Source organism: Pedobacter sp. BMA, from assembly GCF_001027745.1.
Taxonomy (GTDB): domain Bacteria; phylum Bacteroidota; class Bacteroidia; order Sphingobacteriales; family Sphingobacteriaceae; genus Pedobacter.
The window spans coordinates 1-115343 of sequence record NZ_LECU01000003.1 but is presented as its reverse complement, the minus strand read 5'-3'; the positions used below and the strand labels follow the sequence as shown (position 1 = coordinate 115343).

Genomic DNA, 115343 nt, shown 5'->3' with positions numbered 1-115343 from the left:
AGAGGTAAATCTGGTAAAACGGTATTTTCCGTTTCGGCCTATACCGGTATTCAGGAAGTAACCCGTTTTATAGATGTTTTAAAGAAAGATCAATATGTGCAGCAGGTAAAGGCGCTTAGCCGGATTAAAAACCTGCCTTATCCAACTATTTTAGATGGCGATATCTCCAACCTGCCGGATGTAGACTGGCAGAAAGAGATCTTCAGAACAGCACCCATCAGAAGTTTTGAATTTAATGCAGCAGGCGGTAGTGAGAAAGTTCGTTTCAGTGCATCTGCAGGATTATTCAAGCAAAAGGGTGTATTGATTGGGACGGAATATACCCGTTATAATACGCGCCTGAACCTGGATGCTGATATCGTAAAGAATGTAAAATTCGGTTTTTCCATTTCGCCATCGTATGCAGAGCAATACAGGCAGCCCTCTTCAGGTCAGGCTAGTGGTGCAGGTGCAAACCCTTCCGATTTTATCATCGGTGTTCCAGGGCTGGTTGCCAATCTGAACTTGCCAAGTCCTTTAAATCAGGCTTTGACTTTTCAGCCCATTGTACCGGTTTATCGTGCCAATGGAGATATAGCGCAGCCTTACGACCGTGAACTAAATTACAACCTGTCGCCTACATCAGTTTTCTCGGCCTCAAACTTTTACAATCCGGTTGGTATTTTAAGCCAGTCTATCAATCGCTCGAGGGCTTTCCGTACCTTGAGTAATGCATTTCTGGAATACACACCAATCCGCGATCTGAAAGTAAAAACCTATATCGGTGCTACGCTTGAAAATGAGCAGGTGCACGGTTATATCCCCGGCACAATGGCGTATAGTTCTGCGCCAACTGCGTCTGCTTCCAATCCTCAGCTGGCAGGTATTTTTGCTTCTGATAACGTTCGCAACAGCTTCGACTGGGTGTGGGAAAATACCGCAACTTACGATAAACAAATCGGCAAGCATCATTTAAACCTGTTGGGCTTATTCTCTGCACAGAAATACGAATCGCAGATCAATTATACTGCCGGCCTTCCCGGAACATTCACCACCACTTCTGTTCAAAGTCCTTTGGCTTCACCAAACACAGTGGGTACTGAACTTTTTGATGCCAATACTTTTGTATCGTATGCAGGCAGATTAACTTATGATTATAATAAAAAATACCTTTTCACTGCAGCAGTCCGTCAGGATGGTTCATCGCGCTTTGGTTCAAATAACAAGTTTGCTCTGTTTCCCTCCTTCTCAATGGGATGGCGCTTAGCACAAGAACCATTTTTAAAAGAGCGTTTAGCGAAGATCGGTATCAACGAATTTAAATTGAGAGGGGGGTATGGCCGTACGGGTAATGCCAATATCGGAAGTTTTACTTATGTAAACTCCATTTCCCTCAACCGTAACTATGCTTCGGGCAGTAACCGGGTTTTTGGTACGCAGCAAACAGGCTTTGCTAATCCTGATCTTACCTGGGAGAAGAACGATCAAACCAGTATTGGTACCGATATAGGTTTATTGCAAAACAAAATCGTGCTTACTTTCGATTACTTTGTGCGTAATTCAAACGGGATGTTGCTGAATAAAGCATTGCCATTGGCGGTAGGCTATACCTCATCTTTCCAGTCTAATCTGGGTAAACTGCAAAATAAGGGTTTTGATGTTTCTGCAAATACCAATTTTAAACTTGGAGAGGTAACGTGGCAGGCAAACGCCAATTTCTCTACCTACAAGACAAAAGTTTTAGATCTTGGTGGTCCGAGTGCATTGCCTGCAGTACAGGCTATCAACGGCTGGAATAATGTATACCAGGTGCAGGTTGGTCAGCCATTGGGTATCATGTATGGTTACGAGATCATCGGTATATTTAAAAATGCTGCAGATCTGGCAAAATATCCAAAAGCTACTTCCGGAAACAGTGTAGGGGATGTGATTATCAAAGATCAGAATGGTGATGGCAAAATCGATGCAAATGATGTAACGGCGCTTGGCCACGGACTGCCTGATTTTTCATATGGGTTAACCAACAGTTTCCAGTATAAAAACTTCGACCTGAGTATTTTGGTTCAGGGGGTTCAGGGTGTGAACATCATTAACGGGAATAACCGTCAGACATTAACCGGTAACCACAATCAAAATTCGTTAAGCAAATATTTTAATAATTATTTCGATCCCGCTTTTCCAGACAGGGATGTGCTTTATCCAAGTCCTGTTTCAACAGCCTCACTTCCAGGGCCGGCATTATCCAGTCTGAGTGTTGAAAACGGTTCGTATTTAAGGGTAAGAAACATTACTTTAGGTTACCGTTTATCAGAAAATGCTTTGCGTAAACTTTCGATAAAGTCTGCCAGATTTTATGTGACTGCACAAAATCCTTTCCTGATTACCAAATACTCCGGCTACAATCCTGAAGCCAACGTAATGGGAAGCGATCCTACCACACCGGGAGTAGATCAGGGTACCTACCCAACTGCACGTACCATTATTGTGGGTATCAATTTTGGATTTTAATGGCTTTAATACAAGAAAAATATGAAACTCAATAAACTAACCATATGCAGTATCTCCATGCTCCTTTTAAGTGTGGTAATCACATCCTGCAAAAAATCATTCGTAGAGCTTACCCCAAAGGGCATTATTCCGGTAAGCACATTTTACAATACCGAAGTTGATATCAAATCGGCTTTAACCGGCGCCTATAGCAGCCTTCGTCCAATTTATAATGAGCAGTATGGTTTCGGTGAAATTCCATCCGATAATACCCAAACCTATGGAGAGAGTGAAGTGCTTTACGGGGAGCAGGATAAGCTCACCTGGACATCGAGATCTACCAATCTGCAAAATGCGTGGACGAGGTTTTATGCTACTATTGCCTATGCGAATATCGTGCTGGATCATGTAAACACTCCAACCATGACTGCTGCTAACCGCAATAGTTATATCGGTCAGGCAAAGTTTCTGCGTGCTTTAATGTATTTTAATTTAGTGAGGATGTTTGGCGGGGTTCCTTTGGTATTAAACGAAATCACATCCGAATCGCAGGCCTATTCCTATAACAGGGTTACTGCAGAAGCGGTTTACGCGCAAATTGAAAAAGATTTAACTGAAGCTGCAGCAGTATTGCCGGCAAGTTATACCGGTACTGATATTGGCCGGGCAACCAGTATTGCTGCAAATGCATTGCTGGGCAAGGTATATATGTTTGAGAAAAAATTCACACAGGCCGAACCAATATTGGCCGGTGTAGTAGCTACTGCCGGTACATTATTGCCATACGATCAGGTTTTCGGACTTGGAAAAGACAATAACAGAGACATTATTTTCTCGGTGCAGTACCTTGGCGGGGGATTTGGTGAAGGCAATACCTTCGCCAGGAACTTTGTGCCTCAGCCATCCGGAACCACCATTACCGCTGTTACCGGAAACAGTAATAATATCGGTACCCCTGATCTTTATAATTCTTTTGAATCGGGAGATAATCGTCTAAATACCGCCATCGGCGTGTTTTCTTCAGGTACGCTGGTATATTATTACGCTAAAAAGTTTATTTATCAAAGCGTTGGTGCAAATAGCGAAGGGGATAATGATTGGCCTGTTTTACGTTATGCAGATATTGTGTTGTTGTATGCTGAGGTTTTAAATGAGAATAACAAGACAACAGAGGCGCTTACACAATTGAATCTGGTACGAACAAGATCAAATCTTGCACCGAAATCAGGTTTATCGCAGGCAGATGCCAGAACAACTATCTACCATGAGCGCAGGATAGAACTTTGTTTTGAAGGGGAACGCTGGTTTGATCTGATCAGATGGGGAATAATGGTGCCTACCATGACGGCTCATAAAACTAATTACCCGCCAATAAATGGTCAGATTGGGAATATTGTAAGCACACTTGCATTGTATCCTATTCCTAACCGGGAAATTCAGTTGAACAACAAACTTACCCAGAACCCGGGATATTAATAAAATACGGATCATCTGTAAGATAAAGCCAATGCCTGCATTCATAGATTATGCGGGCATTGGCTTTTATTTGTATTCAACACTTTGATTTAAAGAAATATATTGTTACTTTTGCAACCCCGTAATATACCTCGGGATTAAAAAATTAAAAACATAATTTATAACAATGAATCAGTACGAAACTGTTATCGTTCTAACCCCATTGTTATCAGAAGAGGCAGCGAAAGAGGCATTAGCTAAATTCAAAGCAGTTCTTACTGATAACGGTGCCGAAATTATCCAGGAAGATAATTGGGGTTTGAGAAAATTAGCGTATCCGATTGAGAAAAAATCAAACGGATTCTTCAACTTAACTGAATATAAATCTTCAGGACATTTGATCGCAAAATTAGAGCTTGAATTAAAACGCGATGAGCGTGTGTTACGTTTCTTAACTATCCGTTTAGACAAACACGCTGTTGCTTACAATGAGAAAAAGCGTAGTGGTGCTTTTAACAAAAAAACTAAGGAGGTTGCAGCGTAATGGCAAGAGAACAAATTCAATACGTAACTGCCCCTAAAGTAGAGGATAACCGTAAAAAATATTGCCGTTTCAAGAAAAACGGTATTAAATACATCGATTACAAGGATGCAAACTTCTTGTTGAAATTCATCAACGATCAAGGTAAATTATTACCACGCCGTTTAACTGGTACCTCGTTGAAATTCCAACGTAAAGTGGCTCAGGCTGTTAAACGTGCTCGTCACATCGGTTTGTTACCATTCGTTGCAGATCAATTAAAATAGGAGGCTCAGAGATATGGAAATTATTTTAAAACAAGATATTAAAGGCCTTGGCGAGAAAGATGATTTAGTTACAGTAAAGCCAGGTTATGGCCGTAACTATTTAATCCCTCAAGGATTTGCTGCTTTGGCTACTTCTTCTGCTAAAAAAGTTTTAGCTGAAAACTTAAAGCAAGCTGCATTTAAACAAGATAAAATTAAGAAAGATGCTGAAGGTATCGCAGAGCGTTTAACTAGCGTTAAACTTTCTATCGGTGCTAAAGCTGGCGAAAGCGGAAAAATCTTTGGAGCAGTTAACACTATCCAGATCGCTGAAGCATTAAAAGCGCAAGGTTTTGATGTAGATCGTCGTCGTATTACTTTCGAAACTGAACCAAAATTTGTTGGCGAGTATGTTGCTAACTTAAACTTACACAAAGAAGTGAAAGTTCAGGTTCCTTTCGAAGTAATCGCTGAATAAGCAATCTCATTAAGGAATAAAAAAAGTCTTCTGATGTTTATCAGGAGACTTTTTTTTTTGAATAGCCGATTCTCACATCTCCATTCTCCACTATCCCTTAGGCGTAGTGGGTCTGATTTCTACCTTACTTGGCAAAGTACGCGCCGGCATTGCCAGGAGGTCTACAATAAGTTTACCCATATCTTCCGGTTGTATTTTCCAGGCATCGTTTTCAGCATCCGGGTTGTGTGCATTGAAATGGCTGGTTACAGAACCCGGCATAATGGTACTCACCTTTACGCCATATTTTCTTAAGTCGAGCATCACCGCCTGGGTAAAACCCGTTAAGCCGAATTTACTTGCATTATAAGCTGATCCCCCAGCAAAGAAATTAGCGCCAGCTAAACTTGAAATGGTGAAGATGCTGCCTTTGGTCTTTTTGATTTCTTCTACCGAAGCCTTGATGCTATAAAACACCCCCGTTAAATTGGTGTCGATGATGTCGTGCCATAATTCGATGTCCATTTCATCAATCGCGGCAAAGGCACCTACACCTGCATTTGCGATGAGTACATCCAATTGTCCCCATTTTTCGATAATCAGGTTTACTGCGCTCTGTTGCGACTGAAAATCTTTAACATCTGCTTCAATAGCTAAAATATCGCCATTATTGACCAATATTTTCGCTGCTTCATTTGCGCTGTCAATGTTTCTTGAGGTGATGGCTACTTTATAACCTGCTTTTAAAAGGGCTTCCGCGACACCATATCCTATTCCTTTACTTCCTCCTGTTACCAGGGCTACTTTAATACTCATGATATTTCTTTTTTTGAATTAACGATTATAAAGCAAATATGTTTAACTCAATTCATAATAATCGTAATTGTTTTCAACTGCTACTTACACTATACAGAGGTTTTAAGATTTTGTTACCTTTGCTTCATGGCTAAATCCCGTTCAACACGCTCAAGAGCAAAAAATCCATTATTCAAGAAGATTACCAATATCGTAACTAAAGTATTTCTTTATTTTTTAATGGTTTCTGTAATCTGGGTAATTGCTTACCGCTTTATAAATCCACCCATTACCCTTTTAATGGTGTTGCGGAATATAGAGCGTAAGGCCGACGGAAAGCCTTTTAAAACGGAGAAAAAGTGGGTAGAATTCGAAAACATGTCTGATAATATTAAAAGGGCTGCGGTTTCAGCCGAAGATCAGCTCTTTTTAAAGCATATTGGTTTTGACATGAAAGCCATTGAAAAAGCTTTTGCCAGTAATTCGAAGGGTAAAAAAGTTAAAGGGGGGAGTACCATTTCACAACAAACCGCTAAAAATGTGTTTCTATGGCCGGGCCGATCGTGGATTAGAAAAGGTTTTGAGGCTTATTTTACCTTGCTTATCGAAATTTTCTGGAGTAAGGAGCGCATACTTGAAGTTTACCTGAATGTAATTGAAATGGGCGACGGCATATATGGCGCCGAAGCGGCTGCTCAGGAATATTATGGTAAATCATGCACCAAATTAACGAAAAGGCAAGCGGCCTTAATTGCTTCATGCTTTCCAAATCCCCGGAGATGGACGCCTAAAAAGGCAACGCCTTATATCAGGCACCGCCAGTATCTGATTTTGAGAAATATGAACAGACTTGGCCCGCTGGATTTTTAAAATCTCTTAATCATGGTCCTTATTCCACCTAATTTTGATTCCCCCTTTATCATCATCAACAGCTTTTAGGTGAAGCACAATCCCTTTCATCCGTGCAGCTCTACGCTCTTGATTTGTCAGGTTTTCATCTCCTTTAGGATTTCTTAAGGGAATATCCATCGCCACATCCGTGCCATTACCTAGTGCATAGGTGCCTTTAACATTGAAATTCAGTACGCTTGAATTCACCTGCATCGGACTGATCTCTACTTTATCACCTTTAATGGTTAACGTACCATCCAGATTTTTAATTTCAACATTCGACATATTTCTATTGGCGAACGCAAATTTTCCAACTTTAACCATAGGCTCGAAGTTTACCAGTGCAGCATTATTAAGGTTAAAAATCACTTTGCCACCAATTGAACGGGGGAGGATTTTGCCTGAATGTGATATGCGTCCTGAAATATTCACCAGCGAAGAAAGATAGCCTTTCAGGTTTTTATTGGTAATGCTATTCTGTCCGAAGTTGTCGAAAGCATAAAAGAAGTCTTTAACACTTACATGGCTGATTTTGGAGTTGATCTTAAAGGCATTTGAAGCCGGCTCCTGTAAAATACTGCCTGTCAATGCCAGCGTTCCATTGGCATGTGCTACACTAATTTTATCAAAATAAATGCCCTTGCCTCGCAGCGAAATGTCTGCAACCAGATTTTTTGCCAGGAATTTATCATAGATGGCCTTGCCCACCGTGAGGTTGATATTCATTTTTGATACCTCCAATACATTGCTCAGTTCTTTTGATGCCGCTTTCATCGAATTCCCGGATGAGGAAGTTTTTTTGACCGTACTTCTCGGACCAAGAAAAGGTAAAAACTCATTCAGGTAAAGTTGCGGACTATGCATCTTCAGATTCACCTGAATTTTATCAGGGGCGGTATAATAAAGGTTCGCAAAATTGGCAATAAAGCAACTTACATTCAGCTCACTTTTTCCAAGCTGAAAATGTCCGTTCTGAATAGAAAGGTCATTCTGATTGAAATTCATATTCAATGCACTTTTCACCAGGTGTAATTTCCTTGGTACATATAAAATATCAGCATCTGCAATTTTAATACTGCCTGAAACCACGGGTTTGGTAAAACGGAAGTTGTCAATATCAGCCTTACAATATAATCTTAAATCTGCTGTGCCCTGTTTAAATTCAAAGTCTTGGGTACCTAAAGAATTGTTTAGATTAGTGAGCGGAAACTGGGAAGTCACCAGGCCGGTTGCTATCGGTTGCGCGAGATTGGTAACCGTAAAACTGTCAATTTTCAGCGGGGCGTTAAAGTATTTTGCTGTAAGTCTGTGAAATTTAATGGCCGAATTTTCATCTCCAATAATGCCGCCACTAGTATCCTGATTGGTAAAAGCCCCATCAAAGTTTGCGGCGGTGAGTTTACCTGCAGGAATAGAAATGATATTGTCTCTAACTTTTATACCTACTTTGATCAATGGATCTCCGTATTTGCCTGAGCCATCATCTACGATATTCCCACGAATGTTGATGGGTTTTTCAATTCCGAATTTTAGTAACTTAGAAGAAATGTTAGGTGAAAGCAGCATCGCTACATCTTTAAATAAAATGTCATCAACAGCAATACTGATTGCGAAGGCAGATTTGCCCAAATCTATTTTAGCGCCGATTTTAAAAGGATGGTCACCAATATTCAGTATTTCAGGATTCAGGATTACGGCATCCTGCTCCCGGCTATAGTGTGCCGATAACGTTCCTTCCAGGGATTTATCTTTAAGAAAGCTGCCCTTTCTGGTATTAAACGCAAAGCTGTTTACCTGTGTTTTAAGTTTAATTTTACCTGTCCACCCGCTATCCGGATATTGCATCCTACCCTGAATCTGATCGATATTGAAGTTAAATAGTTTAAACCTTTTTTGATTGTCAAGAATCAGGCTTACTTTATTGAAATCGATCTTTTTGATGGCAAGAGCAGAGTTTTTGGATGGAGATTTATCTGTTGCTGGTTCCTTTTTGTTGCTTTTAAAAATACTCGTGTTGCTGTAGCCTGTAGAATCGGTATAGATGTATATATTGGCATTATTAATAGCGATCTGGTTAATATTTATATTTCCGACAATTAGTGACAGGACATTAAGGGATACATCAATATCCTGAGCTTTTAATAAATCATGTTTGTGGGTAGACCAGAGACTGTCGCGAAGCAGCACGCCATTCAAAGAGACAGAGACGCCTGGAAAACTTTTTAATAATGTAGGCTCCATACTTGTCGCCGTGATTTCCCCATTAAGGTTTTTGTTCAGCTGGGCAAGAATGGTACTTAATATTTCTTTCTTATTCCGGCTGACGTAAAAGGCGCCAGCAAGCCAGGTCAAAATCACCAGGATAACTAAAGCAGAAAGAATTTTCAGTGAAATTTTGAGCCAGCGTTTCATACACATTATTTTGGTTGAAACAATATAATGCTTTTTGAGACACATTTGTTTTACGCATACTCAAAATTAACATACGTAAGGGTTGTATGATTCTATGCAGCTGTTAAAGCAAGTGCGCAAAAACAGTAGAATGCCAGCTATTTTTGAATGGAACTTCCCATTTCTGATTAAGATCTTCAAGGGTTAGTACCATGTTATTGAATACAATGGTATCGGGGGTAATCTGTTTGATATTGACAAGGGTTTCAAAATCTTCCTTATTGGTAACCTTTACATCGTCATTCACCTTATAGGCCATGTTGAAGCGATTGAAAAGATCCACGTGATATTCCTGTTCAATTTCTTTAATGAGTCGCACTGAGCTGTCGATAGAACAGCCAGTGACATTTGCCTGAGTTTCATCTACCACGAGAATGATGAAATAACCATAACGGATTTCTGCAGTTGCCAGTAATTCATTGCCGTGGGCTTTCCACTGATTGGTAAAAACAGCTAATTTATCAATAATCTGATTTTCTTCTGTAGAAGTAAATTTGCGATCGCTTTGGTATACCCAAACTCTGGATTGTGGAGAAAAACTCATATACAAATTTAGTATTTTAATTAATTTGCTGTCATTAAAACGTTGTCGCTATGAAAAAGTTTACACTTGGCTTGAAAATATCGCTTTGTTCGGTATTCTGCGTAGGTTTATTTGCTTTTTCTGATCCTGAAACCATGGAGCAATATGCTGGGTTTCTTCAAAAAACACTGCTTGATCATTACGATGCTTCACAGGAAAACAGCCAGATTAAATCTTATGAACTCAATGTTACTAACAATGGTTTCTGCCGGTACAAGCGTTATTTCAAAAGCGGCAAAACAGAATATTTCGCGTTTAAATTATCTAAATTCAAAGACATGAACTATCTGGGGGACGCGAGTGCAGGTAAGTTATTCCTCCAAACCAAAGGTGATGATATCATCGTGCAGACCTATAAAGATAAAGGCGGGGATGTGGATTCGATGACAACTCAACTGATGATCCCCCTAAGAAATGTGGAGGCAGAAGATCTGAACCTCATCCGCGATAATCTGGAGCGGATTACCAAGTTACCATTGAACCCCTAGAGACCCATTCGCTCAATCACTCATTCTCTAATTAGGCTATTCTCTCACCCGATCATTACCGCTAAAGTCCGTTTGCCCTTGCAGTGATTTCTGCAATATCAAGTACTTTTACTTCCTGCTCCTTATCTTTTAGTTTAACCCCGTCGCTCAGCATGGTCATGCAGAATGGACAACCTGCTGCAATAAATTCAGGTGCAGTTTCCAATGCTTCTTCTACGCGTTCCACATTGATGTCTTTTTTCCCTTTCTCAGGTTCTTTAAACATCTGTGCACCCCCCGCACCACAGCACAGACCATTGCTTTTGCAGCGTTTCATTTCTACCAGCTGGGCATCCAGTACTTCTAAAGCTTTACGCGGGGCTTCGTAAATTCCGTTTCCGCGTCCCAGATAACAAGGGTCATGATAGGTGATTTTTTTACCCTTAAAGCTTTCGCCACCTTCAGCTTTTAATTTGCCTTCATTAATCAAATCCTGGATGAGCTGCGTGTGGTGGATTACCTCGTAGGTGCCGCCTAGTCCGGGGTATTCATTTTTAATAGTATTGAAGCAATGCGGACAACCGGTAACAATTTTTTTGATGTTATAAGCATTGAGTACCTCGATGTTGGTCATTGCCTGCATTTGAAAAAGGAATTCGTTTCCGGCGCGCTTTGCAGGATCGCCGGTACAGCTTTCTTCCGTACCAAGTACTGCATATTTGATGCCTACATGATGCAAAATCTTACAGATATCACGGGTGATTTTTTGTGCCCGCTCATCGTAACTTCCGGCACAGCCCACCCAAAATAGTATTTCTGGTTCTTCTCCTGCGGCCATTAGTTCGGCCATTGTAGGTACTTTAAATTCCATCTTTTTATTTAGTATCTAGTATTAAGTATTGCCCGACTACTTCTCCTCTGCCCAGTTAAAACGATCGGCAGGTGAGTACTTCCAGGGTGCCTGATTATTCTCAATGTTTCCCATCATCGCATTAATGCTTGACGGGGCTTGCGATTCTTCCATAACTGCAAAGCGGCGTAACTCCGTAATGATTTGCAATGGGTCGATATTTACCGGGCACGCTTCTACGCAGGCATTGCAACTGGTACAAGCCCATATTTCTTCTCTGGTAATATAATCATCAAGCAATGATTTTCCATCCTGATGCTCCGCGCCATTTTTATCAATATTTTTGCCGATCTCCGTAATCCTGTCACGGGTATCCATCATAATCTTTCGTGGTGAAAGCAGCTTGCCTGTAATGTTCGCCGGACAAACGGAGGTACAGCGACCACATTCCGTACAGGTATAGGCATTCATCAGATTTACCCAGGAAAGGTCAGTGGCATCTTTAGCCCCGAACTTACCAGGAGTGGTTTCAGCAGGAATAAAGGAAGGATCGAGCATTGCCTTTACTTCATTCGTTACCGATTCCATATTGGTGAAAGCACCTTTAGGCTCCAGGTTTGAAAAATAGGTATTTGGAAAGGCAAAGAGAATATGGAAATGCTTTGAGTAGGGGAGATAGTTTAAAAACGCTAGAATGCCAATGATGTGAAACCACCAGCAACCTCGTTCAATAATCACTAATGCATTTTCTGTTGAAGGCAACATGTTCATCAGGTACTGACTCACCGGGAAACTACCTGCAACAATGTAATGCCCTGAACCCAATACCTGTAATTTGGCGTCAGCCGCATTCATCAGTAAGAAGGCACTCATCAAAAGGATTTCAGTGAAAAGGATGTAGTTGGCGTCAGACTTCGGCCATCTGGTCATCTCTACTCCCCTGAACCGTTTGAGCTTTAATACATTCCTGCGGATCAGGAAAATCGCACAGGATACCCAAACGGTAAGTGCCAGGATTTCAAAAGATCCGATCAGGAAGTTATATAAACCACCTAAGCCATGGAAAATGCGATGGGTTCCAAATATACCGTCGATCATGATTTCCAGTACTTCGATGTTGATGATGACAAAACCGATGTATACAAAAAAGTGAAGAAATGCCGGGATTGGACGAACGACCATTTTCGACTGACCAAAAGCCACACGAATCATGGTCATTAAACGTTTCTGAGGCTGGTCCTTACGGTCGGCCGGTTTTCCTAAACGGATGTTGCGGATAATTTTACGCAGATTCACTGCAAACAGCACTGATGCTGCCAGTGTAATTACTAGAAAAAGGATCTGAGCCACCATGCAAAATTAGATTGTTAACGCTAAATTATGATATTAATCCTAATAAAATACTATGCATGCATAAAAAAATAGTTAAAATTTATTGTTTGTATTCATTCTAAGGAGTGTTTAGGGGGTGAAGTGAAAATTAATTTGTTGATTATCAATGGGTGAATGAAATATTCGAAAAAAAGTTTTGCTTTTGGAAAAAGAACACTACATTTGCAATCCCAAACGGGAGGTGCCATAGCTCAGTCGGTAGAGCAAAGGACTGAAAATCCTTGTGTCCCTGGTTCGAATCCAGGTGGCACCACTTCCAAAAGCCTTTCAGTAATGTTAGGCTTTGTTTTTGGAATGCCCTCCAATGGAATTGGAGAGATAAATTTTTAAAGTTATTGCATTTGCAGAAAAGAATCTTAGATTTGCAGACCTTAACAAACGGTGCCATAGCTCAGTCGGTAGAGCAAAGGACTGAAAATCCTTGTGTCCCTGGTTCGAATCCAGGTGGCACCACATTAAAAGCCTTTCAGAAATGAGAGGCTTTTTTATTTTTATCTCGCTCGTTATTTACTCATAATCATTGCATATCAACATCAAAAAGCAATTTAATCGGCAGATTTAGTTAATTCACCGATACATTGGTGGTTACATATCATAAATACTTGTATATTGAGTTGTTGTTTTGAGTTTTTTACTTTTGCAAACAACCAAAGTCGATATCAATACGTATTTAAAAAAATACACCACCTACATGAAGAATAATAAACTAGTGAGCACACTGATTCTGGCGACTATCGGAATTGGTTTTATAATGTCGTGCAAGAAAACTTCAGTGACACCTGAAGTGACTACCACAACTACTACCACTACTACAACTGCTGTTTCGGGCACCCGCGCGGAATTGACAAAAGATTCTATCTTTTTGTATGCGAAGGAGCTTTACTACTGGAATAGCTCTTTGCCTACCTACGAGGTGTTCAAGCCACGTGCTTTTGCCTCTAACGATGCTGAGCTATATGCCATGACCCAGTATTCGCTTGACCCAACAACCGGAAAGCCTTACGAATATGTTAGCACTTCCAGTGAGCCTAAATATTCGTTTTTTGATTACACCTCTACTACAGGAAGCACCGGAGTATTAAAGGCCGATTTAAATGGTACCTCTACAGACTACGGTTTTTCAGTGATGTATAATACCAAGACGGATTTGCGTGTGAAATATGTTTATCCGAATTCTCCTGCTGCACTCCAGGGGTTGACCAGGGGATGTCAGATCACCAGCATCAACGGTAGAACCGACCTGACTTATGACACGGCACTTATTCCGTTTCTGAATAGCGCAATTTTTGGTACCAATGCAAGTGTAAGGTTGACTTTTACCGATTTAAACAAAGTGTCAAAAAGCGTTGTTGTTACCAGCGCGAACTATACCGTTAATCCGATTTTGTATACGCATGTTTATACGGTAGGTACCAAAAAAGTGGGATATATTGTATTTAATAGTTTTACCAATAACGTTACTTCGGCGTTGAGTACCACTTTCTCTGATTTTGCAAGTCAGGGTGTAACCGAGCTGGTGGTTGATTTAAGATATAATGGCGGGGGTTATGTTTCAACCGCTACGCAAATCTCTAACCTTGCTGTACCCGCAGGAAAAACCGGTACAACCATGTTCACTTATTATTATAACAGTTACCTGCAGGGTTTAACTACTACGGCCGCCAGGAAGGCGTCTATTCTGGTACATCAGCCACTGCTTGATGCTGCCGGAAAACTGCAGACTTTTACCACCGGGGTAAACGGTAAGTACGCTACCTACGCAGATCTTAATTATTTGCCTACAGCCTCTGATAACATTGAGAAGTTTGCCAAATCGGGATCACTTGATTTAAGCAGGATCTACTTTCTGGTTACCGGATCTACAGCCTCGGCAAGTGAGCTTACTATTAATAACCTTCGTCCGGTGCTCGACGTAAAAATTATTGGTACCACCACCTATGGCAAACCTGTTGGCTTTTTTCCGGTAAGGATTGAGAATTTTGATATGTACATCCCGGAGTTTGAAACAAAAAATCAGGCCGGTACAGGTGGGTATTATTCGGGACTTACGCCAGATAAGGAAGCTTATGAAGACCTTACAAAGGCCTGGGGTGATGAGAGCGAAACGCTGCTATATTATGCCTTACTATACGCGAAGAGCGGCAGCTTTGTCACCACTGCAGCGAAAACAGCAAGTTTAAAGGTTTCATCGACCACCATGCCGGCACAATTATCAAGTGCTGAGATTAAAGCCGTAGCAGAAAGCCTGGATCAAAATGGTTTTAAAGGAATGCTCGCCAGGCCTGAAAGGAAATTTTAAATAAAACAAAGAATCCCGCTACTGGCGGGATTCTTTGTTTTACAACAATATTTTACTGCTGATATCTTTATTAATGGTGATGTAACCCGGATACTTCACTGGTGTATTGCCCAGCATAAAGGTTGGTTTAATTTTAATGGTTAGCAGTCCGAGTTTTTCATCTTTAGATGAAGCGCCTTTTTGTGCTGCCTTGATGATGTCGTTAAACACATTGCCATTTGAAACTAAGCCGTAAATATTACTGGTCAGCTGAACCGGAACGGTAACGGTTTGTCCTTGTGCAATACTCACATTCTGGTTCACTATCCCTTCTGCCAGATCGGTATTATTCACAAGTATTTTATATTCAAACTGGTTAATAGCTGCCAGGTTGCCTGAAGGATTCGATATTTCAAGATTAAGATTTGCACGCAGCGGAATGTCTTTTCTCAATAAACCCAATGCAACTCCCGGTAGGCTCGTCAGATTAAAGCTTTGCTCGTTAAGCAGTTTTTTTACATCTGTACCGGCAATACTAACCTGTTGCACACCAGTGATGCGGTATTTACAATCTTCGAGCGCTTTGATTTGTTGCGCCTGCCTGTTGATGCCACAGCTCCAAAGGGTTAAGGCAATAAAGCCAATTAATAATGTGTTTTTCATGTTAATCATAACGCCAAATTAGTAAAACTATTTCAGCTGTAATGTGCGTTAACAAAATTTAAGGTTTAAGCGCTTGGCGTGATGGTTTCAATCTGATCCCGTTCATCATCAGCATCTTCATTTCCTCCCTCATCAGAATGGTCATCGGGAGTTGCTTCTGCACTTTCAGCCGGTTTTGCACTATCAGCTGGCTCTGTATCTTCAGTCGCTTGCGTATCTTCAGCTGGTGTTTCCTGCTCTTCAGCTGACTCCGCTTCCTTTGGTTGGTCTTGAGTGGTTCCGGAACTATCCGGCGCCTGATCCGCAGCCTCACTCACTTTTTTCTCATGTGTGGATGGCACAACTGTCTCTATTTCCAATTGCGCGTCGTCAGTAGGTTTTGGCTGATTATCTTTCTGATCGATATTTTTTTCCTCGTTTTCCATAATTTACTTTTCTATATAAATACGATCAACTAGGTTTTTGTTTGATTTCGTTTTCCTGAATGTGCATTATAAATAACGAACATACTGTTTTTCAGGCTGATGAAATTGAGATTCTGTCCCTAACTATTAGAGATTAGTCTTGGATGTGCTGAGGTGTCTGAGGTGATAAAAAACCAGTGGCCTAATATATGTCGGGTGCTACAATTATTTCGGAGCGCCTAAATGAAATTGCGCGTAATCTTTCCTTTAATAATATACAAGGCCATGATACTTTCCTTAGCGATAATAGTGTCTCCTTTAAAATTAGGGTTCGATGAACGAAGGATCAGCTTATTTTCATCGCTGTGTTGGTGTATCAGTTTGATGCTCCTCAGGTGATTTGCTTTTTCATCAGTCATGATGACATAAGCTTCGCCCCATTGTAATATTTCGAAGTTGGTAATTTCCCTTACGGCAATAATTTCGCCTGAGGCATATTTGGGATACATGCTGTCGCCATACACCGGCAGGTAGCAGGTACAATCGTTAAAAGGTTTATAGTTGACAAAGTATTCAGCTTGTTCATCACCAAAAGAGCGAATGTCATTATCAGAGAGGCTTACGTTGAAGTAAGGCACGCCTTCTTTGGATTCGGATACGACGGGGCCTTTTTTTAGAAAAGGCTCACCTTCTCCGGTTTCGAGCCAGTTAATGTTCACATTGAACTTAAAATCAAGCCGTTCTTTAAATGGGTTCGTAATAGGCCTTTTTCCGCTAATCATGGGAGAGATTGTTCCAGGTTCCAGATTTAAACCGGAAGCAAAATCCTTTTGAGTTTTAAAGCCAAGCTTATCCATAAGGATTTTAAGACGCTGATTTTCAGAAAGCATAAGTATATTAATAACTTTTTCTAATTATTATTAGATAATCTAATTATTCTTTGTATGTTTAAACTATCATCCCGCAAGATAATTAAAATGTGAAATAAACAAATGATTATGAAACGCAATGATGAAATCAAAATGGATGATTATCCATTCTTGTGGACTTTTTCAAACTTCAGCAGTTGGGATGGGGTAGCCTGCGAAATCGACTTCCTGGATGATTGGTTACAAATGCTCATCGACCCTGAGTATCTGCCTGAAGGGGAGCAACTATCGCGAACAATGTTATTTTATGATAACCTTATTGATCTGTTTGATTCTGCTTATAGGTTTAATAAAGCAGTAGCAAAGGGCGGACAGCATCTGGTGAAATTATCAACCCTAAGCCAATACGAGCTCTTTTTGGAAAATGATTGTATCCCATATCAAACCAGGTACCTCAATGAAAAAGAAAGACTGAATCCCTCGCTTTGCCTGGCTTTTATTGAAGACAAAGGGAAATTGAAACTGCTTAAAGAGAAACTGGCCCGCTGGTTTAAATATAGCTTACTGGCTACTGAATGTAATGAGCTTAGTGACCTTCTTTTTCCATTACTCACCAATATCCGCAAACTAATTGAGGCTACTTTTTTACTGAAAGAACGTTTGAAAGAAACTGCTTATCAGACTCCCCACCGGCTGACTTTTAAAGATACCTGCCCCTATCTGCTAAGTGATGATATGCTTCACAATCCATACTTACAGGTCATTCAATTTTTCGAGGGGGCAAGCCTGCATGGCGCCCGGAGAGACTTACGTGACTGGCTGAAGGCTTGTATGACGGATGGAGTTCACCTAAAGCCTGGTGACATGAATTATAGTTTCGAGCGGCTAACGCTTTTGATACAGGCGGCACATCTGATTGTCGAACATAAGCTTCCCTATCGTCAGCAAAAGGAGTATTGCACAAACAAATTTACTTTTGGCGACTGGATTCAAGGGGTGAGGGAACGCCAATTGGAAGAAGATTATACGGGGATTAAGGAATATGAGCTAACCGTACTCACTGCCGCGGAAATCCAGCATCCGCTTGAAGCGCTTGCCCCTTTGGTAGATTTGGAAAGTATTAAGGAGATGCGGTATGGATTAAAGGAATGGCTTTATTATGCAGGAACCGACGGCGATCCGCTGGCACTGGCCGATGATACCTTTGGTTTCCCGCTCTTTGAAAAGCTGGAAAAACTGGTGGAGTTGTGCTTTGTGCTCGTCGTACTTCAAACTAAAGGAATGAAGAGAGAGGAGGTGGAAAATGGAAAATAAAAGTAAAAGCCGGTTTGAAGATACCTGCCCCTTACTGCTGGAGCCACATATGGAGATGAATCCCTACCGTCAGATCATGGAATTTTATCACGGCGCAAGCTTGCATGTATACAGAACTGAGCTGCGTAAGTGGCATAATGCCTGTATGGCGAACGGACTTAAAATCAAAAAGGCAGGTCCGCTGGTTTACTTTCATCAGCAGCTCACTCAGTTGCTACAGGCCTGTTACTTAATCACTACGCAGCAGCTCCATTATGTTCCCGAAGCGAGTTACAGCGATAGCGAACCGACTTTTGGCGATTGGATTATGAGGGTGTGGGCGCGGGCCATTAAGGAAAAAGATAAGGGATATAAAGAATACCAACTCCTGAGGCTTAAAAAGAAAGAGATGAAGAATCCATTAAAAGCACTCACACCAATCGTTACCCTTGAGAATATTACCAAACTGAGGTATGGATTATCGGAATGGCTATATTTTGGCTTGGTTAAAGACGATAATCTGGCCATGATTGACGCTAAATATGGGTTTCCCCTGCTCAAAGAGCTCGAGAAAACACTTGAACTTAGTTTTATCCTGGTCGTGCCGCAAGCGATTCAATATTTGAAAAAAGAAACGGAGGCTGGAAATGACTAAAGATGTTGAAGAGGGTCTTTCGAAAACCAAAGCAGTCCCTGCCAAGGCGCTTACCGCCAGGCAGAAAGAAGCAGCTGTTAAAAAGTTTGTAAAGCTTTTGGTAACGGTTATCCCGGTTTCCTGTATATTCAGATGCAGGCCAGCGGGACAGACCATACGCTTAATTGTGGTGTTGGATAAGTTCAAGTATCAGGTGATAGATGAAACCAAACGGATTTTATCTTTTATCACTCTTGACCAACCTGAGGTAGAAATCCTTTATCAGACCTATGGATTGCTCAATGATCATTTAACCCGGGGACATGCATTTTACTCCAGAGAATGCGACAGTAGTCAATGCATTTACCTGAAAGCCGAAGCGCATCAACTACCGGAAACTCCGGAAGAGTTGATTGAAGAAGCAATGCTTAATACCGAGGCCTATCTGAATATGGTTTTTGCCAGAATCAATGACTTCATGGAAACAGCGACGGAGCTCATTAAATCCAATAAGCTGACGCTGGCTGCCTTTATGCTCCATCAAAGTTGTGAGCAACTGTACCGCTTAGTTGGTTTGGTATTCTGGGGCAAAGAAATCCGGAGCCACCAGTTGCCGGACCTGCGTAAAACGGTAAGTTTTTATTTTCCTGAGGTTCGACAAATTTTTCATGAGAAAGAAAGAAAGGAGCTCCAATACCTGGCGCTGCTGCAAAGTTCCTATCTGGGTTTTCGGTATGAAGATGATTTTAGTGTGGAGCTGGATGATGTGGTGTATATGAGGGATAAATTAGTGGAATGGGTTGAGAATTACGATTTGCTATTAAACCATTTAGATTTACGCGAAATTAAGTCTAAACATGGGCCAACAGGAAGTCAGCATCAACGTTAAGTTCTTTATGCACAGCTTTCAAAAAGTCTATGTCTACCCTTTGTTTGCCATTAAGTATTAGCGAGAGTTTAGCAGGACTCACATGAAGTTTTTTAGCCATATCCGCCTGTTTGATTTTCATTTCAAACATTCGCATCTCAATCATGCCGGATAAGCTGTCTGGTTGCTCGATTACGTACACTTGTTGCTCATAAGCTTGTGCAGAAAGTGCCAGTGCACGGATCTCAGCTAATTCTGCAGTAGTAGCTTTATCGCTCCCTTTTGCCATTAAAGCATCAATCTTAGACATTACAGATTCGTAATCTCCTTTATTTTTTATTTTTTTAATCATCCCCATAATCTTAAATCTTATTCTATCAGGAAAAAATCTCAATCAAATTATTGAACAGTCTTTTAGTTTATCATATTCGGCATGGGTACCAACGAAACGAATGTATACCGTCCTGATGTCGAAGAAAATCATGGCTATAAGTCTGTAGTGATTTCCTTTGATATTAAAAACAAATCTATCATTACCAATTGCGTCAACACTACCAAAAATTTGCTTCATTTCATGAAAATCTGACCAATCAGAATGAGTAAGTAATCTATACCAATTATTCAAAGGGTCTTTTGCCGTAGAATGAACAGTATAAAACTCCTTTAACTTTCCATAACTGATAACGACCATACTAATTTATTGTTTAGCAAATTTAATAAAAATTTAGAAAATCTAAATAATATTATTACTCGCCAGATCATCTACCTTAGGCGACACGCCTGGCATATCTTTAAAAAACTAAAAAGAGCTTAATATCACCATCAGACTTTTTTGCTTTTCAAACGTTTTTGAATCATTTCGTTTAAATCTCTGCGAGTTAATCCTATTTTTGAGGAAAATAAAATCATGGCCATCATATACCGGGAAATACAAGAAAAGGATAATTTTAAGCTCGCAGAGCTGATCAGGACTATTCTCAGGGAATTTAAGATCGATAAGCCCGGAACAGTTTACACCGACCCGACGACCGATCATTTATCAACCGTATTTGAAACCAGTGCCTCTGCGTATTGGATTGCTGAAGAGGATGGGGAGATTATTGGAGGTTGTGGTATATATCCCACTGAAGGTTTGCCGGAAGGTTGTGTGGAGCTGGTAAAGCTGTATACTGCTGCAGAGGCCAGAGGCAAAGGTGTGGGCAAAACCCTGATGCAAAAAAGCATTGAATCTGCCCAGCACTTTGGCTATAATGAAGTTTACCTGGAATCTTTTCCAGAACTTACTACGGCGATTTCCATGTATGAAAAAGCGAATTTTAAAAGACTTTCGGCAGCTCTTGGCAATTCAGGGCATTTTGCCTGCAACGTGTGGATGCTGCTGGTGCTTTAGGAAGAGGGGAGTATTTAACCCTTATCCCCCAACTCTGTTTTCTTCTTCACCAGTTCCTGTTTTCCTGCTGCGGGCGGTTTTAATTTTCATATTGCCGAATTTATAGCTCAGGTTTACAGAGATTTTCCGGTTTTCCCATTCGTTTTGCCAATAAGTGTTAATGTTGTTGTAAGCCAGGTTAGCCCTGAATTTTCCAGTAGCAAACACGTCATTTAGTCGTACCGAAAGGGTTGCATTTTTTTTCCAGAAGCTTTTTTTTGCGCCCACACTTACAGCGTAATTTTCTAAGTTACGATACAGGCCAGAAACCGAAGGTGCTTCATAATAACCATACAGCGTTAAAGAATAGTTTTTAGGTAAGGTAAAAGTATTGTCGCTGCTTACGCCCCAGCTCCATTTAGACACGTTATAGCCTGAGCCCTGAACAGGGGAGGTAATTTTATTGTAAGAGGCAGACAATTCTGTATTGTTGTTCCACCATTTAACCACATCAAAAGGACTGCCGGTGGCAAAGTATAAATTCGTTTCCTTATTTAGGTTTTCCGGCCGACTGATACTTTCTTTGCTGGCATCGTTCTGATAAATGACATTAGATTGTGAGCCGTTTACCGTTGAATAGCTTACCGTTAGTACCCTGAAATTTTTGAGGTTGTAATTTACTTCGAAATTATCTGCGTAAGATGGCTGTAGAAGCGGGTTACCCTGAAGCGCAGTATATGGATCGGAATAAAAGGCAAATGGATTTAAACTGCTGTACGATGGGCGATTGATACTTTTACGGTAGGATGCGGCAAGCTGATGGTCTTTGTTGATTTTATACAGTGCTGAAACATTTGGGAAAAGCTTCCAGTAGTTTCGCTTAATGCTGGTGTTTGAACCCGAAGAGAAGCCATTTCCCCTGGTTTGCTCTATACGTGCCCCGATTTTAAAATCAAATGTCTTAAAACTTTGATTAAGCGAAACGTAGCCTGCATTAATGTTTTCATTATAGCTGAATAGATTGGTTCTCCTCGGGTCATTAATCCACCCCACAGTTTTCAGTGAATCAAACTGAACGTCGCTTAAGGATTTTACCCAGCTGCTTTTTAAACCAGCTTCCAGCTTCAGATTTTTCGTGAAGGGGTGGGTATAATCTAATTTGAGTGCATAGATAGAAACGTCACCCATGCCATTATCGCGAAGCTGAACAGGCGGGCTGGTTAAATTGCCATTTCCATCCAGATAGGTATTGGTAAAAGAAGAAACCCTGTCGTTCGTGTAGTTCACATAATCAGCGTCAAAACCAAGTTCTTTACCTGTGGTATCAATTTTGAAGCGGTAGTTGAAATTTAAGGCATGGTTGTCTGATCCATTATCCTGAGGGTTAACCATGTTTACTTCACCCTGTTTAATGCCTTGTGCATTGTAATTTGGAGAATTGCTGTCAACATTCGTTTTAACAGGGGAGGTGTAACCCTTAAACATTAAGCCGATGGTATGTCGCTCATTGATAAAATAATCTGCACCTGCTGAGTAATTTAAGCTATTGGTTATAGGATGCCAGAAATTAACCTGATTGAAAGTTTCATTCCCGATTGTCCGGTTCAACGTTAAGCGGTTGAAAGAATTATAGTGACCTGCATTTAGACGGACATAGCTGCTCAGCTTTCCAGCATTATGGTTCAGGTTGACGCCACCATAGATTTTTTCATACTTCCCATAACCGCCACCAAGGTTGGCATTACCATTGGTACCTTCCATCTTATTTCTTTTCAGCTTAATATTGATGAAACCGCCTGTTCCTGCCGCATCAAACGAGGCTGGTGGATTTGAAATCAGTTCGATTTTGCTGAGCACAGATCCGGGAAGCGACTTCAGGTAGGTGGTCAGTTCGGCGCCGCTCATATAGCTTAACTTACCATCTATCATTACATTGACACCACTTTTCCCTTTCATAATGATATTTTCATCTTTATCGAGCTTAATGCCTGGCGCCCTGCTGATGACTTCCAACGCATTGTCTCCAGCAGTATTCATTTGCTCCACGTTTACAATGGTACGGTCGGCCTTCTGATCGATCACCGGCGTTTTAGAAACGATGTTTACTTCTTTCAAATTTGTAGATTGATCAGCGAGGCTGATCGCAGGAACCAGAAAATTTTCTTTATTGATTTCGAAGGTAGCAGAACGGTTTTTTTGGTAACCAATCATCAAAGCCTTAATCAGATATTTTCCTGGTTTCACAGTACTGAATTCATAAACGCCGTCTTTGTTGGTCGACTGTAAACCCATCGATACCGAATCGGGCAACCTGATTAGTGAAACTGAGGCGTAATCCAGTGCCTTTTTATTTTGATCGGTAATTAACCCGTTTACCTTAAAGGTTTGAGCGCTTACCTGAAAATACATGAATAAAAGTAAAAGGGTGCTGAATGTTTTAGAGAACATGTTCATATGGTTGTGTTTAATTGACAGTTCAAAAATGCAAACGTTGCCTGTGCAGGAAAATAAAATGATACCAAGGCCTCAAAATATTATCCCAACCCGAAACATTATCCTTTTATGGTTTGGTCCCCGAAAACCAGGTGTTGGGATAATTTTTATTAGGTTTGGAATAAGAAGATTTATCCAACGAAAAGCTTTATTTAGTTTTAGAACATGAAAAAAATTAAAACCATTCTGATACATATTGTCTGCTGGTTGCTGGTACTGGGCTATTTGTATGGGGGCGCACTCCTGAATGGCATTAGCTTTAACCGGGCGGCCTTTAACATATCCATGAACTTTACGCAATTGGTTCAGTTTTATATTTGTTATTTGTGGGTATACCCCAAATTCCTGAAACGGGATAAAGTGGTACAGCTGGTTGCAGGAATTATTTTCGCCATGGCGGCTTTTATAGTCATCAGGTATACCATTGAGGAAGTGCTGTATTTAAAATGGTTTAATATTCACAATTACAGCGATGATACTACAGCCTGGGCTTACATTTCGGACAACATTTACTGGAGTATTGCTTTTGTGGTTGTTCCTGCTGCGGTGTACGGTATAGAGATGAGCTTTAAAACAGAACGCATGAACCTCAAACTTAAAGATGAAGTGGTAAAGGCCGAACTGATGTTTTTAAAGTCGCAGATTAATCCACACTTTTTGTATAACACGCTGAATTATGTGTACTCTCTGGCTATTCCGGTTTCCGACAAGCTGGCGAACGCGGTTTTGAAATTGTCGGATCTGATGCGTTATACGTTGCACGAAAGCCCGGATGGAAAGGTAAGCTTAGACAAAGAGGTAGAATACCTGGAAAGCTATATAGCTTTATTCAAGATGCGCTTTGAACCTCATTTTTTTGTAGACTTCCTTATTGAGGGGGTAACCGACCAAAAGGTTGCGGCTTTGATGCTGATTCCCTTTGTGGAAAATGCTTTTAAACATGGTGTGGTAAATGAAGAAAAATCTCCTGTCCGTATTAAATTAAGGGTGGTAGGGAAACGCTTAAGTTTTGAAGTCAGCAATAAAATCAGCCGTGCACAAAAAGATCATTCCAGTGGGGTAGGTTTGGTTAACCTGCAGAGAAGGTTAAACTTGATTTATCCGGAGCAGCATGAGCTACTGGTTTCCAATAACGGCAATACCTACAAAACCACTTTAGTACTAAATATTTAAATTTACCCGCCTTAATTAAAATAGATATGATCCGTTGCTTAGCTGTTGATGATGAATCTTACGCCTCAGATATCATTGCTGCCTTTATCAATAAAACACCATTCCTGGAGCTCGTAGGCACCACCACAAATGCCTTCGAGGCGCTAAACTTGGTACAAGAAGGGAAAGTAGACCTTGTTTTTCTGGATATACAGATGCCCGAACTAACAGGCATTCAGTTTCTGAAAATCTGTGGCGGCAAGTGCAAGGTCATTTTAACTACCGCTTATCCCGAATATGCCCTGGAGGGTTTTGAACTGGATGTGGTTGACTACTTGCTCAAACCCATTTCTTATGAGCGTTTTTATAAGGCTGCGCTGAAAGCGCAACAAATCCTTTCCCCGCCACAATATGAAGTGATCGCTGCGCCTGTTGCTTCTGCTACCAGCGACTTCATCTTTATTAAAGGCGAAACGAAAAACAAATTTATCAAAGTCAACTATGATGATATCCTGTATATTGAGGGGTTGAAGAATTATGTTTCTGTTTATACAGCGTCACAGCGGATTATTACTTATCAGGCTTTGCGGGAGCTGGAAAATGATTTGCCTAAACCTCCGTTTTACCGTGTGCACAAATCTTACATCATTTCGCTGGATAAAATTAAGATGGTGGATGGGAACACGCTCTATATCGGTGATCAATCTATACCGGTTGGGGAAACCTATAAAGAAGAGTTTTTTAAAGTAATCAGGGAGCGGAAATAGAAAAGGCAGACATTAGATTTAGGATAGGGAGATTTAAGAAGGGGGGTCTGAGGCCTGGGACTTTAGATCTGAAAAAGAGGATATGAGACGGGAGATTTAAGATGGTGAGAGTGAGGATGGGGGATAGATGGAATAATTTTTTATTTTTGTGCTTTACAAAAAATCGAACAAATTATGCAGGAAACAAATTCTTTAAATCAGGTGGCGGAATTTCATACTACTTTCAAACACCCTATTCTGGAATCACCGGTTATTCCTTCTAAACAACGAGCCAATTTAAGGATTGCCCTGTTGGCAGAAGAGTTAAAAGAGTTGCAGGAAGCGGTAGAAAATGATGACCTGGTTGAAGTTGCCGATGCTTTATGTGATTTGCAATATGTACTTGCAGGTGCTATTCATGAGTTTGGCCTGGGTGCAAAGTTTAAAACCTTATTTGATGAGGTTCACCGCTCTAATATGAGTAAAGCCTGTAAAACTGTTGAGGAGGCAGAGCAAACAATTAAACATTATTTTGATAAAGATCAGACTGAATCATACTACAAGGAAGTGGATGGGTTGTTTTTGGTTTTCAGAAAAGCAGATGATAAGACATTGAAGTCGGTTAACTATTCGCCGGCAGATTTAAAATCGCATTTGATTTAATAAGTTTTAAACAGGATATTCCATAAGCCAGCAGATTTGCTGGCTTTTTTGTTTAGTTGTTTCCCGCAGATTACGCAAATTGCCGCAGATTATTTTCTTGGTAATGAGTTTAATAGATCTGCGGGAATCAGCGAAATCTGCGGGAGAATATTTAGGAACATTGCGGAGTTACATCATCCCAAGCCAGCAGATTGCTGGCTTTTTTTGTTTAGTTGTTTCCCGCAGATTACGCGAATCGCCGCAGATTATTTTTTTGCTCATGAGTTCAAGAGATCTGCGGGAATCAATGAAATCTGCGGGAGAATATTTAGCGAGATTAACGAATCTACCATCCCATATCTAACCTCTCCCATCTCAGCTACCGCCTCCACTTCCATAACAGTGCATAACAGTACTCATTGCTTCATTTTATATTTTAGACCAACCAAATATCAAAACGAGAGCATGCAAGCAATTTTAGGCGTATTTTTCCATTTCATCGGCGGTTTCGCGTCGGGTAGTTTCTACATTCCATATAAAAAAGTTAAAGGTTGGGCCTGGGAAAGCTACTGGATTGTTGGAGGTATTTTCTCCTGGCTTATTGTTCCGCCTCTTGCCGCTTACCTTACCATTCCAAATTTTACAGATATCATAGCTTCTGCCGAAGGGAAAACCCTTGCGCTGGCCTACTTTTTTGGCATTTTATGGGGCATTGGTGGATTAACCTACGGACTTGGTGTTCGTTATCTTGGCGTTTCACTGGGAAGCAGCATCATTTTAGGTCTCTGTATGGTACTGGGTTCAATACTCCCATCTATATACTTCGATGTTTTTCCTGAGGCGGGTAAAGATACCTTTACCATGTTCTTAAACACCGATTGGGGCCGCATGGTGATGCTGGGCCTGTTGGTGTGCGTACTGGGAATCGTCATCTGCGGAAGAGCAGGTATGCTGAAGGAGCGTGAAATCAAAGCAGATGTAACCGATCCGCATGGCCTGACGGTTAAAACCGAATATAAATTCGGACTGGGTTTATTCGTAGGGATTGTTTCAGGTGTACTGAGTGCCTGTTTCAATTTTGGTATTGAGGCAGGGAAGCCAATGGCTGATGCTGCAAATGCCATCTGGAAAGCAGCTAACCCCTCAGAAACCGGAAATTTCCTTTTCTCAAATAATGTGACCTATGTGATTGTACTATGGGGCGGACTTACCACTAATTTTATCTGGTGTATGATCTTAAACGCCAGAAACAAAACATTTGGTGATTATACCAATAAAACAACGCCACTATTAAAAAATTATATTTTCTCGGCACTGGCAGGTACCACCTGGTTTCTCCAATTCTTTTTCTATGGCATGGGAGAAAGCAAAATGGGCAATGGTGCCAGCAGCTGGATATTGCACATGGCTTTTATTATTCTTATTGCCAACGTTTGGGGGCTGGTTTTGAAAGAATGGAAAGGCGTATCAAAGAAAACATTAATCACGGTAATCACAGGAATCATTACCATCATTATTTCAGTATTGATTGTGGGTTACGGCAATTCAATTAAAGGTTAAATCATAAAAAAATAAACAGAATATAATGTCAATCGAAACAAAAAGTTATAAGCACGTAAGCTATTTGTGGAACGAAGAAGAAGCCGCAAAACTGGCTGGAGATGAAGTTGCATTGTTAATTTATCGCTCTAATTTATTGGGTGCAGATTTGCGCTTAACCAATTATGGCGGTGGAAATACATCATGTAAATTAACAGAGAAAGATCCGCTTACAGGTTTAGAAACCGAAGTAATGTGGGTAAAAGGTTCAGGTGGCGATTTAGGTACCTTAAAGAAAAGTGGCTTAGCTGCACTTTATGTAGATCGTTTGCGTAGTTTAAAAAATATTTACCGGGGTGTAGAGCATGAAGATGAAATGGTTGAATTGTTTAACCACTGTATCTATGATTTAAGCTCAAAGGCGCCATCAATCGATACACCGCTTCACGGCTTTTTGCCATTTGCACATATCGATCACCTGCATCCGGATGCAGCCATTGCAATTGCTGCGGCAAAAGATGGTAAAAAAATCACGCAGGAGCTTTTTGGAGGAACCATTGGTTGGGTAGAATGGAAAAAACCAGGCTTTGAACTGGGATTGCAATTGAAACAGTGTCTGGATGAAAACCCGGGAATCCGTGGCATTATGCTGGGTTCTCATGGCTTATTTACCTGGGGCGATACGGCATACGAAAGCTATCTGAATACACTGGAGGTTATTGAAATCTGTTCAGATTACCTGGAGCAAAACTACGGTAAAAAAGGACCTGTGTTTGGCGGTCAGAAAATTGAAAGCGCAGCAGCTGATCACCGTAAAAAACAAGCGGCTACATTAGCTCCGGTTTTGCGTGGCTTGTGTTCATCAAAACAACACATGATTGGTCACTTTACGGATGATTCACGTGTATTGGAATTCATTAACTCCAATGATCTTGGCCGTTTGGCACCAATGGGTACCAGTTGTCCGGATCACTTCCTGAGAACTAAAATCAGTCCGCTGGTACTGGATCTTAGTGCAGATGCAGATCTTTCGGATACCAAAGCAATCAAAGAAACTTTATTGCCGGCTTTCGAGGCTTACCGTGCCATGTATACCGATTATTATGAAACCTGTAAACATCCGAATAGTCCTGCTATCCGCGATACCAATCCGGTGGTGATTTTATATCCTGGTATTGGAATGTTTACTTTCTCGAAAGATAAACAAACGGCAAGGGTTGCTGCAGAATTTTATATCAATGCGATCAATGTTATGAAAGGCGCTGAGGCAGTTTCTGAGTATACATCTTTGCCTCACCAGGAAGCTTTTAACATTGAATACTGGTTGTTGGAGGAAGCGAAATTACAGCGTATGCCAAAACCAAAACCCCTTACTGGTAAAATTGCTTTAATCACCGGTAGTGCTGGTGGAATTGGTAAAGCAATTGCCAAAAAATTTGTAGCTGAAGGTGGTGTCGTGATTTTAAACGATATGAATGCAGAGCGCTTGGAAGAAGCTGGCGCTGAGTTCGCAAAACAATTTGGTAAAGATTCTTATAGTACAGCCGTACTAAATGTAACCAGTCAAGCCGATATTGACGGAGCTTTCGACGCTGCGGCACTGGCTTTTGGCGGCGTAGATATTATTGTGAACAACGCTGGCTTATCTATTTCAAAAACTATTGGCGACCATACAGAGAAAGACTGGGATTTGTTATATGATGTTTTAGTTAAGGGTCAGTTTTTTATAACTCAGGCTGCAACAAATACGATGCAAAAGCAGGATATTGGTGGGGATATCATTAATATTGTAAGCAAGAACTCGCTGGTAAGCGGACCAAACAATGCTGGTTATGGCAGTGCAAAAGCAGCACAGCTACACTTAAGCAGATTAAATGCTGCGGAGCTTGGTGCAGACAATATCCGTGTAAACGTGGTAAACCCTGATGCAGTAATCAGCGATAGTAATATCTGGGCTGGCGGATGGGCAGAAGGCCGTGCAAAAGCTTATGGTATCACGATTGCAGAATTGCCTGCTTACTACGCAAAACGTACTTTGTTAAATCAGATTATTTTACCAGATGATATTGCCAATGCATGTTTTGCTTTTGTAGGCGGCTTATTGCAGAAATCAACTGGAAACGTATTAAATGTTGATGGCGGAGTAGCCATGGCATTTGTACGATAAATTTAAAAATTAGTTTTAGTAAGTTGTTATCCTGGTCTGTGGTTCGCCACAGACCGGAAATGGCTTCTAATGTGCTGACTACCGTATAATTTTGATGGCACAGAATGGCGGCTTTGTCGCCAGAAATATTAACCTAAACAAAACCAAATATCCTCATGAATATCGAGCAGATCCAAATTGAAAAACATAACGACTCTTTAGTAAGTTCACATCAGCGCAAATTAAATTTTTTAAAAGAAGACTGGTCGCACGTTGATCTGGAAAGCGTAATCCAAAAACTGGTTGATTTTCAAATTGCTATTCCTTCCTGGGCACTGGGTACCGGAGGTACACGTTTCGGACGTTTTGCAATTACAGGTGGCGAACCGCGTACCATTGAAGAGAAAATTGAAGATGTTGGTTTATTACACGCCCTTAATGGCGCAAGTGGTGCGATATCGCTTCACATTCCATGGGATATCCCACAAAATGCAACAAGCTTAAAAAGTCTGGCTTCGAGTTATGGTTTGAAATTCGATGCCATGAATTCGAATACTTTTCAGGACCAGGCTGGTTCGGCGCACAGCTATAAATTCGGTTCATTACAGAATGTAAACAAAGCCATACGTAAACAAGCTATTGAGCACAATATCGAAGTGATTAAACACGGTATAGATTTAGGTTCTGATGCCTTAACCGTATGGCTGGCAGATGGATCTTGTTTCCCTGGTCAGCTGAATTTCCGCAAGGCTTTTGAAAATACATTAGAAAGTTTACACGAGATTTATGCAGCCCTTCCTGAGCAATGGAAGATTTTTGTTGAGTACAAAGCCTTTGAACCTAACTTTTATTCCACTACTGTTGGCGATTGGGGACAATCCTTATTGTATGCAAGCAAGCTAGGCAAAAAAGCTTATACGCTGGTTGACTTAGGTCACCATTTACCAAACGCCAACATTGAACAAATTGTGGCCTTGTTGCTTATGGAAGGAAAACTTGGTGGTTTCCACTTCAATGATTCTAAATATGGTGATGACGATTTAACTGCCGGAAGTATTAAACCTTACCAGTTGTTTCTGATCTTTAACGAGCTGGTTGAAGGGATGGATGCAAAAGGGATGAACCATGCGAAAGATTTAGGATGGATGATTGATGCTTCACACAACGTGAAAGATCCTCTTGAAGATTTATTACAATCTGTAGAAGCCATCATGATTGCCTATGCACAGGCTTTACTTGTAGACCGTAAAGCTTTAAATGAAGCGCAGGACAATAACGATGTAGCTAAGGCACAGGAAATTTTACAACATACTTTTCGCAGCGATTTAAGGGCATTGGTTGCCGAAGCACGTTTAAGAGCTGGTGCGGCATTGTCGCCAATTACTTTATACCGTGATTTATCGGTAAGAAAAAATTTAGTTGGTCAACGCGGAAATACTGTTGCTACAGGTTTATAATCGAAGAGGAAAGAAAAATGCCAAAGCCTGTTATTGCGATATTTGACGTTGGGAAAACGAACAAAAAACTATTTCTCATTGATGAAAATTATCAGATCGTTTTCGAAAGGTCTGCCCGTTTTGTTGAAACTGTAGATGAAGACGGGGAACCCTGTGAAAATCTGGAAAGCCTTAAATCTTCTGTTTATGATTCATTGAATCAGGTTTTACAGATGAAAGAATTCGATATCAAAGCGGTTAACTTTTCTACCTATGGGGCCAGCTTTGTTTATCTCGATGAAAATGGAGAACCTTTAACACCGCTTTACAATTATCTGAAAGAATACCCTGAAAACCTGAAAAAGGAATTCTATGCAAAATATGGTGGCGAGGAGCAGATTTCTTTAGAAACGGCCTCGCCTATATTAGGCAGCTTGAACTCGGGTATGCAGATTTACCGTTTAAAACATGAACAGCCTGATATTTTTGCAAAGGTAAAATGGGCGCTGCACCTCCCGCAGTATTTAAGTTTTTTAATTTCCGGTAAGGCTGTAGCCGATATCACCAGTATAGGCTGCCATACCCAGCTTTGGGATTTTAATAAAAGTGCCTATCACCAGTGGGTAAACGCTGAACAGATTGAAGAGAAATTTGGTGTGTTTACACCGGCAGATTCAACCGCCAAAACCAGTTTTGAAGGTGTCAGCTTCAATGTTGGTGTAGGCTTGCACGACAGCTCTGCTGCCCTGATTCCTTACCTGGCCAATTTTAATACCCCTTTTGTATTAATCTCTACAGGTACCTGGTGCATCAGTTTAAACCCATTTAATCAGAATCCGTTAAGCAGGGAAGAACTTAAACAAGATTGTTTGTGTTATATGCACTTTCAGGGCAAACCCATTAAGGCTTCCCGTATTTTTGCAGGCTATGAACATGAGGTACAGCTGAAGCGCATTGCAGAGCATTTCAACCGTGCAGCTTATTTGTTTAAGCACCTGAAGTTTAATCCTGGTTTGATTTTAAAGCTGGCCAATAAGATTCCCGAAAACCAACATCCACAAGACGAGTTCTCCGCTACTTCATCCTTTGGCAACAGAGATCTGAATCTTTTCCAGACTGCTGAGGAGGCCTACCATCAACTGATATTTGATCTGGTAAAACAACAGATTTATTCTTTAAAACTCGTGCTGAATGAGGGTGTTCGAAGGGTATTTGTTGATGGCGGTTTTGGTAAAAATGCGATTTATATGCATCTGCTGGCGACTTCTATTCCCGATGTTGAAGTGTACGCTTCATCGGTTTCGCAGGCAACAGCCATTGGCACTGCGCTGGCGATTAACGATGCATGGAATTCAAACCCCGCGCCAACGGATATGATTAACCTGAAATATTATTCTGCCATAGAACGAACTGTAAATTTCTAATGAGCCTTAAAGGATTATTGCTATATTCGAAAAAGCGATATTGATTTGAAACCCGACGACTTAATTTCCTGTATCCAGATCGATGAATATTCTTCGACGCCAAAATACAAGCAGCTTACTAATGCCATTCTGGGCGCTATTGAAAGCGGCAAGTTGAAACAGGGCAGTCTGTTGCCCTCAATTAATGAGCTGAGCTTTAGTTTGGAAATGTCGAGAGATACCGCTGAAAAAGGTTATAGGAATCTTAGAAAAATTGGTGTGGTAGATTCTGTTCCCGGAAAAGGTTATTTCATCGTCAATACCGATTTCTCCAGGAAGCTAAAGGTTTGTTTGCTATTTAATAAACTCAGCACCCACAAGAAAATTATTTATGATGCTTTCACCAAATCAATTGGCGAGCGTGCAGCGATAGATTTTTATATCTACAACAACGATTACGTGCTTTTTAAAAAGATGATCACCACCAAGCTTGAGGAATATACCCACTTTGTGATCATACCACACTTTTTGGAGGGTGGTGAAAATGCACACGAAATCATCAATACCATACCGAAAGAAAAGCTGGTGATGCTGGATAAGATTTTACCGGGCATAACCGGTGATTTTGCTGCAGCTTATGAAAACTTTGCACAGGATATTTACGCTGCACTGGAGCAGGCCCTGGAACGTTTATCAAATTACAATACCCTTAAAATCATTTTCCCTAAAAACAGTTACTTTCCTCATGAGATATTGACAGGTTTTTATCGATTTTGCCAGCAATATGCTTTTAACCATAAGGTAATTCACAATATAAAAGAGGAAGAGATAAGTGTTGGAGAAGTTTACATCAATTTGATGGAGGATGACCTGGTTACCCTGATTGAGCGGTTAATTGTGCAGAAGCTTAAAATTGGTAAAGATGTTGGTGTGATTTCCTATAATGAAACCCCGCTCAAGAGAATTATCCTGGATGGCATTACCACCATTTCTACAGATTTCACCGCACTTGGATCGCAGGCGGCTGAATTTGTGTTAAGTGGTAAAACAGGTAAAATAGAAGTGCCGTTTTATTTGAATTTAAGGAAGTCTTTGTAGGTTGCAGATTGACCGGTGATGGCTTCTCCCGCAGATTTCGCCGATGATAGGTTTTCCTGCAAATCCTCAAACGATAGTTTTTCCCGCAGATTTCGCAGATGACGCAGATTTATTTAATCGATTGCTTTCTACTTGATACCGATACCCGCTACTTGATACTCACTACTAAAACCTTATTTTTACGGAAAATTCAATTAAGTGAGGGAAGAGCTAGCAGATAACCAACCGGAAATAAATCCTTATGATTATGTTTTGAGGGATTTTAACCTGAAGGACCTCAGTGCTATTGTTATTCTTAAACATTTAAACCAACAAATTGATACGGGCGCAAAAGGATTTTATCAGTTATATCCTGAGCAAATTGAAATTGACTTTGCCACATTCAGTTATCACCACGATACCGAATTATTCCCGATTGTACAGGTAAGGCAGGATGATCATCAGGTGCGTTTAATATGCCGGTGCAATACGCCAAAAACAAAGCTGTGTGCCCATCAGGCAAGGGTTTTGTACAATATCCTGCAGCGGCCCGACCTTTTAATTTTCTTTGATGAAAACCTGCGCAGGCAAAAACTGCTCAAAGTAGCATTCGACTATGGGCTGGAGCATGAGCCACACCTCGATTCATTCTTCAATTTAACCATTGTTGAGAATGAGTTGTTTATAAAACCTAAGATGGGTCAGTTACAACCTTTCAATAAAGAAGCACGGCAGCACCTCGAAAATGTTTTGTTGCCCAAGGCAAAAACAAAAATTGATACTGGCGGGCAAAAAGGAAATCTCATTCTGGTTTTGGGCCAGCACCGTTATTATAGCCACCTTACTTTGTCGCTCTTTCATGCAGCTGTAACCAGAAACGGAAAAGTCAAAAACCCGTTGAAGGAAATTAACGCATCTGATTTGATTTTTAAAACGACTGATGTTGATGAGATCAAATTTTACGGTGGGGTTAATGCCTTTCAGCAAAATTATAATAATGACCAGGCTGAGCTGGAAATTGAAGCCTTAAAGGCTGTGGTTAAAAACCCTCTAAATCTTGCATTTTACCTTCAGGATCAAAAGCAATCTGTGGGTATTCAGGCTACAACCATCCATCCGGTAGAGGTAAGTTTTCTCATGATTGATTTACGCCTTTCTGTGAATCAGAAAGATGACTTTTATGAAATTACCGGCCGACTGATTATCGACGGGAAAAGCTATGAACTTGATCAGCTTGTTTTAATTCACCGGTATTTCATTAAACTTAAGAATCAGTTGTTTCTGATTTCCAGACTGGATATGCTTCAGGTGATTGGTTTTTTTCAAAAGCAGAGCAACCGGTTAATCTTACACCGCTCCAAATATGCAGAATTTCAGAAGTTAATACTGATCCAACTGGAAGGCAATATTCAGGTTGATTATTCCTACCTGAAGCCTGCAAGCAAAAGCCAGATACAGGAAAAAGGTTTCGACCTGGAAAATGAACAGCTCATTTACCTTTCGGAATCTGAAGACTTTATACTCATCACTCCGGTGATGCGCTATGGCGATCAGGAGATACCGGTTTTATCGAAAAGAAAAATCCAGGCGCAGGATAAGCTTGGAAATGTATTTACCGTTTACCGTGATGAAGAAGCCGAATTACGATTCATTGGCAGGATTATTAAACAGCATCCGTTTTTCTACGAACAGGATGCCAACGATTCTTTTTACCTGCACCGTAAAAGGTTTTTAGAGGAAGCCTGGTTTCTGGAGGCATTTGATAACTGGCGTAACTATGGTTACCATATCCTGGGATTTAATACCCTAAAACAAAATAAACTCAACGGTTATAAGCCGGATATTAACATTGAAGTATTAAGTGGTACCGATTGGTTTGAAACCAAAGTAAAACTAAAATTCGGCAAGCAGCAGGTGGCATTGAAACACCTGCATAAATCGATCAGAAACAAAAGCAGATTTGTAACCCTTGATGATGGTACGCAGGGCATTTTGCCCGAAACCTGGCTGCAGAAATTTACGGAATATTTTAATGCCGGCGAGGTAACAGATGAATCAATTCTAACACCCAAAATCAAATTTGCGACTTTAAACGATCTTTATGAAGATGCTTTGTTGGATGGCGAGGTAAAAAACGAGCTTCAACACTATAAACGGAAATTCGAAGGCACCACCCAGATCAGAGAGGTGGCTATACCGGAAGGATTGAACGCTACACTGCGTCATTATCAACAGGATGGATTAAACTGGCTGAATTTTCTGGATGACTTTAATTTTGGTGCCTGCCTGGCCGATGATATGGGCCTTGGAAAAACCATTCAGGTCATCGCCTTCTTTCTGTCGCAGCGAAATAAGGTTCAGCATAATACGAATCTGGTAGTGGTTCCGGCGTCATTGATTTTCAATTGGCAAACAGAAATATCCCGGTTCGCTCCCTCATTAAAAGTAATGGTAATTTACGGCAACAGCCGGATAAAAACCACGGATCCTTTCGATGATTATGAAGTGATTTTAACTTCGTACGGAACATTAGTGTCTGATGTCCGGTTCCTGAAAGACTACCGTTTCAACTACATCTGCCTGGATGAGTCACAAAATATCAAGAATCCTGATTCGCAGCGCTACAAAGCCGTGCGGATGTTGAAATCGAGGAATAAGATTGTAATGACCGGTACGCCCATTGAGAACAGCACATTTGATTTGTATGGACAGCTTTCTTTCGCCTGCCCCGGTTTATTTGGCAGCAAACAGCAGTTCGCCGATTTATATTCTACCCCAATAGACCAGTTTAAAGATAAAAGACGCGCAGAAGAACTGCAAAGAAAGATAAAGCCATTTATTTTGCGTAGAACGAAGGAGCAGGTAGCAGAAGAGCTTCCGGATAAAACGGAGATTGTGCTGTATTGTGAAATGGGAGAGGAGCAGCGTGAGGTATATGAAGCAAACAAAAAAGAGATTCAGGATTTCATCTTGAAGAAAACGGAAGATGAACTTCCCAAAAGCGCCATGCACGTGCTCAAAAGCATTACACAATTGAGACAGCTCTGTAACTCTGCTGCACTGCTTGCCGACGGGAAAAGCTATCTCCAGGCTTCCGCCAAGATCGAAGTGCTTATGGAGCAGATTGAAAGTAAAGCAGGCAGACATAAGATACTTGTATTCTCACAGTTTGTAAGTATGCTCGACCTCATTAAAAAACGTTTGGAACTTGCCGGAGTCCGTTATGCTTACCTCACCGGGCAAACCCGAAACAGGGCGGAGGTGGTGAAATCATTTCAGGAAGATGAATCGGTTTCGGTTTTCCTGATCAGTTTAAAAGCAGGGGGTACAGGTTTAAATTTAACAGCCGCTGATTATGTGTACCTCGTGGATCCATGGTGGAATCCGGCGGTCGAAAACCAGGCAATAGACAGGGCTTACCGGATTGGTCAGCATAAAAACGTAATGGCAGTAAGGCTAATTTGTCCGGATACAATTGAGGAGAAGATCATGAAACTGCAGGCCACCAAAAAAGATCTGGTTCGTAAACTGATACAGACCGACGGCGAATGGTTTAAAAAGCTGAATAAAGCTGAATTGCTCGGCTTACTGAGTTAGGTAACTGAGATGTCTGTTTGAAACTTATAGTCCAGATACTTTGGAACATTTAAGCTTTCTACCAATTTCCATTCTTTTTTTTCCTGAATGAATTCGGGTATGGCTAGCCCCATTTCCTGTGCGGCATGGGTATAGAAATCAGTCCTGCTCGGGTGTGCAGGCGCACATGCATTATAAATATGACCGAATGCCTGGGTTTGTAAAAGCTTTACCGCAATTCCTACGGCATCAGTCTGGTGAATCAGATTCACAGGAGCCAAACCATTGGGGATATTGCTTTTGCCGGCAAAAAATCTTCCCGCATTTCGGTTAGGGCCAATCAATCCCGAAAAGCGGAGCACGGTAGAATGATCCGGGCGCTTTTCCTTTAAAATTTGTTCAGCTGCCAATACCATCTTTCCAGAATCAGTATCGGGCATGGTTTCACTAAATTCATTTACAGTCCGGTTTTCATCGCCATAAACGCTGGTAGAACTGATGAGAACGACTTGTGTTGCCGGTTGGTTAATGCCCTTTAGTATGGCTGCAATTTTATCAGGATAATCGGCAAGTTCGGGTGAATTTCGTTTCGGCGGGATACAGATAAACAAAACATCACTATTGAAAAATGCAGGATCAGCATCAATTTGATCTGCTGTAAAGTTAATCAAAAAGGCTTCGATCTTTTCTTCTTCGAGTGTGCTGAGCTTTTCGGGTGTTGTGGTAGATCCTTTTACATGATAGTCCAGCATGATTAGTTCTTTAGCAAGTGCTAAACCAAACCAGCCACAGCCTAAAATAGAGATGTTCTTTATACTCATGTTGAACGAATAAAATTGTGTTATCCTTTTCCCACGTTATAGCAAGCCCTGCACCGTGGTTCATAACTCTCTTTCTCACCTAAAAGTACCGTATTTTCATCGGCTACAGTGCGGTAGCTATAAAGAGCTGGATTGCCACAGCAAACACAAACCGCATTTACTTTGGTAACATGCTCGGCGATGGCCATTAAAGCGGGCATAGGGCCAAAAGGCTTACCGGTGAAGTCCATATCCAATCCGGCAACAATGACACGGATACCTTTAAGTGCCAGTTTATTACATACCTCAGGCAATTCATTATCGAAGAACTGTGCCTCATCTATACCTACCACCTGTGTATTGGCTCCCAACAACAAAATTGCTGAAGCACTTTCTACCGGTGTTGAGCTTATGGAGTTTAAATCGTGCGAAACTACCGCAGATTCGTGATAGCGGGTATCGGTACGTGGTTTAAAGATTTCGACATTTAACTTAGCAATCTGGGCGCGTTTTAATCTGCGGATCAGCTCTTCGGTTTTTCCGGAAAACATTGAACCACATACAACTTCAATACTTCCTGAAAACTCACCCCTTCTCCTAAAATTTTGTTCGCTGAATAACATGCCCTGCCTGATGTATGTCCTATTAATTTTAAACCGAACAAATATGAGAATTATGTGTTATTTTTGAACACATAGTTACCAACATAAATCAGCAAATTTTTCGTTTAAAGTATATGATGAACCAACAGGATATCTTCAATAAAGTCGGCAATATTTTAAGAGAACTTAACGAGCAATACCAGTTTCTTGCTCAAAATCCAACTCAGTTAAATGATCTGGAACTTGAATTATTCCTGGCCAACGCTGATTTCCTGGCAGATCATGTACGCATTGTACAGAAACTTAACGCTGTGGTTGAGCACGCTGCACCCAACTCCGCCCATGCGCTTCTGAAAGAACAAAACACCATCGTCCTTCCTCAAAGTCCAGTGCAAAGCATACCGGAAAAGGAACCTGTTGAACCGGAAGAGCTGGAGGAAATTGCCACCGCTGAAGAACAGGAAGGACGTGTTGACGTAAAGCCTGCACAAGAATTATTTGATGATGAGGCCATAGAAGAAGAGGTAGCAGAGCAGGTACTTGAAAAGGATTTTTTTAAACCTGATCAGGAAGACCACAGCTTTGAATTTATTCTGGGTAAGCATAGTGAAGAAGAACAGTTTGATTATGAAGCCAAATCTGTGGAGGAAATTTTTGACAGGCCTTTGAGTAAGGCCGAAGAAGAAATTCTGGCACAAAAGAAGAGAATTCATCTGCAAGATGAAATATCTTCAAATGTTCCCGGTGCAGTAAGTAATGTGGAGGACGATGAGATCGGTCCGGAGCCCTTCCTGATTTCGCATGAAGAAGATATTCAGCCAGAAGCTGAAATATCGGAAGTTGAAGTGCCAGAGGTTGAATTGCCGAAGGTTGAATTACCAAAAGCAGAAGTGAAAACAGAACCGGTTTTACCAGTAGAAGTAAATGATGCCGTTAAAAATGAACCCATTGCAGCTTTGCGAGACGTGGAAATGGATGATCCGATTATTTCCCCTCCGGTAATAGAAAAACCAATTTTCACACCTGAGGCCATTCCTGTCAGACCTGCTTCACAGCCTATATCATCAACGCCTGCACCCAGCCTGAATGACCTCCTGGGCAAAACCAACGCCAAAGAAAATGAAGCTGTAAAATCACCTATTGCAGATTTAAAACAGGGCATCAGTATAAATGAGAAGTTACTTTTCATCAGAGAACTTTTCAAAGGATATAACCTGGCCTATTCTGAGGCAATTGATATCGTAAATAAAATGAATTCTTTCGAAGCTGCCGATAGCTTTCTTCAAAGTAATTACGCGGCAAAGAATGACTGGGCCAGTAAACAGACTACAGTTGATCAGTTTTACGAATTATTAAACAGAAGGTTTAGTCATTAAGCCAGTGGCCTAAAAGAATCCCATCCGGTTCGAATCGAGCTTAAGAAAAATAAATAACAAAATGGTGAAACTCCAGAGGGAGGAGCCGCCATAACTGATCAGCGGTAGTGGTATCCCGATTACCGGTATAATTCCGATGGTCATTCCGATATTGATGAAAATATGGAAAAACAGGATACAGGCCACACTGTAACCATAAACCCGGGAAAAAGTAGATCGTTGCCTTTCTGCCAGATTGATTAATCTCAGCAGCAGAAAAATATATAACCCAATCACGACTGAACAACCTGCAAAGCCCCACTCTTCACCAATAGTAGAAAAGATGAAGTCGGTACTTTGTTCGGGAACGTAGCCATATTTGGTTTGTGTGCCTTCCAAAAATCCGCGCCCGGTTGCCTGGCCTGAGCCTATGGCTATCTGCGATTGAATCACATTATATCCTGCCCCTTTGTTATCTGTTTTCAGGCCCAGCATCAATTCAATACGGCTTCTTTGGTGTGGCGCCAACACTTTCTCGTAGGCTACTTTAATCAGAAACAGGTAACCGATTGCAAAGGCTGCAACAATGATTGTTGAAAAGATGATTTTTTGTTTTCGCCTGTTATTGTAGATAAACAGTCCGGCAATAATCGTAATGATGGTAACGAGGATGTAGGTAGGAACCAGGAAATCGGCAACAAACAGCACAATCATCCCCAGGAATATTAGGAGGAAGTAGCCTGATAATCCTTCGCGGTAAAGGGGAAACATAAAGGCCAGGAACACCAGTGCAGAGCCTGTATCGGGCTGAAGCATGATTAATAATAAAGGTGCTCCAACAATTAGAGCAGCAATGGCAATCGACTTAAAATCGCGGAATTTCGGATTAAAAGCACCCACATATCTTGCCAGTAGTAAGGCTGTGCCGAACTTGGCAAATTCAGCGGGTTGTAGTTTGAACGAACCAATGGCAATCCAGGCTTGATTTCCCGCTACCTTATTTCCAATGACTAGTACTGCTAGTAATAAAATCAGGGTTCCGCCATATATGAAAGGCGAGAAAACGTTAAACAATCTCCCGTCGAACAATAAGATGGACAAACCCAATACCAAACCACTAATAATGTAAATAAGTTGTTTTCCGTAACTGCTGCTGAAATCAAAACCTACCTTGTCAGGATTATATATAGAGGCGTATATATTTACAAAACCAATCGCGCAAAGTGCAATATAGATTAATACCGTAATCCAATCTACGTTAAAGAAAAACCGGTTGGTCTGTTGCTGCTGTTGCATTATTTTTTACCGCTGTTTTGTAGTTTTTTATCTGTAAGTTGTACTGTTAGCGGACGTTTTTGTGTGGCCGCTTTAATTCTCAGGCTATCATTTGTCCGTTTTGCCGAGTCAGCCTTTTTGATGGATAGACTGTCGGTTTTTGTCAGTTTCGGTTTTTTAGATTTATCAATGAGTACAGGTAAAAGATTTTGATTTTTCATCCACTCTACCTGAGCTGATCTTGCGCCGGTTACATTGCCTTTAATGTATTTTTCGATCATGTAACTGGCAATTGGAGCAGCATATGTACTACCATAACCTGCATTTTCTACAATTACCGCAATGGCAATTTTCGGATTATCCCGGGGGGCAAAGCCAATAAAAACGGAGTGGTTTTTCCCGTGTGGGTTTTGTACTGTTCCGGTTTTGCCGCACAATAAAATATCTGGAATACGCGAGAGCGTGGCGGTTCCCCATCCACTGTTAACGCAATCCTGCATGCCATCAATTACAGGGGTAAAGTATTTCTCATCTACACCAACATAATTTTTCTCTACATATTCCTTTTTAATTCTATCGCCCATGGCTTTAATTAAATGCGGTTTGATATAGTAACCCCTGTTGGCAATAATGGCCATGGCATTGGCAATTTGAAGTGGAGTAGCGGTAATCTCCCCCTGGCCAATGGCCTGAGAAATTACGGTAGTATAACCCCATCTTTTACCATAAATTTTATCGTAATGGTCGGCGTTGTAAAAATATCCCTCTTTTTCAAAAGGAAGGTCGATATCCAGTTTTTGCCCGAAGCCAAATTTAGCAATTTTATCACGCCAGTCCTGATAAGTTTGGCGTTGCGCTTTCATCCCGTTTCTGGTGATGAGTTTCTGAAAGACGTGGCAGAAATAGGTGTTGCAAGAGCGGGCAATACCCCGGCGCATGCTGATGTTTCCGTCTACGTGCTCACACTTCACTTTATGGTTGCCGGCCATATAGTAGCCTGGACAATTAAAAGTCATGTTTTCATCCACCACGCCCTCTTGCAGGGCCAGTAAGGCATCAATTGGCTTAAATGATGAACCCGGTGGGTATTTACCCTGTATTGGGCGAACGATAGACGGCTTATATGGATTACTGATCAGGCCCATATAGTTATTTCCCTGACTGCGGCCAACCAGTAAATTCGGGTCGTAGCCTGGGCTGCTCACAAAAGCAAGTACTTCACCTGTTGCCGGTTCGATGGCAACAATAGCTCCAACTTTATTGTTCATCAGCTGTTCACCCAGTTTTTGGATGCGGATATCAATACCGGAAATTAAACGTTCACCAGATACGGCATTGATATCGTATTTTCCATCTGCATAACTGCCCTGTGGCGTGTTGTGGACATCGTAAATGGTATTAACAACCCCTTTTTCACCTCTTAAGGTTTCTTCATATGATCTTTCGAGGCCACTTTTTCCTTTATAATCGCCGGGCTTGTAAAAGCCTTCTGATCGTGCAATATCTGCACTGTCTACTTCTTTCACATATCCGAAAAGCTGACCTCCCACACTATCAGGATAATGCCTGATGGTCCGATCCTGAGTAGAGAAACCGGGAAAACGGTACATAATTTCCTGTAAACGGGCATAGCTTTGTACAGAGATTTGCTTAACGAAAGGCGTAGCCTGGTAGTTGGATTTTGCCTTGGCACGGCGCATAAACTTACGTGCATCGGCCATGGTAATTTCCAGCGCATTGGCCAGGGTCAGCGTATCGAAAGCTTTGACTTCGTTAGGAATAACCATTAAATCATAAACTGGCTCATTTTGTACGATTACCTTGCCGTTACGATCTAATATGGCACCCCGGGCAGGATATTTAAATTTCTTTTTAAGCACATTACTTTCGGCAGAAACGAAAGCTTTGTCGCTGATAATCTGTATGTAGAAAAGTTTACCTAATAAGATAAGTGCAATTACGATGAATAATCCTTGAACGATATATTTTCGGTTGAATAGTTGATCCATTAGCGGGATGATCTTTTATAGAAAATTGATTCTACTAAATAAATAATAATCAATGTAAAGATACAACTTAAGCCGCATCTCATTAAGGTGTAACCAATTTCAGTTAGCCTAAATGTTTCTAAAAAGAACAGCACTAAATGATGCGTAATTACACAAAGGAGTGCGTAAAGAGAAAACCATTGAAAACCCATATAACTTAACGATGGCTCAGGGTCGTCAATTGCATCACGGTTTAAACTGATGGAAATAAAAGATATGCGTACAAATGCAAGCGCTACACAAGCGGTAGCATGCACGCCCATGGTGTCGTAAAAAGCATCAAGGGTTAAACCGGTTCCGAACGCCAGTAGATACAATAAAATATTCGGTATTTCGAAAGGCAGCAGCATGATAAACAACACATAAATGAATGGTGTAGACAGGTCATAGAAACCCATGTTCTTGAGCAGGAAAATCTGCACAAAAAGAAGGATGACCCATCTGATTACATTTACAATGATAATTCTACTATTCATTTGGTTTAACTAAACTTTCTAAAGCTTTCTGTTCGTCTGCATGTTTATCTTTCACCACATATACATACTGTAAAGTTGCAAAATCGGTAAATAAATTTACTTCTCCCGACAGGAAATTATCGTTGGTTGCAACATTTGGTTTTAAAATTTTACCTACCAGAATGCCTGCGGGAAAGGAGCCAAAACCAGACGTTACAATGCTGTCGCCAACATTCATTTTGATGTGGTTGGGTACTTCTTTGATGAAGGCTTTTCTGATGTCGAAATTGGCGTCTCCCCAAACCAGTGATCCTAATGCATTATTCTTTTTTAAGGTTACACTGATGCGGGTATCTTTATGCAGTAAAGATTGTATCGTGGCAAGATGTTCTGAAACGTCGCGTATGAAACCAACTACACCCCTTTGAGGAGCAATTACCGCCATGCCATTCTTAATCCCATCAATGCTTCCTTTATTGATGGTCATGACGTTGTTTCGCAGTGTTATGGAATTCTTTACCACTTTAGCCGCCAGGTAGGTATACTGCTGATGAGTTATCGTATCAATCACTTTAACGTCTTTCGACGTATCAGCAGTGGTAATGCGCAGTAGCTGGGTTTTTAACCGGGCATTTTCGGCCGCCAGACTATCATTTACCATCCCAAGGTTTAAATATCTTTTAAAAACATTTAAACGTTCATAAGCGTTGCCTACTACCTCATTGGATGAGTTGAGGGTTACACTTCGCTGGTAAGCATTATTTTTGATGGTGAGGTAAACCCCGATCACAAAAAAGATGATAAACAAGAAAAATGCGTTGTATCTGCTGATGAAAATCCAAAGGTTACGCATTGCTTTTAATATTGAAGACAGGAAATTGGAGATATGAGATTCAGAATTTTTTCTAAAATCTCATATCTTACTTTTCACATCTGATTACTGCATTAAGAATTTATAACCGCCAATGTTTTTAAGGGCGATACCTGTACCACGAACAACCGCACGAAGTGGATCTTCGGCTACGTGAACGGGTAGTTTGGTTTTAGCAGCAACACGTTTATCCAAACCTCTTAATAGTGCACCACCACCCGTTAAATAAATACCGGTTTGGTAAATATCTGCTGAAAGTTCCGGAGGCGTAATCTCTAATGCTTTTAGGATTGCTTCTTCAATTTTAGAAATTGATTTATCCAGGCAGTGGGCAATTTCTGTATAGGATACGGTAATCTGTTTTGGAACACCAGTCATCAAATCACGGCCCTGAACAGCAAAATCTGCTGGCGCATCCTGTAATTCAGGTAAAGCAGCACCTACTTCAATTTTAATTTTCTCTGCGGTACGGTCACCAATCATAATGTTATGCTGACGACGGATATAATTTACGATATCAGAGTCAAAGTTGTCTCCCGCCACGCGGATAGACTGATCGCACACAATACCCGATAATGCGATAACCGCAATTTCAGTTGTACCACCGCCGATATCGATAATCATGTTACCCATAGGCTCTTCTACGTCGATACCAATACCTACAGCGGCTGCCATTGGCTCATGGATCAGGTAAACTTCTTTAGCGCCTGCAATTTCAGCAGAGTCGCGCACAGCACGTTTCTCTACTTCAGTAATCCCCGAAGGAATACAGATGACCATTCGCAAAGATGGAAACATCCATCCTTTACCGCCATTAAGCATACGGATCATCCCTTTAATCATTGCCTCTGCAGCGTTGAAATCAGCAATAACCCCATCCTTTAGCGGACGAACAGTTTTAATATTATCGTGGGTTTTACCCTCCATTTGCATAGCCTGACGGCCAATAGCAATAACTTTATTTGTTGTACGATCGAAAGCAACGATTGATGGTTCATCCACCACTACTTTGTCGTTATGTATAATCAGGGTATTCGCAGTGCCTAAGTCGATGGCCACTTCTTGCGTAAACCAGTTGAATAATCCCATGTATGAGTTATGATTTCTTAAATAGTTAAATATCTACCTATTCTTAAATGTAAAAATAGCTTTTTTATTGCTTTAAGTATTATTTTCTTTAGCGAATAAGCTAAAAGAACAATCAGAAAGACTAAAGGTGACAGCAATGGGCTATATGCCTTAATCTTTCTGCATCAGCATAATACTAGTGCTTAAAGTGTCTTACTCCGGTTGTTACCATTGAAATGCCTTTTTCATTCGCTTTCGCTACTGAATCAGCATCTTTGATGGAACCACCCGGCTGCAGTACTGCAGTAATGCCTGCATCGGCAGCAATCTCTACGCAATCAGGGAAAGGGAAGAAGGCATCGGATGCCATTGCACTTCCTTTCACGCTAAAGCCAAATGAAGCTGCTTTTTCGATGGCTTGTCTCAAGGCATCAACACGTGAAGTTTGACCAACGCCACTCGCAATCAGTACATCATCTTTAACCAATACAATGGTGTTCGATTTGGTATGTTTTACAATTTTATTAGCGAAATGTAAGTCTTTTAATTCCTGCGCTGTGGGTGCTTTTTCAGTTACAGCAGTCATTTGCTCAGGTCCTTCGATAATTAAATCTTTATCCTGCTCAATCACTCCGTTTAATAAGGTCTTAAATTGTTTTTTGCTCAACTCAACATCATTACGTTGCAAAATAACGCGGTTTTTCTTTTTGCTGAACAACTCAATAGCTTCTGGCTGGTAAGAAGGTGCAATTAATACTTCGAAAAACAAGTTGTTGATTTCTTCTGCCGTTGCCAGATCAACCTCAACGTTGGTAATCAATACACCACCAAAAGCGGAAACAGGATCGCAGGCTAATGCATCAATCCATGCTTGCTTAACCGTTGGGCGTGAAGCGATACCGCAGGCATTCGTGTGTTTTAAGATGGCAAAGGTAGGATCTTCAAACTCATCAATTAAAGCTACAGCCGCATCAACGTCAACCAGATTGTTATATGAAAGTTCTTTTCCGTTTAATTTGGTAAACATGGCATCTAAATCACCATAGAATACTGCACCTTGATGAGGGTTTTCACCATAACGCAAGGTTTTGGCTTCAGCCACACTTTGTTTGAAAACATCAAGTGGTTCTTCTTCGTTAAAGTAATTGAAGATGGCTGTATCGTAATGAGACGAGGTATGGAATGCTTTTTTTGCATAAGCTTTACGCTGAGCCAAAGTAGTTTCGCCATTTTGTTCTTCCAGTTGAACCTGTAGAGTAGGGTAGTCGTTCTTTGAAGCAAGGATTACAACATCATTGAAGTTTTTTGCAGCTGCACGGATTAGCGAGATACCACCAATATCGATTTTTTCGATGATTTCGTCAGGTGTTCCACCAGCTTTTACGGTTTCTTCGAAAGGGTACAGGTCAACAATTACTAAATCAATCTCAGGGATTTCATATTCTGCAATTTGCTCCTGATCGCCCGCTAAACCTCTGCGATTTAAGATGCCACCAAAAACTTTTGGGTGTAATGTTTTAACGCGGCCACCTAAAATAGATGGATAACCTGTTAAATCTTCAACAGCCGTAACTGGTAAATTTAAATCTTTGATGAATTGTTCTGTTCCACCGGTAGAGAATAACCGGACACCTTGGGCGGCCAATAATTTTACCAATGGTGCTAAACCATCTTTATAATATACTGAAATTAAAGCGTTTTTGATTTTAATGGGTTGACTCATTCTACTGTAAATTTTGAGCCGCAAAGGTAGTAAAACAGTATTGTTTTTTTATAATGTTTCCCGGTAAAAAAAGCGTGTGTTTTATTGTATTACGCTGATATGTTTTTTACGCGGTTACTTATTTATTTTTTAACTTTTTTTACCAGCGTTTCTATCACCCTTGGGTAGTGAAGGTGTTCCAGCTGCTGGCCTTTAAATTTAACCATCTCGAGGTTGTCACTCTTATCGATTTTATATTTAGCCTGATAAATGTATTCCCCTTCATCGTAGTTTTCATCAACATAATGAATGGTAATACCGCCTTCACTTTCACCTGCTGCAATAACCGCATTATGAACATGATCGCCATACATGCCTTTGCCTCCAAACTTTGGTAAAATGGCGGGGTGGATATTTACAATTCTGCCAGGGTATGCGGCAATCAGGTTTTTCGGAATAAGCCATAGAAAACCTGCTAATACAATAAAATCAATATCAAGATTTTTGAGCAGGTCGATTACTTCATCAGTTTTTGTAAATTCATACCTGTCGAAAATGTGACTGGGGATTTCAAAATTATCGGCTCTCTGAAGCACATAGGCGTCGGGATTATTGGTGAGTACCAATGCGATTTCTATTTCATTGCTTCTTTTAAAATGCTCCATCAGTTTTTGGGCATTCGACCCTGAACCAGAAGCGAAGATGGCTATTCGTTTTTTCACTCGATAATCGTTTTCTCCAAAAATAGTATTTTTAGGTATGTTTTTGTTATCGAAGCCGATTTTTATTGCCTTTGGGTTGTATGGAATTTTGCGGGTAATCATTTGAAAAGGTTCGGCTTTGGTTTTGATGTTAGCACTTTCTTTTTTATTACCGGGCTAAAGTGGTATAAATGCGAAATTTAATGTATTTTTGTGCCTCGCAATGAGGGGGTTATTTTATTTAATAAAAAAACAAAATTGTTTTGTGTTTTAAAAAGATTAACTCTATATTTGCAACCCGAATTAAAGGAAACGAATAAGAAAAATAAAAGGCTAAATAGAAATGGCAAATCATAAATCTTCATTAAAAAGAATTAGAGCAAACGCAACAAAACGTTTACGTAACAGATATCAGGCAAAAACTACACGTACTTTCATCAAAAGATTACGTGCTGCAGAAGATAAAAAATCTGCAACAGATTTATTGCCTAAAGTAATCTCTATGTTAGATCGTTTAGCTAAAAAGAACATTATCCACAAAAACAAAGCAGCTAACAACAAATCGAAATTAACGAAATTCGTTAACGGTTTAGCATAGTCTACTTTTATGATATAAGGAACGGCATTGATTTTATCAGTGCCGTTTTTTTTGTAGGTTAAATAATTTATTTTTACGATATTAGTGAAAGCATCCCAGCCAACAGTTGGGATGCTTTTTTTTGTCTGAAAATTTATGGAATATTACGATCAAAAACTCGGGATAAAACTGTGGGCTGAGGAAGACCGCCCACGTGAAAAACTGCTGCTTAACGGAAGGAGACATTTAACTGATGCGGAATTGATTGCAATTTTAATTGGATCAGGTAATAAACATGAAACAGCTGTGGATCTTAGTAAACGGATTCTCGCTTTCTATGAAAACAATCTGAGTAAGTTAGGTAAGGCATCTGTTCCTGAACTTTCTAAATTTAAAGGAATTGGTGAAGCTAAGGCCATTTCAATAGTTGCAGGGTTGGAGCTTGGTTTAAGAAGAAGGGAAAGTCATGATGAACAGCTCACACAGGTTACCGCATCCAGCGATGTGCATAAGTTTCTTTACCAGACCTTCAGAGATCTCAATCATGAAGAGTTCTGGATTTTGTTGCTCAATCGTTCCAACCATATTATTGGTAAGCACCTCATCAGCAAAGGGGGGCAGGCCGGCACAGTTGCAGATCCGAAAATCATCTTTAAAGTTGCGCTTGAAAATAACGCTGCCAATATCGTTCTGGCCCATAACCATCCTTCAGGCAATTTAAAACCCAGCGACAGAGACAACAAACTCACACGTGATTTGGTTGCCTCCGGCCTGATGCTGGGTCTTTATGTAATTGATCATGTCATCTTTGCCAATCAGCATTATTATAGTTATAAGGATGAAGGCTTGCTATAAAGCTGAATGAATTAGGCAGGTTCATATTTACAGGGAACGGTTTAAAACCATAGTCTTGCGAAAACAGGTAAATGGTCTGATGGGTATCGTTTATTTTTGCTGTCGCTAAGCACAGCGAATTTTTGAACCTTAAAGCCTTTGTTTACGAAAATGTAATCAATTTTATCTTTCAGATCGCTGTTGAAATTAAAAGCATTAAATGTTCCCGTTGGTCCGTATGCAGGTTCTTCACTCACCTCTTTCGCGTCGGACAGGAAAGATTTTATTGTGGCTATCGCTTCAGTGTCGGGCGTAACGTTTAAGTCGCCTGTAAATACCACGGGTAAGGTTGGTGCAATCTGCTGGATCTTTTGTTTTAATAGTTTAGCTGATTCAATTCTGGCCTGTACGCCGATATGATCGTAATGGGTATTGAATACCAGAAAATCTTTTTTGTTGGTTTTATCGAATAGCCTCACCCAGCTGCATACCCTGTTCAGGGCCGCATCCCAACCTTTAGAAGGAACGTCAGGGGTGGTAGAAAGCCAGAAAGTTCCTCCGTCTTTTTTTGTAAAGCGATCTTTATTGAAATATACAGCAGAAAATTCGCCTTTACGCTTCCCGTCTTCACGGCCAACACCTACCACATCAAAATTAGATTTTTCAAGCAGCGCGTCGAATTGCTCAGGCAAAGCTTCCTGAACACACAGGATATCGGCATCATGAAATTTAACCAGTGCCTTTACGTCATCTTTACGGTTTGGCCAGGCATTTATGCCATCTGAGGCTACATTTAAACGGATATTGTAGGAAATGATATTAATAGGGGCACCTTTTTTTTGTGCCAGCGCAACTGTAGAAATCAGTAGCAGGGAAAGCAGGGGTTTAAAAATTCTCATGGGTTATACTGTTTTATAAGTCGGCAATATTAAACATTTCATATTAACACAGTTTTAAGTTTTGGCTGAACAACCATTGATTTTCGGTGGTAAGAAAAATCGTTAAAAGCAGGTTTCTTTTATCCGTTGCATTTTATTACATCAACTTTCCCCGTTTGGTTTTCTGCTTTGACCTTTAAATAATATCTTTGCGTTTTATAATTCCGGAAACAGATAGCAGCGCTTTTGATCTCCAATCTGACATCTGGAATCTCAAATCTAAATAGATGAAAATATCATACAACTGGTTAAAGCAATTCGTTCAAATAGATAAAACGCCGCAGGAACTTTCGTTAATTTTAACCAACGTAGGTTTAGAGGTAGAAAGCGTAGAGCAGGTTCAGCCTGTAGTGGGTGGTTTGGAAGGCCTGGTTATTGGCGAGGTTTTAACCTGCGTTCAGCACCCTAACGCTGATCGTTTGCGTATCACTACGGTAAATGTTGGCGGAAAAGAGAATCTCCAGATTGTTTGTGGTGCACCTAATGTCGGTGCCGGACAAAAAGTGGTGGTGGCAACTGTAGGTACTACAGTTTATCCATTGGAAGGCGAGCCGTTCAAAATCAAAGAATCCAAAATCAGGGGAGAGCTTTCTCAGGGAATGATATGTGCTGAGGATGAAATTGGTTTAGGTAAATCTCACGATGGCATTATGATTCTGGCTGAGGATACCGAAGTTGGCATCAGGGCAAAAGATCACTTTCAAATGGAGGATGATTTTATATTTGAGATTGGTTTAACACCAAACCGTGCTGATGCAGCCTCACACCTGGGGGTAGCCAGAGATTTGGCTGCTTATTTCAGAAGCGAGTATGAAATGCCAGATCTGTCAGCTTTCAAAACAGATAATGAAAATTTGGTTATCCCAGTGGAAGTGGAAGACTCAGCCGCTTGTCCACGTTATAGTAGCCTAACCATTTCTGGCGTAACTGTATGCGAATCGCCAGAATGGCTAAAAGATAAATTAAAAGTAATTGGTCTTCGTCCTATTAATAACGTTGTTGACGTTACCAATTATGTACTACACGGCTTAGGTCAGCCACTGCATGCCTTCGATGCAGATAAAATCACCGGCGGCAAGGTTCTTGTTAAAAAAGTATCCGAAGCAACACCTTTTATTACTTTAGATGATGTAGAACGCAAGCTGAGTGCAGATGATTTAATGATTTGCAATGCAGACGGGCCAATGTGTATTGCAGGTGTTTTTGGCGGTAAAACATCGGGCGTTGACACGGAGACTAAAAACATTTTCCTGGAGAGCGCTTATTTCAATTCAGTTTCTGTTCGTAAAACAGCAAAAAGACATGGGTTAAAAACTGATGCTTCTTTCCGCTTCGAGCGTGGAACAGATCCTGAAATTACCGTTACAGCGCTTAAATATGCAGCACTTTTAATTAAGGAAATTGCAGGTGGTGAAATTTCATCATCAGTATCTGATATTTATCCAAACCACATCCGCCCGTTTGAGTTCGAGGTGAGTTATACCAATATCAATAAGTTAATCGGAGCTAATATTCCTGCTACCGAAATTAAACACATTATTACTGCGCTGGGCATTACGGCAACCAGTACTTCTGAAGATACGCTGGCATTGAGGGTTCCTTCATTTAAAGTTGATGTTACCCGTGAATGTGACATTACAGAGGAAGTGCTGCGTATTTACGGTTACAATAATATTGAGATTCCATCGAAGGTAAATGCATCACTTTCTTACAGCATCAAACCAGAGAAAGAGAATACCCATAACGTAATTGCAGATATGCTTACCGCCAATGGTTATGCGGAAATTATGTGTAACTCTTTAACCAGATCAGCTTACTCAAAAAATCTGGATGAAGCAGTATTCATCTTAAATCCTTTGAGCAGCGACTTGAATGTAATGCGTCAAAACTTATTGATGCCAATACTGGAGAGTGTGGCTTATAATCAGAACCGTAAAAACGCAGATGTAAAGTTTTATGAGTTTGGTAAAACCTATCACCTCATCAATGAAAAGTATGTAGAGCGTCCGCGCTTATTTCTGTTAATCTCAGGAGCAAAGCAAAGCGAACAATGGAATCAGAATTCTAAATCTGCTAATTTTTATAATTTAAAATCGGCAGTAGATGCTATTGTATCACGTTTGGGTATATCAAGCTTTCAAACCGATACCTTGAACGATGAAAACTTCGCTTATGGAATAAAATATTTCCGCGGAGATAAATCGATTGTTAATTTCGGGGCAGCTACGAAAGCAGACCGTAAAGTTGCTGATGTGAATGCAGAGGTTTTTTATGCCGATTTTGATTGGGCCGCTATTTTAGATATCGTTAAGAAAAATAAAATCGTTAACAAAGAGGTTTCGAAATACCCTCAGGTACGCAGGGACTTGTCCTTATTGATTGATCAGGCCGTAACCTTTGATACATTAAAAGGCATCGCTTTCAAAACTGATAAAAAACTGATTAAAGAGGTAGGTGTGTTTGACGTGTATGTGGGTGATAAATTACCAGAAGGTAAAAAATCATACGCATTAAATTTTATTTTGCAGGATGAGGAGCAAACCCTTACAGATAAGCAAATTGACAATACCATGCAGAAGTTAATTGCGAATTTAACGCAGCAAGCTGGTGCAGAAATTAGGAAATAAAATATAAATTCGTATTTTTAGAAAATAAATCCATGGCTTCTGTTGCAGATCAATTAGATAAAGTATTACAAAAAACAGCTCAGTTAATTGAGTTATGTGGTGCCTTGCAGGAAGAAAGTGATTTATTAAGGCTTGAAAATCAATCGTTAAAAGTTGCGCTTGATACTGCCAGAGTTAAAAGCGTAGAACTTGAAGAGAAATTAAGGGTTACCAAACTGGCAAAAAGTATTGAGGGAACAAGTGAGAAATCACTTGATATTAAACAGAAAATTAACGATTTTGTGCGGGAGATTGATAAAAGTATCGCATTGTTAAAGAAATAAAATGATGCGCGGAAATCAGAAACTAAGCTAACAAATGGGAGAAATCTCGATTAAAATAACCATTTCCGACCGTATTTATCCCTTAAAGGTAAATACTGAAGAGGAAGAAATTGTGAGGCGGGCAGCCAAAATGATCAATGAGCGCATAAAAGATTATCAGGATAATTATGCGGTTAGGGATAAGCAGGATCTTCTTTCTATGGCAGTGTTGCATTACGCCACTGCGGTATTAAGAACTGAAAATAAAGTACAAAGCCAGGATACTGCTGTTGCCGATAAAGTCGAAGAATTGGATGTTTTACTCAATGGTTTCTTTGCAAAATAAAAGGTTCGTTCTTTTAAAGTAATCGTTTTTCTGGCGTAAGCCCTAACGACTTCTTTAATATATATTAGCACAAAAATATAGCCGCAGCTAGTTTTTGAGTTTCAAAATTTATAAAACTTAACACTTCAATATCTATGGGGTTAAGAGGGCGTATTTCATCTGCTTAGGCACCTGAAAATGGCTTAAATCCCAATTATGCTTAGTTGAGGTTTAAAATTATTGGGACTTGAAAAATTAGGTGCGGTTTTTTTTTACTTAAAAAACAAAATGGAGATAACAGAAATTCTAGGATACATATTTGCCCTTATAGCAGGCTTAGGTATCGGTATAGCAGTAGGTAGATACTTATTGCGCAACTTGCTTAAACAGCAGGAAGTTGCAGCTCAAAACAAAGTGAAGAAGATTTTAAAAGATGCAGAGAACAATGCAGAAATCTTGAAAAAGAACAAACTTTTAGAAGCAAAAGAAAAGTTTTTACAATTGAAGGCTGAGCATGAGCAGGAAGTAAATGCCAAAAACAATGCCATTAACCAGCGTGAAAATACCATGAAGCAGAAAGAGCAATCGGTAAATCAGCGCATGGAAAACTTCAACAAAAAAGAACAGGAGCTGGATAAGCAAAAAGGAAACCTGGAAAAACAGACCGAACTGGCTGTGAAAAAACAGGAAGAAGTTGAGGTACTTAAAAACCAACACTTAAAACAGCTGGAAACTATTGCTGGATTATCAGCAGAAGAAGCAAAAGATCAGCTGGTAGAAAACCTGAAACAAGAAGCCCGTACACAGGCCATGATGCAGGTGAAAGATATTGTTGACGAAGCAAAACTTACAGCAAGTAAAGAGGCCAAGAAAGTGGTTATCCAGACTATTCAACGTACCGCAACCGAAGCTGCAATTGAAAACTCGGTGTCTATATTCCACATTGAAAGTGACGAGATTAAAGGTCGTGTAATTGGTAGAGAGGGCCGGAATATCCGTGCTTTAGAAGCCGCTACCGGCATTGAAATCATTGTAGATGATACGCCTGAAGCAATCATTTTATCGGGCTTTGATCCGGTAAGAAGAGAAATTGCCCGATTGGCCTTACACCGTTTGGTAACAGATGGCCGTATCCACCCGGCTCGTATTGAGGAGATTGTTGCTAAGACTAAAAAGCAGATTGAAGATGAGATTGTAGAAATTGGTGAGCGTACCGTAATTGATTTAGGTATTCATGGTTTGCACCCTGAGCTTATCCGTATGGTAGGACGTATGCGTTACCGTTCATCTTACGGACAAAACCTGCTACATCACTCGCGCGAGGTGGCAAATTTCTGTGCTACAATGGCTGCAGAACTTGGCTTAAATGCTAAAATGGCTAAGCGTGCAGGTTTACTACATGATATAGGTAAAGTGCCTGATGATAACCCGGAATTGCCTCACGCGATCTTAGGCATGCAGCTGGCTGAGAAATATAAAGAACATCCGGAAATCTGCAATGCCATTGGAGCCCACCACGATGAAATCGAAATGACTTCAATGATTTCTCCGATTGTACAAGCTTGTGATGCGATCTCTGGTGCCCGTCCTGGTGCACGTAGAGAGGTAGTGGAAAGTTATATCAAGCGTTTGAAAGATCTGGAAGAATTAGCGCTTTCTTATCCTGGTGTTGAAAAGACATTTGCGATACAGGCGGGTAGGGAATTACGTGTAATTGTAGAGAGTGAAAGAATTACAGATGCGCAAGCGGAATTGCTGGCTGCAGATATTTCGACCCGTATTCAAACGGAAATGACTTATCCAGGTCAGATTAAAGTGACTGTAATCAGGGAAACCCGTTCAGTGGCTTTTGCGAAATAAGATTATTTTAGTAAAAATGATATCAGGCGTTGAGCATTGCTCAACGCCTTTTTTATGGAATAAGATTCGGGTTGTTTTTGCCTCAGATTCGCTTGCTTTTTCATAATTTTGCTTTATGAGCAAATCAACCATACAGATTGAACCAACGCGTCCGGTAGATGTACTTTTTGATAAGTATGCCGAAAGCCACCAGAATCCAACAAACAAATTGGTTCACTGGGTTTGCGTACCGCTTATAGTTTTCAGTTTACTTGGTCTGGTTTGGCAAATTCCATTCCCTCATATCGGATTCCTGGGTAGCTATAACGGTTATTTTAACTGGGCATCTTTCCTTTTGGCATTTAGTCTGTATTACTACTATACCCTTTCGCCGGTCTTGTTTTTCTTCATGATCTGGGTAGTTGGATTGATGAGCTATATCATTGTAAAAATAGAACAGGCTGTAGGTTTAGGAAGTGGCACTGCCTATGCTATTTATGCTGTCATTTTCGTTGCTGCATGGGCTGGTCAGTTCATAGGTCATAAAATTGAAGGGAAGAAACCCTCGTTTCTGGATGATGTTAAGTTCCTGTTAATAGGTCCGATATGGCTTTTGCACTTTATTTGCAAAAAGACTGGTATTAAATACTAAACCGGAAGTAGCTAACATTAAATTAACATTTAGCTAAACAAAGCTTAATTAACATCTAACATACAGCTAACATTGTGGTAATAGCTTTGCCTAAAATAAAACACAGGCAAATTGGACTTAATCACAATTTTAAAAAAATCGGCATTTACAATGCTGGTTTTATTTCTAAGCATCTCTGCTTACGCTCAAACCGGCAGAATCTCTGGTACAGTATCAGATAAAAAAACAGGCGAAACCCTGATTGGTGTTACCGTTAAAATTAAAGGAACAACGAAAGGGGTTTCTACGGATGTTGATGGAAAGTATAACCTGCAAGGTATGGCTTCCGGAAAGTACGTGCTGGAATTTTCCTATGTTGGTTACCAAACAAAGGAAATATCTGATATAGATGTTAAAGCTCCAGCACTAACGTCATTAAACGTGAATTTAAGTGAAGCAAGTGGACAAAGCCTTGGCGAGGTTGTTGTTAAAGCAAGCTTCAAACAAGAATCTGTAAATTCACTTTATGCTAAACAAAAAAACAGTGCTGTAATTTCTGATGGTATTGCAAGTGATCAAATTAAAAAATCTCCTGATAGAAATACTTCTGATATCTTAAAGCGAGTAAGCGGTGCTACCGTTCAGGATAATAAGTTTGTAGTAATTAGAGGGTTAGGTGATAGATATAATACAGCAACCCTTGATGGATCGTCATTACCTAGTACCGAACCTAATCGTAAGGCTTTCTCATTTGATATCGTACCATCGAATCTTGTAGATAATTTAATCATAAGCAAGACAGCAACACCAGATTTACCTGCGGATTTTACTGGAGGCGCAATCCAGATTTCTACAAAAGATATTCCAGATAGTAATTTTATCAGCATAGGACTTGGCGGAGGTTATAACACAGCTTCAACTTTCAAAACTTTTAAAAGCGGAGTAAGAACTGCAACCGATTACCTAGGATTTGATAATGGTGATAAAGCATTACCTTCCAATTTTCCTTCTCGCAACCGAATTTTAAGTGGTACCCTAAGTACTGAAGACGGAATTAGGGCTATGAATAATCTTCCAAAGGATTGGAAAACATATAATAATACTGCATTACCTACTCAGAATTATCAATTTACTTTGGGAAGGGTAAAAGATTTTAAAGAAAGCAATAACAGATTGGGTGCATTATTTTCTTTAACTTATAGAAATGCTCAAAACATTTACAGCGATGTTATTCGTGATTATGTAAATGTGAATTATCGTGATAATATTTATAAGTTTTCGACCAATATTGGTGGTCTGGCAAATTTTGCCTATACCTTTGGTAAAAGCAAAATCACTTTCAAAAATATCTATAACAGAACTTATGACGACCAATACCTGGAACGTAATGGTTACAACAGTGATAGAAATAGGGATATTCAATTCTATGCATTTGATTTGATGCAAAAGTCTTTATTTAAATCTACTGTAGAGGGTACACATCAGCTAGGTGAAAATAATTCGAAAATTGATTGGTCCCTAAGTTATGCCAACATATTAAATGATCAGCCAGATCAGAAAAAAATCATTTATCAAAGAAATCCATCTGATATCGGTACAAATAACTATGTTTTCATCGCTCAAACCGATCAGGTAAATAAGGAAAATTCAAGATTGTTTTCAAAGTTAAATGAAGATAATTATAGCGGTGGGATTAATTACACTCGCCCTTTAAAGATGTTTGGTCAGGTAGCCACGTTTAAAGCTGGATTAAATTCAATCTATCGTGATCGTACATTTGACGCCAGGTTTATTGGACTAAGAGCTAATCAGAATGCTGCAAATAAAGATGAAATTAACAGAAGACCAAAAGCGACATTATATGGCCGGGATGCCATAAGCAGTGGAGCTTATGTGCTTGATGACATTTCTTTGGATGGTGACAGTTATACAGCTCATTCAATGACTAATGCTGGTTACCTGATGTTGGATAATAAATTTGGTGAAAAATCAAGGTTAGTGTGGGGTGTAAGGGTAGAACAATTTAATGTTGTATTAGATGCTAAAGTTCCTACTCCAGAAACATCAGTTGATGATAACTACGTGGATGTATTGCCATCAGCAAACTATACTTATAGCTTAACACCAAAAATAAATTTAAGAGCCTCTTACTATCGTACACTTGCAAGACCCGAATTCAGAGAATTGGCAGCATCATCTATCTACGATTATGAGTTATTAGCTTTGCAACAAGGTAATACTAAATTAAAGGAAGCAAAGATTGATAATGCCGATATTCGTTTTGAGTTTTATCCACAGGCAGGTCAGATCATTTCAGTTTCTGGTTTTTATAAGAAATTCCATAATGCAATTGAATCATTTAATAGTGATGCAGGATCTTCGAGAATCATCACATTCATAAATTCTGATAATGTTAATGTTTACGGAGTTGAATTTGAATTGCGTAAAAGCCTAGACTTTATTGCAAATACTGAATTCTTGAAGCAAACTACATTCTACACAAACCTTTCGTTTATTAAATCAAGGGTAGAAACGAATAATACTGGTATTAATTTGATCGAAACATCTAGGCCAATGGTTGGACAAGCGCCGTATATTATCAATGCCGGGCTTCAACATAGTTTCCTTGATAATAAGTTAAATTTTAACGCGCTCTATAACCGGGTGGGTAGAAAATTAACCGTTGCTGGGGGAGCCCTTTATCCAGGTACGTGGGAAGCACCACGAAATGTAGTGGATTTGCAATTGGCATTAAAAGTATTGAAAAGCAAAGGCGAGTTGAAACTTAATGCAGGAGATATTTTCAACAACCGCATTACGCAATATTATGACAATGATTTAGACAAAAAGTATAACCCTAATGGTACAGATGAAACAATTAGTAGCTATAAACCAGGAAGTAATTACTCCCTATCGTTTTCTTATAACTTCTAATGTTAAATACAAACGCATTTTAAATGTTAATTCTTAATAATTAATTAAAGCAGTGTTAACGCATGGGTAATACCATAATAACACTTTTGATGAAAGTAAAAAAAACAAAATGAAAAAACAATTATTACTTTGCGCAATGAGCGTAATGGTCTTTTTAGCAAGCTGTTCTAAAAGTACTGAAGATGATGATTACACGCCACCAGTAGACGGTAATACTGTTGAGGTAAAAGGTGATATTACTGCAAGTACTTCTTGGACTGCTGATAAAATCTATCTTTTAAAAGGAAATGTATTTGTAACAAATAATGCAACTTTAAATATTGCTCCAGGTACAATTATTAAAGGGGATAAGGCAACTAAAGGTGCCTTAGTTATCACCAGAGGTGCTAAAATAAATGCAGCTGGTACTGCCGATAAACCAATTGTATTTACTTCAAGTATTGCAGCGGGAGCTCGTGCGCAAGGTGATTGGGGTGGTGTAATTCTATTAGGAAAAGCCATAAATAACGTAGGCACATCAGTGCCAATTGAAGGTATTTCTGATGATACTGAAAAAGGTAAGCATGGTGGTACTGATAATGCAGATAATTCAGGCGTAATGCAATACGTACGTATTGAATATGCAGGAATTGCATTGAGTCCTGATAATGAAATCAACGGCTTAACTTTTGGATCAGTTGGGTCTGGTACAACTATTGATCACATCGAAGTGTATCGTTCAGGTGATGATGCTTTCGAGTGGTTCGGTGGTGCAGTTAATTGTTCATATTTATTAGCAATTGATACATGGGATGATGATTTTGATACAGATAATGGATACTCAGGAAAAGTACAGTTTGGATTAGCTCAACGCTTATCTGTGACAGCCGACGTATCTGGTTCTAACGGTTTCGAATCTGATAATAATTCATCTGGAAGTAATGCTACTCCTCAGACTTCAGCAGTTTTCTCAAACATGACTATTTTAGGTCCTGTGGGTCAAGGAACAGTGAATGCAAACTTTCAACATGGTGCTCAAATTCGTCGTAATTCAGCGATTAGCATTTTCAACTCAGTTTTTGCTAACTACACAGAAGGTATTTTCTATGATGATGAGAGACCGGCCGCTCCATCAACAGTTAATTCTTCAAGTAACTTAGTTGCCAATACATCAGTATTCGCTAATAACTTGATTTTTAATTCAAATGGTAAATCAAACCAAGTTAAAGCAACAAATTCTGCTACACTTGCAATTATCAATCCATTATTAACTGCTGCTAACACTTTTAATACAGCAGATATCACTGCTGCAACATTTGTAGATGCATATAAATATTCATCTGATATTTCTACGAAAATCGGAAGACCGAACTTTACCTTAGCTACTGGTTCTAGTGCTGCGACAGGTGCTTTATTTACTAATGCTAAACTAGCTGCTAACTTTGATAAAACTGTAGCATTTAAAGGTGCTTTTGGTACAACAGACTGGACTGCTAACTGGGCTCATTTCGATCCTCAATCATTAGCATATACCACTCCAGGTGTTGTAAAATAATCTTACAAAACCTATATAACAAAAAACGCCAGAAGCAATTCTGGCGTTTTTTGTTTAAGTACCTATTTATGAAACTGTTTTCGCAGTTTTTGTTTTTCTTCCGGAAGCTTTGGGAGCTTCATCTATTAAAGGGCTTTCTACTACTATTATTTCCTCAACAACATCTTGTTTTAAAAAGGGAGTAATCGAATCATCTATTGGCTTTAACGAAATTTTCTTAGAAAGTTGTTTTGCAAATTTCTCAATCACTTTATCTGTTTTTTTTGCTTTACCAAACGGGGCGAGAACTTCGTTAAATGCTACTGCTAATCTTGATTCTAATTCTTTACGTGCTTTCTTATTCGCCGAAATATTCTTCGACTTAGTTTTGTGCTTTTTCATTTAACTCTTTTAGGATTTACGCAAAGGTAAATGATCAAAAGATTAAATTAATATTATGATTATGTTAACACGGTGAATGACTGTTAACATCTAAAATATTTAACGTAAATTACTTACAAAGAGAATGCTTAGATAAACCACTAGAATATGAACTATCCTGTAATTATTGCAGTGCTGATTTTGGTTGCCGCTTTACTCATTTATTTGATTAAAAGGAACCAGAAGGATAAAAAGGAGTTTGAAGAAGAAGTACTTCAATCTGAAACGCCGGCGGAGGACGCCGATAAGGAGAACCTTTAGAAGGCAGTTCCTTTGGCAACTTCACCTCCTAAATCCAGGGCATTTTGGAAAGTTTCAAGGTACTGCAGCAAATGACGCTCGGCGGTAGCATACGAATTAAATGTTGAAGCCGGCTCATATGCATCTGCTTCTGCATTACTTTTGTAGAATAAGCTGGTTTGAAATACGAATGTATCCGGATGATTGATCGGAGACATTATTCTGGCCTTAACTGCGTGGCCATGAACTTCAACATAAAATTCTTTTAATATAGAATAGATTATCGCCGACATAGGGTTGACATTTTAAATTGCCATCTAAAGTACCATTAATAAGCCGTCGATTATTTGCCTAACAATTTAGTTACCTATTGATAATGGTAATTTAACATTAAAGCCTGCTAACGTTTAGCCTGTGGTTCATAGGCATAAACCACCTCAAATTTAATGTTTTTAAGCTTAGACGATAGCTGGCCGATCTTCAGGTCCTGTACTTGAGGGGTAGGTTCGCAGTAAGAATATTTTTTGCCTTTGTAAACAATAAATTCCCCGATTGGCTTATCAAATTGAACAGCCATAGTGAGGTGTGTTGGATAAAGAAGGGCAACCATTGGTAAGTTATAAATTTCTTTAACCAGGTAAAAGAATAGTGCCGCACGGTCGTCGCAGTCGCTATAAGTATTGCCCAAGGTTTGCTCTGGCGATAAACGTTTCTCTTTTCCAAAGTTTTGATCATCATTCTCGTATAGAAAGGCATATCTGGTAAAGCGCATTAAATAATCAACACCTTTCTTTTGGTCCATGTATCTGATATTTTCTTTCAATGTTGGAATCAGCGAACTGTAGGTTTCTCTACTCAGAGGAATATTGAAATAACTTTCAAAATCTACACCAGGGTAGTTTTTAAAGATGGTTTCAACATCGTCGCTTACTTTCAATTTGAAATGGTAGGTATTATGTTTAAAATTAAAGGCAAGCGCTCTCTCTCCGTAGCTTTCAGGTTTAAAGTCGGGCATACGCGTTACTTTATATGAAAATGCCGCTTTTGCTTCAGGGATTATAATGTCGACGGGTTTATAACTATCCGCCTGCTTAAATAGTTTCCCGTAATCATGATGATTTAAGCAGGTATACTTATGATCATCGATGACAAAGTAGGGGATATCGCGTATATCTTCATTATTTCTGACATAAAAAATAACCTGATTATTCCCTACAGCTAATCTGGCATCATAGCCGCATTTGCCTAACAAAAACCATTTGTATAGTGTATACCTGAAATAATTCTCGGCCTTCGGACTAATCTGCTCTGCCGTTTTCCGGATGAGCTGATAATAGATCCAGTCGTTTAATTTGTGCTCTTTTTGATAATCCTTGAGTTCATCTACCAGCGAAAGATAATCGCTGGTAGTTATTTTGCTGTAAAAATCCCTTATCCCGCTTTCAGATGCGCCAGTAGATACAGTGATCTTTAAACCGCTGGGTACTTCAAAATTGAAAGTTCCGTCGTAAAAGTCAAACGAATATTTTTGAGCACAAACATTTATACTCATCATTATAAAGCAGATAAATAAAATGCGTTTAAAAAAATATATGCTTACCCCTGTTTTCAATTCCCTTTATATTTGGTTATATTAAATTTACATATACTTAACGTAAAAGCAACAATTTTTTTATGTTAACAATGATAGCCCGGATTGATACTGATTTAACATTAAAATACTTTTTTTTGAAAAAAAAAGGTATTTTAAATTATTTATGTATTGTGAATTAGAAAGAAAGTGTTAATTTTGTGACTGCAAGGGGTGAGAGCCTTGCATCACAATCATAAAGATTGAGAGCGTTAATTTAGATAAAGGTTACAACAGCGATTGTTGTAACCTTTTTTTATTTTGTGAATTCTGTGAAATTGATCGCTCAGTAACCTCGAAAAAACGATGATATAAATAATCCTGGCTTAACCTGTTCTTAATACAATAGATTCATATTTGTGCCATAAATATTTGGTTAGTATTTTTTTTATACCTTTACGTTCATTAAACGAACAATTTTAAAAAAGGGACAAAAAAGGGACAAAATTAAATGACCGCACTCAACTATAAAAAACTAAGCATAAATACTGCCGATAACAACAAATGGTACGTGTCTTATTACCTTCTAACAGAAGCAGGAAAACTTGAACGTAGGAAAGAATATGGTTTGAAAAACTATAAGATTTCTCTGCAAAAAGAACCCGACCTTGAGAGAAGAATGGAACTTGCAACAACGCTTTTAAATCTGGTTAAACGTGACCTTGAATCTGGAGTTGATCCAAAGCTCAGCTTGGAAAATCGGAAAGCTACGCAGCGTATAAAGCTTGCTGCATGGCAGCAAGAAATCGATGACCGTATTAAATTCGATGATGCAATTACGATGCTAAAAGAAGATAAAGGTTGGATTGATCCGAGCGAAGGAAAAGAAGCAGCAGCCCGAGCAATTCCAACGATGCTACGTACTTCTTTCAAACCTTATTTGGTTGAAATAGGCAAGGACGATGATATTCGTAAGGTTACCAGAATTGACATAAAGAACTTCATTGAAAGACATTTCAATGCATCTAAAGGTGGTGACATAGCGAGATGGTCAGCATCAACCTGCAGTGCAGCCAAAGCCAGAATTGCAATTCTCTTCAATATGTTAATCGATAAAGACTTGATTGAAAACAATCCAACAATTGGTGTTAAAATCAAATCTGATAGTGAGAAAATTGAACAAGATGATGATGGTGATTTTGACCGATTTGAGCCTTGGAGTGAGTTTGAATTTAATACTTGGTTCGATGTATTAAAAGATAGTGAAAATGCGATAGACAAAGCCATTTACACCAGCAGTGCCATTATTTATTATGGGTTTATTCGTAAGTCGGAACTGTTAAGATTGAAGTGCTGGATGGTAGACTTTACAGAAGGTCGGGAACGTTTCACGATACCACCAAAGCTAACTAAGTCAGCAAAGAAATACACTAATAAAAACTTAATCAACGTTGATATTCCAGATGCTTTAGTTGCTATTTTAAAGAAATGGATGAAGTATAAATTTCCTAACGGATTTACCAAAGATGATTACCTAATAACAAACAACATTGATACCACGATACCATACAATTATGCAACCTTCACCCTGCATTTTGTTGACACACGTGAACGATTCAAAACAGACTATGATGGTGCATACGTTGATAAGAATATGTATGCATTGAAACATAGTGGTGTAATTAAACTTTACCATACCTTAATGCAAAGTGGTTTACCAATTAATGAGGTTCAAGAAGCATTACAAAATCATTGCAGGCACTCAGATTTCAGCCAGACAGTCACCTATCTTCGTGGAAAGTTGAAGCTGGATTTCGGAAATACAAGAAAGAAGATTAATTTTTAAAACGTTGAAGGGAGCTGTTAAGTTCCCTTTTTAATTTCTTCAAATGCCAGCCTATCAAGCATCTGAATGTGAGCATCCAATTTGGCTTGTTCTTGTTGCTTTTTAGACAATTTCTTTTGCTTGGGTAAGTTTGGATGGGGTGAAGTGTGAAACTGCACCACAGGCTGTAAATCTGCTTGTAACTTGTTAAGAATGGTAACTACATCACCAGACTTTTTCAATCGTTCATTTTCCTTTTCCAGTGCTTCAACCTCATTGAGATACTGTATCAATGATGGTGCTAAGCTTTGCATCAACTTCGATCTAAACTGAAAGACTGTTTTATGTATTTTCAAGTGTTCCATTCTGCAAATATAATGATTACAATTCAATTTTAATAACATAACTATCTTATAGTGAATTAGTTGATAGTTTAAGTAAACTATTAAAGGGTTGGTTACTACACTTCGCCAACCCTGCACGATAGGATGCAATACTAACGTATTGGCAACGCTGGAAAGGTCAAGTGGTTTGAATAGATTCTTTGGGGGGGTGAACGGAACTGGGGGGGTAGTTGTAATTCCTAACTTGAAAAATTTTAAAAGATCTATATTGACACAGTTACCCTTTGAAAGTCCAAATTGAAAATAGAAATATCAATCTCAGCACCTCATACTGGGAATCCTTAATCGATAAAAATAATTTAACCATCGAAGTGTACGATACCTATAACGAAACATGATTATCTTCATTGAAAGGTTATGAAAGAACTTGATAAGTTGCTAACCATTGGTTTAGTATAGTATCTACATAATATTTAACCTACGCCCTCAAGATTATTACTTAGTTGAAAAATTATCTTATTTAATATTTAACTACGAATGGTTGAAACGATAACTCTTAATGTTTCAATTTCAGTTACGATAGATTCAGTTTAATTCAATAACTCAATGTAGTTTATCGAACTGTAGAAATACTATCTCAACCTTTGCAAATATCCTTCAACCTGCAGAGTTTAATGACTTCTTACATTAAAGCAAAACTCAATGCGTTAAATACATTCCATTGTTATCGGTTAATATAGATGTATCAAAATCTACTATTCAACTCGAATAACTATTATAAATTTTCATCTCAATTTTTCTTCTGCAGGTATATAATGTATGTAATACATTATATCTCTTATTCTAATTCTAAGAATAAATCTAATACTAATTATGGTACTGCTTAATGTGGTATTTAATGTGGTATTTAACGTACTACCGAACGTAACATAAAACGAAAAGCTTAATGTAGCACTTAACGTAGCATGAAGCATTATTCTTAATAGTTGCAGAATTTACGCTCCAATATATAGTTTCAAAAAATAACAAATACACTTGATTTTTTTTGTTTAGGCATTACTTTAGAATCAATGAAACAATTCTAAATTCTTTGCTTAAATAGTTTCACTATCATTATGCTGGTGCATGGCTCATTCTCAACTTCAGCCATGTATCAGTTTTGCTTCTTGTGAGAAGGAAGTTAAGAAGTTGAGAGCAATAATAGTAGGATTATGAAACAAGCAGAAACTCCATATGAATTATATCTTCATATACCAAACACAGTTAAGATAACAATCGATAAAGTTTTCAGTGAAAACACTCAAGAGCACAGGAATAAAATTTACTTTCTGGTTTGGAAGATAAATCGTGAAACAAAGATTCAGATTAATATTAGAAACTACTCGAACTTATTGGGTATCAACTCTGGTATCCTAACTAAAATTCTTTCAAGCCTACGCATTGCGTTAATACTTGATACCGATGGCAAATATTGCATTGGTAGGGTAAGTAATTCTTATTTTCTCGTTAAACCATATGGGAAAAAATGCGATAAAGAGAGTGATTTTCAGCTTTTTTACAATTCCACAAACATGGATGTTCCTAAATGGGTAAAAAAGTACTGCACAGATAAAGGTATTGTGAAAAGTAAAAAATACTCTGATTTTGGAAAACGCCCTCAAAATGGTTTTGATCATCCTCTATATCCAATGATGGGGAATTCTCAACTTTTAATAAATGTTGATAGTGAATTGATGGTCGGATTTACCAGCGCATTAAGTCACGACCAATCCAATCCATACGTGGGAGATGAAATTGACGAAGTTTCATCTCTTACTCAATCCACTGCAGAACATGATTGCCAAATGCCAGTTGAAAACGGTAAGATCATAACTTTTGGCAACAAGCAATATATGGTGATGAGTAATTCTGGTTATTTCAATAATTTGTTGGAGCACCTATCAAGCAACGCTATTGGTGAGATAATATCTGAATTTTTAATAGGTGGCTCGAGCAATCGCCATGAAATACTTGATTTTAGTTACTCAATGATATGGCATATGGAAGAAAAACAATATAAAGTTACCATCCATCCAGATTCTCAGTAGTATAGTGTAATCTGCGAGCTCCTAGCTCGCTATATAGTTAAAGATGTGGAAACTCCTCAATCAGCTGCTGAGGTTTCACATCTAAAACTTTGGCAATATCAAATATCATCGAAACTGTAGCATTTACTACACCTCTCTCAATTCTGGATATTTGCGAATAGTCAACCTCAACTTTATTCGCAAGATCAGTCATAGTCAAGCCTCTCATCTTACGGTATCTTCTAACGTTAAGTGCAAGAGAGGAGATTCCTACCTCGTTCCTCCTGTTTTTACCACCTATACGCTGACCGCCTCTTTGCATGGCGCTAATAAAAAGAAAAGCTTAAGTTGTATATAGGGATTAAAATCCCTATTTTTGTACTTTACTTCTCTCATATGAAATCTAAATTGCCCTTAATCGTACTTCTGCTATCTTGTTGCTATTTATGTCAACAACATGATATCGATAATAAAGGAAGTGATTCATCGCCAACTGCAGATACACTTTACCAATCGAAGGTTCAAGATTATAAACTATTCTTGAGTGCGACTTTGACGATAATACTGAACCGTATCGGTTGCTTGAAATGTCTTATTCCAATCAAGGTGATTAATTTTATGTAGATGTATGAAAAAGTTTGTTCCTTCACACCTAACGCAATCACAACCTGTAGCAAATAAAAAAACGACTTTAGGGTCGGGATCTGATTTTATCGTAGACATTTTCAGTACGAAGCATTCATCTAATCCGATATCTAATTTTTTCGAATCTGTTCGAGGTTTTCTTATGGTAGAACTCGTCTTGCCTATTGCAATGTTTCTGGGATTGTTTCTGCTTTTAGCATTAGTTGTATGTGCCTTCGGAAAGGATCACATATTTGGCGAAGCAGGTAAGTGGTGGGTGGGTATTGGAGTTCCAGTAATACTTGGGTTGTGTATATTTTCAACCAAGTGGGGCAATATAATTTTTACCCTTTGGATTATGTTGCTTTATATCGTCTTCATAATTATTCCTTTAGGTTATGTGATAGTAACGTTAATGAAACCAATTTTACAATATTTAAGTATTATATGAGAAGATTACCAATTACAGGAGAAGAGAAATTGAATGAGTTAACTGTTAGACAATACTTGGCAGTGCAAATCTTTATAAGTAGGTTACCAGCTGAAGAAAGGCATAATGGTGGACTTTTCGGTTTAGACTTGGAGTTACAGGCATCGGATGCTTATATGTTAGCGGACGAAGCGTTAAAAGGTTTCAGGTAATGCACTACAAGCCATTTTCGACACCGCCACCATATAGCAAGTACACTCACATAAACCTTCACGATTTGAAGGAGGATGTAAACAAAAAACTTTTGGAGCTTGGAAGTGAGTGGATTCTTAGATGCAGACCTGATGGACGATTTACTTCTATTTGGTCTAAAAATATCAATACAGGTCAGGATATAGAAATGATATTCGATTACGAGGTTGACGAGGCTTACGCTTATTTGTTAGGCTATGCAACTGCCTTAATTAACCTTAAAATTGATGGGTTACCAGTTACATTTGATAATTCTCCTGCAGAGTCGCAAAGAAGAAAAAAGTTTCTTGGGATATTTTAATAAAACAAATCGATGGAAATAAGTCATGGACAGCTAAATATGCTTTGCCACAAACTGAATGGAATTCTGAACCAATTGGAAAAACCTTTTGTGTGGTCTGTTGTAAGGGATGGAGATAGTTACCGTTTGCAGCAACTCAATTCGCAACGCGATATAACTGAGAACATCTTAACTAACGTGTCTTCTGAGAAATGCAATACTTATCTGCTGGGGTACTACCTTGGGTTGAGGAATATCTCCATGAAAGTTTAATAATTGTTCCACCACTCATAAATTAAACAATGACCGAAGCACAGTTAAAGTTGAAGCATGTTTACTTGAATAATCACATTTTTTATGGGCTCAAAAAAACTCCAGATATCGAGAACTCATCGATGGTGTCGTTTGGAGAAGCAGATTTCTCAATTGTTCTTCAGCGGGTGCAAGCGAAGTCACTTGGGATTTATGGGATAGAAGCAACATTAAATGACGAGTATTTTGACGTTAAAACTTACGAGCAATTCAATTCTTATCCTAAAGATAAAAAGTGGTTTACCGCAGCATTTACGAGCTTTAAAGAACTTAATCTCGATTTAAGATATAGTGCGAGCTATTACGTATCGGGTAATTTATTTTAATAGCTACCTAATTTTTTTAGTGAAACTTTGGTCCGAAAAATTTTACAAAAATTCATATTTCAAAAGTTCTGGAGCGAATTTACCTGGGGCTGTTTTGAGCCTGGTCGGACAGGGGTTTCGTTATGGGGGGTACCTGGCGTGTATTAGGGAGTACCAATCGTGGGGGGTGGTGTATCGTATATGGGAATAAGAGGTGTGGGGGTGGTTTCGCTCAAAATTCTAAAATCAAATTTTATGCTTGCATTGAAGATGTATCCACTATTTAGATAATGTGAAGCTCATTTAACACCTTTTTGGGCAAATTGATATGAAAATCCTAAAAAAAATAATTTCAGAAAGCGATATGCGATTAATAAGAGATGGGTTATGTCCAGGTTTCCGAGCCGAATAAGGGAGTTATAACCAGGTTATTTTCTTGCTTTTTTCTCATTTAATTCTTTGTCAACTCGTTTTACTTTCATAATCGTACTTGTACTCAAGCTTAAAATCTTACTGATGTCACGCACGGTTTTACCCTTTTTAAGCTGCTTTAAAATTTGAACAGACGATTCTTTATTCAGAAAATCAGCTTGTGATTCTGTTGTTCCTACAGGTCTTCCAATGAACCCTCCTTTTTGTATGTACATTGCTCTTCCTGCAGAAGTTCTTTCTTTGATATTCTGTAACTCCATCTCATACATCGATGACATTACTGATGTTATCATCTTCCAAATTGGGTTTCTTTCTCCATTTGGTCTGCTTTGCAGTCCCAGGTTTCTGACTGTAATGTTAATTCCTTTTTCCTCAAGCCATTCCATATTGGAAATTACGTCACCTGTATTACGCCCAATCCTTGAAAAATCCTCCAGAATGACTTCAGTTACTTTGCCAGCCTCTATCAAATCAGTTAAGATTTTTCCTTTGGGGCGATCTTTAAACGCCATGCTACCTGAAACATTATCAAGTAACGTCAAATCATACTGTTCTTTGTCGATCTCAAAACGCTGACCATTTTGTTTTGCAGTACTTACACGGTTGTATTTTACTCTCATTCTGTTGTGTTTTTAATTATAGACTAAAAATACAACATTTTCTGCTTATATGCAAGTTTTCATCATCAATCCTGTTGCTAATTAGGTCATGGTTTAATATGTTACACAAATAAAAATCTATTTGTATATTACGCCATAAATAACGCTCTCATGATTAGTATTAATTCTTGGTGGAAACTGATTCCACAAAAAAACATAGGTCTGGATGATTGCTATTTGCATTTCACCAGATTTGGGGAAGTATTATCATATTCTACTCTCTCCGACATTCCTCATAAACATTATTGGCGGTCTCAAAATGATAGGCTCATACTAAGTTTTTATAATGGATATTCTTCCTACACTGGCACGCAGCTTTTTGAAAATGTCATAAGTGGACAGGCAAAAAATCAACTCAATGAGAGTTGGAGTTTCAAGATGGTAAAATTCCTCGATTCGGAACACCATATCTCCGAACCAAGCAATTTAATGATTGACTTATTCATAAATAAGTGGAATTTTATAGAAAATGATCCCAATCTAAGAACCGATGTAGCCGTTTTTGTCTCCAATGGAGAATTTAGAACTGATAATCGTAAAAAAATTAGCAGCAAATGGCAAATAATTGACGAAAAGTTGCATATTTTCTTCAATGATGCTCACATTCACTACATTGGAGAGTTCAATGGAAACTCAATTAAAGGTACTGCGAAGAACATACACGGTTTATCATGGGATTTTGAATTCACTATCCTAAATAAATCTTCCAGAGTGGAGAAGATACCAACAATTCAAAATTTGGTCAATACGAATTGGGATATTACATTAAGTCAAGAGTATGTTAAACAAGCTTTTGTAATACAACGCTCTGCAAGTTTTCTGCCTAACGGGAAAGTCCGATTGGTATCTGTGAAATCTGGCAAAGAAATGAGTGGAGTTATTTGGAAGATCATGAATGATAGAGTCTTTATTGTAACTGACAACGAATTTGCAACCTATAAAGCAGAATTCATAGGTGACCTCTTGTCTGGATACATGACAAACAAAAGTTATAAAAAATTCAAGTTTATTGGAAGACAAGTTGTTGTTGGTAACGGTACTTTAGAAACGGAAGCGAAAAAAATACCTATTGTTCCTCCGAAGTCTTTAGAAAAGATTTTTAAAATTGGGGATTATGACGATGATTCCAGAATATCTTATCTGGGAGAATATCATAGGTATTGGGAAGTTTTCAGGGAAGTTAAAAATCCAAATTTTGACGAATTTAGCCAGAGGATCTTGCGTCTTAAAGAAAGTGAAGAAGAAGCAATGAAATATTTTTTCGGCAAGTTGAATACAATACTATCTGATACTGAGAAGTGCATATGTTATGTTCCTTCCAGCGATAAAGATAAATTATCAACAGGTATTCGGAAGCTTTGTGCTAAATTAGCTGCAGCAAATAAAGGTATAGATTTTACGAATTGCATAGTTCGGCATACTTCGATTGCCAAAGCGGCACACGGGGGTAGACGTAGTGTGCAAGTTCATTTAGATTCATTACGAGTCACTAATTCTGAACTTTTGAGCGGAAAGCAGGTATTATTACTGGATGATGTTACCACGACTGGTAGCTCTTTGCTTGCATGTAAAAAATTATTAATAGACGCTGGTGCGAGCAAAGTTTATTGTTTCGCCTTAGCACAAACCACATAATAGATGTCATTATCAACAGAACACATCATAACGCTTTTGAAAACGCCAAAGTTTGGTCAAGTTTCAGTGAAATATATAAATGCAAATATAAAATATAAAATTTCCAATCTTAGAGAGTTATTGGATGCTATCAATGAGCTGAAATCTTACAATTCGAAACTACCTATTCCGAATATAAGTGATCTTGAAAATGCCTTTTCGAATTCCGAAATGATCATGAGTACTGCTGAGAGAAAAAGTATTAAAATTTTGAGCTGTAATGACATAAATTATCCCATTAGACTTAAGCGATTAAACGACTATCCATCCATTATTTACTATAAGGGTTCGCTCGCTGCTATTAATGCTGAAAGTTCAGTTGCAGTCATCGGGACACGTGAGCCAAGTATATTTGGTATCAAAGCTGGTAGGCGGATGGCAAGTATTTTTGCTGACCATGGTTTTTCTATTGTAAGTGGCTTAGCAATCGGTTGTGATTCTGCAGGTCACCTTGGTGCTCTTGATGTAGGTGGGCAAACAGTGTGTGTTCTTGCAAATGGGGTTGATATAATCTACCCAAAAGAAAATACTGCTCTCGCTGAACGTATTCTTGAGGCAGATGGTGCTTTACTTTCCGAATATGAACCTGGAGCGAAAGCGTTCAGGCAATCATTTGTTCAAAGAGATAGACTGCAAAGTGGATTAAGTGACGGGTTGATAGTTCTCGAAACAGATATCAAAGGTGGAACAATGCATACAGTTGGATTTGCTAAAAACATAAACATTCCTATTGCTTGTTTATCTGGACACCCCGAAAATCTGCGGGATCATCCAAAAACAAAGGGAACACAGTACTTGGTTAACAATGGTGCAATTCCATTATCAAATCAAAATCAGATTTATTCCTATCTTAAACTTTTAAATCCGAATGTGATAATAACAAAATCTGATGAAGGAAAAAACTTCTCTGCTGTTCTTGAGGAGAGGTCTAAGATTGAAGCTAATATCGATGTTTTAGATCAATTAAGTAACGTTTCGAATGATTTCACTGCAGATGAGACGGAGGTGCAAGCTTCAGTTAAGAATGATGAGATGTTGCCAGCTAAAGCTAAAGGTAGTGAGCTTGCGATTCCAGTAAATGAAATTGTTCCAGATAAATTTGTTACTCTAAGTGAATTTAGAAAAGTGAGTGAAGAGCTCGAAACTGTTAAAAGAAAATTGATTCTTTTAGAGGAAACATTAAGTGAATTTAATAAGGTGTTACCGAAATTACTCAAATCCCCGAGCACAAAAAAAGAAAAGAAGGTTGAAGATAAAGAACAACCTACATTATTATGAAAAAGGCTGTGATTTTTGATCTCGACCAAACTTTGATAGATACGAGTAGTATTGAACATTTAAGACGTGCTGGCTCATGGCAATTTGCTTATGAGGGAGTAAAGAAATTGAACAGTTATGCTGGTATAGATGAATTTATTCATCTGTTGAACCAAAATAGTGTTGACGTTTTTATTATTACTATGTCACCATCAACTTATTGTTCAAAAGTTATCGAGCGCTGTAAATGGGAAATTTCTGGCACAGTTTGCTATCATGATGTAAGACCATTGATTAAACCCCACCCAGAGCCATTTTTAAAATTAATAAGAGATTTTAAATTAGATACACAGTCATTGATTTCCGCAGGGGATAGTGCTCATGATATCGTTTCTTCAAATAAAGCAAATGTTACGTCAATTGCTTGCAGCTGGGGTAGTAGGGATACCAGCAATCTATTGTCAGCCAGTCCCACATATGTTGCAAATAGTCCTTCCGTTATGTTTGACCTGATTAAAACATTCCATGGAATTTGTGAGTAAAAGGGTTTAGATCTGCACCTTAACATTCGGTGGGAAGTAATACCTGATTCAGCTAAATTCTCTATCTTTGTTTGGAGACGATATTAACTCTTACGAATGTGTTTATATACTCTGAATGGTTAGTTTTTTATTCTCAATAACAGAAAGTTTTCAAATAGAAATAGAAACCTTGAGATAAGGTGCAATGCAAGATGCAAGGTTAAGCTCCGACATAATTTATAACTTTTAATTTAACATAAATGAACATAACAGAATGTAGAACGTTGATCATTGAACATAATAATTTAAAAGGTTCTAATATAGAATACAATGGTTTGATTTATCGAGTCCTTGATGTCATTGCAGTACCTGCACCTGCACTTATGGAAATGTACTTAATTGATTACAGTAAGTACAAAGACTACGATCGAGCCATCTCAAGATTTCTTACCCACAAAGACCTTGATGTTGCTTTGTATTGCAAATCATCAGCTGCCGATAATCCAATTGTCATATTGTTGAAAGATAGTAATACAACAAATTGTTAATTTCTCCAGATTGGTACGAGTTATTCATGCAAAGCACATAAAAATAATATTATGAATGCAAAAAAAGAGTATATAACTAATTTGGCAAATAATTTGATCGCCAAAAAACGTAAAATGAGTGGAGGAGACCTTGCCTTAGATTTGAATAACAATGGTCATCGCACAAACTCGAATCATACCTATGTTATTGGAGGTAGAGGTGTATACAGGCTGTTGCACGCAACTTATGACTCGTTAGTGTCTGAGTCAAGGCAAGGTGATGCAGATAATATTGCAAATGCTTTTACAGATTCTTACGGCAATCCAGCTTGGAATAAATAAAATAAATCATCAGTAACCTTTCACATGAAATATAAAATTTACACCTCTGGATATAAATATAAACAGAACGAGAACAAAATTTTTTCAATAGAAAAACAACTTGAATGGCTATTTTTGCCAAAAGATATTAAAGTCGTGGTCGATCTTAGGTCGATAAGCACCTATCCAAAGTATAGTGAAGCATCAAGTTTTTCACATCCCATAAACACGCCTAAAATTCTTAAAGATAACTTAATTACTTGCTACAACCTTGGAGACTTGATGGTTGCTTTTAATGAGGCGATGACGAAACTTGAACTGCAGGAGGAAAAGGTTGATCGTAGGGAATTAGAATATTCAAATTTGCTTGCTTTATGCAAACAAATCGCATCAACCCATGGAAATCTTTGTCTGCTTTTTCCAACAACCTATAACTATATTCATCGTGGAAACGGAAGATTTCTATCAAACAGGGGTGGGTTTTCAACGGTTATGAATAAGCTTTTTCCCGCAGAAGAAATTTACCATTTCCATCCTTTTTTAAAGAGAGATATTATTATAGAAAACACTTCCCTTTTTGCTTTGGGCAAGGGGGAGATACCAACTTACTATGTTGATAAATCAGCTAAAGAGGCAGCAAAAAAAGCCTCACTAAACTTTTATTATGATGATGACGATCATAATAATTCTTATAGTTTAACCGAACAAGACTACGAAGATATGTATCGTGATGCGTATGAGGGTAATTCGGAATTAACTTGGAACAATGATTAGTTGACACAAACTTTTAGGTTATAGAATTAAACCATTCATCTAAATTCCTTCGTTTTAAGATTAAAAAGCATTTGTTCTTGAATTTCTTTCAATTCTCATCTGGTTTTTCAACGTATCATACTTTTCCTTTTTTTCCTCTTCCAATAATTCATATTCAATTTTGTATCTCATATCTAAGAGTTCATTCTGATTTGACATTAATCGCTCGGCTGCATCAAGCTTGTCTTGAGTTAGTCCGTTTTCAATTATCCATTGTTGAGATTTTTTGTTGTTTCTGGAGAACATCCATGTTACACTCCCAACAATCAGGATAAATCCAACAATCAAAAAGAAAATTGCTTCTTCAATTGTAATAGTTTCTGGGGCATATGCTAATCTCCCCATATATAAGATAAACGAAATAACTACAAATGAGTAGTAAATATTTTTTTGTAGTTTAGTAAGTGTAATTTTTTGATTTCTATCTACATAGGGATTCAACCTTTGTAGTTTTATTAGTTCGTAGTATTCCATATTATCTATAACTGAGTTTTGTTATTCAAGTTGCTCATTGTATCTCAAGGTCTACCTCTTCGAGATCAAATGTATCATTAACAAATTCAATGGTATCTGCCTCAACAAGTTGATAGCTAATTGCTAAAACTTTGCGAAGAGAAACTTTTAATAAATCTTTTCTTGCCTCATAGAATTGCCTAAAGTTTGAGAATTCCATCTTTTGTGATTCTGGGATATAATTGTTTATTACAAAATGTAACTGCTCGCTTGAGCTTTTCGTTGTTATCCAGTTAACAAATTCAGCTGCATTTTTTGACTCATTTTGTCGACCCTCCATTAGTTGTAAATTTGGGACACAGTCTCTCAATCGCAGCCATTCTTCTCGATCTTCAGGAGTTAATTCCAAATCATCAAATACATTATTGTTGAATTTTGAGGCAGGGTGGATGTGATCTTGATGGAATTGAACTTCCTTGTATCTCAATTGTGGATATAATAAAGAAAGGACTAAGAAAGATAAGCTCCCTTTTTTATATGTCATAAATGTTTCCAATTCGTTTTCAGTGATATATAAAGATTTTCGTGATGGTAAGTCTACTTTTAGCAATTCTTCAAATGAAAAATTTTTAATTCGAAGATCATAAGTGATTCCGCCTCGATCATCTTTTTTAGCCTCTCTTAAAAAATTTCGTAATACTATCAATAACTGATCTTGTGCATTGCCATATATTCCATTTAATAGGGAATGAATTAAATATTTTTTAATAGATATTTTTGACTCGTTGTCCAATGTACCACCCTTATAAACGTAGTAAGCAATTATTATTAGTACGTTTTGTGATGAGAGTAGTTCCCTGCTAAAACCAAATTCTACCAAGAGTTCAACTGATTTCTCAATAGCATTGGCAATCTCAATCCAGTCGTTCTTTATCTTTAAAACATTATCTGTTTTAAAAGAGTTCACTTTGAAAAGTACTTGAGAATCGGTTAGAACTAAGCATGATCTCATTAAAAACTCATTTCCAAAAGAAAACCCATCGCCTTTTTTATTAATCCGCTGCAGTAAATTCTCTATTTCTTCCCGACCATCAGACCAAGTTGCCACTATTGTTGAAAACAATAAGTCAGTCTTGCTGAGTGGAACTCCAGCGCTGTTAACTCGGACAAAAATCTTCAATATGTCTTCTAAATCATCTTTAGCAATCGTAAAATAGTTAATTGACTCATCTGCAAAAATTCTTCGGTGTAGTATGTCTAAAGCTTTTCTGATGGGGCGTCTTTTTGCGGATAATTCTAACTTTTGGCTTTCGGTTGCACTTAATGTGATATAGTTATCAATAAAAACGTCAAGTTCGGGATCTTTATTCCATTCTAAAACTTCTCCCACCCTAAACCAATATAATGATTCTTCAACTATTGTTTCATTTCCATTTTCATTAAAGAACTTACGGTTTCTTAGAGTCCATGTGTTGGATTCGTGTTCTGTTAAGAAAAGAAACTCGAAATTAGTATCCTCATTAAGTATCATGTCTCCATCGACAATCTGGTATGGAAGATTGAGTAGGTTCAAATACAACTCTGTTTTACGGTAGGAGTTATCATTAGACTTATGCTTTCGAGGAACTCTTTCCGTATGTGTTCCTTGCAGACCGATATACAGAGAACTTAATCTTTGTTGCCCATCAAGTACACCAATGATTTCTGGATTTAAAAAACTTCCAGTCTTTCTTTGATTATATGGATGCCTCTCGTCATATGCTTTTAGAAATTCGTAGAAAACGTATGTATTAGCAACATCTCTATTTAATTTCCAAAATAGAAAAGTTCCTATAGGGTAGTTTCGCATTAATGAATCAAACAGCAATTCAATCTTTTGCTTACTCCACACGAATTTTCTCTGCAACGCTGGTAAATAAACCTTACTTTCTTCTATATCTTTTATAGTATCGTAAATTGTTTTACTCTGATATCCCACTTTTATATCATTTATTGACTGGAAAAATAGTTAATTCCAGTCAGTTTTGCGTTCGTTTTTTCAAATTTTTCCACTGTCTCTTCAAATTTTATATCTTTATAGCCTATGGTGAAAGTTAATGAAGGTGAAATGGTAATGATTGAATCACCTACAGAATTTGCAGATAAAATCGGTCTTGAATATGCAAAAGGAAGCAATCAGTCTGATAAAAAGGAGCGTGGTCAGTTTTTTACTCCTATCCCAATTGCCAAATTTATGGCAAATCTTGCTAAAACTAACAACACACATTATGACATTTTAGATCCAGGTTTCGGCACAGGTATTTTAACATCGGCACTTATTGAACATCAAATTGAATCAAATTCAGAATTGAAATCTGTGGTGATCACTGCGTATGAAACCGATGAATCAATCATATTATATGCTGAACAAACGCTACAAAACCTTAAATTATGGGCTATATCGAAAGGGGTTGAATTAAGTTATAAATTAATTTCAGGTGATTTTATAGCTTCAAATTATCAATATCTTAGTGAACCAGCAGAAAACTATGATATCATTATAACTAATCCTCCGTATTATAAGTTAGGTAAAGATCACATCTCTATACAACAATGCAAAGAATTAGTAAGTGGACAACCAAACATTTATTCCTTTTTTTTAGGCATAGGTGCAGCACTCCTTCGTGAGGATGGGGATATTATTTCGATAACGCCAAGAAGCTTCTCTTCTGGAAGGTACTTTCAGGCTTTCAGAGATTTTTTCTTTTCGAAGGTAAATCTAATGCATGTTCATTTATTTGATTCTCGTAGAAGTTCATTCAGTAGAGATAAAGTCCTGCAGGAAGTATTGATTCTTAAAGCGACCAAAAATAGTTCATATATTCCTACCAATGTAATGATATCCTCAAGTGGCGGCATGAGCGATTTACAGAATCCTATCATAAAAACGTATGATATTACTATGGTTATTGACTCAAAGAGTACCCAAAAAGTAGTGCATATCCCCATTAATGATAACGAAGAGCAAGTTTTGAACCTTGTATTAGGGTGGGATTGCAAATTAGCGGATCTAAATATTAATATTTCAACGGGTCCAGTAGTAACTTTTCGTGCTACAAAGTTTTTAGTTGATCATGACGCTAAATTGGAAGCTGAATTTTGCCCATTGATTAGGCTTCACAATGTCACTAAGATGGAATTGAAATACCCATATAAACTCAAAGGAAAAGCAGACAAAATCTTAATACTAAAAGAATCAATGCCTATCTTACTACCCAATAAGGATTACGTGTTACTTAGACGGTTTAGTACCAAGGATGATAAGAGCAGACTTATTGCAGCTCCGTATTTATCTGCAGTCACACAATCTGATTTTGTAGGAATCGATAATGCAGTAAACTATATTTATCGCAAAAACGGTACGCTGAATTATGATGAAATTATGGGATTGTCAGCTCTACTTAACTGTAATCTCTTTGATACTTATTTTAGAATTTTTAACGGTAACGTTAATGTAAGTGCAACTGAACTTCGGGAGATGCGTTTTCCTAATTTAGAAACGATCAAAGAGATAGGAAATCAAATTATTGCAGAGAATAACCTAAGCAACGATCGGGTCAATGAAATAATCAATAATATGTTTTTTAAATTAACACCTCAACAAAAAGATAAATGAGCGAAGAATTAGATGATAAGAATGAAGATTTAATAATCGAAATCGAAACGGTTAGAAAAGAAATAAAAACTGACAACTTCAGTATGGCTCTTAGGGAGTTGGTTCAGATATATCGTGATGGGGATTTGGAACTTTTCCCAAACTACCAAAGGTTATTTAGGTGGGAAGAAGATCAGAAAAGTAGGTACATCGAATCACTCCTGATGGGAATACCTACGCCACCAATTTTCATTGCGCAGAAGAAAGGTTCTAAGTGGACTATTGTGGATGGCTTACAAAGAGTCTCTACAATTTTGCAGGTTATGGGGTTTCTGCAACCTACAGACACTAATGGAAATCTAAAAGCTCCATTCAAATTTACCAAAACGGAAAAATTGCCTTCCATTGAAGGTCTTGATTGGGAAACTCTTCATGAGAGCGCAAAGAGAATTATTAAAATGTCTAAGCTGGATTTAAAGATAATTCTTGTCGAAGATAATGTTCAAGCTCAGTATGAACTATTCAAACGTTTAAATACAGGGGCTGTAGTTTTAGAGCCTCAAGAAATAAGGAATTGTTTAATTATTATGCTGGATGATTCGTTTTATACAAGACTTGATGAGTTAAAAAACTATGCGAATTTTAGAAAGTGTTTGAAACTAACAGAAGCTAAGAAGGAAATCGAATTTCCGACGGAACTCATTTTAAGGTACTTCATTGCTAAACACAATCATGTTGACTATACATTGTATAATTCTACTACTGATTTGCTTAGCGATTTCTTGGACAAGGAAACAATCAATTTAATAGGTGATGATGATTTTAATCTTGATGAGGCTATAGTAAATTTCAAGCTTGTTTTTGACCTGCTTTCCGAAACATTAGGGGAAGATTCATTTAAGAAATTTAATCCAGAAAAAGGTGGGTTCGATGGGGCGTTCTTGCAATCCAGTTTTGAGGCTATTACACCAGGATTATCCAATAACATTGATTACTACGCTGGTGAGGGTAAAGCATTGTTGAGACAAAAAGTAATTGATCTCTATTCAGATGAACGTTACTTGGAGTATTCAGCTCGTGGCAGGAAAGCGATAACAAGAATTAATAATATGACCAAATTTTCAATCGATTATTTTTCGAAATATGAATCTTAGGGAATTAGAGGATCTGCTTATTGAAGATTGGACATGGAGAAAAAAAGAAATTTCGAATCTTATTCTGATAGCCGAAAGCTCAGGAGAGGAAGTTGTTCTCAAATCAATCATCCTCTTACTTTATTCTCATTGGGAAGGGTACATCAAAAAAAGCAGTAGAATTTATCTTAAATATATTTGCGTAAATGATTGCATAATAAGTGATTTAACAGATAACTTTAAAGCTGTTGCATTAAAAGGTGTTACAAAAGTTGTTGTAAGTTCCAGTCAAACACTAACACTTGAAAATGAGATTGCTTATATAAAGAAGTTTAGTAAAATTGATGCACACAAATTAAATACACATATTGCAATCGACCTTGAAAATGAAAAAGATTCAAGTATAATCGATACAAATCAAAACCTTAATCCAGCTATTTTCAAGAATATTTTGAATGTAATTGGCTTAAATTACAAAACTGCTTACGAAGCGAAAGAAATATATATTCAAGAGCAATTATTAGCTAATAGAAACTCAATAGGGCATGGCAATAAAAAACTTGCCAGTGATGATGATTTTAGTTTAGAAATAAACAAGATTAAAAAGCTTAGAGATGTAATCGTCTCCATTGTTGAGAACGTTAGAGATGAAATAATCGAATATTGCTCAAATGAATATTATCTAAAAGAGAATCAAGCTGCACTACCTGCTTTTTTGGAGCAAAAAGAAATTGAATTAGTTAATGCCTTCAACGAGATAGAAACAAGATATACAGATGCATAAAATCCAACAAGCTCAAGAAATATTAAAGTCGTTCGGATTACCGCCTGCACAATACAACGAAACCGCAGCATTGACTTTATTAGCCTTATGCCAAGTTAAGGAAGATGATGACTGGGTTGATGCTGCTAACCCTTCGCTTGGAGTTTCAAAAGGAATAATGAAATTCATATCGGACAACTATGGCAAAACCTATGCTGCCAACAGCAGGGAAACTTTTCGAAGACAAGTGCTCCATCAGTTTGTCCAAGCTCGAATAGCAGATCTAAACCCCGACAATCCAACATTACCAGTTAACAGTCCGAAGGCACATTATGGCTTGACGCACGAGGCGTTGACTGTAATTGGAAGTTTTGGCTCTGAGGATTGGGAGGATTTATTAAAAAAGTTTGCAGATAGTTTTGGTAGGCTTACTGAAACTTATTTAAAAGAGAGGAAATTAAATCTGATCCCTGTCACGTTACCAAATGGCTCAACATTAACGTTATCTGCAGGTAAACACAACGAAGTACAAGCTGCAATCGTTGAGCAGTTTGCACCGAGGTTTGCAAATAATGGTATGCTTTTGTATTTAGGGGATACTGCAAAAAAAGATTTGTACGTGGAGTTTGATAAATTGAAGGATTTAGGCATTCCTATAGATCAACACAGTAAATTGCCAGACGTAATTATATATGATCAAGAGAGAAACTGGTTATTCTTAATTGAGGCGGTAACTTCTCATGGTCCAGTATCTCCAAAACGCATGCACGAACTTGAGGATTTATTCAAGAATTGTCCTATCGGAAAAGTTTACGTAACTGCGTTCCCAGATATGACAGAATTTAAAAAACACTCAAAAGAAATCGCTTGGGAAACCGAGGTTTGGCTTATGGATATACCAGATCATATGATTCATTTTAATGGGGATAGGTTCATGGGACCTCGTAGTTAACCCACTCATGGAATGAAGTCTGGTACAGGTTTCGTTCCCAAATCATTCCAGCTATTAATTTTCTTTGGTACGATTGGTTCGGAGTTGTATAATATAGGATATTCTATATGGTATGGTAGCAGTTTTGCTAATTCCTTTATCAAGTCATTCACAGCTTTTATTTTAGCGAAAATGGTATCATCAAGTATTTGGGCGAGTATATGCTTTGTCTGAATTTTATTTTGGATTGATGTGCCTTTTAAGTGAATTATGTCGTTACGTAACTTTTCAAGCTCCTTGAACCGTCCCCAACATTTAAATTTCGTTGGCGAAGAAATTTTATACGCAGCTGGAATTATATCCTTTAATTTTTCTGATGTGCTTTTATTACGTTCAATTTGTTGCTTATCTACATTGACATTCATCCCGTTTTTTGTTTCTTGGATATTAAAATCTTCTGGGATTAAAGAATTACTGAGAGATTCGACAGCAGAATAAATAATAATCACTGCAGCTTGAATTTCTTCAAAGTAGTCATACATCCTTACTGTTTCAATGTTCGACAATACCAATCTTTTACGAATTCTAATTTTTGGTAATATTATTTCAGAATATAATAATTTCGCTCTTGCCAAGTGTTTGTCAGACGAACTCATAAAGATTGCAGTCATGTTTGGGGCATCAAATAGTATTTCAGCCTTTCCTAACTTGTAAGTTTGTATCCGCTGAGTGGTTATATCTTAATTGACATCTTTTACTGAAAAGACTTCAGGTTTTCGTTGGCGTTTATCAAAAAGATCGTGATTATTCACTTCCATAATTTTTCATTGATTTAACAGTTATCGTAACAAACGATATAAAGTTCATGATAAAATAATATTATATCAAATTTACATCCGCTATCTCATTCCTAACCATGGCAATTGTTAATTATTAACATACATGAACATTGAACACAATTTAAATTAACTGTTAAGTATCGTCAGAGTTGAGAGGCAACAATAAATTCGAATCGTTATTTGGTTTTTTTAAGGTTGATACTGAATTAACTCGCTTACTCACCATAATTCTTTTCGTTAATTCTTTGAGGAAAAGTATCAAGGACTGTCATTTTACTTTTTATAGCAAGAGTTTTACTAAACCAAATCTCCTCTTCAATTTTGTTAGTATCACTGGCATTCTCTTTTGCTTATGAACCTCCGCAACTAAAGCGTTGGCTTTGGTGATTCGGCAACCAACAACACTCAAATCATTAACCGCTTTGAAATAACCATAGCGGATCTATAAGATGATGAGAACGATGAAGCCGAATTTGAAATCATCAATGATACCACGTTAATAGCTTACGATTTGATAAACTACTTAAACGAGGAAGCATTTGCTTTCTTGTTTCAAGTTTCTAACGTTACTACCATCAACAACTTTTCAGAACAAAACGATGATTTAACCGCAGGTGTAAACTTCGTGGTTAACCTTTCACAACAACGAATCATCAACCCTTGCTCAATGCCAAGTTAAAATGAATATAAAAAACGAAAATAAGGCGTTTTAAGGCAGTAACTTTTTCGGGATGTTTGTTTGTTTGTTTGTGTGGGAGAAAGTGTTACCTGTAGGGTAAAAACAACGTAATCCACACACATTATCTTTTTGTTGATAAGTATTCGAAATGTTACACAAGAATTTTCTTATTTTTGAAATAATTAAATAAGGAAGGGCTAAATTTTCCTGCAACAGAATTTAGCCCCTACTTAAATTGTTAATCATTAAATAAATTTTTCACGATGGAAAAATCTTTTGAGTTAGCGGAGTTGAGTTTGGGAACATCTTCCTCCGAAATCATTAGCAAAGGTAACACCTTTGTTATGAAATTACAATACCTGTTAGTAACTTTTAACGAGCTACTCAGGCAGCTACTTATTTTTATAGCAATGCTGATAGCACTGCTGTCACAAAGTAGGAAATTAGAAGAAATAATACAATATTACTTCTAACAAAATCAGCCCCTATCATAAAATTGGTAGGGGTTTTTTGCTTTTTACGGCATCCGTAACCGCTCCGTTAATATCTATTAAAACGCTTAATGGTATTAAACGCACTTGGAAAAAAATTCATACATAATGAAGAAGGTTTGGTTTTAATGGCATATCTATGCCCTGCAAACGTATGGACTATTGGTTTTGGGAACAGATACCACTTAGATGATACACCAGTAACGAAAGGTGATAAGATAACACTGGCAGAAGCGAACAATTTAAAGTTCCAATTACAAAAAATCAATTTAATGCGCTCACCTCGTTCTGTTACAACATCGGAACTGCAGGTTTTCTTGGTACAACGTTGCTAAAAAAAGTAAATGCCAAAGCACCCAACGAAGAAATTTCAAACGCAACTGAACCTTTAGGTTAGGGGTGGTGGTAATTGTTACCATTTGATGGTTGGTGATTCTTATTGGGGAATGATCGCACTTCAACTTGGTGGTTGGCGTGTTATTTTTCAAAACGGAAGTAGTGAATATAGTGGTGGTGATCTGCAACCTCTTATCGACTTGATAACCTTTCAAAATAATGGCTAAACAATTATATGCAGGTTGAAAAAAGGGACGAAAAAGGGACGAAAAATGTAAATTCCAGTGTTTTTCTTTTAATCTGAAAAAAAATATAAAAAATCTACACCTTTCAAAAACCGCTTTAAATACATTAAAAACGCATATTTAATAACATTTAGTTGATATCCGCTTAACATTGGAACTTCATCTTTGTGGTGTAAATTACTTGGTTAGTATTTATTAAGTTTAGGTTAGTTGATAACAAAAATACCCGGATGGATGTCCGGGTATTTTTATTTTAGATCTATAAGTTCTTTCCAAGTTTCTCCAGCATTTCCGGCGGAATATTATGGGTATCAACCACAAGGAAACCATCCAGGCAATCAGAGAATTTCGGATCAATGTTAAATGAGATGATTTTGGCATTCAGGTTCATGTACTGTCTGAGCAATACAGGAATTTTAATATGTGAATTTTCAATATCACCTATAATGCTATCCAGATCTTTAAATGATTCACTGCTATCTACCAATGTATCTGTAGAAATCGGGAGAAGGTCTGCTTTGAATTTATTTCTGGGTTTTACATATTTTGCCATTTCATAATCAAAATGGTTTTTGGTAATGTAATCTACGATGAGTGCTTTACTAAATTTTGAAAAATTATTGCTAATACTCACCGGCCCAAACATAAAACGGTATTGTGGATTATCGATCAGGTATTTTAAAATCCCTTTCCACAATAAGAAAAGTGGTAGTGGTTTTCCCTGATATTCTTTTCTGATCCACGACCTGCCCAATTCAATACCTTGTCTCAACATCGGATAAAACTGATCCTTCATTTTAAAAAGCTCGGAAAGGTAGAAACCACGGCGACCCATGCTTTCCAAAATTTCGTCGCCTTTACCAATGCGATAAGCACCTACAATATTCTCCAGGTCTTTATCCCAGATAAATAAATGATTATAATAGATGTCGTAATTATCAAGGTCGATTTTTTTGTTTGTTCCTTCGCCTACTTCGCGGAAAGTAATTTCACGCAAGCGACCAATTTCCCTTAAGATATTAGGTATTTTCAACGTGGGAACAATATAAACCTCATAGTTTTTTTCAGTCCATACCCTGAAATCTTCAAGTGTGGTAACCTCTCCTTTAATTAAAACTCTTGAAGTTTCTTCAATTATTTCGACTGGTTTTTTCTTAATCTTGAAAAGTTTAAGCGGATTAAATAATTTTTTCTCCTGATCTAAACCAACACCCAAGGCATATGTACGGGCACGTAAAAAGTCCATTAACTTATTACTGCTGTTCATATGCGATACCTCAGCAGGGGCAATTGGTTTTCCAACCCTAACTTTAATAGCGAGACCTTGTTTGTTCAAAAATTCTGAAGGAAGTTTCGCTGTACGTAAAGTGGGGTGAATAAAACTGAGTATGTTAAACAATACGCCATTATTTCCGTGGAAATATATAGGTACTACAGGAACCTTTGCCTTGGCAATTAGTTTGCCTACTACAGGATGCCACATCCTGTCGGTAACCTGCTGGGCATCCAGCTTGAAAGTTGAAACCTCACCGGCAGGGAAAATTCCAATAGGCGTACCGTTCCTAAGTAAATCGAATGTTGTTTTAAGTCCGCTTATGCTAGACGAATGCTGAACATTTTCGAATGGGTTAACGGCAACAAAAAACTCATCAAGATTCGGTATTTTTTTCAAAATGAAGTTCACCATTACTTTTGCATCAGGCCTCACAGTACACAATAGCTTAACAAGCGCCAGGCCTTCAACGCCTCCGTAAGGGTGATTTGCTATTGCGATAAAAGGTCCGGTTTTAGGAATACTGTTCAGGTCGTCTTCATCAAATTCTATAGAAACCCCGATAGTTTCCAATATCTTATCTACAAATTCCAATCCTTTAAAGTGTTGATTTTGAGCGAAAACATCGTTAATGTCGTTAAGCTTCATAATCTCCATTAATAAGCCTGCTAAACCTGGTACCCCTAGCTTATCGATCTTAGTTGCCTTGGCAAACTCAGACGTCGTGATGATCTTCATATAAAATTCTTAGTAGTTGATATTGCAGAACTGAATCAGTTTTGCAATCCCAAAAATAAGATTTAAATTTATAATAAACATGTCATATCAAATATGAGGCTTTGGCTGAACAAATATTTTGGATTTAGTAAGCGTGAATTTAACGGCTTGTTACTGCTTGTTTTTATCATCGTTGTGCTAAAAACTGCTCCATTATTTTATGACCATTTTATGCCCTCTAAAAATGATAGTAAAGCACTTTTGTCTCAATTGGCTGAAATTGAGATTAAAGATAGAGATATCAGTAGCCATAAACACAATGGATTTGCTGCTACCTTTAAAAAGAAAGGTAAACTGTTTAAATTCGATCCTAACCAATTGAACGCCGATGGATGGCAAACACTGGGTTTATCGTCAAAGCAGGCACAGGCTATTATCAACTATGTATCTAAAGGTGGTAAATTCCGTAAGGCAGAAGATCTACAGAAAATGTACACGATTTCGCCAGAGATGTATCAAAGGCTTTTGCCCTTTGTTGTAATCGAACCTCAATCCGGCAGTGAACCGCATGACCAATCTGTCTACGTCAAAAAGGAATTTGTTAAGAAACCAGCCGTAATAATTGATATCAATCATGCTGATTCCGCTGATCTGGAGGAAATAAAGGGAATAGGACCCACATTGGCACGGCGTATATACAAATATAGAGACCGGCTGGGAGGCTTTTACAGAAAGGAGCAACTTCTTGAGGTATATGGGCTTGATTCCATCCGTTATAATGAAATCAAAGATCAGGTTAAATTAGGCCCGGCAATTTATAAAACGGTGAATCTCAACACTGCACAGGCTGAGGATATCAAACGCATTCCGTATCTTAGCTATAAGCAAATTAATGCCATTATACAGTATCGTAAGCAACATGGAGCTTACGCTTCAATAGCAGACTTGAAAAAAATTGTAATTTTGAATCAGGAACTAATTGTGCAGATATCGCCTTACATTTCGTTCTGAATGATCACTATTAGATCTCATCACACTCCGCGTTAACCCCGCCTTTTACCCGCATTATTGCCACCTTTTGTCCACCAATGCCTGTATATCACTATACATATAGTTCGCTAATGCTAAGGTCACGACCGAGGGTAGATCACCATAGTACTCAGCTTCACTTTTACTGAATATCAGATTATAGTTTACATTACCTAAAAAAAAATCACTTAAAATTTTTATTTATTTAAGCGTTGTAGGTTGATGGTTACAATGTATTGAACCAAATACCATTTCATTCTGCCAAAACACGAATATTTTATGGTAATTAACTATGAAATAAATGTTTATAATTGCTGTCACTAACTTATAAATATAAATCTGATGAGCCTGAGCTTTAATTTTTCTATTACAGAAACTCAGCAAAGTGTAAGGGCAATGGTCCGCGATTTTGCTGTGAAAAATATCCGTCCGAATTTGATGGAATGGGATGAAGCGCAGTATTTTCCAGTAGAGTTGTTCAAACAGCTGGGAGAATTAGGTTTAATGGGCATTTTGGTGCCTGAAGAATATGGTGGTTCGGGTTTGGGTTATCAGGAGTACGTCGATGTAATTGTTGAAGTAGCAAGGGTTTGCGGATCAATTGGCTTATCGCTTGCCGCCCACAACTCACTTTGTACCGGTCACATTCTGGCTTTTGCAAATGAAGAGCAGAAGCAACGATGGTTACCAAAGCTTGCCACAGCAGAGTGGATTGGGGCATGGGGATTAACTGAAGCCAATACCGGCTCGGATGCTTTAAGAATGATGACCACTGCTGTAGTAGATGGGGATGATTACATTATAAACGGCTCCAAAAACTGGATTACCCATGGCAAAAGTGGTGATATCGCAGTGGTAATGGTCAGGACCGGAGAACAGGGAAGTTCCAAAGGGATTTCGGCCATTGTAGTAGAACGCGGTACTGCAGGTTTTTCTGCAGGCAAGAAGGAGAATAAATTGGGGATGCGGGCCTCGGAAACAACGGAAATGATTTTTGATAATTGCCGTGTCCCTAAAGTCAATCTGCTGGGCAATGCCGGTGAAGGTTTTAAACAGGCGATGAAAGTTCTGGATGGCGGAAGAATTTCGATAGCAGCATTGGCACTTGGAATCGCAAAAGGAGCATTCGATGCTGCCGTAGATTATTCGAAAGCACGCCACCAGTTCGGGAAACCCATATCTGAATTCCAGGCCATCAGCTTTAAACTCGCTGATATGGCTACCGACATTGAAGCTGCTGAGCTGCTCATCAGGCAGGCTGCTGATTTGAAAAACAGGCACTTGCCTATGACAAAAGAGTCGGCAATGGCAAAATATTTTGCCTCGGAAGTATCTGTGAGGGTGGCAACAGAAGCCGTTCAGATATTTGGAGGTTATGGATATACCAAAGACTTTCCGGTTGAGAAATTTTACCGCGACAGTAAATTATGCACAATAGGGGAGGGTACGTCCGAAATTCAAAAGATCGTAATTGCCCGGGAAATACTGGGTTAAGCTCAAAGTCGAAGCTATGTTAGGCAAAGTCCTTTAGCCTGATATTTAAGAAACAACAAACCAAATATATTATGAGTAATCCGGATGGTTTAACTACCTCCGGATTTTTTTTCTATAAACCAAAGTTTATTCCTTTGCGGTTAAAATACTGTCCACTACGTAAACGCTAAAACCGCGCCATGGCAAAGAATTTTTATATTCCTTGTAGTGTAGCTCATAAAATTTGCCACTATTTGCCATCATCTTTTCAGCAATTGCTTCACTGGAGATAGAAAATTCGAATTCGTTATTCTGCAGCGTTCCGGTTTGTCTGGATCTTATTCCGCTCTGGATCAGTTTTCCTTCATAGGTTTTAAAAAGATAACCTTTTTTTACGACATAATTAAGTTCACCTGCCTTTACGCCTTCGCCAAAAACAAAGAAATAACGATAATATACAACTGCAGCAAGTATGATTACCACCAGAACAGCAATGATTGAAATAATTTTTTTACCTTTTGTCATACTTATGCGAATCTGATGATAAATGTAAATAAAGAATATTGGAAATGCATTAAGCATGAGTTAAATTTTCTTTCTAAAAATGTTTCTCATTTTTAAATATTTGCTTACATTTGCAGCCCGTTAACACGGTAGAAATTTAAAAAACACGAGAGGAGGTATTTCAGCGTTATGATCATTATCAACATTAAAGACGGCGAATCATTAGATAAAGCCCTAAAACGTTTCAAAAAGAAATTTGAAAAAACAGGTGTATTGAGAGAACTACGTAGCCGTCAGGCATACGAGAAGAAATCAGTAGCTCGTCGTACTGAAATTAAACATGCTGTTTACATTCAGAACATGAATCAGGATACAACTTCATAGTTTGTTCAAAACATATACATTAAAGTCCTACCGATGCAAATTGGAAGGACTTTTTTGTTTTAAGCTGTTTTTTAAAACACAGGAAACAATTAATTAATGATTTCTTTATGTCAAAACTATTTGTAACTTCATATTACACCTAGCAGGAGATACTGAATGTTGTTACAAAGCTTTGTTACCTATTTAACTCACGAAAAGCGATACTCTGCCCACACCATTGCATCCTATCAAACCGATTTGGTTCAGTTCGGTGAATATGTTGAGTCAGAATTTGAATTAGAGTTCCTCGCGGTCAAATACACCCACTTGCGAAGCTATATGGTGCATTTGATGGAGAAAAATTCTTCTGAAAGTACCATCAATAGGAAAATATCTGCCCTTAGGAGCTTTTATAAGTTTTTATTGAGGGAAGGTAAGCTTGAACAAAATCCTGCCGCATTAATCAAAGCCCCCAAAATTCCCAGGCGTTTGCCCGTTTTTCTGGAAGCTCAAAAAATGGATCACCTCCTGGATTCTGAAGTATATTTTAATGATAGTTTCGAGTCTAAACGTGATCACCTGGTGTTGGAGCTGCTATTTGGAACCGGAATGCGACTGGCGGAACTCATTCATTTAAAGGATCAGGATGTGGATATTTATTCGGCAACAATCAAAGTGCTGGGTAAAAGAAATAAAGAAAGAATTATTCCGATAAATAAACAGCTTATTAATCAGTTAAATAACTACATCGATTTAAAAAAGTTGCAGGATTTTAATAACAATTTGCTTAACTTAATCGTTACCAATACAGGTGCAGCGGCATACCCGAAATTAATATACCGCATCGTTACCTCTTACCTAAACCATATATCTACCCATGACAAGAAAAGCCCTCATGTATTAAGACATAGTTATGCTACCAGTTTATTAAATGCAGGCGCAGATTTAAATGCAATAAAAGAACTTTTGGGCCATGCGAGCTTAGCCGCTACACAGGTTTACACGCACAACTCAATTGAAAGATTAAAAACAATTTATAAACAAGCCCATCCAAAGGCGTAAAAAAAGGAGGAAAAATGAAAATCGGAGTTCAATCAATCCACTTCAGTGCAGACAGTAAGTTGTTAGACTTTATTCAGAAGAAAGCCAACAAGCTTGATCAGTTTTTCGACCAGATCATTAGCGGGGAAGTGTATTTAAAATTAGAGAACGTAGAAGATGAGGCCAACAAAATTAGTGAGATAAAACTCATTGTGCCGGGCGGAACACTGTTTGCTAAAGAACAATGTAAGTCATTCGAAGAGGCTACCGATCTTGCTATCGAATCGTTAAGAAAGCAGATTACCAAACACAAAGATAAAACGCGTGCAAAATTAAGTGAACATAAAGCAATTTTAAGCGAAAGCGAAGCATCTGATTACTAAGTGAATATTCAGATAATCGCGAAAAACAGAGATAGCGAACTAAAAAAGTTCGCTATTTTTTTTCAAAATAATTTTGAAGTGAAATATAAGTGTGTATATTTGCATTCCCTTTCGGAAAGGGCGTTAAGCCAGGAAGAAAAAGGGTAGTTCTTTAAAAAGATAAACTTTTAAAAAAACACGTTAATTGTAGGAGAAATGAAGATTTTTCGTATAATTGCAGAAAATTAAAAGCCTCCTTAGCTCAGCTGGTAGAGCAACTGACTTGTAATCAGTAGGTCATTGGTTCGATTCCGATAGGAGGCTCTTTTTATGTTAAAGTGTTAACATTTTAAGATAAAGTTGGGGAGATTCCAGAGCGGCCAAATGGGACAGACTGTAACTCTGTTATCGCAAGATTTCGAAGGTTCGAATCCTTCTCTCCCCACTAAATCTAATGAATGAATGAGTGAGCAGGAAAATGAGTGAGTGTTAGCATTCTTCATTCAATAATCTATCAATCTTCATTTGTAAGCGGAAGTAGCTCAGTTGGTAGAGCGATAGCCTTCCAAGCTATAGGTCGCGAGTTCGAACCTCGTCTTCCGCTCATTGTGGGTTCATTAGTGAATTTGTTCATTGCTTTTTAGCTGATGAACTCATTACAACTGAACTAATGAGCTTTAACAAAAGCCGAAGTAGCTCAGCGGTAGAGCACTTCCTTGGTAAGGAAGAGGTCGTGGGTTCAAGTCCCATCTTTGGCTCAGGTATAATAAAGCTTTGTTAAATCTGTTAGATATACAGAAGAAACAAAGTTTTTTGTGTTGAAATAACAAAAAATAAAATAATAAAAAGTTAACCTACTAATTAGTTATAAATAAAATGGCAAAAGAAAAATTTGACCGCAGTAAACCGCACTTAAACATCGGTACAATCGGTCACGTGGATCACGGTAAAACAACTTTAACAGCAGCTATTACAAAAGTTTTAGCTGATGCAGGTTTATCTGAAGCACGTTCATTCGATTCAATTGACTCTGCTCCAGAGGAAAAAGAAAGAGGTATTACTATCAATACAGCTCACGTTGAGTATTCAACAGCTAACCGTCACTATGCACACGTTGACTGTCCAGGTCACGCGGATTATGTGAAAAACATGGTTACTGGTGCTGCTCAGATGGACGGTGCAATTATCGTTGTTGCTGCTACTGATGGTCCAATGCCACAAACTCGTGAGCACATCTTATTGGCTCGTCAGGTTGGTGTGCCTTCATTGGTTGTATTCATGAACAAAGTGGATATGGTTGATGATCCAGAATTATTAGAATTAGTTGAAATGGAAGTTCGTGAATTATTATCATTCTATGAATTCCCAGGTGATGATATTCCTGTAATCCAAGGTTCTGCTTTAGGTGGATTAAACGCTGATCCGAAATGGGTTGGAAAAATCATGGAATTAATGGATGCTGTAGATAGCTACATTCCAATTCCTCCACGTTTAACTGATCTTCCTTTCTTAATGCCTGTTGAAGATGTATTCTCAATCACTGGTCGTGGTACTGTTGCTACTGGTCGTATTGAGCGTGGTGTAATCAACTCTGGAGATCCAGTTGAGATCTTAGGTATGGGTGCTGAGAACTTAAAATCTACAGTAACTGGTGTTGAGATGTTCCGTAAAATTTTAGATTACGGTGAAGCTGGTGATAACGTAGGTTTATTATTACGTGGTATTGAGAAAACTGATATCCGTCGTGGTATGGTAATCTGTAAACCAGGTTCAGTAACTCCTCACACAGATTTCAAAGCTGAGATCTATGTATTATCAAAAGCAGAAGGTGGTCGTCACACACCATTCTTCAACAAATATCGTCCTCAATTCTATTTCCGTACCACAGACGTAACTGGTGAGATCTCACTAGCTGAAGGAACTGAAATGGTAATGCCAGGTGATAACGTTACAATCACAGTTAAATTAATTAACGCGATTGCAATGGAAAAAGGTCTACGTTTCGCTATCCGTGAAGGTGGTAGAACAGTAGGTGCTGGTCAGGTAACTGAAATCTTAGCTTAATTTAAGCTAACAATAATATAAAAAGAGCTAGTTTAGGCTAGCTCTTTTTTATACACACGGGAATAGTTCAACGGTAGAATAGAGGTCTCCAAAACCTTTGATCAGGGTTCGAATCCTTGTTCCCGTGCTTAACATAATGATTGAGTTCCAGAATGAGTGAATGATTGAATTTGAAACCTCGCTTTCAAGTAATATCATTCACTCATTTACTCATTCACTCATTCAATAATTTGATATGGCTAAAGTAGTTGAGTTTATAAAAGAATCGTACGATGAAATGACCCAGAAGGTTACATGGCCAACCTGGGGCGAATTACAAAGTTCGGCAATTCTTGTGTTGGTAGCTTCTTTGATTATTGCATTGGTTATTTTTGCAATGGACAAAGGTTCTACATTTGTATTAGATACTTTTTATAAATCACTTTCTAATTAATATATACTAATGAGCGATCTAAAGTGGTATGTTGTAAGAGCTGTTAGCGGTAAAGAAAAGAAAGTAAAACAGTACATTGATGCTGAAATCAGCCGTTTAGGTTTCTCTCATCTGGTTCCTCAGGTTTTAATACCAATGGAAAAATATTACCAGATGAAAGACGGTAAGAAAATTGCCAAAGAACGTAACTTTTATCCTGGTTATGTGTTAATCGAAGCTACCTTAGATGGAGAGTTAGAGCATATTATCAAAGGTATCAATAGTGTTATTGGTTTCTTAGGTGATAAAGCCGGTAACCCGATCCCTATGCGTCAGGCTGAAGTAAACCGCATCCTGGGTGTGGTCGACGAAATGAGTGAGCAAGGCGAAACTATGAATGTTCCTTATTATGTAGGTGAAAACATTAAAGTAATGGACGGTCCTTTCAACGGATTCTCTGGTATTATCGAAGAAGTTAACGAAGAGAAAAAGAAACTGAAAGTAATGGTTAAAATCTTTGGTCGTAAAACACCGCTGGAGCTTAACTACATGCAGGTAGAAAAAGAGTAATCCGAATTACGATCTTTATCATAATATTAAAAGCTTTCCTCAAAAGGGAAAGCTTTTTTGTTGTTTATATTTTGTGTTGTCATGCTTTAATGACAAATTAATTTGTCGTGTAATAATTTATCTGTATATTCCGTTATCTCATCTCTCAAAAAATCATCAATTCTAAAAATCTAAGTTAATAAAATGAGGAAAATTTACGCCTTGTTGAAGCAGTATGTACTGGCTTCAATTCTATTATTTATTGCTACAATTGTTATTTATTCTTGTAAGAAGGACAAGGGATCATCAATAAATCAAGATTCAAAAGAAATTATCGCTGACGCTAAAAGTTATTTTGAACAAAAAATTTTAAATAAAAGTCTTCGTATACCAAATGATCCGAATTTTAGGCATAGTATAATAAAGAAACCAGTTTGGTCAAGATCAGTTATCCGTAAGATTTCTTTGGGTGATGCTGTTGTCGTACCTATCGTATTTGATGAGGATATTTTTACAATGGACAAAGACGATGCATATAAAAGTTTTTTAAGCAGAACAAGCTATTTAATGATTTATAAAGATAAAAAAGAAAATATGCATGCTGAATGGGTTACGCTTTTAAATATAAAAGTAAAAAAAAACCGGAATGAGCATTTTTCAGGGATAGCGGTTATTGAGGAATGGAATGGTACTTTTAAAAAAGCATTTGCATTTGATGGTTTAGGTAATTATGAAAAAATGTCCTCAAGTTCATCTATAACTCGACAACAAATTAGCTATAGTCGTTTTATAACTTGTGTAACAATACCACATTATAGCACAATTACTGTTGGGGGAATTTCTACATCATCATTTAGAGGGTCTGAGACTTTTTGCTATGGAAGTTTCGAAAATAGCGGAGATGAAGGAGGGAATGGAAGTACTTATGGTTATGGGCATAGTGGAGGCGAGCAACAAGATGAGGAAGTCGATCCTAGTAACTATTTATTATATTTTATTGATTGTAACGGCGATATAGACGGTAGCGCAATAATAGATGATAATTGTGGCTGTATTCAAGGAAATACGGGAATTCAAAGTTGTGCTGATATTACCGATAAAATAAAAAATAAATGTTTGGATTCAGTTTGGATTAAAGTTAAGGATACTTTGAATAATAAAATTGCCAATATTTTAAATAATACCTTTAACACAAGTGATAAAATAAATTTCAAAATTGTTGATGGTAATATTGATGGTGGATACTCGGCGAAAACAGAAGTTGTTACAGATAAAGTGAATAGTGATGGTATTCATATATTCGATGTGAAAGTAACGCTTAATAAAAATACTTTACCATCAGCCTCACAAGAATTTATTGCTACTACAATGGTACATGAAATTATGCATGCATACTTTGATTCACAGAAAACATATTATACACAACAATTTCAGCAGCATAGGAACATGGCAGAAAATTATATAGATGATTTGAAAAATGCCGTACAAGCCATTTATTCTAGTTTAGATGACAAAGCAGCTTACGCATTAATTCTAAATGGTTTTGGAGATATTTTCAAAAATGATTTGACTTATTGGAATTCTTTAGTTTCTAAATATGATCTGGATACCGCACAAATCATAAATATAAGAGATGATCACAAAACTCATAATTCAGGAACTAAGACGGCATGCTCACAATAATCGGATTTTATGAAAAAAATAATCTTTATCATCAGTATATTTTGTGTACTTACTTTCAGCTCAAAAGGTCAGGGTACGTTACGAACATTAACATCTTTAAATGTTTCCGATCTCAGTAACTATATTTCTGCAAATTATAAATTAAAGGAAAAGACACTTGATACCCTGTGTTTGTACACTACGGTATTTATGAAATTTAAAGTTGCTGCGAATGGCAAAATAGCTGATTTAACGCTCTCTGAAAAGACTCCAGATGTAATTAAAAAAGGTTTGGTGAAAGCTATAGAATCTTCTAACGGTCATTGGAGTAATTTAGACACTGATTTGGAGTATTTCTCAAAGAAGACATTTGTCTTGCCTATTGTGCTTTTTTACGGAAGGGGCTGTGAGGTCGGCAATGGAGAGTTAGAGATTAATATTTCTGAAGAAAGAAGAGCAGAAGAATATAGAAAACTTGATAATACTGCACGAAATGCAAATTATGCAGTTATGGATATTTTGAAATTTAATGGTAAGTACTTGAGTATGTTAGAATGTGTAATTCTTTCTCCACTAACAATGGGAGCCACTGGTTATTAATTAACATCATTCGCAATCTGCCCAGGAATTATGAGATGTTCTGGGGCATATTACTAGTGGATCAGCATAAATAGGTTTTTAAAAGACAAATTTTAATTAAATCCAAAAATGTCTAAAATGAGTTGTGAAGATTGATATTCAGCAAATAGTGTTAATCTTTGCAGGAAAATTTAGAATATATTTTACTTAATCTATTGTAGGACTGCAAGATTATCCATATCTTTGCAGTCCTTTTAGTTTTATAGGAACATAAAGGAATTAAATGTTACATGCTTCCAATATTTAACATTGAGTTTTAAATAAACAAAAACACAAAATGGCAAAAGAAGTCAGTGCAATGATCAAATTACAGATCAAAGGCGGAGCGGCAAATCCATCGCCACCAGTAGGACCTGCATTAGGTGCTAAAGGGGTGAATATCATGGAGTTTTGCAAACAGTACAACGCTCGTACCCAAGATAAAGCAGGTAAAGTATTGCCAGTTGTAATTACTGTTTATGCTGATAAGTCATTCGATTTCATCATCAAAACCCCTCCGGTAGCTATCCAGTTAAAAGATGCTACTAAATTACAGAGTGGTTCTGCTGAGCCTAACCGTAAGAAAGTTGGGTCGGTGACCTGGGACCAGATTAAAGTTATTGCTGAAGATAAAATGCCTGATTTAAATGCATTTACAATCGAATCTGCAATGAGTATGGTTGCTGGAACAGCACGCAGTATGGGAATCACCGTTTCTGGTGACGCACCCTGGAACAATTAATTAAAAAACAGTTTACAACAGTGGCGAAATTAACTAAAAATCAAAAAAAGGCACATGCTAAAATAGAAGCTGGTAAAGCTTATACTTTGAAGGATGCTGCTGCTTTGGTAAAAGAAATCACTACTACTAAATTTGATGCTTCAGTTGATATTGATGTATCTTTAGGTGTAGATCCGCGTAAAGCCAATCAAATGGTACGTGGTATTGCTACTTTACCACACGGAACAGGTAAAACTGTACGTGTTTTAGCTTTAGTAACTCCTGATAAGGAAGAAGAAGCAAAAGCAGCTGGCGCAGACTTCGTTGGTTTAGACGAGTATGTTGCTAAAATTGAAGGTGGTTGGACCGATGTAGACATTATTATCACTACACCAGCTTGTATGGCTAAGGTAGGTAAGTTAGGACGGGTTTTAGGACCACGTAACTTGATGCCAAATCCAAAATCAGGTACAGTAACTAACGAAGTTGGTAAAGCTGTAACTGAGGTTAAAGCGGGTAAGATCGATTTTAAAGTAGACAAAACGGGTATCATACACGCCTCGATAGGAAAAGTATCATTCCCAGCAGACAAAATTTATGAAAATGCACTTGAGATTATTCAGGTTATTTCTAAATTAAAACCATCTGCTGCAAAAGGAACTTATTTTAAAAGCATTCACGTGTCTTCTACAATGAGTCCTGGGATTGCAATTGAAACCAAATCAGTAGCGGGGATTTAATCATGAACAGAGAAGAAAAAAACGAAGTAGTTTTAGAACTACAAGGACAAATGCAGGAGTTTGGCAATTTTTATATTGCTGATACATCCAGCCTTTCTGTTGAGCAGATTAATAACATCCGTCGCAAATGTTTTGAAGGCGATATCGTAATGAAGGTTGCTAAAAACTCTTTAATCCGCAAAGCGATTGAAGGTTTGGAAGGCGATGCCTCTGAGATTTACGAAGCGCTAAAAGGCTCATCATCTTTGTTATTCTCAAAAACAGCTAACGCTCCGGCAAAGTTGATTAAAGCTTTGAGAAAAACTTCTGATAAACCTTTGCTTAAAGCAGCGTTCATAGATTCATCAGTATATGTTGGCGATGACCAATTGAATAACTTAGTAAGCTTAAAATCGAGAGAAGAGCTTATCGGAGATATCGTTGGATTATTACAATCACCAGCTAAAAATGTTCTATCAGCGCTTCAGTCAGGCGGTAACAAAATTGCAGGAATTGTTAAAACTCTTCAGGAAAGAGAAGGTTAACGAACACCTTAAGTTCGAAATTAAACAAAATTATTTTTACGTAAATTTTTAAAATCTTAATAAAATGGCAGATTTAAAAGCGTTTGCTGAGCAATTGGTAAACTTAACAGTTAAAGAAGTTAATGAATTAGCTCAAATCTTAAAAGACGAGTATGGTATTGAGCCTGCAGCTGCTGCTGTAGTTGCTGGTCCTGCTGCTGGTGGTGATGCACCTGCTGCTGCTGCAGAAAAAACATCATTTGATGTAATCTTGAAAGAAGCTGGTGGTCAGAAATTAGCAGTTGTAAAACTTGTTAAAGACTTAACTGGTTTAGGTTTGAAAGAAGCTAAAGACTTAGTTGACGGTGCACCAAAAGAATTAAAAGCTGGTGTTGCTAAAGACGAAGCAGAAGCTCTTAAAAAACAATTAGAAGAAGCTGGAGCAGTAGTTGAAATTAAGTAATCACTTAATTTAGCTAAGCTAAAAATGTATTAGACACCGACTGAAAATGTTGGTGTCTTTACCTGTTTATAAACATCTCATTTTGTTTGGTTAATGAGATTGTTTAAAACCCAAACCAAACAAATAGTTTATTCTTAAACTAAAATCTTTTAGTCCATTGGCAAAGACAGTCGAACAAAGAGTAAATTTTGCAACTAGTAAGCACATTATAGATTATCCGGATTTTCTGGATGTGCAATTGCAATCATTCAGAGAATTTTTCCAGATAGATACCACTTCAGACGATCGCTCTAGCGAGGGTTTGTTCAAAGTGTTTGCTGAAAACTTTCCAATAACAGATTCAAGAAATATCTTTGTATTAGAGTTTCTTGATTATTTTGTTGATCCGCCACGTTACGATATACATGAGTGTATTGAGCGTGGATTAACCTACAATGTTCCATTAAAGGCAAAGCTAAAGCTTTCTTGTAATGACGTAGAACATGAAGACTTTGAAACGATCATTCAGGATGTGTACCTAGGTACTATTCCTTATATGACACCAAAAGGTACATTTGTAATTAACGGTGCGGAACGTGTTATCGTTTCTCAGTTACACCGTTCTCCGGGAGTGTTCTTCGGCCAAAGTCGTCACACTAACGGAACCAAATTGTATTCTGCACGTGTTATCCCGTTCAAAGGTTCATGGATCGAGTTTGCTACTGACGTTAACAACGTGATGTATGCTTACATCGATCGTAAGAAAAAATTCCCGGTTACCACTTTATTACGTGCAATTGGTTACGATTCTGATAAGGACATCTTAGAACTTTTTGATCTTGCTGATGAAGTAAAAGTTAGCAAATCAGGTTTAAAGAAATACATCGGTCGTAAACTTGCTGCAAGAGTTCTAAAGAAATGGGTTGAAGATTTTGTAGATGAAGATACAGGTGAGGTAGTTTCTATCGACCGTAATGAAGTGATTCTTGAAAGAGAAACCGTTCTAGAAGACGAACACATCGATATGGTTATCGAAGCTGGCGTAAAAAGCATTATCCTATCTAAAGAAGATGGTGCAAGTCAGGCAGATTATACCATTATTTATAATACATTACAAAAAGATACCTCAAACTCAGAAAAAGAAGCAGTTGAAAACATCTATCGTGCTTTGCGTAACGCAGAACCACCTGATGAGGAAACTGCCCGTGGTATCATTGACCGTTTATTCTTCTCGGATAAACGTTACGATTTAGGGGATGTTGGTCGTTACCGCATCAACCGTAAATTGAAAATGAATACTCCTGATGAGGTTAAAGTATTAACAAAGGCAGATATTATCGCAATTGTTAAATACTTAATCAAATTGATTAACTCTAAAGAAGAGGTGGATGATATTGACCACTTATCAAACCGTCGTGTACGTACGGTAGGTGAGCAGTTATATGCACAGTTCGGTGTTGGTTTAGCCCGTATGGCCAGAACAATCCGTGAGCGTATGAACATCCGCGATAATGAGGTGTTTACACCAACTGATTTGATTAACGCCCGTACGTTATCATCAGTAATCAACTCTTTCTTTGGTACAAACCAGTTGTCTCAGTTCATGGACCAAACAAATCCATTGGCAGAGATTACACACAAGCGTCGTTTATCAGCCTTAGGCCCAGGTGGTCTTTCGCGTGAGCGTGCTGGTTTCGAGGTTCGTGACGTTCACTATACGCACTACGGTCGTTTGTGTACTATCGAAACACCTGAGGGACCAAACATTGGTTTGATTTCATCACTTTGTGTGCATGCTAAAATCAATAACTTAGGTTTTATCGAAACACCTTACAAACGTGTTGAAGATGGTAAAGTTGTTGTTAATTCAGACGTTATTTATTTATCTGCAGAAGATGAGGATGGTAAAACTATCGCTCAGGCCAATGCAGAGTATGATGACAGTGGTGTGTTTACAACTCCACGTGTCAAGGCACGTTATGAGGGTGACTTCCCGATTATTGAGCCTGAGAAATTAGACTTAATGGACGTTGCACCTAACCAGATTACGTCAATTGCTGCTTCGTTAATCCCGTTCCTGGAACATGATGATGCGAACAGGGCGTTGATGGGATCAAACATGCAACGTCAGGCCGTACCTTTGTTGCGTCCTGAAGCGCCGATTGTTGGTACAGGTTTGGAAGGTCGCGTTGCACGTGACTCGAGAACTTTGATCAACGCTGAAGGTGATGGAGTTGTAGAATATGTAGATGCTAATGAAATTACCATTAAATATGAACGCGATGAGAATGATCGTTTAGTTTCATTTGAAGGTGATAGCAAAACTTACCGTTTAATCAAATTTAAAAAAACCAATCAGAATACTTGTATTAACTTGAAACCTATTGTTAAAAAAGGTCAGAAAGTTACTAAAGGACAAGTTCTGTGCGAAGGTTATGCAACTGAAAATGGTGAGTTGGCATTGGGTAGGAACTTGAAAGTGGCATTCATGCCTTGGCAAGGTTTCAACTTTGAGGATGCGATTGTAATCAATGAGCGTATCGTTCGTGATGACGTTTTCACTTCATTGCATATTGAAGAGTTTGAGTTAGAAGTACGTGATACTAAACGTGGAGAAGAGGAATTAACACCAGATATCCCGAACGTTTCTGAAGAGGCTACAAAAGACCTGGATGAAAACGGTATTATCCGTGTTGGTGCTGATGTAAAAGAAGGTGATATTTTAATTGGTAAGATTACACCGAAAGGCGAATCTGATCCTTCACCTGAAGAAAAATTACTACGTGCTATCTTTGGTGATAAAGCAGGTGACGTTAAAGATGCGTCTTTAAAAACACCTCCTTCAATCCAGGGTGTGGTAATTGATACCAAGTTATTCAGCCGTGCTAAGAAAACGACAAAAGCTGAAGAAAAATCAGCTATTGAGAAGTTAGATAAAAACTATAACAACGCAACTGATAAATTGAAAAATGAATTGGTTGATAAATTGTTCACTATTGTAAATGGCAAAACATCTCAGGGTGTTTTCAATATCTACAAAGAACTATTGGTTGCTAAAGGCGCTAAATTTACTCAGAAAATTTTAACAGACATCGACTATAATCACATCAGCCCAAACAAATGGACTACTGATGATGATAAAAACGAGATGATTAAACTGTTGCTTCACAATTACGGTATCCGTGTTAACGAAGAACTTGGAGCTTACAAACGCGATAAATTCGCGATCAGTGTAGGTGATGAGCTTCCATCGGGAATCGTACAAATGGCAAAAGTTTATGTTGCTAAAAAACGTAAATTAAAAGTAGGTGATAAAATGGCGGGTCGCCACGGTAATAAAGGTATCGTTGCACGTATTGTACGTGATGAAGATATGCCTTTCTTAGCTGATGGTACTCCGGTTGATATCGTGTTGAACCCGCTGGGTGTACCTTCACGTATGAACCTTGGTCAGATTTATGAAACTATTCTGGCTTGGGCTGGTCAGGAATTGGGTGTTAAATTTGCTACTCCGATTTTTGATGGTGCTACTCATGATGAGGTAGAAGAGTGGATTGCTAAAGCAGGCGTTCCTGCTTCAGGAAAAACCTACCTGTATAATGGTTTAACTGGTGAGCGTTTCGATCAGACTACAACAGTAGGTATTATGTACATGCTGAAATTAGGTCACATGGTTGACGATAAGATGCACGCCCGTTCAATCGGACCATACTCATTAATTACACAGCAACCATTGGGTGGTAAAGCCCAATTTGGTGGTCAGCGTTTTGGTGAGATGGAGGTTTGGGCATTAGAGGCATTCGGTGCCGCTAATATTCTTCAGGAGATCTTAACCGTTAAATCGGATGATGTAATCGGAAGAGCTAAAACCTACGAAGCCATTGTTAAAGGTGAGAACCTGCCAACTCCTGGTGTACCAGAATCGTTCAACGTATTGGTACATGAGTTACGCGGTTTAGGTTTAGATATTACGTTAGATTAACTAAGGTAGAAGGTAAAAAGGTAGAAGGTTGAGGGTTTAAACGCCCAAACCTTCCACTTTTCTACCCTCAGCCTTTAACCTTATACAAGAGATATGTCTTACAAAAAGGATAATAAATTAAAAAGCAATTTCACATCTATCACGATTAGCTTATCGTCTCCTGAAATTATTCTGGAACGTTCAAGCGGTGAGGTGTTGAAACCGGAAACCATTAACTACCGTACTTACAAACCTGAGCGTGATGGTTTGTTTTGCGAGCGTATTTTCGGTCCGGTAAAAGATTACGAATGTCATTGCGGTAAATACAAACGTATCCGTTATAAAGGTATTGTTTGTGATCGTTGCGGTGTTGAGGTAACTGAAAAGAAAGTACGTCGTGAGCGTATGGGGCACATCGCTTTGGTGGTTCCTGTAGCACATATCTGGTACTTCCGTTCGTTACCTAATAAAATCGGTTATTTATTAGGTTTACCTACTAAAAAATTAGATTTAATTATCTATTACGAGCGTTACGTAGTTATTCAGTCAGGCTTAATGGCTGATGAAGGTATCAACTATATGGACTTCCTTACAGAAGAAGAATATTTAGATATCTTAGATAAATTACCTAAGGAAAACCAATACCTGGATGATAAAGATCCTAATAAATTCATCGCCAAAATGGGTGCTGAAGCATTAGAAGATTTATTAAAACGTATTGATTTAGATACTTTATCTTATGACCTACGTCACCAGGCTGCTAACGAAACTTCTCAGCAACGTAAAAACGAGGCTTTAAAACGTCTTCAGGTTGTTGAAGCTTTCCGTGGTGCTAATACACGTATTGAGAATCGTCCTGAATGGATGATTGTTAAAATCGTTCCGGTTATTCCACCAGAATTACGCCCTTTAGTTCCATTAGAAGGTGGCCGTTTCGCTACTTCAGATTTAAATGATTTATACCGTCGTGTAATTATCCGTAACAACCGTTTAAAACGTTTGATCGAGATTAAAGCACCAGAGGTAATTTTACGTAACGAAAAACGTATGTTACAGGAAGCTGTGGATTCGTTATTCGATAACTCTCGTAAGGTTAATGCGGTTAAAACTGAAGGTAACCGTGCCTTAAAATCACTTTCAGATATTCTGAAAGGTAAACAGGGTCGTTTCCGTCAGAATTTATTAGGTAAACGTGTGGATTATTCAGCTCGTTCGGTAATTGTTGTAGGGCCTAGCCTTAAATTACACGAGTGCGGTATTCCTAAAGATATGGCTGCTGAGCTTTACAAACCGTTCATTATTCGTAAGATGATTGAGCGTGGTGTAGTAAAAACAGTTAAATCTGCCAAGAAAATTGTTGATAGAAAAGATCCGTTGGTTTGGGATATCTTAGAAAATGTGTTAAAAGGTCACCCGGTATTACTAAACCGTGCACCTACGCTACACAGACTAGGTATTCAGGCATTCCAGCCAAAATTAATTGAAGGAAAAGCAATCCAGTTACACCCACTAGTGTGTACTGCATTCAACGCCGATTTTGATGGTGACCAGATGGCTGTCCACTTACCGTTAGGTAACGCAGCAATTTTGGAAGCCCAGGTATTAATGCTTGCAGCACACAACATCTTAAACCCTGCAAACGGTACGCCAATTACAGTACCTTCTCAGGATATGGTTTTGGGTCTTTATTATATTACTAAAGGCCGTAGAACTGATGATAGCAGAGTTGTAAAAGGTCAGGATTCTAATTTCTACTCTCCGGAAGAAGTTATTATCGCTTATAACGAAAAAGAATTAGACTTACACGCATTTATCAAAGTAAGGGTAAATGTGAAGCAAGCCGATGGTTCTATCGTTAATAAGTTAACTGAAACCACTGTAGGTAGAGTATTATTCAACCAGATGGTTCCTGATGAAGTTGGTTACATCAATGAATTATTAACTAAAAAATCGCTGAGAGATATTATCGGTGAGGTAGTTAAAATGACAGGTATGGCCCGTTCATCTCAGTTCTTAGATGATATTAAAGAATTAGGTTTCCGCATGGCATTCCAGGGAGGTTTATCGTTCAACTTACAGGACGTAAACATTCCGGTAGAAAAACATACTTTATTAGAGCAGGCTGCTAACGAAGTTGAAGAAGTAAGAAACAACTATAACATGGGTTTCATTACAAACAACGAGCGTTACAACCAGATCATCGATATTTGGACCCGTATCAACAACAGGTTAACTACATTCGTAATGAATCAGTTATCCAGCGATAACCAGGGTTTCAACTCTGTTTATATGATGCTTGATTCAGGAGCCCGTGGTTCTAAAGAGCAGATTCGTCAGCTTTGCGGAATGAGGGGATTGATGGCAAAACCTCAGAAATCAGGTTCAGGTGGAGATATCATCGAAAACCCGATCTTATCAAACTTTAAAGAAGGTTTATCTGTATTAGAGTACTTTATCTCTACCCACGGTGCGCGTAAAGGTTTGGCGGATACGGCGTTAAAAACGGCGGATGCGGGTTACTTAACCCGTCGTTTACATGATGTTGCGCAGGATATGATCGTTAACGATGTGGATTGTGGTACTTTAAGAGGTATGTACACTACGGCACTTAAAGATAATGAGGATATTGTTGAGCCATTATATGACAGGATTTTAGGCCGAACTTCATTACATGATGTTTATAATCCTCTGGATAATACATTATTAATTGGTGCCGGTGAAGATATCAACGAAGATGTTGCCAAATTAATTGATGAATCTCCGTTAGAAGGAATCGAAATTCGTTCGGTATTGACTTGTGAAGCTAAACGTGGTGTTTGTGCATTATGTTACGGACGTAACCTGGCTTCAGGTAAACGCGTTCAAAGAGGTGAAGCAGTTGGTGTAATTGCAGCACAATCAATCGGTGAGCCGGGTACACAGTTAACGCTTCGTACCTTCCACGTGGGTGGTACTGCATCGAACATTGCTGCAGAATCAAACATCGTAGCTAAGTTTGATGGTGTTATCGAGTTTGAGAATATCCGTACCGTTGATACTCAAACTGAAGATGGTAAAGTACAGGTTGTATTAGGCCGTTCAGGTGAGTTTAGAATTGTTGAACCAGGAAGCGGTAGAGTTATCGTTACCAACAACATTCCATACGGTGCTTTCTTGTTCGTTAAAGAAGGAGACAAAGTAGCTAAAGGTGATAAGATTTGTTCATGGGATCCATATAACGCGGTTATCATCTCTGAGTTTGCAGGTAAGGCACAATTCGATGCGATCATCGAAGGTGTAACTTTCCGTGAAGAATCAGATGAGCAAACTGGTCACCGTGAAAAAGTAATTATCGATACCCGTGATAAAACTAAAAACCCTTCTGTTCAGATTGTTGACAAAAAAGGAGAGTTCATTAAAGGTTATAACATCCCGGTAGGTGCCCACGTTTCAGTTGATGAAGGTGAAACGATCCAGACTGGTCAGATCATCGCGAAGATTCCTCGTGCAACTGGTAAAACCCGAGATATTACGGGTGGTTTACCTCGCGTAACAGAGTTATTTGAGGCACGTAATCCTTCAAACCCGGCAGTAGTAACTGAGATTGATGGTGTGGTAACATTAGGTGGTGTTAAACGTGGTAATCGTGAGATCACAATCGAATCTAAAGATGGTGAAGTTAAAAAATACCTTGTTCCATTGTCTAAACACATTCTTGTACAGGATAACGACTTTGTGAAAGCTGGTATGCCATTATCAGATGGTTCAATTTCTCCTGCGGATATCTTATCGATTAAAGGCCCTGCAGCGGTTCAGGAATACCTGGTTAACGGTATTCAGGAAGTTTACCGTTTACAAGGTGTAAAAATCAACGATAAGCACTTCGAGGTAATTGTTCACCAGATGATGCAGAAAGTTCACATCGAGGATCCTGGCGATACCATTTTCTTGGAAAATAACGCGGTTGACCGTTGGGATTTTGCAGAAGAGAATGATGCCATGTACGACAAAAAAGTTGTGGAAGATGCAGGTGATTCAAGCGACTTAAAACCAGGTCAGATTGTTTCATTACGTAGATTAAGAGATGAAAATTCTCAATTGAAACGTAAAGATTTAAAACAGATCACGGTGAGAGATGCAAGACCAGCTACAGCAAGTTCTATCTTGCAAGGTATTACCCGTGCATCATTAGGTACTAAATCGTTCATATCTGCGGCTTCGTTCCAGGAAACAACGAAAGTATTAAATGAGGCTGCGATTGCAGGTAAACGCGATAACATGTTGGGATTGAAAGAAAACGTGATCGTTGGTCACTTAATTCCTTCAGGAACAGGTGTTCGTGGATACGAACGAATCATCGTTGGTTCGCAAGAAGAATACGATAAATTATTGGCTTCGAAACAAGAAGAAGTAGAAGCTTAATATAAATTAATTTAAGTTTGAAGGGTTGTTCCATTATTATTGGAACAACCCTTTTTTATTGATATTGTTTTAATGGATAGCCTTTAAACAGTACCTTTAAATCATTATTAACATTATACTATAATCAATACCATGGATGAAAAACAGAACGAAAACCAGTTAAATATTGAACTTTCAGAAGAGATTGCAGAAGGTATTTTTTCCAATTTAGCCATCATTACACATTCGAATACTGAATTTGTACTGGATTTTATACGTGTAATGCCAGGGATTCCAAAGGCAAAAGTGAAATCGAGAATCATACTTACCCCTGAGCATGCAAAACGCCTTTTGAATGCACTTGATGATAACATTCAGAAATTTGAAGCCGTTAACGGCAGGATTAAAACACAGGAGGAACCTCCTTTTCCAATGGGTTTCGGAGGTCCTACAGCACAGGCATAGTCCTTTTTAAATTCTTTTAAACAAATGTTTGCATGCTATGTTAGCATAGTATACATTTGTGTCATAACCATATATAAATGAAAAAAATTTTATTGAGCGTATTACTGTCTGCTCCACTTTGGGTTTTGGGGCAGGGTTTTCAGGTTAATTTACAGGGACAAAAACAAATTGGTATGGCGGGCGCAGGTTCGGCTTTACCATTAGATGAAGCTTCTGTATTCTACAATCCTGGAGCAGTAAGTTTCTTAGAAAACAACTCCATTTCAGCAGGCGTTAACCCTTTACTTTTTAAATCGGCTTTCAGATTAAGTGGATCAAACTTAACAGAAGAAGTAAAAAATAAAATTGCCCCGCCGTTCGAAGCTTATGCAGTTTGGGGACCTAAATCTAACAAATGGAAACTGGGATTGGGTGTTTATACCCCTTTTGGTGGAATGGTAGATTGGGGTAATGATTGGTCGGGCCGTTATGCGCTTACTTCATTAAACCTCAAAGCCATCTATTTTCAACCCACCTTAAGTGTTAAGATTACAGATCGTATCGGTATAGGTGCCGGATTTGTTTACAATCATGGTGAAGTGAACCTTCAACGTGCGCTTCCAGTTAATTTCCCTGATGGCCGATCTGGCCATGCTACTTTAGAGGGTACTGGTAAAGGTTATGGCTGGAATGCAGGTTTATACATCAAAACCTTAAGTAATATTTCATTTGCAATTGTACACAAATCGAAAGTAATCACCAAGCTAGACGGTGGAACCGCAGAATTTGATGTGCCTAATTCTCTTAGGAGCTCATTCCCTGCAGGAAATACTTTTAATGCTGAATTACCTTTACCTGCAACTACTACGTTAGGTATTGGCATCCCGCTATCTAAAAGTACAACTTTGGCATTTGATGCCAGTTGGGTTCAATGGCATATTTATCAGGAGTTGGCATTTGACTATGCTACCAATACCTCTGCTTTGGCAGATACCAAATCAGCTCGTAAATATCGTGATGGATCATCATTTAAACTAGGTATTAATCATCAGGCTTCTGAGAAGCTTGCTTTAAGAGCAGGTGTTGGCTACGCTTTTTCTCCTGTACAGGATGGTTATGTAACCCCTGAAGCGCCAGATGCAGACCGTTATATTTTAAGTGCAGGTTTAGGTTATACCCCTACGAGACATTTTGAAGTAAATGCTTCCTTCTTTTTCGAAGATGTGAAAGAAAGAAAACAGAAAAACATTGAAACAGGATTGGATGGAACCTTTAAAACATTGGTTTATGCTCCAGGTCTTTCATTAACTTATAAATGGTAGGAGATATTGATATGAAAAAAATTATATTAAATAGTTTTGTTGCTGCTACTATATTATTTGCAGCTTCGTGTAAACCTGAGATAGAAACGCCGGCAGGAACAAGTGCTGGTTCTGCTAATTTCAGTAAATATATTGCGGTTGGTAATTCATTAACATCGGGCTTTGCCGATGGTGGTTTATATCTTGAAGGACAAAAGGTTGCCTATCCCAATTTGATTGCAGCAAAAATGGCCTCAGTAGGTGGTGGAAGTTTTACTTCTCCTTTCTTTACTGATGCTCAGGCAAATGGGTCAGGATATTTAACTTTATCTGCTTTGGTAAATGGAACGCCAACGCTAAATAATGTAACTACCAATCTGGCCTACCGTGATGCAACTCATTTAACTAAGTATACTGGCGAGGTTCAAAATTTAGGTATCCCTGGAATGCGCGTAGACCTTGCATTTTCAGCTGCATATGCGGCTGTAAATCCATACAGCGAGCGTTTATTAACTGATGCTCAATTGGGTTCAACAACTTATTTTCAGTTCATTCAAGGAAGAAACCACACTTTCTTTTCTTTGTGGTTAGGTAATAATGATGCACTTGGATGGGCAACTAATGGTGGTGTAACTGTTGATGCTACGAATGTTTTGACTGATAAATCGACATTTGCATTATTATATTCTAACCTTGTAAATTCGTTGACTGCGGGTGGACAAAAAGGTGTGGTGGGTACAATCCCTGACGTTACAGCAGTCCCTTATTTTAATACGGTTACTGTCGCCGCATTGTTAAATGCTGCCAAGGCCATTAACCCAGCTGCTGCAGCAATTTACATTCAAACCGGAACAAATACGGTAAGGCCCGCTACTGCTGATGATTTGATTCGTTTGCCTTTTCAATCTGCGGGATTATTTGGTGTAGCTAACGCTGCCGGTCTTCCTTATGGATTACACCCGTTAAATCCAATTGCCAACAACTGGGTGTTGGATAAAGATGAGGTTATTAAAGTTAAGGACTATGTTAATAGTTATAACAGCAGTATTAAATCTCTTGCAAGTAGCAAAGGCTTAGCTGTTGCTGATACATATAGTTATCTTAATCTTGTTAAAGCAGGCGTAACTATACAGGGTATAGGCATTAACTCTGCGTTTATTACCGGTGGTGCATTCTCATTAGATGGTATTCATTTAACTCCCCGCGGAAATGCAGTAATTGGTAACGTATTTATAGATGCTATCAATTCTACTTACGGATCGGCCATTCCGACTATCGATATTACTCAGTATAGAGGGGTTAAGTTTCCTAATTAACACGATTTGGCTGATAATAAAAAAGGGTTGACAAGCTTCAACCCTTTTTTATTATCAATTCTCCAATAAGCGCTATTACCTTATTTGTATTCCCCGGCTCAAACCAGTTTATTTCTTCATCTCTCCTGAACCAGGTCAACTGCCTTTTGGCAAATCTCCTGGTATTTTGCTTGATGGCCATAACAGCCTCATTCAAGGAAATCTTATGGTCGAGATAGTCGAAAATTTCGCTATAACCGACTGTATTCAGCGCATTGTGATTTTTGAACTGCATCAATCCTTTCACTTCTTGAACGAGTCCTAAATTAATCATTTGATCTACCCGCTGGTTTATCCTGTTATATAGAATAGCCCTATCGGTGTTTAAACCAATTTTAATTACTTCAAAAGGCCTTTCTTTTTTAGTTGAAGATAACATGGATGATAATTTTCGGCCTGTAGACAGAAAAACCTCCAATCCCCTAATCATTCTCTGGGGATTATTCTGATCGACCTTTGCAAAATATTCCGGATCGCATTCGGCCAATTGTTTTTGAATAACATTGATTCCCTCCATTACGAACTGCTTGTTTAATTTATCACGAATAGATAGATCAATTTCAGGCATTTCGTCCAATCCGTTTAGCAAGGCATTGACGTAAAGTCCAGAACCTCCAACCAAAACGGCAATGTCATTCTTTTCGAATATCTCCTTTAAAACAGCCAGTGCCTGAATTTCAAAGTCTCCTGTGCTAAATAAGTGTTCAACACTATGGGAGTTTATGAAATGATGTTTTACTGCTGCGAGTTCCAGTTCATTTGGCTTTGCCGTACCAATTTCCATTTCACTGAAAAACTGACGCGAATCGGCAGAGAGAATCTCTGTGCCAAAATGCTGGGCTAACTCTATAGCAAGAGCAGTTTTCCCTATAGCAGTAGGTCCGACAATAGAAATTAAAGTTTTTGAAGACATCTGGACATTAGTTAAAAAATAAAAGCTGTCGGTTTGAATACCGACAGCTTTCAATGTTGTTCATTAAATTGAGGTTAATAGTCGTCTTTATGACTATCATCGTCGTAATTGTCATTATCAGAGAATTCGTCTCCGAATTCATCATCACTTTCGCCTTCATCGTTTTCGTCTTTCTCCTCTTCATTGATACCCATTTCACCCATAGCTTCCAGTTCGTCAGTATCTTCGGGTACAAAATTCATCTCATTTAAAAAGTCGAATTCGCTTGCAGTTGCAGTGGCACCACGGGGATCAACCGCAGTCGGACTATTCTGTTCCATGATTTTTGGTGCCTCCCCTGTGCTTTTCGCCAGGAAAGGATATTCAATACTTGGGTCAGCATCTAAAGTGATTTTAATCAGCTCTACATGGAAATCATAGGGGCGATCGAAATTGTAGGTGTAGTAAAATTTTTGATGAGGATCTTCTATGAAACCGCTAAGTTTCGACTTTTCCATTAAAACAACCCGGTCTTTTTTACGTTCGCTTGGTAAATACGCAATTTCATCGCCTTTTAACCAATTGTCGGTACTCACATAAAAAGACGATGGTTTTTCGGCGTTATAACCTGTCGATTTATGAATTGCCTTATGCAAATCTTCGAAGGTTTGGTTTGATTTGATGTCAATTTCCCTAACCACATCGTCAAAATCTTCGAACGTAATTTTAAATTTATAAATAGCCATTTATTGTATTTTCGAACCGTAAAAATAAAGTTAATTTATCTTACCACAAACTCCAAAAGCTTTATTTTAGTGGATTCAGGGAGTATATCTTGTGATTAAATTATTTATTAACAGGATTTAAACCCATTTGTTTTGCCTGATTTAGCATAAAATTAAAGGCTTCTTCGTAGTCATTTTTAATTTCCCCTTCCAGTATTGCCTCTCTGATTGCATTTTTGATGAGGCCTACTTCTTTCCCTGCCTGCAAACCAAAAGTTTCCATAATATCCATACCTGTAATTGGGGGTTGCCAGTTTCTTATTTTGTCACGCTCCTCAACATCTTTAAGTTTCTGCTTTACCAGCTCAAAATTGTTTCTGTATTTGGTTTTTTTGTATTCATTTTTGGTAGTTACATCTGCATTGCACAACAGCATCAAACTTTCGATCTCTTCTCCTGCATCGAAAAGTAATCGTCTAACTGCAGAGTCCGTAACAGTTTCCTGGGCTAAAACGATCGGGCGGAGGTGAAGCTGGACAAGTTTTTGTACATACTTCATTTTTTCATTAAGGGGTAATTTAAGTTGTGCGAAAATCTTAGGAACCATCCTTGCGCCGCGGTCTTCATGTCCGTGAAAAGTCCAGCCATGACCTTCTTCAAAACGTTTCGTGGCTGGCTTGGCAATATCGTGAAGGATTGCTGCCCAGCGTAACCATAAATCGTCCGTAGTTTCGCTGATGTTATCGAGTACTTCCAGCGTATGGTAAAAATTATCTTTATGCCCTTTTCCTTTAATGAACTCCACGCCATGAAGCTCTGCCATTTGAGGGAAAATCAGATGAAGCAACCCAGTATTATAAAGATGTATAAATCCTATAGATGGCTTGGGAGATAATATAATTTTATTCATTTCATCGGTTATGCGCTCCTTTGAAACAATTGAAATTCGCTGTTTCTGACTCTTTATTGCTTCTAAGGCTGCATAATCAATATTGAAATTCAACTGTGAGGCAAATCTTATCGCCCTCAACATACGTAATGGATCATCAGAAAACGTAATCTCCGGATCGAGCGGGGTTCTGATGAGCTTTTCTTCTAAATCCTTTACTCCTTCGAAGGGATCAAGCAATTCTCCGAAATGACCGGCATTGAGGTTTATGGCCAAAGCATTGATCGTGAAATCCCTGCGTAATTGATCATCGGCTAACGTACCGTCCTCTACAATAGGTTTTCTGGAATCTGCGCGGTATGATTCTTTCCTGGCGCCTACAAATTCCACTTCCAGATCCTGTACTTTAATGTTTGCCGTTCCGAAGTTTTTAAATACAGCAACTTTGGTTCCTAATTTTTTGCCTACAGCTTCGGCATAGGCAATCCCACTTCCAACAACAACCACGTCGATATCTTTCGAATTACGGTTTAAAAATAAGTCTCGCACAAATCCTCCGATTACATAAGCTTCGGTTTGGTGTTTATCGGCAATTGACGATAGGGTGTTAAAAATCGGATGTTTTAGGTATTGTTGCATTTGTTGTATGGTACTTGTCGTTCATAACAGCAGGCTTTTAAGGTACAATTATACCACTTGCTGGTTACTTTGTTTGACTATAAGAATTACAAAAATAGTAATTTTACTTGCGAATAAATTCAAACTGCCCACCGGGTGAGAGTTTCATGATTGTGGAAGGTTTTCGCACATTGCGATTTTCCTGTTCAAAATTAACCACGTAATCAACCTGATCAATTAAATCCTGATTGATGTCATCGAAAAATTTTGGAGACGGCTGGCCACTGATATTTGCGGAAGTAGAAACTATAGGTTTTCTGAATCTATTAATTAGCGGGGTGCAAAAATCGTGCTTTACAATTCTGATACCCACGCTACCATCCTGGTTGATCACATTTTCGGCAATGTTTTTTGCACCTGAAAATATAATAGTGAGGGGATTTTCAGCATATTCAATCAGATCATAGGCCACCTCTGGAATTTCAGTTACGTAACTTTGCAATTTACTGTCTACATCAAGCAGCACAATCATGCTTTTTTCAGCGGGCCGATTCTTTATTTTGAGTATTTTCTCAACTGCCTGGGCATTTGTTGCATCACAACCTAATCCCCATATTGTATCAGTTGGATAAAGAATTACACCACCTGCTTTTAATACTTCCAGGGCTTTGTTAATTTCATCTTTAAGCATAACACAAAGGTATTTATAAATGATAAGTTAAATAATGTTAATGCTTAAAATTTAACCTACATTATTTTTAGTTTTATTAACAGATGTCCGATCTGGAATTGACCATTCAGTTTGAGTTATCTAAGTTTTATTTTCTTAACTGAACATAATATATTTGATTTGTAAAATATTTATAATGAGTGTATAAAGCAAAACAAAATGCAATTTTCTGTCGTTAACAGTAAAATAAAAGAATTTGTAAAATTTGTATCAGATATAACTTTTTAGGTTTCAAAATGGTTATATTTATTACAGGTTATTTAAATAAACAAAGCAAATGAAAACAACACAAAAATTATTGATGCTTTTTACAGTTGTATTGGCATTGGCAGGCTGTTCTACACTTCGTACAGCTTCAGATTATGATAAAACTGCAGATTTGAACAGTTATAAAACTTATAACTTTTATGATAAAGGCGTTGCCCGGGTGAAGTTAAATAATCTCGATAAACGCCGCTTAATGGCTGCAGTGGAAGCTGAAATGAATTCTAAAGGATTTGTAAAGGCAGATAAGCCTGATATGCTTGTGAATTTAGTGGTGGTAGCCAGAGAAAAAACTGACTTTTACGGACCAGCATATTACGGTGGCTGGGGTTGGGG

Annotated in this window: 106 protein-coding genes and 7 tRNA genes (1 of these 113 running past the window's edge); 77 read left to right on the top strand and 36 right to left on the bottom strand. The window is 38.4% G+C overall.

Annotated features, from left to right (window positions below):
• From AB669_RS04910 to rplI, 5 genes are all read left to right on the top strand, one after another.
• Positions 1 to 2487 carry the 3' portion of a TonB-dependent receptor gene (locus AB669_RS04910; RefSeq protein ID WP_047798184.1) on the top strand. The gene continues 1017 nt to the left of window position 1, outside the view, so only the last 2487 of its 3504 coding nucleotides appear in the window; the start codon falls outside the window, past its left edge; the stop codon is at positions 2485 to 2487.
• A 21-nt stretch (positions 2488 to 2508) separates the two neighbouring features.
• A complete protein-coding gene (locus AB669_RS04905) occupies positions 2509 to 3942 on the top strand; it encodes a RagB/SusD family nutrient uptake outer membrane protein (protein WP_047798183.1) in 1434 nt (477 codons plus the stop codon).
• 166 nt (positions 3943 to 4108) lie between these two features.
• A complete protein-coding gene (rpsF, locus tag AB669_RS04900) occupies positions 4109 to 4465 on the top strand; it encodes a 30S ribosomal protein S6 (protein ID WP_047798182.1) in 357 nt (118 codons plus the stop codon).
• The gene (gene rpsR, locus AB669_RS04895; RefSeq protein WP_010599582.1) at positions 4465 to 4728 is read left to right on the top strand and encodes a 30S ribosomal protein S18; all 264 of its coding nucleotides are present in this window, start codon (positions 4465 to 4467) and stop codon (positions 4726 to 4728) included. The genes rpsF and rpsR overlap by 1 nt, the downstream gene beginning before the upstream one ends.
• Before the next feature lie 13 nt (positions 4729 to 4741).
• Positions 4742 to 5185: a 50S ribosomal protein L9 gene (rplI, locus tag AB669_RS04890; RefSeq protein ID WP_047798181.1), complete on the top strand. Its 444-nt coding sequence runs from the start codon at positions 4742 to 4744 to the stop codon at positions 5183 to 5185.
• Between the two features lie 90 nt (positions 5186 to 5275).
• Here rplI and AB669_RS04885 read toward each other — a convergent pair whose 3' ends face one another.
• Positions 5276 to 5980 (bottom strand): SDR family oxidoreductase, encoded by a 705-nt coding sequence (locus AB669_RS04885; protein WP_047798180.1) that lies wholly within the window; start codon positions 5978 to 5980, stop codon positions 5276 to 5278.
• Positions 5981 to 6106: 126 nt separating this feature from the next.
• Between AB669_RS04885 and mtgA the strand changes: the two genes are divergently transcribed.
• The gene (mtgA, locus tag AB669_RS04880) at positions 6107 to 6829 is read left to right on the top strand and encodes a monofunctional biosynthetic peptidoglycan transglycosylase (RefSeq protein WP_047798179.1); all 723 of its coding nucleotides are present in this window, start codon (positions 6107 to 6109) and stop codon (positions 6827 to 6829) included.
• A 6-nt stretch (positions 6830 to 6835) separates the two neighbouring features.
• On the opposite strand, the gene AB669_RS04875 is transcribed toward mtgA, so the two are convergent.
• Both AB669_RS04875 and AB669_RS04870 read right to left on the bottom strand, forming a co-directional pair.
• Positions 6836 to 9262 (bottom strand): AsmA family protein, encoded by a 2427-nt coding sequence (locus tag AB669_RS04875; protein WP_047798178.1) that lies wholly within the window; start codon positions 9260 to 9262, stop codon positions 6836 to 6838.
• 103 nt (positions 9263 to 9365) lie between these two features.
• Positions 9366 to 9845: a hypothetical protein gene (locus AB669_RS04870; RefSeq protein WP_047798177.1), complete on the bottom strand. Its 480-nt coding sequence runs from the start codon at positions 9843 to 9845 to the stop codon at positions 9366 to 9368.
• A gap of 50 nt (positions 9846 to 9895) precedes the next feature.
• On the opposite strand from AB669_RS04870, the gene AB669_RS04865 reads away from it, so the two are divergent.
• Positions 9896 to 10372 carry a hypothetical protein gene (locus AB669_RS04865; protein WP_047798176.1) on the top strand — a complete coding sequence of 159 codons (477 nt, stop codon included), beginning with the start codon at positions 9896 to 9898 and terminating at the stop codon, positions 10370 to 10372.
• Positions 10373 to 10433: 61 nt separating this feature from the next.
• Here the strand turns inward: AB669_RS04865 and AB669_RS04860 are convergent, their stop codons facing one another.
• Positions 10434 to 11222, bottom strand: coding sequence for a (Fe-S)-binding protein (locus AB669_RS04860; RefSeq protein ID WP_047798175.1), 789 nt, complete (start codon positions 11220 to 11222; stop codon positions 10434 to 10436).
• A gap of 36 nt (positions 11223 to 11258) precedes the next feature.
• On the bottom strand, positions 11259 to 12554 hold the full coding sequence (locus AB669_RS04855) for a (Fe-S)-binding protein (RefSeq protein ID WP_047798174.1): 1296 nt from the start codon (positions 12552 to 12554) through the stop codon (positions 11259 to 11261).
• 219 nt (positions 12555 to 12773) lie between these two features.
• Here AB669_RS04855 and AB669_RS04850 point away from each other — a divergent pair.
• The 3 genes from AB669_RS04850 (at position 12774) to AB669_RS21435 (ending at position 14892) form a co-directional block, all read left to right on the top strand.
• A tRNA-Phe gene (locus AB669_RS04850) sits at positions 12774 to 12846 on the top strand.
• A 127-nt stretch (positions 12847 to 12973) separates the two neighbouring features.
• Positions 12974 to 13046, top strand: a tRNA-Phe gene (locus tag AB669_RS04845).
• Positions 13047 to 13284: 238 nt separating this feature from the next.
• Entirely contained in the window at positions 13285 to 14892 is a 1608-nt protein-coding gene (locus AB669_RS21435) for a S41 family peptidase (protein ID WP_156166675.1), read from the top strand.
• Positions 14893 to 14931: 39 nt separating this feature from the next.
• Here the strand turns inward: AB669_RS21435 and AB669_RS04835 are convergent, their stop codons facing one another.
• The 3 genes from AB669_RS04835 to AB669_RS04825 form a co-directional block, all read right to left on the bottom strand.
• A complete protein-coding gene (locus AB669_RS04835; RefSeq protein ID WP_047798173.1) occupies positions 14932 to 15534 on the bottom strand; it encodes a hypothetical protein in 603 nt (200 codons plus the stop codon).
• Between the two features lie 65 nt (positions 15535 to 15599).
• Positions 15600 to 15959 (bottom strand): hypothetical protein, encoded by a 360-nt coding sequence (locus AB669_RS04830; protein WP_047798172.1) that lies wholly within the window; start codon positions 15957 to 15959, stop codon positions 15600 to 15602.
• A gap of 218 nt (positions 15960 to 16177) precedes the next feature.
• On the bottom strand, positions 16178 to 16795 hold the full coding sequence (locus AB669_RS04825; RefSeq protein ID WP_197082351.1) for a S24 family peptidase: 618 nt from the start codon (positions 16793 to 16795) through the stop codon (positions 16178 to 16180).
• Positions 16796 to 16936: 141 nt separating this feature from the next.
• Between AB669_RS04825 and AB669_RS04820 the strand changes: the two genes are divergently transcribed.
• Genes AB669_RS04820 through AB669_RS04810 form a run of 3 tightly spaced genes read left to right on the top strand, consistent with a single transcriptional unit; the run spans position 16937 to position 19623 of the window.
• Positions 16937 to 18121 carry a hypothetical protein gene (locus tag AB669_RS04820; RefSeq protein WP_156166674.1) on the top strand — a complete coding sequence of 395 codons (1185 nt, stop codon included), beginning with the start codon at positions 16937 to 16939 and terminating at the stop codon, positions 18119 to 18121.
• Positions 18111 to 18755 carry a hypothetical protein gene (locus tag AB669_RS04815; protein ID WP_047798170.1) on the top strand — a complete coding sequence of 215 codons (645 nt, stop codon included), beginning with the start codon at positions 18111 to 18113 and terminating at the stop codon, positions 18753 to 18755. Before AB669_RS04820 ends, AB669_RS04815 begins: the two co-directional genes overlap by 11 nt.
• The gene (locus tag AB669_RS04810) at positions 18748 to 19623 is read left to right on the top strand and encodes a HEPN domain-containing protein (RefSeq protein ID WP_047798169.1); all 876 of its coding nucleotides are present in this window, start codon (positions 18748 to 18750) and stop codon (positions 19621 to 19623) included. Before AB669_RS04815 ends, AB669_RS04810 begins: the two co-directional genes overlap by 8 nt.
• Here the strand turns inward: AB669_RS04810 and AB669_RS04805 are convergent.
• A complete protein-coding gene (locus tag AB669_RS04805) occupies positions 19586 to 19960 on the bottom strand; it encodes a type II toxin-antitoxin system HigA family antitoxin (RefSeq protein ID WP_231582623.1) in 375 nt (124 codons plus the stop codon). The genes AB669_RS04810 and AB669_RS04805 overlap by 38 nt on opposite strands.
• Positions 19961 to 19996: 36 nt before the next feature.
• Complete coding sequence (locus tag AB669_RS04800; RefSeq protein ID WP_047798168.1) at positions 19997 to 20293, bottom strand: type II toxin-antitoxin system HigB family toxin; 297 nt, start codon at positions 20291 to 20293, stop codon at positions 19997 to 19999.
• A 216-nt stretch (positions 20294 to 20509) separates the two neighbouring features.
• Between AB669_RS04800 and AB669_RS04795 the strand changes: the two genes are divergently transcribed.
• Positions 20510 to 20992, top strand: a complete 483-nt coding sequence (locus AB669_RS04795; RefSeq protein ID WP_047798167.1) for a GNAT family N-acetyltransferase — start codon at positions 20510 to 20512, stop codon at positions 20990 to 20992.
• A 21-nt stretch (positions 20993 to 21013) separates the two neighbouring features.
• On the opposite strand, the gene AB669_RS04790 is transcribed toward AB669_RS04795, so the two are convergent.
• Positions 21014 to 23425, bottom strand: a complete 2412-nt coding sequence (locus tag AB669_RS04790; RefSeq protein WP_082120594.1) for an outer membrane beta-barrel family protein — start codon at positions 23423 to 23425, stop codon at positions 21014 to 21016.
• Positions 23426 to 23629: 204 nt separating this feature from the next.
• On the opposite strand from AB669_RS04790, the gene AB669_RS04780 reads away from it, so the two are divergent.
• From AB669_RS04780 to AB669_RS04740, 9 genes are all read left to right on the top strand, one after another.
• Complete coding sequence (locus AB669_RS04780; protein WP_053058270.1) at positions 23630 to 24637, top strand: sensor histidine kinase; 1008 nt, start codon at positions 23630 to 23632, stop codon at positions 24635 to 24637.
• 26 nt (positions 24638 to 24663) lie between these two features.
• Positions 24664 to 25383 (top strand): LytTR family DNA-binding domain-containing protein, encoded by a 720-nt coding sequence (locus AB669_RS04775; RefSeq protein WP_047798164.1) that lies wholly within the window; start codon positions 24664 to 24666, stop codon positions 25381 to 25383.
• Positions 25384 to 25557: 174 nt separating this feature from the next.
• Positions 25558 to 26025 (top strand): nucleoside triphosphate pyrophosphohydrolase family protein, encoded by a 468-nt coding sequence (locus AB669_RS04770; protein WP_047798163.1) that lies wholly within the window; start codon positions 25558 to 25560, stop codon positions 26023 to 26025.
• Positions 26026 to 26469: 444 nt separating this feature from the next.
• Positions 26470 to 27564 carry an L-rhamnose/proton symporter RhaT gene (rhaT, locus tag AB669_RS04765; RefSeq protein WP_047798440.1) on the top strand — a complete coding sequence of 365 codons (1095 nt, stop codon included), beginning with the start codon at positions 26470 to 26472 and terminating at the stop codon, positions 27562 to 27564.
• Positions 27565 to 27589: 25 nt separating this feature from the next.
• Positions 27590 to 29710 (top strand): bifunctional rhamnulose-1-phosphate aldolase/short-chain dehydrogenase, encoded by a 2121-nt coding sequence (locus tag AB669_RS04760; protein WP_047798162.1) that lies wholly within the window; start codon positions 27590 to 27592, stop codon positions 29708 to 29710.
• A 155-nt stretch (positions 29711 to 29865) separates the two neighbouring features.
• Entirely contained in the window at positions 29866 to 31146 is a 1281-nt protein-coding gene (locus tag AB669_RS04755; RefSeq protein ID WP_047798161.1) for a sugar isomerase, read from the top strand.
• 17 nt (positions 31147 to 31163) lie between these two features.
• On the top strand, positions 31164 to 32549 hold the full coding sequence (locus AB669_RS04750; protein WP_047798160.1) for an FGGY-family carbohydrate kinase: 1386 nt from the start codon (positions 31164 to 31166) through the stop codon (positions 32547 to 32549).
• Positions 32550 to 32594: 45 nt separating this feature from the next.
• Positions 32595 to 33626, top strand: a complete 1032-nt coding sequence (locus AB669_RS04745) for a GntR family transcriptional regulator (RefSeq protein ID WP_047798159.1) — start codon at positions 32595 to 32597, stop codon at positions 33624 to 33626.
• 198 nt (positions 33627 to 33824) lie between these two features.
• Complete coding sequence (locus tag AB669_RS04740) at positions 33825 to 37202, top strand: DEAD/DEAH box helicase (protein WP_082120592.1); 3378 nt, start codon at positions 33825 to 33827, stop codon at positions 37200 to 37202.
• Here the strand turns inward: AB669_RS04740 and AB669_RS04735 are convergent.
• Together AB669_RS04735 and AB669_RS04730 are read right to left on the bottom strand one after the other, a co-directional pair.
• On the bottom strand, positions 37199 to 38002 hold the full coding sequence (locus AB669_RS04735; protein WP_047798158.1) for an SDR family oxidoreductase: 804 nt from the start codon (positions 38000 to 38002) through the stop codon (positions 37199 to 37201). The two genes, AB669_RS04740 and AB669_RS04735, sit on opposite strands and share 4 nt — an antisense overlap.
• Before the next feature lie 20 nt (positions 38003 to 38022).
• Positions 38023 to 38604, bottom strand: a complete 582-nt coding sequence (locus AB669_RS04730) for a thymidine kinase (protein ID WP_047798157.1) — start codon at positions 38602 to 38604, stop codon at positions 38023 to 38025.
• A 113-nt stretch (positions 38605 to 38717) separates the two neighbouring features.
• Between AB669_RS04730 and AB669_RS04725 the strand changes: the two genes are divergently transcribed.
• On the top strand, positions 38718 to 39959 hold the full coding sequence (locus AB669_RS04725) for a hypothetical protein (protein ID WP_047798156.1): 1242 nt from the start codon (positions 38718 to 38720) through the stop codon (positions 39957 to 39959).
• Positions 39960 to 39968: 9 nt separating this feature from the next.
• On the opposite strand, the gene rodA is transcribed toward AB669_RS04725, so the two are convergent.
• From rodA to purN, 7 genes are all read right to left on the bottom strand, one after another.
• On the bottom strand, positions 39969 to 41234 hold the full coding sequence (gene rodA / locus AB669_RS04720; RefSeq protein WP_047798155.1) for a rod shape-determining protein RodA: 1266 nt from the start codon (positions 41232 to 41234) through the stop codon (positions 39969 to 39971).
• Positions 41234 to 43222, bottom strand: coding sequence for a penicillin-binding protein 2 (mrdA, locus tag AB669_RS04715; RefSeq protein WP_047798154.1), 1989 nt, complete (start codon positions 43220 to 43222; stop codon positions 41234 to 41236). The genes rodA and mrdA overlap by 1 nt, the downstream gene beginning before the upstream one ends.
• Positions 43222 to 43737 carry a hypothetical protein gene (locus AB669_RS04710; RefSeq protein ID WP_047798153.1) on the bottom strand — a complete coding sequence of 172 codons (516 nt, stop codon included), beginning with the start codon at positions 43735 to 43737 and terminating at the stop codon, positions 43222 to 43224. The genes mrdA and AB669_RS04710 overlap by 1 nt, the downstream gene beginning before the upstream one ends.
• Complete coding sequence (gene mreC / locus AB669_RS04705; RefSeq protein ID WP_047798152.1) at positions 43730 to 44569, bottom strand: rod shape-determining protein MreC; 840 nt, start codon at positions 44567 to 44569, stop codon at positions 43730 to 43732. The genes AB669_RS04710 and mreC overlap by 8 nt, the downstream gene beginning before the upstream one ends.
• 84 nt (positions 44570 to 44653) lie before the next feature.
• The gene (locus AB669_RS04700) at positions 44654 to 45676 is read right to left on the bottom strand and encodes a rod shape-determining protein (protein WP_010601761.1); all 1023 of its coding nucleotides are present in this window, start codon (positions 45674 to 45676) and stop codon (positions 44654 to 44656) included.
• Between the two features lie 175 nt (positions 45677 to 45851).
• The gene (gene purH / locus AB669_RS04695; protein WP_047798151.1) at positions 45852 to 47378 is read right to left on the bottom strand and encodes a bifunctional phosphoribosylaminoimidazolecarboxamide formyltransferase/IMP cyclohydrolase; all 1527 of its coding nucleotides are present in this window, start codon (positions 47376 to 47378) and stop codon (positions 45852 to 45854) included.
• 122 nt (positions 47379 to 47500) lie between these two features.
• The gene (gene purN / locus AB669_RS04690) at positions 47501 to 48079 is read right to left on the bottom strand and encodes a phosphoribosylglycinamide formyltransferase (protein WP_047798438.1); all 579 of its coding nucleotides are present in this window, start codon (positions 48077 to 48079) and stop codon (positions 47501 to 47503) included.
• A 322-nt stretch (positions 48080 to 48401) separates the two neighbouring features.
• Here purN and rpsT point away from each other — a divergent pair, with 322 nt between their 5' ends.
• Both rpsT and radC read left to right on the top strand, forming a co-directional pair.
• The gene (rpsT, locus tag AB669_RS04685) at positions 48402 to 48656 is read left to right on the top strand and encodes a 30S ribosomal protein S20 (protein ID WP_047798150.1); all 255 of its coding nucleotides are present in this window, start codon (positions 48402 to 48404) and stop codon (positions 48654 to 48656) included.
• 135 nt (positions 48657 to 48791) lie between these two features.
• On the top strand, positions 48792 to 49490 hold the full coding sequence (gene radC, locus AB669_RS04680; RefSeq protein WP_047798149.1) for a DNA repair protein RadC: 699 nt from the start codon (positions 48792 to 48794) through the stop codon (positions 49488 to 49490).
• A gap of 41 nt (positions 49491 to 49531) precedes the next feature.
• On the opposite strand, the gene AB669_RS04675 is transcribed toward radC, so the two are convergent.
• The gene (locus AB669_RS04675; RefSeq protein ID WP_047798148.1) at positions 49532 to 50368 is read right to left on the bottom strand and encodes an endonuclease/exonuclease/phosphatase family protein; all 837 of its coding nucleotides are present in this window, start codon (positions 50366 to 50368) and stop codon (positions 49532 to 49534) included.
• Positions 50369 to 50634: 266 nt separating this feature from the next.
• Here AB669_RS04675 and pheT point away from each other — a divergent pair, with 266 nt between their 5' ends.
• From pheT to AB669_RS04640, 7 genes are all read left to right on the top strand, one after another.
• Positions 50635 to 53034 (top strand): phenylalanine--tRNA ligase subunit beta, encoded by a 2400-nt coding sequence (pheT, locus tag AB669_RS04670; protein WP_047798147.1) that lies wholly within the window; start codon positions 50635 to 50637, stop codon positions 53032 to 53034.
• A gap of 32 nt (positions 53035 to 53066) precedes the next feature.
• Positions 53067 to 53357, top strand: coding sequence for a hypothetical protein (locus AB669_RS04665; protein WP_047798146.1), 291 nt, complete (start codon positions 53067 to 53069; stop codon positions 53355 to 53357).
• 34 nt (positions 53358 to 53391) lie between these two features.
• On the top strand, positions 53392 to 53682 hold the full coding sequence (locus AB669_RS04660; protein WP_047798145.1) for a cell division protein ZapA: 291 nt from the start codon (positions 53392 to 53394) through the stop codon (positions 53680 to 53682).
• 267 nt (positions 53683 to 53949) lie between these two features.
• A complete protein-coding gene (gene rny, locus AB669_RS04655; RefSeq protein ID WP_047798437.1) occupies positions 53950 to 55521 on the top strand; it encodes a ribonuclease Y in 1572 nt (523 codons plus the stop codon).
• Positions 55522 to 55636: 115 nt separating this feature from the next.
• Positions 55637 to 56152 carry a DUF962 domain-containing protein gene (locus tag AB669_RS04650; protein WP_047798144.1) on the top strand — a complete coding sequence of 172 codons (516 nt, stop codon included), beginning with the start codon at positions 55637 to 55639 and terminating at the stop codon, positions 56150 to 56152.
• 150 nt (positions 56153 to 56302) lie between these two features.
• Positions 56303 to 59065 (top strand): TonB-dependent receptor, encoded by a 2763-nt coding sequence (locus AB669_RS04645; protein ID WP_047798436.1) that lies wholly within the window; start codon positions 56303 to 56305, stop codon positions 59063 to 59065.
• A 109-nt stretch (positions 59066 to 59174) separates the two neighbouring features.
• Positions 59175 to 60599 carry a hypothetical protein gene (locus AB669_RS04640; RefSeq protein ID WP_047798143.1) on the top strand — a complete coding sequence of 475 codons (1425 nt, stop codon included), beginning with the start codon at positions 59175 to 59177 and terminating at the stop codon, positions 60597 to 60599.
• Positions 60600 to 60665: 66 nt separating this feature from the next.
• Here the strand turns inward: AB669_RS04640 and AB669_RS04635 are convergent, their stop codons facing one another.
• Complete coding sequence (locus tag AB669_RS04635; protein ID WP_047798142.1) at positions 60666 to 60980, bottom strand: hypothetical protein; 315 nt, start codon at positions 60978 to 60980, stop codon at positions 60666 to 60668.
• 147 nt (positions 60981 to 61127) lie between these two features.
• Between AB669_RS04635 and AB669_RS22310 the strand changes: the two genes are divergently transcribed.
• Complete coding sequence (locus AB669_RS22310; RefSeq protein WP_197082349.1) at positions 61128 to 61280, top strand: FeoB-associated Cys-rich membrane protein; 153 nt, start codon at positions 61128 to 61130, stop codon at positions 61278 to 61280.
• Here AB669_RS22310 and AB669_RS04630 read toward each other — a convergent pair.
• Both AB669_RS04630 and AB669_RS04625 read right to left on the bottom strand, forming a co-directional pair.
• Positions 61277 to 61552 carry a hypothetical protein gene (locus tag AB669_RS04630; RefSeq protein WP_047798141.1) on the bottom strand — a complete coding sequence of 92 codons (276 nt, stop codon included), beginning with the start codon at positions 61550 to 61552 and terminating at the stop codon, positions 61277 to 61279. The two genes, AB669_RS22310 and AB669_RS04630, sit on opposite strands and share 4 nt — an antisense overlap.
• 107 nt (positions 61553 to 61659) lie before the next feature.
• On the bottom strand, positions 61660 to 62814 hold the full coding sequence (locus AB669_RS04625) for a hypothetical protein (protein ID WP_156166673.1): 1155 nt from the start codon (positions 62812 to 62814) through the stop codon (positions 61660 to 61662).
• 526 nt (positions 62815 to 63340) lie between these two features.
• Here AB669_RS04625 and AB669_RS04620 point away from each other — a divergent pair.
• A complete protein-coding gene (locus AB669_RS04620; RefSeq protein ID WP_047798139.1) occupies positions 63341 to 64675 on the top strand; it encodes a site-specific integrase in 1335 nt (444 codons plus the stop codon).
• A gap of 17 nt (positions 64676 to 64692) precedes the next feature.
• Here the strand turns inward: AB669_RS04620 and AB669_RS04615 are convergent, their stop codons facing one another.
• Positions 64693 to 65019, bottom strand: coding sequence for a hypothetical protein (locus AB669_RS04615; RefSeq protein WP_047798138.1), 327 nt, complete (start codon positions 65017 to 65019; stop codon positions 64693 to 64695).
• A 1190-nt stretch (positions 65020 to 66209) separates the two neighbouring features.
• Between AB669_RS04615 and AB669_RS04610 the strand changes: the two genes are divergently transcribed.
• The gene (locus AB669_RS04610; protein ID WP_047798137.1) at positions 66210 to 67085 is read left to right on the top strand and encodes a hypothetical protein; all 876 of its coding nucleotides are present in this window, start codon (positions 66210 to 66212) and stop codon (positions 67083 to 67085) included.
• A 37-nt stretch (positions 67086 to 67122) separates the two neighbouring features.
• On the opposite strand, the gene AB669_RS04605 is transcribed toward AB669_RS04610, so the two are convergent.
• Entirely contained in the window at positions 67123 to 67386 is a 264-nt protein-coding gene (locus AB669_RS04605; RefSeq protein WP_047798136.1) for a helix-turn-helix domain-containing protein, read from the bottom strand.
• 306 nt (positions 67387 to 67692) lie between these two features.
• On the opposite strand from AB669_RS04605, the gene AB669_RS04600 reads away from it, so the two are divergent.
• The 5 genes from AB669_RS04600 to AB669_RS04580 are packed head-to-tail and all read left to right on the top strand — an operon-like array spanning position 67693 to position 69288.
• Positions 67693 to 68139: a hypothetical protein gene (locus AB669_RS04600; protein ID WP_047798135.1), complete on the top strand. Its 447-nt coding sequence runs from the start codon at positions 67693 to 67695 to the stop codon at positions 68137 to 68139.
• Positions 68136 to 68330, top strand: a complete 195-nt coding sequence (locus AB669_RS04595; RefSeq protein WP_047798134.1) for a hypothetical protein — start codon at positions 68136 to 68138, stop codon at positions 68328 to 68330. The genes AB669_RS04600 and AB669_RS04595 overlap by 4 nt, the downstream gene beginning before the upstream one ends.
• Complete coding sequence (locus AB669_RS04590) at positions 68330 to 68671, top strand: hypothetical protein (RefSeq protein ID WP_047798133.1); 342 nt, start codon at positions 68330 to 68332, stop codon at positions 68669 to 68671. The genes AB669_RS04595 and AB669_RS04590 overlap by 1 nt, the downstream gene beginning before the upstream one ends.
• Positions 68672 to 68683: 12 nt before the next feature.
• Complete coding sequence (locus AB669_RS04585; protein ID WP_047798132.1) at positions 68684 to 68923, top strand: hypothetical protein; 240 nt, start codon at positions 68684 to 68686, stop codon at positions 68921 to 68923.
• 29 nt (positions 68924 to 68952) lie between these two features.
• Positions 68953 to 69288, top strand: a complete 336-nt coding sequence (locus tag AB669_RS04580) for a hypothetical protein (protein ID WP_047798131.1) — start codon at positions 68953 to 68955, stop codon at positions 69286 to 69288.
• Between the two features lie 407 nt (positions 69289 to 69695).
• On the opposite strand, the gene AB669_RS04575 is transcribed toward AB669_RS04580, so the two are convergent.
• On the bottom strand, positions 69696 to 70319 hold the full coding sequence (locus tag AB669_RS04575) for a recombinase family protein (RefSeq protein WP_047798130.1): 624 nt from the start codon (positions 70317 to 70319) through the stop codon (positions 69696 to 69698).
• Between the two features lie 150 nt (positions 70320 to 70469).
• Between AB669_RS04575 and AB669_RS21430 the strand changes: the two genes are divergently transcribed.
• The 6 genes from AB669_RS21430 to AB669_RS04545 all read left to right on the top strand — a co-directional run bounded on the left by AB669_RS21430 (position 70470) and on the right by AB669_RS04545 (position 75432).
• Positions 70470 to 71993, top strand: a complete 1524-nt coding sequence (locus AB669_RS21430) for a ComF family protein (protein WP_053058269.1) — start codon at positions 70470 to 70472, stop codon at positions 71991 to 71993.
• 3 nt (positions 71994 to 71996) lie between these two features.
• Positions 71997 to 73310 carry a DNA-processing protein DprA gene (locus AB669_RS21425; protein ID WP_053058268.1) on the top strand — a complete coding sequence of 438 codons (1314 nt, stop codon included), beginning with the start codon at positions 71997 to 71999 and terminating at the stop codon, positions 73308 to 73310.
• Positions 73307 to 73831: an HAD family hydrolase gene (locus tag AB669_RS21420; protein WP_053058267.1), complete on the top strand. Its 525-nt coding sequence runs from the start codon at positions 73307 to 73309 to the stop codon at positions 73829 to 73831. The genes AB669_RS21425 and AB669_RS21420 overlap by 4 nt, the downstream gene beginning before the upstream one ends.
• Before the next feature lie 239 nt (positions 73832 to 74070).
• A complete protein-coding gene (locus tag AB669_RS04555) occupies positions 74071 to 74358 on the top strand; it encodes a hypothetical protein (RefSeq protein ID WP_047798129.1) in 288 nt (95 codons plus the stop codon).
• A 51-nt stretch (positions 74359 to 74409) separates the two neighbouring features.
• Positions 74410 to 74679 carry a hypothetical protein gene (locus tag AB669_RS04550; protein WP_047798128.1) on the top strand — a complete coding sequence of 90 codons (270 nt, stop codon included), beginning with the start codon at positions 74410 to 74412 and terminating at the stop codon, positions 74677 to 74679.
• Positions 74680 to 74703: 24 nt separating this feature from the next.
• Positions 74704 to 75432 carry a hypothetical protein gene (locus AB669_RS04545; protein WP_047798127.1) on the top strand — a complete coding sequence of 243 codons (729 nt, stop codon included), beginning with the start codon at positions 74704 to 74706 and terminating at the stop codon, positions 75430 to 75432.
• Positions 75433 to 75492: 60 nt separating this feature from the next.
• On the opposite strand, the gene AB669_RS04540 is transcribed toward AB669_RS04545, so the two are convergent.
• Entirely contained in the window at positions 75493 to 75945 is a 453-nt protein-coding gene (locus AB669_RS04540; protein ID WP_047798126.1) for a hypothetical protein, read from the bottom strand.
• 34 nt (positions 75946 to 75979) lie between these two features.
• Positions 75980 to 77902, bottom strand: coding sequence for a DUF262 domain-containing protein (locus AB669_RS04535; RefSeq protein WP_053058266.1), 1923 nt, complete (start codon positions 77900 to 77902; stop codon positions 75980 to 75982).
• Positions 77903 to 78007: 105 nt separating this feature from the next.
• Here AB669_RS04535 and AB669_RS04530 point away from each other — a divergent pair, with 105 nt between their 5' ends.
• From AB669_RS04530 to AB669_RS04515, 4 genes are read left to right on the top strand one after another with little or no spacing between them, the layout of a single operon-like run.
• Positions 78008 to 79579: an N-6 DNA methylase gene (locus tag AB669_RS04530; protein ID WP_053058265.1), complete on the top strand. Its 1572-nt coding sequence runs from the start codon at positions 78008 to 78010 to the stop codon at positions 79577 to 79579.
• Positions 79576 to 80712, top strand: a complete 1137-nt coding sequence (locus AB669_RS04525) for a DUF262 domain-containing protein (protein ID WP_047798125.1) — start codon at positions 79576 to 79578, stop codon at positions 80710 to 80712. Before AB669_RS04530 ends, AB669_RS04525 begins: the two co-directional genes overlap by 4 nt.
• Complete coding sequence (locus AB669_RS04520; protein WP_053058264.1) at positions 80702 to 81475, top strand: MAE_28990/MAE_18760 family HEPN-like nuclease; 774 nt, start codon at positions 80702 to 80704, stop codon at positions 81473 to 81475. The genes AB669_RS04525 and AB669_RS04520 overlap by 11 nt, the downstream gene beginning before the upstream one ends.
• Positions 81468 to 82406 (top strand): BsuBI/PstI family type II restriction endonuclease, encoded by a 939-nt coding sequence (locus AB669_RS04515; RefSeq protein WP_047798124.1) that lies wholly within the window; start codon positions 81468 to 81470, stop codon positions 82404 to 82406. The genes AB669_RS04520 and AB669_RS04515 overlap by 8 nt, the downstream gene beginning before the upstream one ends.
• A gap of 5 nt (positions 82407 to 82411) precedes the next feature.
• Here AB669_RS04515 and AB669_RS04510 read toward each other — a convergent pair whose 3' ends face one another.
• Positions 82412 to 83056 carry a hypothetical protein gene (locus AB669_RS04510; protein WP_047798123.1) on the bottom strand — a complete coding sequence of 215 codons (645 nt, stop codon included), beginning with the start codon at positions 83054 to 83056 and terminating at the stop codon, positions 82412 to 82414.
• 1591 nt (positions 83057 to 84647) lie between these two features.
• Between AB669_RS04510 and AB669_RS22540 the strand changes: the two genes are divergently transcribed.
• The gene (locus AB669_RS22540) at positions 84648 to 84791 is read left to right on the top strand and encodes a hypothetical protein (protein ID WP_369799738.1); all 144 of its coding nucleotides are present in this window, start codon (positions 84648 to 84650) and stop codon (positions 84789 to 84791) included.
• Between the two features lie 443 nt (positions 84792 to 85234).
• Here AB669_RS22540 and AB669_RS04495 read toward each other — a convergent pair whose 3' ends face one another.
• Positions 85235 to 86986 carry a lysophospholipid acyltransferase family protein gene (locus AB669_RS04495; protein ID WP_047798121.1) on the bottom strand — a complete coding sequence of 584 codons (1752 nt, stop codon included), beginning with the start codon at positions 86984 to 86986 and terminating at the stop codon, positions 85235 to 85237.
• A 93-nt stretch (positions 86987 to 87079) separates the two neighbouring features.
• On the opposite strand from AB669_RS04495, the gene AB669_RS04490 reads away from it, so the two are divergent.
• Both AB669_RS04490 and AB669_RS04485 read left to right on the top strand, forming a co-directional pair.
• Positions 87080 to 87976, top strand: coding sequence for a ComEA family DNA-binding protein (locus AB669_RS04490; RefSeq protein WP_053058262.1), 897 nt, complete (start codon positions 87080 to 87082; stop codon positions 87974 to 87976).
• 360 nt (positions 87977 to 88336) lie between these two features.
• Positions 88337 to 89488, top strand: coding sequence for an acyl-CoA dehydrogenase family protein (locus AB669_RS04485; RefSeq protein ID WP_047798120.1), 1152 nt, complete (start codon positions 88337 to 88339; stop codon positions 89486 to 89488).
• 126 nt (positions 89489 to 89614) lie between these two features.
• On the opposite strand, the gene AB669_RS04480 is transcribed toward AB669_RS04485, so the two are convergent.
• Positions 89615 to 89992 (bottom strand): hypothetical protein, encoded by a 378-nt coding sequence (locus AB669_RS04480; RefSeq protein ID WP_047798119.1) that lies wholly within the window; start codon positions 89990 to 89992, stop codon positions 89615 to 89617.
• 168 nt (positions 89993 to 90160) lie between these two features.
• Here AB669_RS04480 and rpsU point away from each other — a divergent pair, with 168 nt between their 5' ends.
• From rpsU to AB669_RS04370, 22 genes are all read left to right on the top strand, one after another.
• The gene (gene rpsU, locus AB669_RS04475; RefSeq protein WP_010601088.1) at positions 90161 to 90355 is read left to right on the top strand and encodes a 30S ribosomal protein S21; all 195 of its coding nucleotides are present in this window, start codon (positions 90161 to 90163) and stop codon (positions 90353 to 90355) included.
• Between the two features lie 156 nt (positions 90356 to 90511).
• Positions 90512 to 91396, top strand: coding sequence for a tyrosine-type recombinase/integrase (locus AB669_RS04470; protein WP_047798118.1), 885 nt, complete (start codon positions 90512 to 90514; stop codon positions 91394 to 91396).
• 14 nt (positions 91397 to 91410) lie between these two features.
• Positions 91411 to 91758, top strand: a complete 348-nt coding sequence (gene hpf, locus AB669_RS04465; RefSeq protein ID WP_047798117.1) for a ribosome hibernation-promoting factor, HPF/YfiA family — start codon at positions 91411 to 91413, stop codon at positions 91756 to 91758.
• Between the two features lie 230 nt (positions 91759 to 91988).
• Positions 91989 to 92061 (top strand) — tRNA-Thr (locus AB669_RS04460).
• 38 nt (positions 92062 to 92099) lie between these two features.
• Positions 92100 to 92182 (top strand) — tRNA-Tyr (locus AB669_RS04455).
• Positions 92183 to 92268: 86 nt separating this feature from the next.
• Positions 92269 to 92341, top strand: a tRNA-Gly gene (locus AB669_RS04450).
• An 82-nt stretch (positions 92342 to 92423) separates the two neighbouring features.
• Positions 92424 to 92495, top strand: a tRNA-Thr gene (locus tag AB669_RS04445).
• Positions 92496 to 92613: 118 nt separating this feature from the next.
• Positions 92614 to 93801, top strand: coding sequence for an elongation factor Tu (tuf, locus tag AB669_RS04440; protein ID WP_047798116.1), 1188 nt, complete (start codon positions 92614 to 92616; stop codon positions 93799 to 93801).
• Between the two features lie 56 nt (positions 93802 to 93857).
• Positions 93858 to 93928 (top strand) — tRNA-Trp (locus AB669_RS04435).
• A gap of 108 nt (positions 93929 to 94036) precedes the next feature.
• Entirely contained in the window at positions 94037 to 94234 is a 198-nt protein-coding gene (gene secE, locus AB669_RS04430; RefSeq protein WP_029279332.1) for a preprotein translocase subunit SecE, read from the top strand.
• A gap of 9 nt (positions 94235 to 94243) precedes the next feature.
• On the top strand, positions 94244 to 94783 hold the full coding sequence (gene nusG / locus AB669_RS04425; protein ID WP_010601093.1) for a transcription termination/antitermination protein NusG: 540 nt from the start codon (positions 94244 to 94246) through the stop codon (positions 94781 to 94783).
• A 183-nt stretch (positions 94784 to 94966) separates the two neighbouring features.
• Positions 94967 to 96445: a hypothetical protein gene (locus tag AB669_RS04420; RefSeq protein ID WP_047798115.1), complete on the top strand. Its 1479-nt coding sequence runs from the start codon at positions 94967 to 94969 to the stop codon at positions 96443 to 96445.
• A gap of 9 nt (positions 96446 to 96454) precedes the next feature.
• Positions 96455 to 97024, top strand: a complete 570-nt coding sequence (locus AB669_RS04415; protein WP_156166671.1) for a hypothetical protein — start codon at positions 96455 to 96457, stop codon at positions 97022 to 97024.
• A 316-nt stretch (positions 97025 to 97340) separates the two neighbouring features.
• Positions 97341 to 97784: a 50S ribosomal protein L11 gene (gene rplK / locus AB669_RS04410; protein ID WP_010601094.1), complete on the top strand. Its 444-nt coding sequence runs from the start codon at positions 97341 to 97343 to the stop codon at positions 97782 to 97784.
• Between the two features lie 20 nt (positions 97785 to 97804).
• Positions 97805 to 98503: a 50S ribosomal protein L1 gene (gene rplA / locus AB669_RS04405; RefSeq protein ID WP_025143259.1), complete on the top strand. Its 699-nt coding sequence runs from the start codon at positions 97805 to 97807 to the stop codon at positions 98501 to 98503.
• A gap of 2 nt (positions 98504 to 98505) precedes the next feature.
• Positions 98506 to 99027 (top strand): 50S ribosomal protein L10, encoded by a 522-nt coding sequence (gene rplJ / locus AB669_RS04400; protein WP_047798113.1) that lies wholly within the window; start codon positions 98506 to 98508, stop codon positions 99025 to 99027.
• 64 nt (positions 99028 to 99091) lie between these two features.
• Positions 99092 to 99469 (top strand): 50S ribosomal protein L7/L12, encoded by a 378-nt coding sequence (gene rplL / locus AB669_RS04395; protein ID WP_010601097.1) that lies wholly within the window; start codon positions 99092 to 99094, stop codon positions 99467 to 99469.
• A 157-nt stretch (positions 99470 to 99626) separates the two neighbouring features.
• Positions 99627 to 103430: a DNA-directed RNA polymerase subunit beta gene (gene rpoB, locus AB669_RS04390; protein ID WP_047798112.1), complete on the top strand. Its 3804-nt coding sequence runs from the start codon at positions 99627 to 99629 to the stop codon at positions 103428 to 103430.
• A gap of 93 nt (positions 103431 to 103523) precedes the next feature.
• Positions 103524 to 107810 (top strand): DNA-directed RNA polymerase subunit beta', encoded by a 4287-nt coding sequence (gene rpoC / locus AB669_RS04385; RefSeq protein WP_047798111.1) that lies wholly within the window; start codon positions 103524 to 103526, stop codon positions 107808 to 107810.
• Between the two features lie 132 nt (positions 107811 to 107942).
• Positions 107943 to 108254: a DUF3467 domain-containing protein gene (locus tag AB669_RS04380; protein ID WP_047798110.1), complete on the top strand. Its 312-nt coding sequence runs from the start codon at positions 107943 to 107945 to the stop codon at positions 108252 to 108254.
• 77 nt (positions 108255 to 108331) lie between these two features.
• Entirely contained in the window at positions 108332 to 109555 is a 1224-nt protein-coding gene (locus AB669_RS04375) for an OmpP1/FadL family transporter (RefSeq protein WP_047798109.1), read from the top strand.
• Positions 109556 to 109566: 11 nt separating this feature from the next.
• Complete coding sequence (locus tag AB669_RS04370) at positions 109567 to 110850, top strand: G-D-S-L family lipolytic protein (protein WP_047798428.1); 1284 nt, start codon at positions 109567 to 109569, stop codon at positions 110848 to 110850.
• A 37-nt stretch (positions 110851 to 110887) separates the two neighbouring features.
• Here AB669_RS04370 and miaA read toward each other — a convergent pair whose 3' ends face one another.
• From miaA to AB669_RS04350, 4 genes are all read right to left on the bottom strand, one after another.
• Entirely contained in the window at positions 110888 to 111802 is a 915-nt protein-coding gene (miaA, locus tag AB669_RS04365) for a tRNA (adenosine(37)-N6)-dimethylallyltransferase MiaA (RefSeq protein ID WP_047798108.1), read from the bottom strand.
• A gap of 74 nt (positions 111803 to 111876) precedes the next feature.
• Positions 111877 to 112527 (bottom strand): hypothetical protein, encoded by a 651-nt coding sequence (locus AB669_RS04360; protein ID WP_047798107.1) that lies wholly within the window; start codon positions 112525 to 112527, stop codon positions 111877 to 111879.
• Positions 112528 to 112627: 100 nt separating this feature from the next.
• Positions 112628 to 114034, bottom strand: a complete 1407-nt coding sequence (locus AB669_RS04355; protein WP_047798106.1) for a CCA tRNA nucleotidyltransferase — start codon at positions 114032 to 114034, stop codon at positions 112628 to 112630.
• Between the two features lie 103 nt (positions 114035 to 114137).
• Positions 114138 to 114704, bottom strand: a complete 567-nt coding sequence (locus AB669_RS04350; RefSeq protein WP_047798105.1) for an L-threonylcarbamoyladenylate synthase — start codon at positions 114702 to 114704, stop codon at positions 114138 to 114140.
• A 316-nt stretch (positions 114705 to 115020) separates the two neighbouring features.
• Between AB669_RS04350 and AB669_RS04345 the strand changes: the two genes are divergently transcribed.
• Positions 115021 to 115343 (top strand): DUF4136 domain-containing protein (locus AB669_RS04345; protein ID WP_047798104.1); only part of this gene is annotated, 323 nt, incomplete at its 3' end.

Bases quoted from the DNA above. Each gene is read 5' to 3' on its own strand.
- AB669_RS04905 (WP_047798183.1), top strand. From the start codon at position 2,509: ATGAAACTCAATAAACTAACCATATGCAGTATCTCCATGCTCCTTTTA.
- rpsF (WP_047798182.1), top strand. From the start codon at position 4,109: ATGAATCAGTACGAAACTGTTATCGTTCTAACCCCATTGTTATCAGAA.
- rpsR (WP_010599582.1), top strand. From the start codon at position 4,465: ATGGCAAGAGAACAAATTCAATACGTAACTGCCCCTAAAGTAGAGGAT.
- rplI (WP_047798181.1), top strand. From the start codon at position 4,742: ATGGAAATTATTTTAAAACAAGATATTAAAGGCCTTGGCGAGAAAGAT.
- AB669_RS04885 (WP_047798180.1), bottom strand. From the start codon at position 5,980: ATGAGTATTAAAGTAGCCCTGGTAACAGGAGGAAGTAAAGGAATAGGA.
- mtgA (WP_047798179.1), top strand. From the start codon at position 6,107: ATGGCTAAATCCCGTTCAACACGCTCAAGAGCAAAAAATCCATTATTC.
- AB669_RS04875 (WP_047798178.1), bottom strand. From the start codon at position 9,262: ATGAAACGCTGGCTCAAAATTTCACTGAAAATTCTTTCTGCTTTAGTT.
- AB669_RS04870 (WP_047798177.1), bottom strand. From the start codon at position 9,845: ATGAGTTTTTCTCCACAATCCAGAGTTTGGGTATACCAAAGCGATCGC.
- AB669_RS04865 (WP_047798176.1), top strand. From the start codon at position 9,896: ATGAAAAAGTTTACACTTGGCTTGAAAATATCGCTTTGTTCGGTATTC.
- AB669_RS04860 (WP_047798175.1), bottom strand. From the start codon at position 11,222: ATGGAATTTAAAGTACCTACAATGGCCGAACTAATGGCCGCAGGAGAA.
- AB669_RS04855 (WP_047798174.1), bottom strand. From the start codon at position 12,554: ATGGTGGCTCAGATCCTTTTTCTAGTAATTACACTGGCAGCATCAGTG.
- AB669_RS21435 (WP_156166675.1), top strand. From the start codon at position 13,285: ATGAAGAATAATAAACTAGTGAGCACACTGATTCTGGCGACTATCGGA.
- AB669_RS04835 (WP_047798173.1), bottom strand. From the start codon at position 15,534: ATGAAAAACACATTATTAATTGGCTTTATTGCCTTAACCCTTTGGAGC.
- AB669_RS04830 (WP_047798172.1), bottom strand. From the start codon at position 15,959: ATGGAAAACGAGGAAAAAAATATCGATCAGAAAGATAATCAGCCAAAA.
- AB669_RS04825 (WP_197082351.1), bottom strand. From the start codon at position 16,795: ATGGATAAGCTTGGCTTTAAAACTCAAAAGGATTTTGCTTCCGGTTTA.
- AB669_RS04820 (WP_156166674.1), top strand. From the start codon at position 16,937: ATGAAACGCAATGATGAAATCAAAATGGATGATTATCCATTCTTGTGG.
- AB669_RS04815 (WP_047798170.1), top strand. From the start codon at position 18,111: ATGGAAAATAAAAGTAAAAGCCGGTTTGAAGATACCTGCCCCTTACTG.
- AB669_RS04810 (WP_047798169.1), top strand. From the start codon at position 18,748: ATGACTAAAGATGTTGAAGAGGGTCTTTCGAAAACCAAAGCAGTCCCT.
- AB669_RS04805 (WP_231582623.1), bottom strand. From the start codon at position 19,960: ATGGGGATGATTAAAAAAATAAAAAATAAAGGAGATTACGAATCTGTA.
- AB669_RS04800 (WP_047798168.1), bottom strand. From the start codon at position 20,293: ATGGTCGTTATCAGTTATGGAAAGTTAAAGGAGTTTTATACTGTTCAT.
- AB669_RS04795 (WP_047798167.1), top strand. From the start codon at position 20,510: ATGGCCATCATATACCGGGAAATACAAGAAAAGGATAATTTTAAGCTC.
- AB669_RS04790 (WP_082120594.1), bottom strand. From the start codon at position 23,425: ATGAACATGTTCTCTAAAACATTCAGCACCCTTTTACTTTTATTCATG.
- AB669_RS04780 (WP_053058270.1), top strand. From the start codon at position 23,630: ATGAAAAAAATTAAAACCATTCTGATACATATTGTCTGCTGGTTGCTG.
- AB669_RS04775 (WP_047798164.1), top strand. From the start codon at position 24,664: ATGATCCGTTGCTTAGCTGTTGATGATGAATCTTACGCCTCAGATATC.
- AB669_RS04770 (WP_047798163.1), top strand. From the start codon at position 25,558: ATGCAGGAAACAAATTCTTTAAATCAGGTGGCGGAATTTCATACTACT.
- rhaT (WP_047798440.1), top strand. From the start codon at position 26,470: ATGCAAGCAATTTTAGGCGTATTTTTCCATTTCATCGGCGGTTTCGCG.
- AB669_RS04760 (WP_047798162.1), top strand. From the start codon at position 27,590: ATGTCAATCGAAACAAAAAGTTATAAGCACGTAAGCTATTTGTGGAAC.
- AB669_RS04755 (WP_047798161.1), top strand. From the start codon at position 29,866: ATGAATATCGAGCAGATCCAAATTGAAAAACATAACGACTCTTTAGTA.
- AB669_RS04750 (WP_047798160.1), top strand. From the start codon at position 31,164: ATGCCAAAGCCTGTTATTGCGATATTTGACGTTGGGAAAACGAACAAA.
- AB669_RS04735 (WP_047798158.1), bottom strand. From the start codon at position 38,002: ATGAGTATAAAGAACATCTCTATTTTAGGCTGTGGCTGGTTTGGTTTA.
- AB669_RS04730 (WP_047798157.1), bottom strand. From the start codon at position 38,604: ATGTTATTCAGCGAACAAAATTTTAGGAGAAGGGGTGAGTTTTCAGGA.
- AB669_RS04725 (WP_047798156.1), top strand. From the start codon at position 38,718: ATGATGAACCAACAGGATATCTTCAATAAAGTCGGCAATATTTTAAGA.
- rodA (WP_047798155.1), bottom strand. From the start codon at position 41,234: ATGCAACAGCAGCAACAGACCAACCGGTTTTTCTTTAACGTAGATTGG.
- mrdA (WP_047798154.1), bottom strand. From the start codon at position 43,222: ATGGATCAACTATTCAACCGAAAATATATCGTTCAAGGATTATTCATC.
- AB669_RS04710 (WP_047798153.1), bottom strand. From the start codon at position 43,737: ATGAATAGTAGAATTATCATTGTAAATGTAATCAGATGGGTCATCCTT.
- mreC (WP_047798152.1), bottom strand. From the start codon at position 44,569: ATGCGTAACCTTTGGATTTTCATCAGCAGATACAACGCATTTTTCTTG.
- AB669_RS04700 (WP_010601761.1), bottom strand. From the start codon at position 45,676: ATGGGATTATTCAACTGGTTTACGCAAGAAGTGGCCATCGACTTAGGC.
- purH (WP_047798151.1), bottom strand. From the start codon at position 47,378: ATGAGTCAACCCATTAAAATCAAAAACGCTTTAATTTCAGTATATTAT.
- rpsT (WP_047798150.1), top strand. From the start codon at position 48,402: ATGGCAAATCATAAATCTTCATTAAAAAGAATTAGAGCAAACGCAACA.
- radC (WP_047798149.1), top strand. From the start codon at position 48,792: ATGGAATATTACGATCAAAAACTCGGGATAAAACTGTGGGCTGAGGAA.
- AB669_RS04675 (WP_047798148.1), bottom strand. From the start codon at position 50,368: ATGAGAATTTTTAAACCCCTGCTTTCCCTGCTACTGATTTCTACAGTT.
- pheT (WP_047798147.1), top strand. From the start codon at position 50,635: ATGAAAATATCATACAACTGGTTAAAGCAATTCGTTCAAATAGATAAA.
- AB669_RS04665 (WP_047798146.1), top strand. From the start codon at position 53,067: ATGGCTTCTGTTGCAGATCAATTAGATAAAGTATTACAAAAAACAGCT.
- AB669_RS04660 (WP_047798145.1), top strand. From the start codon at position 53,392: ATGGGAGAAATCTCGATTAAAATAACCATTTCCGACCGTATTTATCCC.
- rny (WP_047798437.1), top strand. From the start codon at position 53,950: ATGGAGATAACAGAAATTCTAGGATACATATTTGCCCTTATAGCAGGC.
- AB669_RS04650 (WP_047798144.1), top strand. From the start codon at position 55,637: ATGAGCAAATCAACCATACAGATTGAACCAACGCGTCCGGTAGATGTA.
- AB669_RS04645 (WP_047798436.1), top strand. From the start codon at position 56,303: ATGCTGGTTTTATTTCTAAGCATCTCTGCTTACGCTCAAACCGGCAGA.
- AB669_RS04640 (WP_047798143.1), top strand. From the start codon at position 59,175: ATGAAAAAACAATTATTACTTTGCGCAATGAGCGTAATGGTCTTTTTA.
- AB669_RS04635 (WP_047798142.1), bottom strand. From the start codon at position 60,980: ATGAAAAAGCACAAAACTAAGTCGAAGAATATTTCGGCGAATAAGAAA.
- AB669_RS22310 (WP_197082349.1), top strand. From the start codon at position 61,128: ATGAACTATCCTGTAATTATTGCAGTGCTGATTTTGGTTGCCGCTTTA.
- AB669_RS04630 (WP_047798141.1), bottom strand. From the start codon at position 61,552: ATGTCGGCGATAATCTATTCTATATTAAAAGAATTTTATGTTGAAGTT.
- AB669_RS04625 (WP_156166673.1), bottom strand. From the start codon at position 62,814: ATGATGAGTATAAATGTTTGTGCTCAAAAATATTCGTTTGACTTTTAC.
- AB669_RS04620 (WP_047798139.1), top strand. From the start codon at position 63,341: ATGACCGCACTCAACTATAAAAAACTAAGCATAAATACTGCCGATAAC.
- AB669_RS04615 (WP_047798138.1), bottom strand. From the start codon at position 65,019: ATGGAACACTTGAAAATACATAAAACAGTCTTTCAGTTTAGATCGAAG.
- AB669_RS04610 (WP_047798137.1), top strand. From the start codon at position 66,210: ATGAAACAAGCAGAAACTCCATATGAATTATATCTTCATATACCAAAC.
- AB669_RS04605 (WP_047798136.1), bottom strand. From the start codon at position 67,386: ATGCAAAGAGGCGGTCAGCGTATAGGTGGTAAAAACAGGAGGAACGAG.
- AB669_RS04600 (WP_047798135.1), top strand. From the start codon at position 67,693: ATGAAAAAGTTTGTTCCTTCACACCTAACGCAATCACAACCTGTAGCA.
- AB669_RS04595 (WP_047798134.1), top strand. From the start codon at position 68,136: ATGAGAAGATTACCAATTACAGGAGAAGAGAAATTGAATGAGTTAACT.
- AB669_RS04590 (WP_047798133.1), top strand. From the start codon at position 68,330: ATGCACTACAAGCCATTTTCGACACCGCCACCATATAGCAAGTACACT.
- AB669_RS04585 (WP_047798132.1), top strand. From the start codon at position 68,684: ATGGAAATAAGTCATGGACAGCTAAATATGCTTTGCCACAAACTGAAT.
- AB669_RS04580 (WP_047798131.1), top strand. From the start codon at position 68,953: ATGACCGAAGCACAGTTAAAGTTGAAGCATGTTTACTTGAATAATCAC.
- AB669_RS04575 (WP_047798130.1), bottom strand. From the start codon at position 70,319: ATGAGAGTAAAATACAACCGTGTAAGTACTGCAAAACAAAATGGTCAG.
- AB669_RS21430 (WP_053058269.1), top strand. From the start codon at position 70,470: ATGATTAGTATTAATTCTTGGTGGAAACTGATTCCACAAAAAAACATA.
- AB669_RS21425 (WP_053058268.1), top strand. From the start codon at position 71,997: ATGTCATTATCAACAGAACACATCATAACGCTTTTGAAAACGCCAAAG.
- AB669_RS21420 (WP_053058267.1), top strand. From the start codon at position 73,307: ATGAAAAAGGCTGTGATTTTTGATCTCGACCAAACTTTGATAGATACG.
- AB669_RS04555 (WP_047798129.1), top strand. From the start codon at position 74,071: ATGAACATAACAGAATGTAGAACGTTGATCATTGAACATAATAATTTA.
- AB669_RS04550 (WP_047798128.1), top strand. From the start codon at position 74,410: ATGAATGCAAAAAAAGAGTATATAACTAATTTGGCAAATAATTTGATC.
- AB669_RS04545 (WP_047798127.1), top strand. From the start codon at position 74,704: ATGAAATATAAAATTTACACCTCTGGATATAAATATAAACAGAACGAG.
- AB669_RS04540 (WP_047798126.1), bottom strand. From the start codon at position 75,945: ATGGAATACTACGAACTAATAAAACTACAAAGGTTGAATCCCTATGTA.
- AB669_RS04530 (WP_053058265.1), top strand. From the start codon at position 78,008: ATGGTGAAAGTTAATGAAGGTGAAATGGTAATGATTGAATCACCTACA.
- AB669_RS04525 (WP_047798125.1), top strand. From the start codon at position 79,576: ATGAGCGAAGAATTAGATGATAAGAATGAAGATTTAATAATCGAAATC.
- AB669_RS04520 (WP_053058264.1), top strand. From the start codon at position 80,702: ATGAATCTTAGGGAATTAGAGGATCTGCTTATTGAAGATTGGACATGG.
- AB669_RS04515 (WP_047798124.1), top strand. From the start codon at position 81,468: ATGCATAAAATCCAACAAGCTCAAGAAATATTAAAGTCGTTCGGATTA.
- AB669_RS04510 (WP_047798123.1), bottom strand. From the start codon at position 83,056: ATGACTGCAATCTTTATGAGTTCGTCTGACAAACACTTGGCAAGAGCG.
- AB669_RS04495 (WP_047798121.1), bottom strand. From the start codon at position 86,986: ATGAAGATCATCACGACGTCTGAGTTTGCCAAGGCAACTAAGATCGAT.
- AB669_RS04490 (WP_053058262.1), top strand. From the start codon at position 87,080: ATGAGGCTTTGGCTGAACAAATATTTTGGATTTAGTAAGCGTGAATTT.
- AB669_RS04485 (WP_047798120.1), top strand. From the start codon at position 88,337: ATGAGCCTGAGCTTTAATTTTTCTATTACAGAAACTCAGCAAAGTGTA.
- AB669_RS04480 (WP_047798119.1), bottom strand. From the start codon at position 89,992: ATGACAAAAGGTAAAAAAATTATTTCAATCATTGCTGTTCTGGTGGTA.
- rpsU (WP_010601088.1), top strand. From the start codon at position 90,161: ATGATCATTATCAACATTAAAGACGGCGAATCATTAGATAAAGCCCTA.
- AB669_RS04470 (WP_047798118.1), top strand. From the start codon at position 90,512: ATGTTGTTACAAAGCTTTGTTACCTATTTAACTCACGAAAAGCGATAC.
- hpf (WP_047798117.1), top strand. From the start codon at position 91,411: ATGAAAATCGGAGTTCAATCAATCCACTTCAGTGCAGACAGTAAGTTG.
- tuf (WP_047798116.1), top strand. From the start codon at position 92,614: ATGGCAAAAGAAAAATTTGACCGCAGTAAACCGCACTTAAACATCGGT.
- secE (WP_029279332.1), top strand. From the start codon at position 94,037: ATGGCTAAAGTAGTTGAGTTTATAAAAGAATCGTACGATGAAATGACC.
- nusG (WP_010601093.1), top strand. From the start codon at position 94,244: ATGAGCGATCTAAAGTGGTATGTTGTAAGAGCTGTTAGCGGTAAAGAA.
- AB669_RS04420 (WP_047798115.1), top strand. From the start codon at position 94,967: ATGAGGAAAATTTACGCCTTGTTGAAGCAGTATGTACTGGCTTCAATT.
- AB669_RS04415 (WP_156166671.1), top strand. From the start codon at position 96,455: ATGAAAAAAATAATCTTTATCATCAGTATATTTTGTGTACTTACTTTC.
- rplK (WP_010601094.1), top strand. From the start codon at position 97,341: ATGGCAAAAGAAGTCAGTGCAATGATCAAATTACAGATCAAAGGCGGA.
- rplJ (WP_047798113.1), top strand. From the start codon at position 98,506: ATGAACAGAGAAGAAAAAAACGAAGTAGTTTTAGAACTACAAGGACAA.
- rplL (WP_010601097.1), top strand. From the start codon at position 99,092: ATGGCAGATTTAAAAGCGTTTGCTGAGCAATTGGTAAACTTAACAGTT.
- rpoC (WP_047798111.1), top strand. From the start codon at position 103,524: ATGTCTTACAAAAAGGATAATAAATTAAAAAGCAATTTCACATCTATC.
- AB669_RS04380 (WP_047798110.1), top strand. From the start codon at position 107,943: ATGGATGAAAAACAGAACGAAAACCAGTTAAATATTGAACTTTCAGAA.
- AB669_RS04375 (WP_047798109.1), top strand. From the start codon at position 108,332: ATGAAAAAAATTTTATTGAGCGTATTACTGTCTGCTCCACTTTGGGTT.
- AB669_RS04370 (WP_047798428.1), top strand. From the start codon at position 109,567: ATGAAAAAAATTATATTAAATAGTTTTGTTGCTGCTACTATATTATTT.
- miaA (WP_047798108.1), bottom strand. From the start codon at position 111,802: ATGTCTTCAAAAACTTTAATTTCTATTGTCGGACCTACTGCTATAGGG.
- AB669_RS04360 (WP_047798107.1), bottom strand. From the start codon at position 112,527: ATGGCTATTTATAAATTTAAAATTACGTTCGAAGATTTTGACGATGTG.
- AB669_RS04355 (WP_047798106.1), bottom strand. From the start codon at position 114,034: ATGCAACAATACCTAAAACATCCGATTTTTAACACCCTATCGTCAATT.
- AB669_RS04350 (WP_047798105.1), bottom strand. From the start codon at position 114,704: ATGCTTAAAGATGAAATTAACAAAGCCCTGGAAGTATTAAAAGCAGGT.